Source organism: Providencia sp. PROV003 (genome assembly GCF_045040775.1).
In the GTDB taxonomy this organism is placed as follows: Bacteria; Pseudomonadota; Gammaproteobacteria; order Enterobacterales; family Enterobacteriaceae; genus Providencia; species Providencia huashanensis.
The window spans coordinates 3863993-3979335 of record NZ_CP096369.1 but is presented as its reverse complement, the minus strand read 5'-3'; the positions used below and the strand labels follow the sequence as shown (position 1 = coordinate 3979335).

Below are 115343 nucleotides of genomic sequence, written 5' to 3'. Positions count from 1 at the left end.
AATTATTACTCGGTGTGGGTATTCCTGTTGAGCAGCATTATGGGCCAATGAGCGAGGTTGCTCCAGGTTGGAAATTGCGGGTACTTTTGGCGCAAGCATTATTCTCTGACCCAGATATTTTATTGCTTGATGAGCCGACGAATAACTTGGATATCGATACTATCCGTTGGTTAGAGCAAGTATTGAATGACCGCAATTGCACAATGATCATTATTTCCCATGATAGGCACTTTTTAAATACGGTGTGCACACACATGGCGGACTTAGATTACGGTGAATTGCGTTTATTTACCGGTAATTATGATGAATATATGATTGCTGCGACACAGGCTCGCGAACGCTTACTTTCTGATAACGCGAAGAAAAAAGCGCAAATTGCTGAACTACAATCTTTTGTGAGCCGTTTTAGTGCAAATGCTTCTAAATCGAAGCAAGCAACTTCACGGGCTCGTCAAATTGACAAAATTCAGCTTGATGAAGTTAAAGCTTCTAGCCGTCAAAACCCATTCATTCGTTTTGAGCAAGAGAAAAAACTATTCCGTAATGCGCTTGAATTAGAAGCAGTAACAAATGGTTATGACCAAGGTCCACTATTCAAAAATGTCAATTTACTGTTGGAAGTGGGCGAGAAAATGGCCGTGATCGGTGCCAATGGTATTGGTAAGACGACTTTCTTAAAAACACTGATGGGCGAACAACCAGCCACCAGTGGTGTGGTTAAATGGTCTGAAAACAGTAAGATAGGCTATTATGCACAAGACCATGCCGAAGATTTTGAAACAGACCTAACTGTTTTTGACTGGATGAGCCAGTGGAAAAATGAAGGTGATGATGAGCAAGCGGTACGCAGTATTTTAGGTCGCTTGTTGTTCTCTCAAGATGATATTAAGAAAAAAGTAAAAGTATTATCGGGTGGTGAACAAGGCCGTATGCTGTTTGGTAAGTTGATGATGCAACAGCCGAATGTGTTAATTATGGATGAACCTACTAACCACTTGGATATGGAATCTATTGAGTCATTAAACTTAGCCCTTGAAATGTATAAGGGGACGCTAATATTTGTTTCCCATGACCGTGAATTTGTAAGTTCACTAGCAAGTCGCATTTTAGAAATCAAAGAAGATAAAGTTATTGATTTCAAAGGAAGTTATGATGAGTATCTAACTAGCCAAGGCGTAGTGCTCTAATCATATTTTAACTTTTAGTATCGATTGAGTATGCTCAGTCACTAAAAAGCCCCCCAATTATTGGACAATCCATTTGGGGGGCTTTTTATTTAAAGAAAGCTAATGCTTACTTAGTTCTTCTTAACAAATTCAGATTTCAGCTTCATTTGGCCAAAACCGTCAATCTTACAATCAATATTATGGTCACCTTCGACTAAACGGATCCCTTTCACACGGGTACCGATTTTCAGCATTGAAGAACTGCCTTTGACTTTAAGGTCTTTAACTACAGTGACAGTATCGCCATCAGCTAATAGGTTGCCATTGGCATCTTTTACAATGAGCTCATCAATATCAGCTTCAGGCTCGGCATCATTCCATTCATGCGCACACTCAGGGCAGATATACATATCATTATCAGTATAGGTGTATTCAGACTGACATTTAGGGCAAGGAGGGAATTGCATATTCATACTCTCAGTAACGTTATCAAAATAATAAACTGTGGTAACAGCGCTAGCCGTAAATGCCACAAAAGAGGGATAGTATAAGGTGAAAGGGCAAAAAAAATATTTTTTCAGATTATTCTTAATTTACTGCAAGTGTAATGGAAAGGCGAGAAACTTCCCGCCTAATTGAACTTGGTTTGATTATTAGTGTTGACCGCATACTTCGCAATGTGGGTCTTTAGTTAGCTTAAATTGGCGAAAATCCATAGTCATAGCATCAAATAGCAACACTTTCCCCGAATTTACTTGGCCATAGTTAGCCAGTAATTTAATCGTTTCCATCGCTTCCAAGGTACCAATAGTGCCAACTAAAGGCGACATCACACCAGCCTCGACACAAGTTAAACTATTTTCTCCAAATAACCGGCTTAAGCAGCGATAGCATGGGGTATCATCTTGATAAGTAAAAACGGACAATTGACCTTCCATGCGAATAGCTGCACCGGAAATAAATGGTTTTTTATGAGGTAAACATAAACGATTTAACTGCTCACGAATGGCTACATTGTCGGTGCAGTCTAAGACCACATCATGGCGTTTAATTAATTCATCAAGCTGTTGGTCATCTAATTGCATATTAACTGTGTCAATACGAATATGCGGATTGATAGCACTAAGCTGCGATTTAGCTGAATTAACTTTAGGCTCACCAATAGTTGCATCGCGGTGCAAAATTTGCCTTTGCAAGTTTGATAATGACACCGTATCAAAATCAACCAAGGTTAAGTGACCGACTCCAGCTGCCGCAAGGTATTGGGTCGCTGCGCAACCTAAGCCACCTAGACCGATAACGAGCGCATGACTGGATTTGAGCTTTTCTTGCCCGTCAAAATCAAACCCGCGTAAGATAATTTGGCGGTTGTAACGCAGCATTTCGTCATCACTGAGTTCTAGCACGATAATTATTCGCTTTTCAATAAGTAGTTAAACATTTCAACTTCGACCATTTCTCCCGCTTCAACTCGACCGCGTTCTCTTTCTAATACGATAAAACAGTTCGCTAAGCTAAATGAGCTAAATACATGCGACCCTTGGTGGCCAGTAGTGGCGACGTGTAATTGCCCTTGTTCGTCGGCCGTTAAAATACCACGTTGGAAATCAAGGCGGCCCGGTGTCTTTTTCAGTGGTGTAGTGACTGGTACTTTAAAACGCAGCGGTGTACACCATTGGCTGTGCCCTGAGAGGCGGGCGATCAGCGGTTGTACCAACTGATAAAAGGTTAATGCAGCAGAAACAGGGTTTCCTGGTAGACCGCAAAACCATGAAGAGCTGAGTTTGCCAAAAGCAAAAGGTTTCCCCGGTTTTATTGCCAACTTCCAAAAGCCAATCGAACCAAGCTCATCTAAAATTTGTTTGGTATAGTCAGCTTCCCCCACAGAAACACCACCGCTACTGATCACTAAATCTGCTTGTTGGTCGGCTTCGATAAAAGTCTGTTTTAGTTTCTCTGGGGAGTCGGGGATCACGCCAAAATCTAATATTTCACAGTTGAGTTTTTCGAGCATCAGGCGAACGGTAAAACGGTTAGTGTCATAAATTTGCCCGTCAGCTAATGGTTGGCCAACAGCCTGTAACTCGTCTCCGGTGGAGAAAACGGCAACTTTTAAACGGCGATAGACGGTCACATCAGAAATGCCTAATGACGCAATAAGGGGTAATTGCGCTGTTGTCAGTAATGTGCCCGCAGGGAACACTGCGCTACCTTGGGCAATATCTTCCCCCGCTTTACGAATATTACTGCCTTTTTTAATTGGCTGTGTGAATATAATACCCTGCTCAGTTTGCTCTGTTGATTCTTGCATAACTACGGTATCAACGCCTTGGGGAATTGGAGCTCCGGTCATAATACGGATACAGCAACCTGCTTTAAGCTCCCCCTCCATCGGTTTACCTGCAAAAGATTTACCGGCAACTGGCAATGGGGTTTTGCCATCCCAATCAGCAAAACATAAACCATATCCATCCATCGCAGAATTATCAAATGGTGGAACATTAATCGGGGAAATCAGGTCAGTGGCGATAATACGTTGAGCTGAGCTGGTCAGTGGAATGATCTCTGTGCCTGTCACGGTTTTAGTGTTAGAGAGTAGCTTTTCTAATGCAAGCTCTAGAGAAATCAAATCGTTAGTATGACACTGATCCATAAATAATAACCCTCATTATTGTTATATGCCTTGAGGCTAAAAATGTGTTGGTAATGCATATTATGGCAGAAATACCTGATTGGGTGAATGAATAGAAATTGATTACAAATAGCTTTTAGTCAGATTTATATTAGTGAGCAATGAATTAAGCGATAATAAACTGCACGAAAAGCATACTTGATTTGTTGAAATAATGTTAAAAGTTAGAAATTGAATTATTCTATATAACAATAATATTCAGGCTTAATATGAGTGAATATAGTGTCAATAAAACCAATAACTTTTTCTCCAAGCCATAGCGCAAAGGCTTTTCATATCGCATTTACGGGGTTTCTCTCCTTAATCGTGGTGATGGGGATAGGGCGATTTACATTAACCCCTCAAGTGCCTTTAATGATCAAAGAACATCAGTTAACACTATCGACTGCCAGTGTTGTTGCTGCTTGTAATTATCTTGGTTATTTACTTGGCTCATTTGATGCGATGAGAGCACGCTCACACGTTGAAAAGCGCATGTGGTTAGGTGTTTGGGGCGCGGTAGTGATAACTCTGCTTAGCGCGTTGTTAAATGGGCCTATTTTACACAGCGTTGCCCGCTTTGTGATTGGTTGGGCGAGTGGAATAGCATTAGTTCTTGTCGCAGCATGGGCGAATGAAACCCTTGCTCGGTTAAATAGGCCAGCACTCAGTGTTGCTGTTTTTGCGGGCACAGGTGCTGGGATTTTTATTAGTGGTGTGCTGGCTGTTGCTATCCAAAGTTGGCATTTAACGGCTAGCCAAGCTTGGATTATTTATGGGGTACTAGCGCTGATCTTAAGCTTATATATTAGCCGATATTTACCCCGCAAAGGGCAGTGGGAAAGGCCTTCTGGTGAAATAAAAAAATTAATACTAACCCCAGAAATTAAACGTTTGGTTTGGTGTTATGGGTTGGCTGGTTTTGGTTATATTTTACCTGCTACATTTTTATCGCAAATGGCAGCACAGCGTTTCCCGGATAGCTTATTTGCTCAGTTTGTTTGGCCTATTTTTGGGGCATCAGCGGTTGTTGGGATTGTATTAGCCATGCTACTACGAAATTTGTCAACAACCCGTAATCGTTTAGCGATTAGCTTGTGGTTACAAGGGCTCGGTATTTTGATTGCGGAAGTGGTTCCCGACATTTCAGGTTTAGCATTTTCTGCGGTATTGGTCGGTTCAGGTTTTATGTGTACGGTGCAGTTAGCGCTTCAATTAGGGCGTGAACTTGCACCTGATCATAACCGTTTTATGGCAGGGTTATTGACAACATTTTATGCTATTGGGCAATTAATAGGGCCAACGCTATCATTTATATCCACGTCTTTAACAGGGCGATTGGAACCCGCGCTATATATCGCACTTATCGCCTTGGTAGTAGGCGGATTATTGGTTTATCGTTACCCTAAACGTGAGCTTCGTTAATAAATATTTAGTTCAGCATATTATATATGTGATAGTGATTTTAAATCATAGGATTACTATGGTGAAGAAAGTTGCCTATGGACATGCAAATATTTCACTCCCGCAGTTGAGGTTATACTGGATTATCTGTACCTGCTGTTTTAGAGTAAAGCGCACACCTGCATTTTTATAATAATAGTTACACCATTTGTGGAGGAACCCATGCCATCTCTGAGTAAAGAGGCCGAATTAGTTCATGCAGCTTTGGAAGCTAGAGGCTTAGAAACGCCTTTGCGTATCCAGCCGAAATCAGGCGAAGAGCGTAAGCAACTGATTGAAGGGCATATGACAGAGATCATGAAGCTACTGAATCTGGATTTATCTGATGATAGCTTAGCTGACACCCCTCGTCGTATTGCAAAAATGTACGTCGATGAGATTTTTTCAGGTTTAGATTATACTAATTTCCCAAAAATCACATTGATTGAAAATAAAATGAAAGTCGATGAGATGGTAACGGTACGGGATATCACATTAACCAGTACTTGTGAGCACCACTTTGTGACCATTGATGGTAAAGCGACGGTTGCTTATATTCCAAAAGATAAAGTCATTGGTTTATCAAAAATTAATCGTATTGTGCAGTTTTTCTCTCAGCGCCCGCAAGTTCAAGAGCGTTTAACTCAGCAAATTTTAGTCGCCTTACAAACGTTGTTGGGAACGACGAACGTTGCTGTTTCCATTGATGCCGTGCATTATTGTGTTAAAGCACGTGGTATACGCGACGCCACCAGCGCGACAACGACGACATCGTTAGGTGGGTTATTTAAGTCGAGCCAAAACACAAGGCAAGAGTTTCTACGTGCTGTTCGCCACTTATAAGTTATGGTAACAGCGGCATCGTCAAGGCGTATAGCGCAGCTTGACACTGTTCGTGGCATGGCAATTCTAGGTATTTTTCTTTTGAATATCTTTGGGTTTGCTTTGCCACAAGCAGCTTATTTAAACCCCTATTACACGTCAACGACCTCTCCTTCAGAAGCCTATATCTGGGTTGTTTTCAATGTGCTGTTTCAAGGCAAGGTTTTGGCCATTTTTTCTATTTTATTTGGGGCGACTTTAGCATTATTACAGTCGCGAACATTGAGATGGAATCATTGCCGGCTTTTTATCTTAGCTATCTTTGGAGTTATTCATGGTGTGCTTTTTTGGGATGGAGACATTCTTCTTGCTTATGCATTGACAGGGTTAGTCGCTGTGTATCTAATTAATTATTATAGTGACCGAGTATTGTTAAACCTCGCTGTTACCATTTATTTAGTTGGTTTGATTATATTATTTATTTTAGGTAGTGGCGTTGACCCGAGCCATTTTTGGCAAATTTCAGCGCAACAGGTAGCTGATGAGCAAATGGTAAGAATTGCGGGAGGAATCGAAGGGGTTATTTACCGCACAACAGAAATGTTTATCATGGTAGAAATGCTGGTCATCCAATATGGCTGGCAATTATTAGCGCTAATGGTCATTGGGGCGTTATTAATTAAAAATGGTTGGCTTAAAGGGCAATTTAGTCCACAACATTACCGGAAAATAGCTAAATTATTTATTGTTCCTGCGCTGGTGGTGCAAATTATCGCGTTATATGCACAAAGCCAATTAAATTGGAGCTATTTTGCTACTTCAATTGTAGGGTACATTATTAATGAGTTAGTTACCCCTTTTCAATCATTGGGTTATATCGCATTAGTATATGGCTTTTGGGGTAAAATCCAGTCTAGTAAATTGGTTGATTACCTACAGAATGTGGGGCGAATGGCATTAAGTAACTATATTTTACAAACCCTGATTTGTACGACAATATTTTATCACCTAGGGTATTTTGGGGTATTCAGCCGTGTTGAATTACTGCTTTTTATTCCAATAATTTGGGCTATAAACCTATTATTTTCTCATTATTGGTTGCGAGTATTTCGCCAAGGGCCACTTGAATGGTGCTGGCGTACGTTAACTGAAAAGTTGTATCGTTAAGCGGTTATCGGCTTTAATGATGGCTTATTCACTTAGGTCAGTTAGTTTAATTTATTTATTTCTTCGGGTGAAACCGCTGGGTAGCCTTTAATACCATCCGGCATTTTTATTGGAGCAGGTATAGATTCTTGCTCCCCTAAGAACTTTGGTTCGCGCTTTAAAATATATAAATCAGCTAATGCACCGAGCCGTGCGAACACTTCCCGAGCCCTGACTCTATACATTCCTTCGGGGGTGGGGACCGCTAAACATTGCGCATCAATACCTTTATGTTTTGCTATAAAGACCGCTCGCTCACAATGGAAACGTTGGGTAATGATAGTAAAATTATCGGTATCAAAAACCTTCTTAGTACGAACTACAGAATCCAGAGTCCTAAAACCTGCAAAATCAAGAACAATCTTTGACGCGGGAACACCTTCTTTAATAAGGTCTTTGCGCATATTGATGGGTTCATTGTAATTATGTGCACCATTATCACCACTTAAGAGCAAATACTTTACTTTGCCACTACGGTAAGCTTCTGCTGCACCTTTAATGCGATAGGAATAGTAGAGGTTAGTCACACCGGATGTGTAATATTTTGATGTACCAAGCACCATGCCAACATCGCGTGCAGGCAATTTTTCTATATCTTCATAGATATAGGGAGCGGTATCCCAGCTTATCCAGCGATCAAGCAAAATAATGGTCGTTATTGCTATCCCTGCAAGAATAAAAAGACCAATAATCAGACGTTTCCTCATGTCCTAGCCTTGAAAATAAAAAATCATAAATGAGATTGCTAGCCTTAATTGACCAGAGCTTCTAGGCTACTTGAGTTAAATAAGTGGCGCAAGTCACGTAACGTAAAGTCGTGTCAATGTTAGCCCTTTGTATAAGGTTGACGAATATTAAAGCGCATTGTTGTGTGAAAAAACATCAGCGATTGGATGAAAAAATTGAAAGTTTGCCATTATAAACAGTGAGCAGTTTCACATCTCGGTAGTTTTTATGTCATAAGGCTATCTGTTATGAAATTTTAATTCTATATTTATATTTTGTTGTGAAATTAAATTTCTTTAAATGTAGTCTATCTTTGATAATAAACACAGTAACCTGATAGGTGAAAAGCATGAAACTAACGACATTAATCGCGGCAAGTGCGGTACTGATTACTTCAAGCGTAGCAGCAAAAGATTACCAAATTAACCATACAGAACAGTTGAAATCACTGAATGATGCGACTAAAAGTGCTGAAATCTGGGAACAGGCAGAGGTATTGACGGACTTTACTTATCCATGGGAAAAAGAAGCCGCTCCGAAAACAGATTTTCGTGCACTTTGGAGTGATGACGCATTATATTTTCGTTTTATTGCCGAAGATAAAGACATACAGCTGGGGGATGACCCTGATAAAGACCAAGCAGTATTAGATTCTGATCGTGTAGAGCTATTTTTTGCTACCAGCCCTGAACTAAAGCCTTATTATACTGCTGAAATGGACCCTAAAGGGCGTACTTTTGACGCGAAGGCTAATTTTTATCGGGAGGTCGACCCTAGTTGGAATTGGGAAACGCTGCAAACCGTGGGTGAAATAACACCAAACGGCTATATATTAACAGGCAAGATTGACCTTGATGAGTTCAGCAAGCTTAATTTATGGCAAGACAAAGATAAGAAAACCCTAATGTGCGCTATCTTACGCGGGGAGTTTAGTGCTGGTGAGCCTAAGCAAGTCCGTAAGTGGATTAGCTGGATCAAACCTGATTCTGTAAAACCTGATTTTCATATACCTTCTGCTTTTGGCTCCTGTAAATTTGTAAAATAACGCTATGAGCGGCAGTATTTCACTGCCGCTTTTTCCCTTAGAACATGAATGAACTGTGAGAAAGATCATAATCATCACTTTAGTTGATTTTATTATTGCAATTTAAATTGAAATAAATATTCATATATAGTAATTTTTATTGAAATTAAATTTCAAATACAATGAGGAGTGTTTTAATGTCTCTAGCCGAAAGTACTCTGAGTGACTGTCTACAAAATGAATTCAATCAGGAAACCTTACAGTTTTCACGTTTGGAGACATTATCGATGGTTACACTCATTAACCAAGCGGATAGCACCGTTGCAGGGGCTATTCAGACCGTTTTACCCGCGATTGCAGAGGCGGTTGATGCTATTGCTGAGTGCTTAAAACAAGGCGGTCGTTTGTTTTATATCGGTGCGGGGACTAGTGGAAGGCTTGCAGTCTTAGATAGCGCGGAGTGCCCTCCAACTTTTGGTACCTCACCAGAATTAGTGCAATCAATTATTGCTGGTGGTCAAGATGCGATGCTAAAGGCAGTTGAAAATATTGAAGATTCACCTGAAGCAGCAATAGAAGAATTGAAAAAGCGCCAGCTTTGTGGAAAAGACGTTGTTGTGGGTATCGCTGCAAGTGGGCGAACTCCATTTACTTTAGCAGGGATTGACTATGCCAATGGGCTTGGTGCGTTAACCGTTGCTATCACGACCCGGGGCCGCGGGCTCTTAAGTCATATTGCAAAAATAGCGATTGCGCCAGATGTAGGGCCTGAAGTGCTATCAGGCTCAACGCGCATGAAGAGTGGTACCGCCCAAAAAATGATTTTAGGTATGTTAAGTACATGTGTTATGGGCCGCCTCGGCCGTATCCACACTAACTTAATGATTGATGTCGTTGCCAGTAATATTAAATTATTACGCCGTGCAGAACGAATTGTCAGTGAAGTTTGCGGTATTGATACACAAATAGCCGCAGAGTTATTAGTGCAAGTGGATTACCACCCACGACGCGCAATTTTAATGTATGAATTACAAATTAGTGCACAGCAAGCAACGGATATAGTTCAGCAGCATCCAAATACAACACTGGATAAAATGTTAGAAACTCACCGTTAATAAACCGGTATAGCATGATGGAGAGCCAAGCTATTGGCTCAGCCAACATCAGGGGAATAATATGGCTAATAAGATAGAACATCTGGAAGTACTCGCCAGAGAAATAGAAAAATATGCGGGCGGCTTTGAGAACGTGGCAACTTTAACTCACTGTATGACTCGTATCCGTTTAGTGTTAAAGGACAATAGCAAGTTTGATGCTGATGCGTTGAAGCAAATTGATGGTGTGAAAGGTGTTATTTTTAATGGTGAGCAACAGCAGGTGATTGTTGGTATGGGCACCGCAGCAAAAGTTTTTTCAGTAATGAATAAGCGAATGCAGGGTAGTGCATCAGCCACCACAGCCGAGCAAGCTCCTGTAGAGAAAAAAGCGTTTTCTATTCGTCGTACTTTAAACACTTTGGCTGCTATATTTGTTCCTACTATTCCAGCTCTGATTGGTTGCGGCCTTATTATGGGGCTTATCAATATTGTTCGTTTGGTTGCACCAGGGGTTGTAGAACAATTTCCAGAGCTATTCAAATTATTGAAATTAATCGGCAGTTCAGTATTTGTTTATCTATCAATTATGATTGGGGTAAATACGGCAAAGGAACTCGGCGCATCGACCTCAATTGGTGCGGTTATGGCGGGCTTGCTCTCCATGCCGGGATTGGCTGATATTACTTTATTTGGCTCCAAACTGGTACCAAATAGTGGTGGGATATTCGCCGTCTTGATGGTCGTTGTTTTTTCGTCAAAATTTGAAGTGTGGTTTCGAAGTATTATCAAAGAAAGCCTTGATTTGATAGTCACGCCATTTGTCACGATCTTAGTATCAGCAATGGTTGCCATTATCGTATTCCAACCTGCTGGCCATTATTTGAATCAAATCTTGGCGCAAGGTGTTTCTGTTGCATTACTGGATAGTGGTGGTGGTGCTGTAGCGACAGGTGGGGTCTTAGGCGGTAGTTTCTTATTTTTACTGTTAACGGGTCTGCACCAAGGGTTGATACCTATCCATGCGGAAATTTTACAAACCTTTGGTCTGAATTATTTATTCCCAATCTTAGCAATGGGCGGTATGGGGCAGGTAGGTTCTTGTTTCTGGGTGTATTTAAAAACTAAAAATCAACGGTTGAAAAAAACGCTAGTCGGGGCATTGCCGGTCGGTATTTTTGGGGTAGGTGAACCATTGTTATTTGGTGTGTCATTACCGCTAGGTAAGCCCTTCATAGCTGGCTGTATTGGTGGTGCTGCTGGTGGTGCATTAATGGCCTTTTTCCATGTTGGTATTATCATCCCATTTGGCACCGCTGGGTTATCATTAATCCCATTAGTAGGAGATGGGCAAATACTGGACTTTCTAATTGCAGTTGCAGGCGCATGGATTGTCGGGTTCATTGCCAGTATGATAATAGGCTTCACTGATCCAGAAAAATAACTAGAAGGAATAGCCATGTCGACACTGACGGTAAAACTGGAAAGCTTACAAACTAGAGGTAAAGGCACTGAGCAGCGAATTGCCACATTTTTGTTGGATAATCGTGACAGTATGATTGCGATGAATGCCGCAGAATTAGCACAAGCTGCTGGGGTCAGTAGTGCGTCTGTTATCCGCTTTTCACGCCAGATGGGTTACCGTGGCTATCCTGAATTTAAAGTTGATTATTTGTCTGATGAAAAACAACATAAAGCGGAAAGCTTATACGGTAATCTGAGCCGTAATGATGGAACGGAGCAGATAATCGCTAAAACAGGGCAAATGTTTATTTCGGCAATTGAAAAGTCATTGGATTTACTAGAACCGTCAGTTATCGATGACGTTGCCCAAAAAATGAATAATGCGAAGCGGATTGTATTGTTTGGTGTGGGGTCATCAGCAATTGTTGCCAGTGATATTTACCATAAACTTATTCGTATCAACAAGCATGCATTATTCAGCTACGACTTACATGTTCAGTTAAGTTATTCTGCTAATTTAAACCAAGATGATTTAGCTATTGCAGTGACTGCTCGTGGGAATACTCAAGAAATCAACCAGATGTTGCGAGCTGCGAAAGAGACAGGCTGCCCGACGGTTGCTTTGACTCGTTTCGGGCAAGATGAAGCGGTGAAATTAGCTGATTTCAGTTTACCTTATTTTTATGATGAACAGCATACACAGTTAGGGATAATTACCCCCCAAGTGTTACAGATGATCATCTTTGATACGTTGTTTTTTAAATATCTTACGTTAGTGGATAGTGATGCAGACTTAGCATTACAAAAAGGGCGACAAGCACTGATACAAGGCAAGAGTTAATGATTGTAACAGAGTTAGCAATAGGTGCTCTAATTGGGCTGATTATCAGCACAACGGGGGTTGGTGGTGGAGTGATTGTTCTGCCCATATTAACCTATTTTTTTGGGCTTAACGCATTAGCGGCTGTCGCGACAGCTAATTTTCTTTCGATGTTGATGAAAGTCTCTTCTTCCTATATGCATTTTCGGTTAGGCAATATTCCTTTTAAAGGGGCGATGATTGTTTTAGCCATTATGTTGCCGAGTACTTTTTTATCAAGCCTTTTAGTGACTTGGCTTGGGGGATTGCCTGGGTATCAACTACAAGTCGAATGGGGGATTAACCTTTTAGTTGCTGCTGCAATTATTTTCTCGTTGTATTTATTTATTCAGAGAATGTTTTTTGTTTCAGTCATTAAGCAAAAAATGGTAGAAACCAACCAACTAAAAGCGATGGCGCTCCCTGCTATTCTAGCCGGCGTGGTGCTAGGTGCAACGGGGGTGGGTGGTGGTGTTGTTGTGTTACCTATGCTATTGCGATATATGCAGCTGAATATTAAACAGGCAATAGGGACATCAATTTTTGTGACGACGTTATTATCGGGTTCATCAGCTTTGGCTTATGCACAGGATGGCTATACCGATTTAAAATTGGCGTTGATATTATGTGCTGGGGCATTGATGGTGATGCCCCTTGCGAAATATTTATTGGTTCATTTGTCTGAGCGCACTTTCCAATATGTCACATTGTTATTGATTGCCTGTAGTGCGGTGATGATGACTATGAATTTATTTTCTTTTTAGTTTTATCGTGTTAGGGCTCAGCTTTGCCATTGATTGAGCTCTTTTTCCATTTCTTGATAAATAAATTGACGCTCATAGTTAAGTTCTTCATCATCGGATGATGAATACTGATTAAGTGCAAAAAACAGTAAAATAGCCGCAATTAAAGTAATTAATATACTAGATGTAAATTTTCCTCGGTTGGTTGCCTGTGGCGCAAGTACAAAAGCCCCACTAATAAATGCGCCAAGAACTGCACCGCCAATATGTGCCGCGTTATCAATCCCTGATTGCAAACCATTTACCAAAGTTAGACCTATCATGGCCATTATATTGTATAACGGGCGCTTTAACTGGTTTCGTTGTTCTATAGAAAGAGCAGGGTTATTGATGGCTTTTAAAAGGTAAATAACTGAGGCTGCGGCTAACCCCATAATGGCACCTGAAGCGCCAATACTAACAGTGATATAAACGGTATTATCGGGTAGATAAAGGCTGCTCCATGTATTTAATGAGGCTTGAGATGCCACTTCTTTTAATGCTTCTTGATATTGCCAATAAGCGCTGAAAAAGGCAGCTCCGATACCTGAAAATAGGTATATCGCGAGCATTCTAAATTTCCCATAGTTACGTTCGCATTCAATCCCAATAACAAACAAGGCCAACGTATTTAAAGCAAGGTGCATACCGCCTGAGTGCAATACCATACTGACTGGATAACGCCACCAATCCCCAGTTAATGAAAGTTGGTAAACATTGGCACCAAATAGCAATAAATTATTTTCTTGGGAATCGAGTGGGGCGGCATAATTGAGCTGATAAAAATAAACAACAATATTTAGCACCGCAATACAGAGCGTCAGGGCTATTGCCCATAGGGAAAATTTAGGTTTCTGCACAGTTGCTGCATTGAGGTCGCCAGTCATGTAAATATCCTATTAATCAGTCATGGACGTTATCTTAAATAAGTGATTTGTTTAGCGCAATTTATCATTATCTGAGAATACAGATTTTAGCTTTTTAGGGAATCGTAAAAACAAAAAAGGGGCCTAAGAGCCCCTTTCATACGCTTATTACGAATTAAAATGAAGTTCGTTTATAAGTGCGGTACTCCGGTTTCCAGAAATTACGTTCAATTGCTTCATCAAGTGCTTCATCCGAAGTTACGGTAGCAACACCTTGAATCTGTGCTTCTTTTGCAACTTGTTTAGCAATGATACGAGAAACGTGTTGGATATCAGAAAGCAAAGGTAATAACGCCCCTTTCCCTTCTTTTGCCAGAGGAGAACAGCTTGCTAACGCACGGCTGGCAGCCATTAACATACCATCAGTAACACGTTTAGCACCAGAGGCAATCACACCAAGGCCAATACCTGGGAAGATATAGGAGTTGTTACATTGTGCAATTGGGAACACTTGGTCTTTGTAAGACACTGGGCTAAATGGACTTCCTGTTGCGACTAAGGCCTTGCCATCCGTCCAATTGATAATATCTTCAGGGCGAGCTTCAACCCGCGAAGTTGGGTTCGATAATGGCATGACGATAGGGCGTTCACAGTGCTTATGCATCTCTTTAATGATTTCTTCTGTGAATAACCCAGCTTGGCCAGATACACCAATTAATATGGTTGGTTTGGCATTACGCACCACATCTAACAGTGAAATTGAATCACTGTTAACATCCCAATCAGTTAAATTTCCACTGTTTTGGGTTAATTTGGCTTGGAAGTCGAGTAAATTAGGCAGTTTATCGGTTAACAGACCAAAGCGGTCAACCATATATATGCGTGAACGAGCCTCTTCGTCACTCAGACCCTCAGATTTCATTTGGGCAATGATTTGCTCAGCAATACCACACCCGGCTGAACCGGCGCCTAAGAAAGTGACGCGTTGGTCGCTTAACTTACTACCAGCAGCATGGCTAGCTGCAATTAAGCTACCAAGTGCGACGGATGCAGTACCTTGAATATCATCATTAAAACAGCAGAGCTCATTACGGTAGCGGTTTAACAACGGCATTGCATTCTTCTGTGCAAAATCTTCAAATTGCAGCAATACATTTGGCCAGCGGCGTTTTACCGCTTGTACAAATTCTTCGAGGAATTCGTTGTATTCATCGCCAGTGATCCGTGGATGACGCCATCCCATATACAGGGGGTCATTCAGGCGTTGTGGATTATTGGTCCCCACATCAATAACGATTGGCAGGGTATAAGCTGGGCTGATCCCCCCACACGCAGTATATAAAGAGAGTTTACCAATTGGGATGCCCATTCCACCGATACCTTGGTCACCAAGACCTAAGATACGTTCACCATCGGTTACAACGATGACTTTTACGTTTTGTTTGGTGGCATTTTGTAGCATGTCGTCGATGTATTCACGGTTCGGATAAGAAATAAATAAACCGCGTGCACGACGATAAATATCAGAGAAATGCTCACAGGCTTCACCCACCGTAGGGGTATAGATGATTGGCATGACCTCTGTAAGGTGGGCATCAATAAGGCGATAAAATAAGGTTTCGTTGGTGTCTTGAATATTTCTTAAATAGATATGCTTATCAATATCTGATTTAAAATCAATTAATTGGCGGTAAGCACGCTCAACTTGTTCTTCGATGGTTTCAACTTGTTCAGGCAGTAATCCATGTAAGTTAAAACTTGCGCGTTCTTCTTCGGTGAACGCACTTCCTTTATTCAGTAAAGGAAACTCAAGCAAAATTGGGCCAGCGTAGGGTATATAGAGAGGGCGTTTTGTTTCGTATTCATGTTCCATGAAATATCACTCTTCGGACGATTAATCAACAAAGTCAGGGTAGATCCTAAGCTAAACAGCAAATATGTACAGTAAATAATGATAAAAAAGCGTTAAAAAATTTACTGAAAAATATTGTGCATATGATAAGGAGTTTAAGCGCGAAAGGGAATGAAAGCTGTCAATGGTGTACTCATTACGGTGGGTAGATCACGGTTAGGCAAGTATGAATGAATTCTTTTTATCTCAACGGTTTTTTAAACAATGGTTTAACTTCCTGATGGATAAATTCTCTTAATGTTTTTTTCACTGTTTTTAATGAGTTAGTGAGTGAAAAAATTAGTTTACTGTAAGCGAAATTATATTTTCAAACATCATATATTGCTGCAAGTTTTAAATTTATATAAGTTGAATTTTATTTTATATTTCATTTTTCACTAAGGAGTTTTATGAATTTAATTAATGGGGTGTTAAGAAATAAGCGTATTTATATATTACTTATTATGGCATTTCTAGGAGGAATGAATCACTCAAGAGCAGACTATAACCCAATAGAAACACTAAGGAATATTGACAACTATTTCTATGAAAACAAATATGGTTCATCAATTTTTGGTCGAGTTATAACAGATTATTTTTATTTGGTGATGAAAGAAAAAAACAAAACAATTAATAAAACATTGATAGACAAAATAAATTATGACCATGCATTAGAAATGCTTCAAGTATTGAAGCGAAAAGCGAGGAAACAGAGTACAGGTGAAAAAGTCTCTCATGATATGACCTATAAAGAAGCAGATGAAATACACTATCTGGTTATGTTACGTAATAAAATACCGGAAGAAGCTTGGGTTTTAGGTGTGGTATTTTCTGTATTAGATGAAAAAGAAAAAGAATTTTATTGGCAAAAAATTATGGCAGCTTCCGGAGACCGTGGCCAGGAATTATCGGTAATATACAGCTTAATGAAAGTGATGTTAGAAAAGGAAAAGAAGGCCACTAAAAAACAGAAAATCATTATTAATAAATGGTATGAACGTATGAGTAAAACATTATCTTTTGCTAAATCATAGTTTTCATTTAAATAAGTTTAAAAATTAAATGTTATATAAATGTTAAGATTTCAATTATTATGAAATTATATTTTGGTTTGATTCTACCGTTATTATTATTCTCTCATATTTCTTATGGGGAGAACCGCCCCGGTTTTGTTTGTGGACAGTTTAATAAGAATATTATCGAAGTTCCTAGTGAGTATGTTTTTCCATTTGCTGAATATGAAGGGTATAGCTATTTTGATCCAAGGTTTGTTGAAAACAAAAAAGGGTGTGAGGCTAATTTTAGAATTCTGCCAATGAGGATGTCATGGCCAGAAATGAAACCAATTGATTCAAATGAAAATATAAAAATAATTAGAGTATCTATTGAACCACTAGATGGAGATGTTAATGGCTATCTAGAGTATAAAAGATACTTATATCTTGATAGAGGAGAGGAGAAAATAAAAGGCGAGGTATTGTATGATGAAAAAATAAATCTTTACTTTAGCGATGTTGAATTAAAGAGGATGAAAAAAAATATTGATCCGGAATATTATAAAAACAGATACTATTGGGAGTTGAAAAATAATGATGTAAATACTTTATTTGAATGTATTTGGATTCCATTTAGACAGGAGTATAGTGACTGTGATGCTATTTTTTTAATTGAAAACATTGGTGTTAAAGTTAGGTTAAATATGATTTTTGATGATTTAATTATGTGGGAAGAAATAAAGAATGATATTGTTATATTTTTAAACCAGAAAATGATAAATAGGAAATGATAAATGAATAATGTAACTAGTAGAAAAGGGAATATGAAATTAAATTGGACTGATACGTCTAAGGCTTTAAAAATATTAATTTTAACTAAAAAACCAGAATTGATGTATGAATATTTAGAAAGCAAAGGGGATCGATATGCTCCGTTAGCTAATAGTGTGGTAAAAGGGGACTCTTTTTCAGGTGCTTTTGCGTTAAATTATTTAGAAGAAGTAACAATAGAAAATGGTAAAAAATTTAATGAGGATAAAGTTAACAATATACGATTCGATATGGCTTATGGTTATGTCAAAATTTTACGAGACAGATTCACTGAGGAAGGCATAGAAATAAAAGGTGATATAACCCATGAAGAAGCAATGAAATTTCATGAACGTGTTTTTAGTAAATATGGCTTACCTGCGGAATCCTGGACCTTACAACCTGTTTTTGATGTACTATCAAACGGAGAAATAAGGGAGGTGTATTGGCAAAAGGCATTGGATGCGGTAGGTAATACAGAAAAAGAAACTGAATTAAGTTTAAGAACTTTAAATATTATGTTTGAAAGTTTATATGATGCCCCTGCTAGTAAGCAACCTCAAATACACCGTTGGCTTAGAAGGGTTGTAGACATAGACAATGCTGTGGATGGAGTAACCATTAGTCTTAAAAAGACATATGGTTCCATTGTAACACCTACAATTAAAACTAATATAGATAATATTAATGCGCTAGTGTACGAAACAGGTAATCCATTAATCGATAGAGGAACTAATAGGTTTTCATTTTGGAATTTCCCATCTGGCGATAATAATCGACTTTCTGTACAAACAGATTGGCGTGGTCAAACGGAATTTACACATAAAAATCTATTGTCTGAATATTATTTAGAAAGACCTGACTATATATTACCAGAAACAGGCTTATTTAACTCACCATCAATTAATTACCAACCTAATATTAATCATTATGATCGTATGATTGATAATTTAAGAGACAATATGTCATCAATGAATTCATTCGATAGTTCTTTTAATAACTACTTCTCAGACAGAACAGCATCAAATATTCCCTCTCGATTTTCTAGCTATTCATCAAATTCATTTTTTAGTTAGTTACTGAATTAAAGTTTTATCAATTTATTAAAAACATATGAAACATAAAAAATGGTTATTGCCAATAATTAGCTTGTTGACAATAACCATACATGGAACATGAGAGAACATTAATCCAAATAAGCTAATTCAATATTTTGGCAACCTAGTGCCTGTAATGTATTTTCGGTCACACACCAATGTTTGATAATCGCATCTTGTTTTTCAACAAATTTAGCTTGGTCGATGGCATGAATATCTTTACCTGCAAGGTTAATCATAATTAAAGCGGCTTGCAGTGGCGGTAAACTTGGGTTGAATGCCGCATTCTCTGCGTAGCGGCCTGTAAACAGTGAGCCATCTTTCAACTGTAACGCAATACCTGAATGGGCCTTACTATAAGGTGCATGGGATTGGTTTGCAGCCTCAATTGCTGCACTTAATAACCGGTCACGGCTTTGGTTTTTATAACCATGGTCAACAGTGTCTAGCAGTAGTGTAGTAATATTGAGGTCAGAGGGCCCAAATGAGTCTGGTAAATAGTGGTGTAGTACCGCAGGTGTGCGGCCTGGTAAATTCACCATAATTTTGCCACCTTCACGCAATTCATTCATAAATTGGCGGCAGTGCCCACAAGGTGTGTAATTCACGGTAATTGAGGTAATTTGTGTTTCACCTTTCATCCATGAATGGGTTACAGCACATTGTTCTGCATGAATGACTTGCCCCATTGATACGTGGCTAAATTCCATATTGGCACCAAAGTACAAATTACCACTTGCACCGCAAGCGATTGCACCAACTTGAAAATGGGAGATAGGTGTGACGGCATAGGCTGCGGCAAAAGGTAACAATGCAAAAGCTAATTCCGAATCGTTAATACCACTTTGTGTTTTAATATTTTTAACTTGTTCTGCGGTTAACATCCCCGAAAAATCGGACTTATCGATGATAGGTCTAAGTACAGACTGTAACTTTTCTGGAAGCTCGGCCCAAGCGGCCTTAAATCTTGAATGCATGAGTTACCCTCCCTATTTAATTGTTTTCATTCTATTCAATAATACGTAGAACAATATGTGACTAAAGTCACTATTTTAAATGAAACATATGAAACAAATTCTTGAATTGAGAGAAGTATCTCATGTTTTAATGTGCGCTAGTGAGTAAGAGGCTGATTAATTCCTCTTACTCATATGATTAGTTATTTTCTTAGTGAGTTAAGCTTAGCTAAAAAGATGTAAAATGACAGGAAATATAAACGGAGCAATAAGTGAAGTGATCACACCACAGGTCATTAGTGCTAGTGAGCTATAAGCCCCTTCAATATAATTCACTTCAGCGCAACGTGCGGTGCCTAAGGCGTGAGAAGCGGTTCCCATTGCAAGGCCTCTAGACGCGTGGGTTCGAATACGCAGCACATCAAATAAGCTATGGCCGAACATGGCGCCTAAAATCCCAACAAACAACACACAAGCAGCACTAATGGCAGGGACCCCACCAACCGAATCAGCAACAGCCATCGCAATAGGGGTAGTGACCGACTTAGGTAAAATAGAACCTGCGATATCAGGGGTTGCACCTAACCAGAGTGCAATGGCTGCACCACTGAACATAGCCACTAAGCTACCAGCAAAACAAATGCTTAATAAGGATTTCCACTGAGCGCGGATCTGGTGCATTTGCTCATAAAGTGGAAAAGCAAGCGCGACGACTGCAGGTTGCAGTAAATCATTGAGTATTTTGCTACCTGCAAAATAGTGCTCATAGGATGTGTTAGTTAAAACTAATAGCGTAATAAGCACCGCTATTGTGACCAATAGTGGGTTTAAAATTGGTAATTTAAATTTTACTGACAGCTGGCGTGCTAAATAAAACACTACAATAGTCAGCGGCAATGACCACCAAATATGCGCTAGCATTAGTCCTCCCCCTTAGTTTTATCATTATTAATAACCGAAGAAATAGGTTCTTCAGGGGGTAACGGAACTTCATCTGGTTTAGCGCCAACGACAGGGCGTTCTTTATGGATATAGTTTGAACTGATAGCAACAACGACCATGACGATTAAGGTACTGACCACACAAGAAACGATGATAGGAACCATTTGTTGACTGATTAATTCATAGTAATTCATTATGCCAACACCAATAGGAACAAACAGAATGGTCATATTTTTCAATAAAATACTGCAACCGGGTTGGGCCCAGTGAGCTGGAATTATTTGTAATGCAAGCAATACAAATAAGATTAACATACCGACAATGCTGCCGGGAATGGAAAAGGGAAGTAGTGCGGAAATAAGGTTTCCGATAATCAGGCAGAGGTAAAGTATTGCAAAAGCGCGCAAATATTGCCACCCCGTTATCAGTACCTGCTTAAATGACATGAGACTGGTCCTGTTATGTAATATCTATTCATCATACAATTAACTTTATAATTGTGCTACCGATCACAATAAAAAGGCAATAAAAAAGTGGGGAGTTTTTAGCTCCCCACTTATAACAAATAACTGGATTACTGCATATGCTCGTTATTTAACTTGCATACCTGGCTGTGCTCCGTTATCAGGGCTGAGCAGATAAATATCTTTTCCACCAGGGCCTGCTGCCATTACCATACCCTCTGAAATACCAAAGCGCATTTTACGTGGCGCAAGGTTTGCAACCATCACGGTTAAACGGCCTTCTAATACTTTTGGATCTGGATAAGCAGAGCGAATACCAGAGAATACTTGGCGAGTTTCACCACCAATATCTAGTTGTAATTTCAAAAGTTTATCAGAGCCTTCAACAAAATCAGCATGTTTGATTAACGCGATACGTAGGTCTATTTTAGCGAAATCATCAAAAGTGATAGTGTCTTGGACAGGATCGTCAGCCAAAGGCCCAGTAACTTGCTGGATAGGTTTGATGCTCTCTTTTGAGGCTTCAACCATCGCATCTACTTTTGCCATTTCAATACGGTTAAATAGCGCTTTGAACGGTGCAACGCTGTGGTTCAATAATGGGGTGTTAATCGCATCCCATGCAAGTTCCGTATTTAAGAATGCTTCCGCACGTTTAGTCAGGCCTGGTAAAACGGGTTTCAGGTAAGTCATGAGAATTCGGAACAAGTTAATACCCATAGAGCAAATATCTTGCAGCTCTTGGTCTTTACCTTCTTGTTTCGCGACCACCCAAGGGGCTTTCTCATCTACGTAACGGTTAGCGATATCGGCTAGAGCCATAATTTCACGGATAGCTTTATTGTATTCGCGGTTGTTATAGTCCTCACCAATGATTTTTGCAGCATCGACAAACTGTTGGTATAGCTCAGGTTCAGCTAAGTTTGCTGATAATTTGCCATCAAAGCGTTTAGCGATAAAACCTGCATTACGGGAGGCTAGGTTAACCACTTTATTGACGATATCACTGTTCACTCGTTGTACGAAGTCTTCTAAATTCAAATCGATATCATCAATACGTGAAGATAGCTTCGCTGCATAGTAATAGCGTAAGCAATCAGCATCTAAATGATCTAAATATGAACGAGCAGTAATAAAAGTACCGCGCGATTTAGACATTTTTGCACCGTTTACCGTGACATAGCCATGAACAAATAAATTTGTCGGTTTACGGAAATTGCTGCCTTCTAGCATGGCTGGCCAAAATAGGCTATGGAAATAGACGATGTCTTTACCAATAAAATGGTAAAGATCAGTTTTTGAGTCCTTATTCCAAAATTCATCGAAATCGAGATCACCGCGTTTATCACAGAGGTTTTTAAATGAGCCCATATAGCCGATAGGAGCGTCAAGCCAGACATAGAAATATTTCCCCGGCGCATCAGGAATTTCAAAACCGAAATAAGGCGCATCACGGGTGATATCCCATTGTTGTAGGCCTGATTCGAACCATTCTTGCATTTTGTTTGCGACTTGTTCTTGTAATGCGCCTGAGCGAGTCCACGCTTGAAGCATGTCGCTAAATGCAGGAAGATCAAAGAAAAAGTGTTCGGAATCACGCATTACAGGTGTAGCACCAGAAATCACCGAACGTGGATTAATTAATTCCGTTGGGCTATAGGTTGCGCTACACACTTCGCAGTTGTCACCGTATTGGTCTTCAGCTTTACATTTTGGGCAAGTGCCTTTAACGAAGCGATCAGGTAAAAACATGCCTTTTTCTGGGTCGAAAAGCTGTGAAATGGTTCGGTTTTTAATAAAACCGTTATTTTTCAGCTTCCCATAAATCAGTTCTGATAATGTTTTATTTTCTGCACTATGTGTTGAGTGGTAATTATCATAGCTAATGGCAAAACCAGCAAAATCGTCCTGATGCTCTTGGCTCACTGCTGCAATCATTTCTTCGGGAGTAATACCGAGTTGCTGCGCTTTAAGCATGATTGGCGTACCGTGCGCGTCATCGGCACAGATAAAGTGAACCTCTTTGCCGCGCATTCGCTGATAACGGACCCAAATATCAGCCTGAATATGTTCCAGGATATGACCAAGATGGATTGAACCGTTAGCATAGGGTAACGCACAGGTTACCAGTGATTTATTCGCGACTTGAGACATAGTAACTTTCTTACTTCCATTATTTGAAAAGGGTCTTTGATGTTAACCGATCAAAACCATCGCTGCTAGGGGTATAAAATATTAATTGGAAATTTGTTTAAAAAAGAAATTGTTATCTGAGACACCATAAAACTTTGTCATTCAGTTCACTTTAGGGGGGGAGATTAACTCTTCGTGGCTTTTCCTGAGCTTAGCTTCACTATTTTTTGTGTTCTCTGTTATGATTAATCTTAGTCAAAGTATATTCAGCGGATCTTCGGTAGTTTACTGAGTTTGATAAACCTAGAGACGCTATTTAGGATATACATAGTTCAAAAATATAAATAAAGGAGCCGGGATGAACGATAAATCCCCCGAGCAAAACAAACCAGAACTGTTGACTGAACAAGTCTCCAAGGTTTTGGCTTCATTTACACACCCAACGCTGCAACGTAATTTGATTGCTATTAAAGCATTACACCACTGCGCAATGTTGGACAATGTGCTGCATGTCGAGTTAGTGATGCCTTTCGTTTGGAAAGGGCCGTTTCAAGCATTAATTAGCGAAAAAACAGCAGAATTAAAACAACAAACCGGCGCACACGCAGTTGAATGGAAACTTCGTCATGATATTACGACGTTAAAACGAGCAAATGATTTGCCCGGTATTAATGGTGTTCGTAATATCTTAGCGGTGAGTTCAGGTAAAGGTGGTGTTGGTAAATCAAGTACCTCGGTAAACTTAGCATTAGCTTTGGCGCAAGAAGGGGCTAAAGTCGGTATTCTTGATGCGGATATCTATGGCCCATCAATTCCGAATATGTTAGGGACCACACTAGAGCGCCCTACATCTCCTGATGGTCAGCACATGGCACCGATAATGGCTTATGGTCTAGCAACGAATTCAATCGGTTATTTAGTTACTGACGATAATGCGATGGTTTGGCGTGGCCCAATGGCAAGCAAAGCATTAATGCAAATGCTCCAAGATACACTATGGCCAGATTTAGACTATTTAGTTATCGATATGCCACCAGGAACGGGTGATATTCAACTCACACTGTCACAAAATATCCCAGTAACCGGTGCAGTGGTTGTTACTACCCCACAAGATATCGCATTAGTTGATGCCATGAAAGGTATCGTGATGTTTAAGAAAGTGAATGTCCCTGTACTGGGAGTGGTCGAAAATATGAGTGCACATATTTGTAGTAATTGTGGCCATGTTGAACCAATTTTTGGTACTGGTGGCGCAGAGAAATTAGCAGAAAAATACCATACTAAGTTATTAGGGCAGGTTCCACTGCATATCTCTCTACGTGAAGACTTAGACCGCGGGCAACCGACAGTTATGCGTGACCCTGAAGGTGAGTTTGCGGATATTTACCGTGAAATTGCGTCAGGTATTTCTGCACTTATGTATTGGGAAGGGGATAAAATCCCAACGGAAATTTCTTTCCGTGCGGTTTAAGTTATCGCAAAGTAGAAACCATTATTGAGCGCTAAAAGTAAACTAGCTTAATAAGTGAAATAGGGGGGAAGCGCGGCTTTTCCCCTTTTTTATTAGCAAATGTTCTGAGTTGTATTTTTCTTTTTGTTTTTTATATCTCTTATAACGGAAAAATGTTTACCTAAACTTTCTATTTTTCTGATTTATATGCTTAGCGTTTCTTTATTGCTTAATGTTCGCGTAGAATAGCAGCATATCTTGTTTAATCAGTTGTCTTCCTGCGGGTAAGCCCTAAAAGGTGATTATGAAATTTTTAATTTTTATTGTTGTTATAGCGATTATTATTTTTTACTTTTATAACCGCATTGTGGCATTGCGTGAAGCGGTTATTTCTAGTGAAACTGAAATTTCAGTTCAATTAGATCGCCGTGGAAAAGTATTTGATAGTTTGCTTGCAACGGTTAAAAAATATTTAAGCCATGAAACCGAAGTTTTCAGTAAAATTACTGAACTACGAACCCAAGCACAAAATGCAACAGGGGATAAAGCACGAGAAGCGGAAGATGCGCTGTCTAAAATGGTGACTAGTGGCGCTATCAATGTTGCGGTTGAAGCTTATCCAGAGTTAAAGTCAGATGCGATTATGGCCAATTTGCAAGAGGAAATTGTTTCTTCTGAGAATAAACTTTCTTTTGCCAAACGTGGTTATAACCGTTCATTAGAAACGTATAACGCTTATATAGCCTCAATGCCAGCTGCACTGATTGTTGGTATTATTCCGAGCTTAAAAATATCTAAGGAATACTGGCGTCTTGATGAAGAAACGATTAAATCTGAAGAATCACGTCGTATTAACTTCGATTAAATATCGTTTTAATTCATAATATTGAAAAATCATTGGGGTGCTGAGGTTCCTTCTCGACAGCATTCCAATGTTTTGTATTATTGTAGAGAACAGGTCATTTTATGGATTTTAGAAACGTCATACGCAAAAATAATATTCGTACTCGTTTAGTTGTGATGAGTTACATTTTGCTAATGTTATTCATTGGTTTACTGGCGGATATTGCAACGCACCCAAATGAACAGCTAGATTTGTTTGATAATGCGATGGAGTTTGTGACGTTTCAAGAGTGGCCTATAGCGACATTTATTGTTCTAGGTTTGACATTTCTTGGGTTGATTTATATTCATTTCAGAGGACATAAAATGATGCTAGCGGGAATGAACGCTAGGGAAATCACTCAGGAAAATGCAAAAAGTTCTGAAGAAAAACAACTGTTCAATATTATCGAAGAGCTTAGTTTGAGCGCTAGTTTAGGTTATATTCCACGTTTATATATTTTAGATACTGACGAGCCGAATGCTTTTGCTGCGGGGTGGAACAAACGTAATGCCCTTGTGGGAGTGACCCGAGGTTTGCTTCAAAGCCTTAATCGACAGGAGGTTCAGGCCGTTTTAGCTCATGAAGTGGGGCATATTATCCATGGGGACTCAAAATTAACCTTGTATGTGGGTATTTTAGCAAATGTTATTTTGACGGTGACTAATTTATTTAGCCAAATCTTTATTCGCACGGCTGGGCGAAGCAGAAATAATGCCGCTAATAAGGCTCAAGTTATTTTACTAGTCCTTAATTTCGTTTTACCGTGGATAACACAAATTCTTTATTTTTACTTATCTCGCACACGTGAATATATGGCAGATGCAGCCGCAGTCGATCTGACATCTGATAACCAAGCCATGATCAGTGCGTTGAAAAAAATATCTGGGAAGCATGAAACCCATGAGTACGATGAGCGAAGTACTGGTCAGGCTTATCGAAAAGCGGCTTATATTTTTAATAAGGGAGATTCAGTTTTTTCTACACACCCATCTATTGAAAACCGCATTGCTGTCTTGGAAGGTAAAAAGCAATTTTAATAGTAAAATAAATACAGCGAGTATTGATTAGCGGCTTTTCTTCAAATATTGGCGTTTTTTTAGCAAACTTTGCCGAGGGATGCTGGAACAACACGTCATTACCCCCTATAATTCCGCCAACATAACATTTCTATGTTATGTATTTTCATTTCTAAAATATTTAACCAGGTTATCATTTTATGACTGACATAGCGCATCACTGTACCATTGTAGGTATATCGGGAGCCTCTGCATCTGGCAAAAGCTTAATTGCAAGCACTCTATATCGAGAACTTAGGGAAAAGGTCGGTGATCATAATATAGGTGTTATTCCAGAGGACTGTTATTATAAAGACCAAGCAGATATTCCAATGGAAGAACGGCTTAAAGTAAACTATGACCATCCTAATTCAATGGATCACAGCTTGCTTTATGAGCATCTTAAATCACTGAAAAGTGGTCAAGCAGTAGAAATTCCTCAATACGACTATGTCGCTCATACTCGCAAACAAAAAACCATTACGTTTAAACCTAAAAAAGTCATTATCATTGAAGGCATTTTATTGTTAACTGATAAACGCTTACGTGGTGAGATGGACTTTTCTATTTTTGTTGATACTCCACTCGATATTTGCTTGATGCGCCGCATTAAACGTGATGTAAATGAAAGGGGCAGAACACTTGATTCTGTCATCGAACAATATAATAAAACTGTGCGCCCAATGTTTTTGCAGTTTATTGAACCGTCTAAGCAATATGCTGATATTATTGTACCTCGCGGTGGTAAAAACCGGGTTGCGATAGATGTCTTGAAAGCAAAAATTGGTGAATTCTGTCAAGATTAACAAATTAGCGCAGAGACTAAAATAATGAAGGGGGAAACAACCATGCGTCTATGTGACCGCGATATTATTCAATGGATGGATGATGGTAAATTAGTCATTAGCCCACGCCCACCCGTTGAACGGATTAATGGTGCAACCGCTGATGTTCGACTGGGTAATCAATTCCGTGTTTTTCGTGGGCATACCGCTGCATTTATTGACCTGAGCGGTCCCAAAAATGAGGTTAATGCCGCGTTGGATCGTGTAATGAGCGATGAAATCGTGCTAGGTGAAGATGAACCATTTTTCCTACATCCAGGGGAATTAGCACTTGCAGTGACGCTTGAGTCTGTTACGCTCCCTGACAATCTTGTTGGTTGGTTAGATGGTCGTTCTTCACTAGCAAGGCTGGGTTTGATGGTGCACGTAACAGCACATCGAATCGATCCCGGCTGGCATGGGCAAATCGTGTTAGAGTTTTATAATTCTGGGAAATTGCCTTTAGCGTTACGTCCGGGTATGGTGATCGGTGCTTTAAGTTTTGAGCCATTATCTGGTAGTGCAGACCGCCCATATAATAGCCGTCAAGATGCTAAATATAAAAACCAACAAGGTGCAGTAGGTAGCCGGATTAGCGAAGACTAAGCACTGTAATTTTGCGGAACTTGTTGTTCTTGAAGGATATGAGAAGCAATTTCCGCCCATTTTCAGGGATAGCCGTGGTGTAAGTTCGCTTTATGATGGGCGCTGGTGGGTTTTAAGAGAGGGAAGCATGAAACGTTTTTTAACGACATTGATTATTTTACTTGTGGTCATTGTTGCGGGTTTGACAACACTTGTGATGCTAGTAAACCCCAACGATTTCCGTCATTACATTGTGGAACAAGTAGATAAAAAAAGTGGATATCAGCTTGAATTCAATGGGGATATGCGTTGGCATGTTTGGCCTACACTCAGTATCATTACGGGGCCGATATCTCTCACTGCTCCTAATGCGACAACTCCTGTTCTTAGTGCGGAAAACATGCGCCTAGATGTTGAATTATGGCCGCTTATTTCTCATAAGCTCTCCGTTGAGCAAATTGTGATTGATGGTGCGGTCATTCGCAAAACACCAGAAAGCGAACCCAAAATTCACACCAATGCCCCAGTAGCCCCTGGCGGAACAGCGCCGTCATCCTCTCCAACAGAAAAAACTAATTGGTTATTAGATATAGAAAAAATCAATATATCCAATAGCTTAGTTATCTGGCAAACTGCTAAAGATGAATTTAATTTACGAAATATAAATTTATCATTGAAAAAAAGTGATAAAAAACAAATCGCAGCCAAATTCAGTGGTAACTTGAATAAAAACCAGCAAGAACTTATTTTTGATACACGGGCTGATATAGATTTATCTAATATTAATCAAAAGATTAGTGGGAAGTTGACACAATTTGACTATAAATTAAGTGGTGTTGATTTACCCGAAAACGGTATAGAAGGGCAGATTACCAGCGATTTCCTGTATTCAAAAGGGAAAATAGAAAATGCAAGTTTGAGTAATTTGTTGATCAAAGCCAATGAGAGTAGCTTAACGGGCAATATCAGTATCCAATTAACAGATATCCCAAAAGTGGCGATTGAGTTAGTTTCAGATAAATTAGATTTAGATAACTTACTTGGTACAGCAGCGGCTGATTCTAATTCAACGGCTGAGACAAATAATAACCGTGTCGGTGTTAAACCTGTGATATCAGGTTCAAATACTCAACAGTATGATTTATCTGGTTTACAGTCTTTTACCGCAGATATTAATTTAGCTATTAATCATTTAGTTTATCGTGGAATGACAGTAACTGATGTGGTTTTTGAGGCACAAAACCAAGCTCCACGTTTTAGCGTTGCTAAACTGCAAGGGAAAGCGTTTGGTGGGGATTTCTCATTGCCCGTCACCTTGAATTACCGCTCAACTCCTGCTTATGTTTCAGCTAAGCCAAAATTTAACCATATCGATTTAACACCATTACTAAAAGCATTTAATATGCCGCAGAAAATAAGCGGTATTATTTCGTTAAATGCAACCTTATCGGGTATTGGGTATGATGATTATGCGGTAAAAAACCAATGGCAGGGGCCGGTTAGCTTTGAATTGAGAAGTGCCAAATTACAAGGCTTGAATATCCCACAACTAATTCAGCAGTCGGTTTCTCGTGTTACGAATAAAATAAATGCTCCCGTTAATACTGGTAATTATACGGAAGTAGATTTATTCAAGGTAGCTGGTATTTTGAATAAAGGTAATTTAAATATATCCTCCATGCAAGCGACCTCTGCCTTGGTTAATATTAATGGTCAAGGGAATATGAATATCCCTAATGAAACTATAGATGTTAATTTAGGTGTGAATATCGCCAATGGTTGGGGAGGGGATTCACGCTTGGTTAAACAGCTACAAGAGATGACAATTCCTCTGCGGATATACGGTAGCTGGTATAGTTTACAGTACCAGCTAGATGTGGAAAAACTCTTGCGAAATGAATTACGAACTCAAGCTAAAGAAGCCATTGGTAATTTCTTAAAAAAAGAAGAAAATAAAGGGCTTAATGATTTATTAAACGCGCTTTAACTTAAAAAAACGCCCTTTATTGGGCGTTTTTTATAAGTGCAAATGGACATTAATAGTAGCCATTTCCATTTTTATAATCTTCTTGCCTTTGTTTTGTGTTTTCAAAGGTATTGTTAGTCTGCTTAACTGAACTATCCCTAGATAAATAGTTATTTCTTCCTTCACTTTTTATAAATTTCCCAGCTGTATTATTTAATTTATCTTCTAATTTGCTAAGCGTTTTTTCTTTATTACTATTGTGCTGATAAGTTGAACGCCCTAATTTATTCTTATAGTGTTGAATATTATCTTTTAAGTTTAATAATATGTTATTAAACTTATTCATTGTATCTTTAGGTAGGGTAATTTTACACCTTCGACCATCTGAGGTGCCTATTTTTTTTATTTGTTTAGAAATTAAATCTAAGCTTTTAGATATGTGATTTCTTAAATCCTTGATATCTTGCTTATGGATTGTTTTCTCTGATGTAATCAGTAATTCTTTTTTGGTTAAGGCATCAATAGATTTATTTTCTGAGAGTTTACTCGTGGTCTCTTGACTAGATAACTCTTTCATTTGGCTGTTTTCTAAAAAGCGGACTTTCTTTTTAGAAGCCATAGGATATTGTTCAGTATTATTTTGAAGTCGATTCGCGGTAACAGCAACCTTTCCTGATGATTTATTTGTAGTTTGATTAATCTTCTGTGTTTGCAACGTATTTATATTTGGAGACTGAGTTTTTATATGCATAGTGTGACCTTTATTAAAGATTAGGTGTATTCAATGCTATAAATTATTCAGTATTTCAATGATTATTCTTTTAAAAAACGATGTTGTTTTTATTTACCGCTATTAAATAGCCATTTCTTACTAAAAGTGAAACAAAAAATACCGGCTCAGAGGCCGGCATTTATTTTGTTTAGAACTAAAGGTTAGTCATCTTCAAATTCATAGCCATCACCTTCAGGTGCTGGCGGTGTAATGAGCACTTTATTAACACGATGACTGTTGACTTCAAGTGGTTGGAATACGCAGCCATTGATAGTCACTTGTTCGCCTACTTCAGGAACGCGCTGTAAGTGTTCCATTAGTAAACCTGCAATTGTTTCATATTCACGCTTATCGTCTAATTCCATTGGGATAAACATGATCAGGTCTTCAAGTGGCATAAAGCCGTTGGCAATCCAAGTACCATCATCCAGTTTTTGAATATCGTGGCGTGAGTCATTTTCTTCATCACCAACAGGCAAGTTACCCGCGATTGTTTCCATTACGTCGGTCAATGTGACGATACCTTCGATAGAGCCAAATTCATCCACAACAAACGCAAAGTGTGTATGGGCTTTACGGAACTGTTCTAATGCTTTTAATAGTGATAACCCTTCAGGGAAAATTAGAGGTTGCGTGATTAATGCACGCAAATTAAGCGGTTTACCACGAAGCTGTTGTTTGACTAAATCCATTACATGAACAACACCAACAGGTTCATCACTAATTGTTTCATCTATAACCACTAAGCGTGAATGCGGGTTCTTCTCCATCAATTGCAGTAAATCGGCGGAGGATTTATTGATGTCGAGGTAATCCACATCATGACGTGAGGTCATGATACTCTCAACGTTACGTTGTGCCATACCTAAGACACGCGCAATCATCAAACGTTCTTGCGGGTCAAAAACAGATTGGTTATCCGCAATCAGATCTGATGTGTGAGGGTCTAATTCACCTCTTTCTGCTTTACCACTTAAAATACGTAATACCGCTTCAGCAGTACGTTCGCGCAGAGGCCTTGTTCCCGTCAGGAATTTACGGCGATTGAACTGCGCAAATTGGTTAAGAACTTCAATCATGATAGAGAAGCCGATCGCAGCATATAAGTAGCCTTTCGGTATGGCATAACCGAAGCCTTCGGCAACTAAGCTGAAACCAATCATAAGTAAGAAGCTTAAACACAGTATGACAATGGTGGGGTGGTTATTGACAAAGCTAGTCAACGGTTTACTTGCCCAAATCATCAACAGCATTGCAATAGTGACTGCGGCAATCATGACGCCAATATGGTCAACCATACCGACAGCTGTAATGACAGAGTCAAGAGAGAAAACCGCATCAAGAACAATGATTTGTGCAACAACAGCCCAGAAATTCGATGTTTTTCGTTGAGTATTAGTGTGCTCGTCTTTACCTTCTAGTCGTTCGTTTAGCTCCATTGTTGCTTTGAACAATAGGAATAGCCCCCCGATCAACATGATCAGATCTCGAGCGCTGAAAGGATGCTCAAAGAGTGTCAATATTGGTTTCGTTAGCGTAATTAGCCATGACAGGCTAAAGAGCAGGACAACACGCATGATAAGTGCAAGCATAAGCCCCGTTACACGGGCTCTATCACGCAACTTAGGCGGGAGTTTGTCAGCTAGAATGGCGATGAAAACGAGGTTATCTATACCAAGAACGATTTCTAGAACGATAAGGGTAGCGAGGCCCGCCCAAATCGAAGGATCTGCGATCCATTCCATACAGTTTGTTTTACCTTCTGATATGACGGCTTATGCCGACAGGTGAATAATGCGGTTTGTTGAACTAAATATCAATAAAAATTCACTTTAGTTAGATATTTTTTGACAAAAAAAGTCGTGAATACGTCATCGATTGCATCAATAACTACCATGCTGCACAATCCTAGGTTAATATGTGATCCCGTTAACAGAATGTCAGCACTATCAAGGCTGACTTGGTCCTAATCAGACAGGAGTTTTTCATGTCAAAGCAGCAGATTGGTGTTGTCGGAATGGCTGTCATGGGGCGCAATCTTGCGCTGAACATTGAAAGCCGCGGTTATTCAGTGTCTATCTTTAACCGTTCTAAAGATAAAACAGATGAAGTTATCGCCGAAAATCCAGGGAAAAAATTAGTTCCCAACTATACAATTGAAGAGTTTGTTGACTCTCTGGAAAAACCACGCCGCATCTTGTTGATGGTTAAAGCGGGTGAAGCAACAGACAAAACAATTGCCTCGCTGACTCCTCATTTGGACAAAGGTGATATCTTAATAGATGGTGGTAACACTCTTTATAAAGATACTATCCGTCGTAATCGCGAATTATCTGAACAAGGTTTCAACTTCATCGGTACAGGTGTTTCTGGTGGTGAAGAAGGTGCATTGAAAGGCCCTTCAATCATGCCTGGCGGTCAAAAAGAAGCTTATGAATTAGTTGCTCCAATTTTAAAAGAGATTGCAGCGAAAGCAGAAGGCGAGCCATGTGTGACTTATATTGGTCCAGATGGTGCAGGGCACTATGTCAAAATGGTTCACAATGGTATCGAATATGGTGATATGCAATTAATTGCAGAAGCATATTCATTGCTAAAAGGCTCATTGAACTTAAGTAACGAAGAATTGGCAGACACCTTTGCAGAGTGGAATAAAGGTGAGTTAAGCAGCTATTTGATTGAAATCACAGCAGATATCTTCAAGAAAAAAGATGAAGATGGTAAATATCTGGTTGATGTGATCCTTGATGAAGCAGCAAATAAAGGGACAGGTAAATGGACTAGCCAAAGTGCTCTTGATTTAGGCATTCCTCTGACTCTGATCACTGAATCTGTATTTGCGCGTTATATTTCATTCTTGAAAGACCAACGTGTAGCCGCCTCTAAAGTATTAAGTGGCCCAGTATTAAAAGCAGTTGATGGTGATAAAAAAGCATTTATTGAGAAAATTCGTCGTGCGTTATATCTAGGTAAAATTGTTTCTTATGCGCAAGGTTTCCAACAGCTGAAAGCGGCATCAGATGAATATAATTGGGACCTCAACTACGGTGAAATCGCGAAAATTTTCCGTGCGGGTTGTATTATTCGTGCTCAATTCTTGCAAAAAATCACTGACGCTTATAACCAAGATGCAAAAATTGCCAACTTGCTGTTAGCGCCATATTTCAAACAAATTGCCGATGAATACCAACAAGCTCTGCGTGATGTTGTTTGTTATGGGGTGCAAAATGGCATACCTACACCAACGTTCTCAGCAGCAATTTCTTACTATGATAGCTACCGTTCAGCGGTATTGCCTGCAAACTTAATCCAAGCGCAGCGTGACTACTTTGGTGCTCACACTTATAAACGTACGGATAAAGACGGTGTTTTCCACACAGAATGGATGGAATAATCCGTCATCATTGATTATTGATGACATAAAAGGCGCTAGGTTTAGCGCCTTTTTTGACTTTTAAGCACCGTAAAATGGTTAATTTATAACGATGAGTAAATCGCTTATTCGGTATCGAATATAGCTTTTTTATAATTTATAACAGCGAATATTTTTTAAATTATATTTTATTGAGTCTAGGCATGGTTTATGCGTAACTTTCTTATTTTATTGCTTTTATTAGTATTACTTGGTCCATTAGGGATTGATTTATATTTGCCGACAATACCTGATATTGCGAGGGATTTAGGTAGCAGTGAGTCGGTGATCCAGTCAACGATAGCACTGTTCATTCTCGTTCTGGGGTTAGGGCAATTAATTTCGGGCCCACTAGTGGATAGATATGGACGAAAACCTGTCGCGATTGCAGGTATGGTGCTATATATCATCGGTGCAGGTGTTGCGATTGTAGCAACGACACCGGCAGTATTTATTGCTTCTCGTTTATTGCAGGGAGTTGCGGTTTGTTGCACTTCTGTAGTGGCTTTTAGTTGTGTGCGCGACCGGATGAATGGTACAGAAGCGGCGCGAGCCTTCGGTTTTCTAAATGGTACACTCAATATTGTTCCTGCATTGGCCCCATTATTAGGGGGGTTATTGGCGGAGGCTTGGGGGTGGCGTGCGCCATTTTGGTTCCTTGCACTGTATGCGTTGGTAATATTAGTACTGATTATCATATTATTACCGGAAACACGGCCAACAAATTTGCCAGCAGTAAAAACGACCCAACTTAAAACCTATTGGCGGATTTTGGGTGACCGTCAATTTATCATTTTTGCTTTGGTTAATGCAGGGACTATGGGGATGGCACTAACTTATGTTTCCCTTGCGCCCAGTGTTCTAATGGGGGATGCACAACTTACCCCACTAGAATTTTCTATTGTATTTGGAATAAATGGTTTTTGGATCATGTTTGCCAGCTATATTGCCAATTACTTTATTCATAAAATTGGCCGGCCAACTTGTTTATTAGTGGGCAGTACGATGATGGCATTAGGTTGTTTAGGGTTGCTGCTTGGTTTTATTTTACTCTCTGAACAAGTGCAAAATCATTGGGCTGTGTATATGTTACCTGTCGCATGTGCTTGTACCGGCCTTGCCTTTATGATGGGCACCGCAACAAGTTATGCCTTAGAACCATTTGGTAACGAAGCCGGGACGGCTTCTGCGTTAGTGGGGTTTGTGCAAATGGCAGGAGGAGCAGGGTTAGGGTTATTTGCCATTGCTTTACCTATCGCCCCGAAACTATCCCTAGCGATAGTTATGTTAATTGGTTGTATTTTTGGCTTAGTTGCAAGAAAGGCGAGCTTAAAATTAACTAAAGACGAAAGTCATTAATTATTAATGCTATTCAAGGCTCGATTAGCTAGCAATGTTAATTGAGCCTTGAGATTACTTTATGCTAATACCTTATATCAACATTAAACTATTTCCCCATTAATTGTTGTTGGGTGTTTTAGGGTTTTTATTTCGATATCTTCAGTGTGAACTATTTTATTATTAACATAAATATTCACTTTTACTGGGTTAAGCTTCCATTCAATATTGACATGGTATTTATTCATCAGGCCCTCTTTCATTCTAAAGGCATGCAGTTGGTATTTATTAATTGTGCCATCTTGTAATATTACTTCTAAATATGGTGAGTCAGGGGAAATGTGTTCATCAGGTCGATAAACCATGCCGAAAGAACCATAGAGAGGTATACAGCTTTGCCTTTCAAACTTGCCGTCGGGGTCATAAAACCCGGTTAAGGTAATAATAGGGACGCCTTGTTTATCAGGTTTTTTATATATCCCTTGGCTCTCTATTTTTTGCCAAGTATGGCCATTCGAAATATAAGATAGTATTTTGTCTTTAGTTATTTTACTTTCAACGCTATTGACGATTACGTTACTACTCCAGTCTGCAAATGAGCTTATTTTTATGATTGAGCCTTTATTTTTAGGCGTGGCAGGAGGGAAAATCATATTAGGAGTATGGTAGCCATTACCACTTTGTATGTGAATAAACTTATATTTCTCTGCAAAAGTATTAAGTTTTTCATCGGTTAAATTTTCCCCATTCTTTGTCGAATAATGAAAGAATATAAGTTCTGAAAGATCAGGGCTGGCATCTACCATTTCTGCTTTTTCAGAATCCCATTTTTTATAACCAGTCGTCGATTCAGGGGAAAATATATAACTATTTTGAAGCCGTTTTTGAATTGCAGCTAATGAATTTGGTGTGTAAGCGGTAAAAGAATTATAGTTTGAGTCGAAAGGGTAGCCACTAGACATTGCATCAGTATTAAATACCCCGTCGTGTGACAAGTTAGGAATAAAATAATTGTACTCACAATCCCATAGCCATGATGAGTTTTTTTTATCGGGTGTGGTGTGTGTTCCGCCTTCAGGACCGCCGTGATAATCACCTAAGCCAAAATTATGACCTAATTCATGGCTAACCTCATTTCCCTTTGATTCATATAATGTGGCTTTTCCACCGCCTCCCGACCAACCATGATGTTGTATGCCATTTTCGTATACGCCAACAGAATTATGCATGGTTACTTGGAATGTGGGGAGAAATGATGGAGCTGATGCCTGAGAACTATTAATACCATAGTTGGCTGAATTAATGCCGTCAGAAATGAGGTCTTTGGCAATCTCATGTCGCATATTCCCGTCATGACCACCCCCTTCGCCTGTTGCTTTATCAATAAATAGCTCACCACGAGGGGTAACAACTTGAGTTAAGTAGACGGGGTCAAAACGAGTTACAATCAATGTCGCAGCGGGGACTGTTTGGCCATATTGGCGGTTTAACTCATGGTTATTTTGAAAGTCAAACTCATTCCTTGGGGGGGTTAACATACCAATATCTATAGTGTTAATCATCAGGATATTGGGAGCACCAATTTTCACATCATTAAGCGCTCCTGTAGACTCAAGGGTATTGAACTCAAAGCGTATCCCCGGTTTTATATATTCTTTAGGAATGATAGCTGACCAAGTATTTTCTGAATAGGCTAGGTTTTCAAGCGGGGCGCTTGTGGTAGGTTCTGTTATCGGGACCCATTTTTTTTTAATATCATAAATAAAAGTGATTTTTTCGCCTGTTTTTAGCTCATATTTTTTACTGCCGTAGAAAATAGAACTGGTATAAGAAGCTTCGGATGAAAACATAACTTTCTTATTATGGAAAAAGTCATTAGCGTTAAGTCGAAATTTTGGCGCCCAATTCCCATCACTAGTTGCTATTTTTATCGTTTCATTGTGTGCGATTAGCTGGTTAAAAGATTCACTATCATTGGTGATTTTTTGGATTTGTGAGTTATCACTAATGAGTAAGTCATATAAACTGCCGTCTATTATAGAAGGTGAAATAGCTAATGGTGGGGGAGCAGCAATGGGAGTGTTTTCCCATACGCCATCAAAGTTACAAACGAGAAGTCGTTGTTCACCTTTTTTCAGTGAGACAATATTATTATTGAAGCTAATCTCCGTTTGTTTTTTAGTTTTGGATGAAAACAGTATTTTTTTACCACTATGCTGCTTGTTATTAATTAAGTAAATTTTTTTAACCCAATCATTATCTGTTAATTCAAGTTCTATACTCGAGTGAATTTTAAAATATTGGTCTAAATTATTTGTGTCAGTTCTGCCCTCTTTTCGGGGGGCGAGTAATTGAGTAAATCCTTTTAGTTTAAATTCGAAAGAAGATGGTGTAACCCGGTAGTACTCAGATATTTCTACATCCTTCTTTGTTTGCCATCGGCCATTTCCATCACAAATAAAAATAAGGCTGTTGTTTTTTTTCAGTGAGGTATGCTTATTACCATATTCAATTTTTACGGTTTTATTTGAATCATTGTAAATAGAGATGTATTTATAGCTATATTCAGTATTATTATTAATTACAAAGGTTTTCTGCGGGGAAGGGTCATTGAATATTATGTTTATTTTATCATTTATTTTAATTAACTTATCAAAGTAAATGGGGTTTTCTGTTGCCTTTTTTAGGTCATCATTATGGTTAATAGTCAGGTCAAATTTATTTGTTTTATTAAAATAGCGAGGTAATAAGTCAGTTTCTGGAATATGGTTATTTGCAGTGGGGGGGAGTTTTGAAGGGGGAAGAAGCTCTTTAGTTATTAATAAGTTGTTTTTTTTATCAAATATTTTGAATTGAAAAGGTTCACTCTCTGCAATAATTTTATGGGGTTTTACCAGTATCAAAGTATTACGGTCGGAAACTAGAGTTGGGTGTGTGTCTCCAGCAATTCTATTTTTGGCAGGGATTATACTGGCTTGAGCAAAAGTGACATTAGCCTTTAATTCCCCAATAAGGTCATTAGGAAATTGGTTTTTATTAAAATACTTCATTTTTGCATTAATGATATCGTTGAACCGTTGCTGGAATAATTGTACTTCTAGGTATTTATCACTTATTAATGGGTTAGTATTAGCTTCATGTATGATGTGCCATATATCTAATAAAATTCTGTTATCATTTTCAGGGTTAAGAGTGAAGGGATAGGTATTTTCAGCCTCGATTATTTCTGTTATTGATGGTAGTGCGCTCGTAGTAGGATTAAACATAAAATTCCTTTTTATATTTTGGGTATTTATCAATCAAGTAATTAATTAAAATTACTTATCAATATTATATTAAATAAAGTGCAGCTAATAATCATGATTGACTAACAGTTAGTCTTAAACTTTAATTAATGGTAAGTTTGTATGATATTTCTAGCTGAGTATTGAATATGCAGAATCCATTGTTAAATAAGCCAAGGGTAGCTAAAGGTGATGTATTTTGAACGCGAATACATCACCATAGACAGCGTTCTATGGTAAATATAAACGGATTAAAAGGTTTATTACCATGAATAAAAAGCATTGGTCAAAATATGAATTACTGCATGAGGTTGTGCAAAACCCTAATATTCATATTAAAGGTAAGCATAGCTACTACAGTGATTGTTGGGATAATGGCTTTGAAAATGCGGTTGTTCGTTACCTTCAGGGGGATGAGCAAAGTCGAGATTGGCAGCTTGCGTGGGATGTAGACCAACTTTACATTGGGGACTATGTTTGTATTGGCAGTGAAGCCGTGATTTTGATGGGTGGGAATCATACTCATCGAATGGATTGGTTTTGTTTATATCCTTTCCTTGAATATATTGAGGAAGCTTATATAGGAAAGGGGGATACGGTGATTGGTGACGGAGCATGGATTGGCATGCGAGCTTTTATCATGCCGGGTGTCAAAATTGGTGAGGGAGCCGTCATTGCGAGCAACAGTGTGGTTGTTAAAGATGTTGAGCCTTATAGCATTGTTGGGGGGAACCCTGCCAAGCCAGTTAAACACCGGTTTGCGCCTGAAGTGATTAGCGAACTCTTGGCGCTGAAAATCTATGATTGGCCAGAAGCAAAATTCTCCGCTTTAAAGCGCGTGATTTGTGGATCTGATTTTCAGGCACTAAAGCAAGCCAGTATTGAATACGACCGACAGCTTAATCAGTAATTGTCATTTAGGGTTATTCTATGGAATAACCCTTTTTACGATTAGATGGTTAGCTTTCTTCTATACGAATAAACTTTACTAAAGTGGGCTTGGCTATTCTTTGGTAATCTTCTGTATTTAAAATAATCGAGCGTTCTAATGTGCCTGCATTAAAGGCTAATTCCTCAAAACGTTCAAACAGCAGCGGGTCAGCAATGAGCTTTAAATTGGGATGAAAGCTAAAAGGGGGGATCGCACCGAATACACATTGCGTGAGTTCATCCACTTCTTTCGGGCTTGCTAAGGACGCACGAGTTCCACCAATTGCCAGTGCAATTTTGTTTAAATCGGCTTGTTTATCTGCTGGTAAAATCGCGAGTACATGTTGGCGGATACCATTACCTTTAACATGACATACCAATCCCTTTGCACCTTGTCCAAGTTGAGTGCCACGTATTTTTGCCACTTCTTCTGATTTCCCAGCGGTGGGGTGCTCCATCACACGATACTTTGCATTATTTTTATTAAGTAATTGCGTTAACTGCATAAAAATAGAATTTTCAGACACTGTTATTCCCTTTAAAACCACATCAATATCAGGGAATGATAGCAAGTTTACATGCAGATACAACCGCAAAACCAAGGGATGTTAAAAATCAAAATATGCTAAATATTATAAATTGCATATCAGATGCGGTTTTAATCTGTTTTATTGGTTAGTTTATAGCCTTTTCTATTTCATATGCTATTTTGTTTTTTATTTCTATTAAAATCAAACCGTTATAGTTATGTTTTTTCATGAGTTAGTGAGAATACAAATTGTTAAGAATTGAGGTTGATCATTTACGCTGTATTTTATTATCGGTAATATAAAGTTTTATATAACGAAAAGATAATATGAACCGTAAATTTAACTTATATGTAATATTGCCTCTTATTGCAGGGATAGCCCCATCTATTGTTGCTGCTCAAGTCTCTGAGCAACTAGCTAAACCTAAACAAGACCGTATGTTGGTGACAGCAGCGCCAAACGATGTCACGACAGAAGCGCAAGCCGGAGCCGGCTTTTTTACTTCACAAATTGATATTGGCCCATTAGGGAATTTGGAATGGATTGATACACCATACTCCACAACCACTATTAGCCGCGAAATAATCAATAACCAACAAGCTAAAAGTTTGAGTGAATTGTTGAAGTTTGCACCAAGTACACAAATGCAAGCCCGAGGGGGCATGGATGTCGGGCGTCCTCAAAGCAGAGGAATGCAGGGTAGTGTGGTGGCAAATAGTCGCCTTGATGATTTGTATATTATTTCGACCACAGCATTCCCTGTTGAAATGCTGGACAGGGTCGACATCATTAATAGTTTGACGGGGGCATTGTATGGCCCTGCAAGCCCAGCGGGGCAGTTTAATTTTACGGCCAAACGACCTGAGGATGTGCAACGCTTAACGTTAGGCTATCAAAGCCGTAATGCCTATAGTGGTCATGGGGACTTAGGAGGGTATTTTGATGAAAATAAGCGCTTTGGCTACCGTCTTAACTTACTGGATGAAGAAGGTACGGGCAGTGCAGATGATAGTACATTACGGCGTAAATTTGCCTCATTAGCACTGGATTGGAATATTCAGCCTGGTACGCAATTACAACTTAATGCGAGCCATTATAACTTTGTGCAAAAAGGGTATGTGGGGAGTTTCAGCTATGGTCCTAAGGTTAAGTTACCAAAAGCACCAAATCCACAAGATAAAAACTTAGCACTACATACCGCAGGCAATGATTTAACTACTGATACAGTTAGCACTCGCTTACTTCATGATTTTAATGAAGATTGGTCATTGAAAGCTGGGGTAGGCTATCAACAAGCAGATAGAGCTATGCGGACGGTAACCAGTGCTATTCAAGATAATAATGGAACGATTTCCCGATCGTTGATGGATTCTCCTGCATCGGGGCGCTTTAGAGTGCTAAGTCACTCCGTAATGTTAAATGGCCATGTGGAGACAGGGCCAATCACTCATGATTTGTCGTTAGCGACGAATGGCTATGTGTGGTCGATTTATAGCTCAAAAGAAAATAGTACTCGACGCAATTTAGGTGATACCAATATGTACCATCCATCGCCAATGGAAGAGCCTTCTGATGGTAAGATCCATACGGGGGGCTCACGTTATAAATCGGCTGAAAATCGCCAACAAAGTATCACAATTGGCGATACCATCACCTTTGACCCCCAATGGTCTGCAATGTTTTACCTCAGTCAAAGTTGGTTAGAAAGCCGTAGTTTTGATAAACAACACCATAAAACGAGTCAAACTCATCATCATGGTCTTAGCCCACAAGCGGCACTGATGTACAAAATTAGCCCACAAGTAATGACCTATATTAGCTATGCGGATTCACTGGAGGAAGGAGATACTGCTCCATTAGGACAAGGTATTAAAAATGAAGGGCATACTTTAGACCCTTACCGTAGTAAGCAATATGAGCTGGGAATTAAAGCCGATGTTGCCGACTTAAACCTAGGGGCTGCGTTGTTTCATTTAGAACGGCCATTTGCTTATGTGGATGGTAATGATCTCTTTCGTGAACAGGGAAAACAAGTAAATCGAGGGCTTGAGCTTAGCGCGACAGGCCATGTATGGCAGGGGTTAAATATCTATAGTGGTGTGACTTTTCTTGACCCTAAATTAACAGATACAGGGTTAATATCGACTAAAGACAAACGCGTCGTTGGGGTACCTAAAGTCCAAGCCAATATGCTCGTAGAGTATAGCTTACCATCGGTGCCTGAACTGGTTTATAGCGCTAATGTGCATTACAGCGGAAAACGTGCCGCTAATGATACAAATACGAGTTGGATAGATAGCTACACCACTTTAGACCTAGGGGCTCGTTACAGCACCAAAATAGGTCTTGTTCCTACCACTTTTAGGTTATCCGTTAATAATGTGACAGATAAGCGCTATTGGGCATCGATTTTCCCGGGGGGAAATAATGGCCAAGGCGGTGGTAATAGCGCATTTGTAGGTTCAGGCCGTGAAGTACGCGCAACCGCAACTTTTGATTTCTAATTAATCCTATAAAAATAAGGGGCACCCTTCTTTATTATTCAGCAAAGAAGGGTGACAAATATGAGAAAAGCTGATTTTTTACAAACGGTTATTTTGCTGGTAGGGCTGCTAACTTATGGTTTATCCCTAGCGAAAACAGATAACCCCGATCTACGGATTGCGACACCATGGCCGGCACAAAATACCATTATTATGATGTTGGGGTATGGTGAGCAGATTGTTGGTACATCGGTGATTGCGAAGAAAATTCTATTATTTCGCCAAATGTTACCTAACATTGATAATGTTCCAGTTATCAGCCTAAGTAACCAATTAAACCCAGAACAGATTATTTCATTACAAACACAATTATTGTTTGTTGCAAAAGGGATGGAAGTACCACAGAGAGACATTTTAGAAAGTGCGGGGGTGAAAGTTGTGGAGTACCCTGCCAATTCACTACAAGCTTTGCAGGAAAGAGTACAAGCAACGGCGATTGAGCTAGGCCCGGATGCACAGCAAAAAGCGATAGAATATCAACGTTATTTTGACCGCAATATTACATTAGTCAGAGAACGCTTAGTCGGGTTAACCGAGGGAGAGAAGCGGACGGTGTACCATAGTATGGGGAGTGCGTTATTTACCTCTGGTCGTCCCTCATTAAACCAAGACTGGATGGATTTAGCTGGCGCAAAAAATGTCGCTGAAACATGGTTTTCCAATAAGAAAAATAATTCTGGTGAAGTTTTACTCGAAACTATTATTGCGGCGAACCCTGATGTAATAGTGGCAATGAATAAAGAAGATGCACAGATAATAAAATCATCAGCTCAGTGGAGTGCGCTTCGCGCAGTAAAGAACCAGCAAGTATATGTGAACCCAAAGGGTATGTTCTGGTGGTGCCGTGAGACGTCAGAAGAAGCATTACAATTTTTATGGTTGGCGCAAACACTTTACCCCGAACGCTTTGCGGATATTGACATGAAACAGGAAACCGCAGATTTTTACCTGAAATTCTTTGCAATTCGCCTCAGTGACCAGCAAATCGATAAAATTTTGAACCCTTAAAATTTAGCTGCCAGTAAAACTGGCAGCTATTGATTTATTGGTGACGTTCTTTTAAACGTTTAATAATAGTACTTAAATCAAGTTCTTGGTCTTGCAGTAGTACCATTAAGTGATACATCAAATCAGCAGCTTCGTTAGTTAATTCAGCGCGGTCATTGACGGTGGCTGCTAAGGCCGTTTCAACACCTTCTTCCCCAACTTTTTGGGCGATACGTTTAGTGCCACTTGCATATAAACGAGCGGTATAAGAGCTTTCAGGTGATGCCGTTTTTCGCTCTTTTAGCAAGGTTTCTAGCTCAAACAGAAAGCCCCAATCACTTTGTGCGGGAGCAAAGCAACTTTGAGTGCCTTTATGACATGTTGGGCCATCCGGTAAGGCGAGCGCCAATAAAGTATCGCTGTCACAATCAGGGTAAATATCAACTAAATTTAAAAAATTATTTGATGTTTCACCTTTGGTCCACAAACGTTGTTTAGTTCGAGAATAAAAAGTGACTTTACGGCTGTCTAAAGTGGTTTGTAATGCTTCAGGGGTCATATACCCAAGCATTAATACATCCCCTGATACGGCATGTTGCACGATCACAGGCATTAAATTATCGACTTTTTGCCATGCCAGTTGGCTACATTGTTCTGTGGTTAACATACTCTAATTTGAACTCCATTTTCGGCTAGGTACTGTTTTAACTCACCGATATTAATAATTTGTTTATGGAAAACCGAGGCGGCTAAAGCCCCATCAACATTGGCGTCAGCAAAGGCATCAAGAAAATGGACTTTTTCCCCCGCACCGCCTGATGCGATGAGTGGTACTTGGCACACATCACGGACTTTTTTCAGTTGAACAAGGTCATATCCTTGGCGGACGCCATCTTGGTTCATCATATTCAAAACGATTTCCCCAGCGCCACGTTGTTGCACTTCTTTGACCCAATCGAGGGTTTTCCAATGAGTTTGTGTTGTACGTTTTTCATCACCGGTAAATTGGTATACAAGGTATTCATTAGTACTGTCATCAAACCAAGTATCGATACCAACAACAATACATTGTACGCCAAACCTATCTGCTAAGCGGCTGATTAAGGTTGGGTCAGATAACGCGGGGGAATTAATTGAAATTTTGTCTGCACCAAAAGACAGTATTTGAGCTGCATCTTCAACGCTTTTAATACCACCCGCTACACAAAATGGAATATCAATCACCTCAGCAACTTTAGCGACCCAGCTTTTATCCACAACGCGGCCATCCGACGAAGCTGTAATATCGTAGAATACCAGTTCATCAGCGCCTTCTTGTGCGTAGCGTTGCGCTAAAGGAACGATATCACCGATGATTTCGTGATTACGAAACTGCACCCCTTTAACGACTTGACCATCACGGACGTCCAAACACGGAATTATGCGTTTTGCCAACATTCGATTGCCTCCGTAACGGTAAATTTGCCTTCCAATAATGCACGACCAACAATAACCCCGGCGGCACCAGATGCTGGAATAGCCGCAATATCGTCTAAATTACCAATTCCTCCAGATGCTTGAAAGGCAATATCAGGGAATTTTTGGCTGATTTCTTGGTATAAATTCACATTAGAGCCGGTTAACGTGCCATCTTTAGAGATATCGGTGCAGAGCACATGTTTTAAACCATAAGGTTGATAGATTTCAATGGCTTGTTCTAATGTTAAATTTGAGTTTTCTTGCCAACCGCTGATAGCAATTTCTTTTACACCTTCGGTGTTAATGCGTACATCTAGAGCCAGTACAATGGCTTCTCCACCATAGGTTTCAAACCAAGTTTTTACGAGATCAGGTTTTGTTACGGCCGTTGAGCCGATCACCACGCGAGCCGCACCGGCCTCTAGCAATGCTTTAACATCGTCTTCGCTACGAATACCGCCACCAACTTGCACCGGCACACTAACGCCAGCTAATAATTTTTTAAGAAGTGGAATTTGGCGTTTTTGCGGGTCTTTAGCCCCCGTTAAATCCACAAGGTGTAAGAGTTTTGCGCCTTCTTTTTCATACTGTTGCAAGCGTGGCAGAGGGTCATTACCGTAATCTGTTTGCTTAGCGTAATCCCCTTGGTGTAACCGTACTACCGTGCCATCGATTAAATCTAATGCAGGAATGATCATGGTAATTACATCTCCAAAAAATTCTGAATCAAGCGAGAACCCGCAGCCCCAGAGCGCTCTGGGTGAAATTGTACGCCATAGAAATTATCGCGATTGATAGCACTGCTAAATAAATTTCCATATTGTGTTTGCGCAATGGTATTCGCTGAAATAGGCATAGCATAGCCGTGTACAAAATAAAAATAAGCATCATCGGCAATGCCTTTAAATAACGGGTTTCCAGCAAGTGCTTTGACTTGGTTCCAACCACTATGGGGAACAGGTAAACCGTTAGCATCCATTTTTTGTACTGGGCTATCAATCAGTCCCAGTAATGGGATATTTGTTTGCCCTTCTTCGCTAAAGGAGCCAAGCAATTGCATCCCTAAACAGATACCTAATACAGGTTGAGTTAGCGCCTTAATTAATGGGACTAATTCACGCTCAATGAGCTTTTCCATTGCAGCACTAGCGGTACCGACACCGGGTAGAAACACCTTGTCTGCCTGTAAAATAGTATTGGTTTCTCGGCTGATCACCGGGTCATAGCCTAAACGTTTTACTGCATAAGCGACAGACGCCAAATTAGCACAGCCAGTATCAAGGATGACGACGTTCATCACAAAACCCCTTTTGAGCTTGGGAGGGTATCCCCTTCAACGCGGATCGCTTGGCGCAGTGTCCGACCAAAGACTTTAAATAAGCTTTCTGCTTTGTGGTGATCGTTTTTTCCTTTTGTTTTTAGGTGTAATGTGCAGCCCATTGCATAGGAAAGTGAGCTAAAAAAGTGCTCAATCATTTCTGTACTTAAATCACCTACGCGTTGGTATTTAAATTCTGCTTTATATTCAAGGTGAGGGCGACCTGAAATATCCAGTGCGCAGCGTGCTTGGCATTCATCCATTGGGAGCACGAAACCAAAGCGTGCGATGCCTCGTTTATCACCTAAAGCAATTCTGAGAGCTTCACCTAATGCAAGCCCTGTGTCTTCAACTGTGTGGTGGTCATCAATAAATAAGTCACCATTGACCTCGATATTTAAACGGAAGCCGCCATGGGTCGCTATTTGGTCTAACATGTGGTCGAAGAAGCCAACCCCAGTGTTGATTTTACTGCCACCTTCTTGGTCTAACCAAACTTCTACTTGTATATTCGTTTCTTTGGTAACGCGTTCTACTCGTGCATGGCGATTACGTTTAGTGAGTTGTGCTGTGATCGCTTCCCAATCAAGCTCAGTTGCATTATAACGTAAGCCTTTGATCCCCATATTATCAGCAAGCTGAATATCGGTTTCGCGGTCACCAATCACATAGCTGTTTTCGCTATCTAATACATTGCTATCTAAATAGCGTTCTACCAATTGAAGTTTAGGTTTACGGCAAGGGCAGTTATCTTCAGGCTTATGAGGGCAAATTAGAACTTCGTCAAACGTGATGCCTTGAGAAGTGAAAATTTGCATCATTAAATTATGGGGTGGTTCAAAGTCAGCAGTTGGGAAGCTATCGGTGCCTAAGCCATCTTGGTTGGTTATCATCACTAAGCGGTAATTGGCTTTTTGCAGAGCAAGTAAGCTAGGAATGACCGCTTTTTCAAAGGCGAGTTTGTTTAAGCTGTCGACTTGAAAATCCGTCGGTGGCTCAGTAATTAAGGTACCATCACGGTCGATAAAAAGAATTTTCTGGCTCATGAGTCATTCCTAATTAGCAAAGTGCTGCAATAGCTTCAATAACACGGGTATTTTCAATTTCTGTCCCGATAGTAATGCGTAAACAGTTTTCAAGACCAGGTTGTTTACTTTGGTCACGTAAAATAATGCCTTGATCCCACAGGGCTTTAAACACTTTATTGCCATCTTTAAAGCGCACTAAAATATAGTTAGTTTCACTCGGATAAACATGTTCAACCACCGATAAGTCACGCAGGGCTTCACTGAGGGCGATGCGGTTTTCTGTTACGGTTTTTACGCGGTTTCTCATGGTGGTTATGCCTTGTTCATCTAAGGCTTGAGCCGCAATCATGGCAACCGGTGTTGATAATGGATAAGGCGCAATCACTTTTAATAGCACTTCAATAACTTCAGGTGAAGCAAGGGTAAAACCACAACGTAACCCAGCGAGAGCGAAAGCTTTTGATAAGGTTCTTAAAATAACTAAATTTGGGTATTCTGCTAACCAAGTAGTCACGCTATATTGCGGGCAAAATTCAATATAGGCTTCATCAACTACCACCAATGCACGGCCCGCTGCCATATCTAACACTTCACGTAAATCTTTATTATCGATGATATTGCCCGTTGGGTTATTTGGGCTACAAATATAAATCAGTTTGGTATTAGATAAGTTTTCACGGATTGCATTAACGTTTAATGCCCAGTCTGGCAACGCCATGATTTTCTTTTGTTCAACACCAAAGGTTTCTGCACTGACGCTGTACATGCCATAGGTTGGCGGGCAAAACATCACCGCATCTTTTCCCGGCTCACAAAATGCGCGGATCAACAACTCAATGGACTCATCGGCTCCACGGCAAACCAACACCTGTTCTGGTGTAATTTGCGTATAAGCCGCATAGTTATTGATTACGGCAACCGGTTGGCATTCAGGGTAACGGTTAAGGTTATGTTCACTGAATTGATAATCAGGGGCAATGGGGTATTCGTTGGCATTGAGCCAGACATCACCATTTCCACCTAAGCGCCGTGCAGACATATAAGGGGTCATGGTTTTAACATTTTCACGTGCAAGACTGGCGGCATTAAATTTTTGGCTCATGACTTACTCCTGATTTTGTTTTTTTAGTTCGTTAACGCGTAAGGTAACGGCATTTTTGTGAGCGGTGAGTTGCTCTGCTTGAGCTAAAGTTTCGATGGTGTTGGCTAGCCCTAATAGGCCTTGTTTAGACAACTTTTGTACGGTCATGCGTTTCATAAAATCAGCAAGGCCAAGGCTTGAATAAGTCGAGGTATAGCCATAGGTCGGTAAAACGTGGTTAGTCCCTGATGCGTAATCCCCCGCAGACTCCGGTGACCAGTCACCAACGAATACTGACCCTGCACTAGTGATAGCGTCGACTAGGTTATCAGCATCGCGGGTTTGTAATATTAAATGCTCAGGGCCATAGCGATTGCTAATTTCAACGCATTGTTCGATCGAATCAGCGATGATCACACGGCTGGCACTCAGTGCTTCCCTTGCAATTTCTGCACGAGAAAGTTGCGCTAATTGTTTTTCTGTTTCCTCAATCACGCGCTGGGCAAAGTTTTCATCGTTAGTTAATAAAATGACTTGTGAATCAGGGCCGTGTTCCGCTTGTGATAGTAAATCAGATGCGGTGAACGCTGGGTTTGCTCCGCTATCCGCAATCACTAATACTTCAGAAGGGCCCGCTGGCATATCAATGGCAGCACCATCATGGCTTTGGCTGACTTGGCGTTTTGCCTCTGTGACATAGGCATTACCGGGGCCAAAAATTTTATCCACTGTAGGAATGCTTTGGGTGCCAAATGCCATGGCGGCAATCGCTTGTGCGCCACCTACTTGGAAAATATCGCTAATACCACACAGCTTGGCTGCATACAGAATTTCATCAGCAATTGGTGGAGGAGAGCACAGGATAATTTTCCGACAACCCGCAATATTGGCTGGTGTTCCCAACATCATAACCGTTGACAGTAATGGCGCGGAACCACCCGGAATATACAAGCCAACCGCATCAATTGGGCGCGTGATTTGCTGGCAAACAACACCAGCTTGGGTTTCTACCGTTATTGGTACAGGCTTTTGCGCCTCATGAAAACGACGGATATTGCCAATTGCCGTTTTCATTGCAGTTTTAATTTCATCACCAAGACGAGCTTCAGCTTCATCTACCGTATTCGCTGCAATACGCACGGTGTCGATTTCGGTTTTATCGAAACGACGGCTTAAGGTTTGAAGGGCAAGGTCACCTTCACGACGGACTTGGTCGATAATGTCACTGACCGCGCTAGTAATGCTGCCAGAGGCAGCAATAGCAGGGCGCATCAGCAATGCACTTTGTTGTTGGTCGTTACAATCTGCCCAGCGAATTGGCTGGTTGAATCCCATTTCCATGACGATTTACTCCATCATTTTTTCGATTGGCAGAACAAGAATTGAACTTGCGCCTAATGCTTTCAGTTTTTCCATGGTTTCCCAGAACAAAGTTTCGGAGCTAACCATGTGCATTGCTACACGGCTTTGTTCACCCGCTAGAGGTAAAATAGTTGGGCGCTCAGCACCAGGCAGTAGTGCAATAATTTCTTCCAGTGTTTCACTTGGCGCGTGTAACATGATGTATTTAGATTCGCGAGCTTGGATAACGCCTTGAATTCGGGTCATCATGCGGTCAATGAGTTGCTGTTTATCTGCCGACATTTCACCATCGCGTTGGATTAAACAGGCTTTTGAACGGTAAATGACTTCCACTTCTTTCAGCCCGTTTGCCTCTAATGTCGCCCCTGTTGAGACTAAGTCACAAATCGCGTCTGATAGGCCTGCACGTGGTGCAACTTCAACTGAGCCATTAAGTAAGCATGATTTAAATTGAATGCCTTTTTGGTCGAAATAACGTTTTAATAAGTGCGGGTAAGAAGTTGCAACGCGGGAACCATTTAAGCATTCTGCACCGGTATAGTTGAAATCTAATGGTGCAGCAAGTGATAGGCGGCAGCCGCCAAAATCAAGGCGACGTAGTGTTTTATATTGAGGGTCTTCACCTTGAGCACGGCGATTTAATAGCTCTTCTTCCAGAACGTTTTCACCAATGATACCGAGGTCAACAACGCCATCCATAACCAGCCCTGGAATATCATCATCGCGGACACGAAGTAAATCAATAGGCATATTTTCTGCATAAGCAATCAAACGTTGTTGTTGTAAATTAATTTTGATCCCACAGCGAGATAGTAATTCTCTTGATTCTTCACTCAGACGACCTGATTTTTGAATTGCAATACGTAAACGTGATTTATCCAACATAACCTTACCCCATATTCCTTTAATAAATTTTTGTTTTAAAATAAAAAAACCCTCGGAAGATAATCTTCCGAGGGTTTTCTCAATTCGCATTTCAGCCACCGGAAGATTCATTGATCGTCTTCCAGCACACATCGCCCGAAAGACTAATCAGGATGATGGTGATGATGATGGTTGCGTGAAATACGATTCATAATGTCTTCCGTTCTCTAATTTACGTGAATGACTAAACATTCACTGTGCTAACTAAATACTCATTGGTATTCAACCTATCCGATTTCCCCCTATGAATGCAACCTTTTTTTAAAAAATAACCAATAATAATTAGTTGAGTAGGATTTATAGTGATAAATCCCTCAAAAAATGTATTCGGAAGTTTTAAGGTTTTCAGATAACCTAGAGTGAATTTCAGTGAATGAGTCAATGGAGGATCGATTGTATGAAAAAAGTGACCATCGTTGGGCTAGGTTGGGTTGGGTTACCATTGGCTCAGGCTTTATTAGCAAAGGGTATTCAAGTTGTCGGAACTAAGACGACACCTGATGGCATAGAGGCCGCCCGTGCTGTGGGCATAGAATGCTATGCATTAAAGCTAACCCCTGAAATTGAGTGTGACAGTGAAGATTTAACTCAGCTTATGGTGGAGAGCGATGCCTTGGTCATTTTGCTCTCGCCTTCAAAAGTGAATGTGGACCAATACGTTGAAGCGATTGAAACTTTAGTTAATTGTGCAGTCACTTTTCGAGTGCCAAAAGTGATTTTTACCTCTTCTACCTCGGTATATGGGGAGCAAGATGGTGAAATCACGGAAAAAGCGAATCTTAATGGGTCAACAACCTCAGCGACGGCACTCATAAGGGCTGAACGCTGGTTACACCAATTGCCGAACATTTCAGTGGATATTTTACGACTCGCCGGTTTAGTGGGAGAGAAACGCCATGCGGGCCGGTTTTTAGCGGGTAAAACAGGGGTTAAAGGGGCTAACCTACCGGTGAATATGGTGCATCAAGATGATGTTATCACGGCAATTTTACTATTGCTTCAGCAGCCTGATGGCGGCCATATTTTTAACTTGTGTGCACCAACGCACCCCACACGCGCGGAATTCTATACCAAGGCGGCTAAATCGATTGGCTTAGTACCACCTGAATTTATTGATGAAATAAATGAGTCAGGAGGTAAAGTAATTAATGGTAATAAGATTTGCCAAGAACTTGGGTTTGAATATCAATATCCAAACCCTGACTTGATGAATATGACGCTATAATCACTTAATTGGGATCATAACAATTTTTTTGAATGCAGGGCGTGTGGTTAATTGCTGATACCAACGCTCTAAATTTTTGAATTCAGGGCGGTCGGTAACGATTTCATGCCATGGATAAAATAGCGGTGCGATAGCAATATCAGCAATGCCAAATTTGTCGCCACTGAAGTAAGCTTGGTTTGCTAATGCATCGTCGGCAATTTGCAATAATTTATTAATGTTGCCATAAATTACCTTAGCGAGTTCTGGGTCCCTTTCTGCTTGTGGGACACGGACAATTTTGTTCATCATCTGTTTGATGTGTTCAAACAGATTAGCACTACTCCAATCCATCCATTTATCCGCTGCGGCTTTCTCTTGCAGGTCTTTAGCGATCAATAAGTGAGAGTGATCAAACTTTTCCGTAAGGTAACGTAAAATTGCATTTGATTCCCACAGTGCAAAGTCATCATCCTGTAGAGTTGGAATTGTACTGTTTGGATTCATTTTTTTATATTCAGGTGTATCTAACCCACCAAATGGGCCACCCACATCTTTTTGATTATAAGCGACATTTAATTCTTCTAAGCACCAAAGTACCTTTTTAACGTTGGAAGAGTTGACGCGTCCCCAGACAGTTAACATTGCAGCCTCCTAAATTGATTTTTTTGTCATCAGCCATGGTTAAGATAGATTAAATTCACTCGTAGGCAAATCTTTATTTCCTATAGGTGGTCTCAGTGAAAATAAAGTCTTATATTAGGCTTGGTTAGATTGAGTTATCGCATTTGATCACAGCGGTGGTTTCATCGTTTAGTGATGTTGAGCAAGATGATATTTATTTTAAATGTTTTATGAATAAGTGAAGGAATAACCGATGAGTAAAAAAATGTTGTCCCTAAAAACCCGACAAGTCGGGGTTGGGTTGAGTCTATTGATTGCCGTAAGTGGGAGTACGTATGCGGCTCAGACCCCGGTTGCTCCTCAAGTTGATGCAAAAGCATTCGTTCTAATGGATTATAAAAGTGGCAAAATCCTAGCGTCTGCAAACCCTGACGAGCGTTTAGACCCTGCAAGCTTGACTAAAATTATGACCAGTTATGTGGTAGGTCAGGCAGTTAAATCAGGGAAAATTACGCCGCAGGATATGGTAACAGTGGGGGAAGACGCATGGGCGACAGGAAACCCGGTATTAAAAGGCTCTTCACTCATGTTTTTGAAGCCGAAAGACCGTGTTTCAGTATTGGATTTAAACAAAGGAATTGTTATCCAGTCAGGGAATGATGCCAGTATCGCTTTAGCTGATTATGTTGCGGGGAGCCAGGATTCATTTGTCAGTTTAATGAACCATTATGTGCAACAAATAGGCTTAAAGAATACACACTTTAAAACAGTTCATGGCCTAGATTCTGAAGGGCAATTTAGTACAGCACGCGATATGGCTATTTTAACACAAGCGATGATCCGTGATGTCCCCGATGAATATGTATTGCATAAAGAGAAAGAATTTACCTTTAATAAAATTCGCCAACCTAACCGTAACCGTTTGTTGTGGAACCAAAATTTAAAAGTTGATGGCGTAAAAACAGGGCACACTAGTGGCGCAGGGCATAATTTAGTGGCATCAGCCACGGAAGGTGATATGCGCTTAATTTCTGTTGTGTTAGGGGCGCCAAGTGACCGAGTGCGTTTTTCAGAAAGTGAGAAGTTACTGACTTGGGGTTTTCGCTTTTTTGAAACGGTGACACCAATAAAAGCAGACACCACATTGAAGAAACAACGGGTTTGGTTTGGGGATACCTCGGAGGTTTCACTCGGTGTTGCTGATGATGTTTCTATCACAATCCCTAAAGGGCAGCTACAAAATTTAAAAGTAGATATTCAGCTTACAAATGATTCCCTTGAAGCACCTTTAGCGAAAAACCAAGCGGTAGGGACGATTAACTTTATTCTGAATGGTGAAGTCGTTGAGCAACATCCTTTAGTGGCAAAATCTGCTGTTGAGGAAGCCGGGTTCTTTGGTCGTATTTGGGACTATATCATGAAAACCATCAGCGGCTGGTGGAGTGCAATCTTTGGGTAAGTGATTATCTTTAGCTAAAACTAGCCCTAACCGCCCCACTATGGGGGATTAGGGCTAGATAGTGTATACAAGTATTTATTCGCAGTGTGCCAGTTTAATGGCTAGCCCGCCTTGGGAGGTTTCACGGTATTTTGCGTTAATGTCTTTGCCTGTTTCATACATCGTTTCAATAACTTTATCAAGGCAAACACGCGGGTCACTGACTCGTCGTAATGCCATACGCGCCGCATTAACTGCTTTCACCGACGCGATTGCATTTCGTTCAATACAAGGGACTTGAACTTGCCCGCCAACGGGGTCACAAGTTAACCCTAAATTATGTTCCATCGCAATTTCCGCGGCGATACACACTTGCTCAGGGCTACCGCCCATTAACTCTGCGAGACCTGCAGCCGCCATTGAACAAGCAACACCAACTTCCCCTTGGCAACCAACTTCAGCACCTGAAATCGATGCGTTCATTTTATATAGAGCACCGATAACCCCTGAGACTAAAAAATACCGAGTGTAGGAGTTCTCATTCACAGGGCGAATGAATTTATCATAATAGGCTAACACGGCGGGGACTATGCCACAGGCGCCGTTAGTTGGAGCTGTTACAACGCGGCCACCGGCAGCGTTTTCTTCATTGACGGCAAGAGCAAACATGTTGATCCAATCAATGACCGCCATAGGGTCTGTGTTTGTGCTATCGGTTGTGACAAGTTGGCGGCGTAGTGCTGCGGCACGGCGAGGGACACGTAATGGACCGGGTAATAAACCCTCCGTTGTCACGCCGCGTTCAATACCGGCTTTCATTACATCCCAAACGGAGGATAAATAATGTTGAATTTCATCTTTACTGCGTAAAGCTAATTCATTTTGCATTACCAGTGCAGAAAGGGATAAACCTGTTTCCTTACAATGCTTTTGTAAATCTGCCGCATATTTAAACGGATAAGGGACTTGAACTGCATTTTCATTCTCTTGGCCGAAATGCTCTTCATCAACGATAAAGCCACCACCAATGGAATAGTAATTTTTAGTGTATAGAATTTCGTTACCTGCAAATGCCGTGATAGTCATTCCATTTTCATGGAGCGGCAAGTTGGTATGATGAAAGTTCATCCCACCTTCGGTCGGAAAATCGACCTCATGTTGCCCTTGGGCTAAAAGAAGTTTACCTGTGTGCTCGACATTACGCATAAACGCAGGAATAGCGTCAATATCAATAGTATCGGGTAAGTTACCCGCAAGCCCCATAATGATTGCCATATCTGTGGCGTGCCCTTTACCTGTCAGGGAAAGCGAGCCGTATACATCAACCGCAATACGTGTAGTGGTGGTAAGTAAGTTTTGTTGAATAAGGTCATCAACAAATTGTTTGCCCGCTTTCATTGGGCCGACAGTGTGGGAACTTGAAGGGCCGATGCCTATTTTGAAGATATCAAATACACTAATCATATTCAGTGCTTCCTTTTGTAGAAAGTCATTGAAATCAGGTCGCTATTTTCATAATAACGACCTGGTAGCTTCAATTAGAAGAATAACTTATATATTGCCGCAGAGATAGCGACTAGACCCATAATTACGATAAATACATTACTGATTTTATCGGCATATTTGCGCATTGCAGGCACTTTGTTGATGGCATACATTGGCATCAGGAACAATAAGATGGCGATAACAGGCCCACCGAGGCTTTCGATGATATCCAGTACGCCAGGGTTTAATGTTGCAACTATCCATGTAGTGACTAGCATGAAGATTGCGGTACCACGGTTTAGCTTACGAACATCAACGGTTTTACCCTTTGCACGATAAGCACGTTCAACTAGGCCATTGAAACCTTCACGAGCACCTAGATAGTGCCCTAGGAAAGATTTAATAATTGCGATGAATGCAATAATTGCAGCTGCGTATTTGATGAATGGTTGATCGAAGTAGCCAGATAAATAGTCAAGAATACTGATATTTTGTGCTTTCGCCTGTGCTAGGTCTGCTGAAGATAAAGTAAACACACAACTAATGACGAAGAACATGACAGTCAAAACCATCAAAACATGTGCAGAAGCAAGAATACGTGAACATTTTTTTTCCGCTGCATCGCCATATTCTTCGCGTTTTGCGACAGAGAAAGCCGAGATGATAGGAGAATGGTTAAATGCAAACACCATCACTGGGATTGTTAACCAAATAGTGATCCAAATACTTTGCCCACCTGTATTTTTAGTGGCTTCAGTGATGCCTTCAAAGGTTAATGTATTCAGTACATCCCCACTCCAATGAGGGATCATATACAAAGAAAAGGCAACTAATACAGCGATAAATGGGAAAACCAGCATACTCATGACTTTGACTATGTATTTTTCACCAAAAGCAACAATCGCCATTACACCACCAACAAGGATCAAGGCAAGTAACCAGCGAGGTGGCGCGCCAACACCTAATAATTCTGTTAGGAATTTATTCACGTTATTGGTGATAGATACACCATAAACCAGCAAAATAGGGTAGATCGCGAAGAAATAAAGTAGGGTGATCCAGTTGCCTGCTGTACGACCAAAGTGTTCTTCTACAACACCAGTAATATCTGTGTCAGGTTTCGAACCAGAAAGAACGAACCGAGTTAAACCGCGATGAGCAAAGAACGTCATAGGGAAGGCTAAAACTAGCATCAATAAAACAGGTAATAAGCCGCTCATACCTGCGTTGATTGGCAAAAACAGTACTCCAGCACCGATAGCTGTACCATATAAACCCAGCATCCATACTGTGTCAGTTTTGCGCCAAGCATTACTGTTTACTGTTTGCGAGGCTGTTTTGTCGATGGAACCAACTTTTGTTGCATCCATAATAGTCTCCGAAAATAAAAGTCAAAAAAATCATTTAAGCGTAACGTTCAAATGCGTTACGACGTTTTAATCTTTTGGTACGAACAATTATTAAATAACAATCGTTTTCTTTTACGTAACAATCTGATTAGAAATAAAACTAAAAGTAATACTAATTTTATCTTCAATCAGTTTTGTAAATTTATCAGTAAATTTTAAAAATGGTTTTTGAGTGTGTGAATCTATAGTTTAACAGAATAAAGTACCGTGATCATTCTCTCAAAAGAGAAATATCCACCAAGTTTGCAAGGAATCATTATATTTTATAAAATTGTTAATAAAATTTGCGTTAGGTTTATTTTTTAAAACGTTTATATATTGATTTAATGAATTCTAAATAAGCTAAATACAAACAGAATTAAATTCTGCTGGAAAAACATTATTATATTAATAATCAGCATTAAACTGATTGAAATATAATCCACGCTAATCTAAGTATGAAGTTTTACTCTAATGCTAGGGCAATAAATTAGACTTTTGTCTTATGTAATGTGTTGTTATTTAACATTATATTTTTATTTCTTGGAATGGTTTAGTGAGTGATTAACCAGAGGGTAATTTGTTGGGGTTAAAATCATATATTAATTATTTATAGATATTTTCATGTCATTTTTTGTGACTTTTTTTGCGTCGAAAAAAATAATTAAAAAGCGTAACAAAATATTTGTTAATTAATTGTTTTAATAATTATGTTTAATACTTAAAAATAATTTTAAAGAAGAGGGAGAAAATAAGCAGAAACTTTGATTTAGCTCAATTTCTAAAATGAATAAAAGTACTGGTATTAATTAACACCAGTACTTTTTAATGACTATGGTTGGAACCAACCTTTGCGAATAAGAGAACCAAAAATTAAACTATAAAGCCGGGTTATAGGTTCTTGGATTTTATTTGCACCAATAGACCAGATAACCTGTGCAATTCCGCAGGCAACAATTGCTAATATAAAGGCACCTGCCATATCTAAAGGCCAATGGACACCTAGGTAAATGCGTGACCACGCAATCACGATAGCCGGTATCATCATCACTAACCCCACCCAAGTTCTTAGCCAGAAAAGGAAGGCAAAGGCGAAAGTAAAGACAATGGTGCCATGGTTGCTTGGAAATGATGGTGTGGCTTCATGATCTGAGAAGTTTGTTCCAATTCCCATGACAAATGGGCGATCGTGTGGGGCAATATAGCCAATTAACCAAGAAATGGCTAAACCTACAACAATAGCAATCGCTGCTTTGCATGCAAAAGCACGTTGGCGGGTCATATTTGGCTGGGCACCCCAGAACCAACAGGCAACAGTAAAAAGTGGAAAAATAAGGATTAAGCGCTTGGCAATAACATTGGCTAGCGCAATGGTTCCACTCGCGGTCTCTGGTGTGGCATTGATCAAATTGAAAAGATCAAGATTCAGTTGTTCCAGCACAGTTCAGTACCTCGGACAGTTAGTAAATAAGACAGAGCAAACATGTAAGAGGGAGAGATTAAAGTTTCCGACTTAGCAGGTAAAGTCCCTTTGTCTTATTATTGAAAGCGTTGTGCGACAAATTTACTTGCGGTTAAACAATTACTCAATGATTATTTAACGCGGTAAAGTGTTTTCGCGTCGTTGAGGAAGGGGAAAAATCGTGTGGTGGCAAAAAGAAATACAGCTCAATGCAAAACAAAGGGGATTCCATTTAGTCACAGAGGAGATCCTTCAGCAATTGCCTGAACTAAGTTCAATCGATATTGGTTTAGTGAATATTTTTATTCAGCATACATCTGCCTCTTTGACAGTCAATGAGAATGCAGATTATACCGTTAGAGAAGATTTTGAGCGTTTCTTTAATAAAGCAGTGCCGGAAAATGAACCTTATTTTAAGCATACTTATGAAGGAAGTGATGATATGCCTGCGCACCTTAAAAGTAGTTTATTAGGAGCTAGTTTGACTATCCCTGTGACAAAAGGGCGCTTAAATCTTGGAACATGGCAGGGGATCTACTTGTGTGAACATCGTAATTACGGCGGAAAACGCAGGTTAATTATTACATTACAAGGGGAACTTGCTGATTAGAAACAAAAAACCCGATAGCATGAAAACATAGAGTTGGCTATCGGGCTCCTCAATATGGGGACATCAAAGAAAAGCAGTGGCATAAATTAAGACCCCATCTAAAAAAGAAAGTTCTCAGGCAGATGAAAAAAAATGCACTTTTTTATGAAATTTAAATGAAATAGCACAAAAAGAACAAGCAAAGTGTGAGTACTTGTCAATAAGTGAACCACTTTGCTTGTTGAGTAGAGAAATCTGAGGGGCTAATTATTTGTATAGATCCAAATTTTCTTTTGCATAAGCTTCAAAATCAGTGCAACCGCCGATATGAGTTTCATCAATAAAAATTTGTGGCACAGTTTCAACAGGTTTACCGACAGTTTTAGACAGATCTTCTTTAGAAATGCCTTCAGCTTGGATATCGACATAACGGTAGTCAAAATCGTCACGTTCATTTTTCAGTTTTTCAGCAAGTTCTTTCGCACGAACACAATAGGGGCAGCCAGGGCGACCAAAAATAACAGTATACATAGTATCTCCTTTTATCTTGAACTCGAATTTTAATCGTAATATTCAATACTATGCCTACATAAATTGTGAAATAAAAGTCGAATTTTCCTGTTATACCTATAGGTATGACATATAATCGAGAGAGTATGATAGCGATGTAACAGTGGAAAGGTAACTATAATGAGTAACAAACCGGAATCTAAAGGGACTATGCGCTCATTAGCGGATATGCCCAAACCTATTTTGGTATTAGAAGGTGTGGGAATTATACTCCTGATAATCGTTTTACTGACATTAAATGATTATATGACATTACCTGAACCTTTAATGCAGCAAGGGGTAATAATTGCGATTATTATGGTTGGGATTGGCTGTTTAGTTCCTGCTGTCATTCATATTATTTGGCGCGCTATCCATAGTTTAAGTTTTTTAGGGATTGATAATAAACAATCGACCAAAAAGCACAGCCAAAAACCAGAATCTTTTGATGATAAACACGATGAATAGCCATAAAAAACGTGGTTTCGCTAGCGTTTCGGCTTACAATGTGTGAAAATTATTCGCTTTTCTGTTAGAGGTGAAATCAAGGCTCTAACAAACCGATATTGCATGATTATTTTGAGTTGAAGAAGGTTTATTGCCCATGGATTCTATTTGTTACCCTGACATCACAAAGTTACGTGAATGGCTAGACCAACTCAAAACCTCTTATTTCGAGTGTGATTCCTGCGCAGCATTGCATTTACCTCATATGCAAAACATAGAGGGTATTTTTGATGCGAAGCTCGATATTTTAAATAATGTTTTGGTACTGTCTGCATTAGCCGAGTTGAAACCAACGGCTATTGTGACGCTTGTGGCGAATATCAGCCAAATCAATGCCAGTTCATTAACAGCTAAAGTTTTTCTTGAAATTAACGATGAAAACTTACCTAAACTCGTTGTGAGTCAATCATTTTCCTTAGAAGCAGGAATGACTTACCGACAGTTTTGCCTTTTTGTGCAGCAAGCAGAAGACCAAATTTCTGCTATTGTTTATGAAATCTTTAGTAATAATCTCTTGTATGCCAATCAAGGTGATTTTAGTGAGGATGACGGCTCTGCTGAAGATGAGTCGGAGTTTTCTCCTGATGATGATAAACCTTCCATAATCCTTCACTAACTTTTTGTTATGCATTGTGAAAAATACCTCACGGGCGCATGTCGCTCGTGCCAATGGTTAGAACTGACACCAGAACAACAAATTGCTGCAAAGCAGGGGCAACTACAGGCGTTATTACCAGAAATTGAAGCTATTAAGTTTCAACCCCCCGTCACTGGCTTACAAGTCGCTTTTCGTAATAAAGCGAAAATGGTGGTTAGTGGGAGTGTTGAAAGGCCAATTTTCGGGATTATCGGAGAAAATGGGGTCGGTGTCGACCTAACGGATTGCCCATTATACCCCGCCTCATTTTCAGATATCTTTAGTGTGCTTTCCCCCTTTATCGCTCGAGCAGGGCTCACGCCGTACAACATTGAACGCAAACGTGGGGAACTGAAATATCTTTTGTTAACACAAAGCCGACACACGGGTAGGTTTATGCTGCGCTTTGTGCTGCGTTCAGAGAAAAAACTGGTTCAGCTCAAAAATGCATTGCCTTGGTTACAAGAGCAATTACCACAACTTGAGGTGATTACGGCAAATATTCAGCCCGTACATATGGCAATACTCGAAGGCGAGGAAGAGATTTTCTTAACCCCGCAACACACATTGCGTGAGGAGTTTAATCAAGTTCCTTTGTTTATTCGACCACAAGGTTTTTTCCAAACTAATCCTGTTGTTGCAGCTAAGCTATACCAAACCGCGAGAGAGTGGGTAAAAGCATTAAATATTCATAGCTTGTGGGATTTGTTTTGTGGGGTTGGGGGTTTTGGGTTGCACTGCGCTGAAAAAGAGACCCGCTTAACTGGCATTGAAATCAGTGCTCCTGCAATTGCCAGTGCTCAACAATCAGCGAATGAACTAGGGCTACAATATGTTGAATTTAAAGCCCTCGACTCTACGCGTTTCGCTACCGCTAATCAGGATATTCCGCAGCTTATTTTAGTCAATCCACCACGTAGAGGAATAGGTAAAGCACTGTGTGATTACCTTTCTCATATGCAACCTGAATATATTCTCTATTCAAGCTGTAATGCAAAAACGATGGCACAAGATTTGAAGTGGTTGTCTGGCTATCAAGTTTGTAAGGTACAACTGTTTGATTTATTTCCACACACTGCACATTTTGAAGTGCTTACGTTGTTAAAGCGTATTGTACAGTAAAGGCCAACAATGCAATATTCGTTATATCATTTGGGTAATTAATTTAATTTTTTAGCAGTAATGAATCCATAGATAATACTCTAAACTTAAACTCATCTATATGATCCGGTATAGGTTTATTGCTATGGTAGGAGAGCAAATATTTTAGGTTCTCTAAAAAATCATTTTCGTTATCATATTTTTTTATACCTCTGTTAGGGTCGAAAAACTTATATATATGATTGTTTTTATTGTGTTTAATTGAAATTGCCATGCAATGGCCATCATAAGAAATCAATGAATAATAATCATTGTTAGATTTTAATTTATTCTCTATTTCAGCTTTTAGGTTTTCAATAGTTGATTGTTTTTTGTTTATTTGTAAGTTTGTATAGTCATAAATAGGTAGGCTTATATTATTGATTAACCCTAAATTTATATTTTTAGCTGTATTTTTATACATTTCTAGTTTAGATATAAACCCGAAAGCATTAGCTAGGAAGGTTTTAATTTCTTCATCATCTAACGGTAAGTCAGATATTATTTTATTTTTTATTGTCTCATTCAAGATTTCATGGCAATAGTAAATTTCTATTGAATCCTCTTTGTTTTTCCTAACTAAATTATAGTAAAAGGTAATTAACTCTATAATTTCGTATTTATTATCTAAATAACTTACGTTTTTATTTATATGAGATATATTTTTCTTTAGTAGATAGGTTATGTTGTATAGGTTTTTTATATTATGATCATTTTCCTTGTTTTCTAGATGTGTTAAATTTTTATCAGTTTTGACATTTGTGTTTATATTGATGAATGGTAATATTTTTCTTTTCTTATCAATAAGTAATGAACTTATTTCATGTGCGATTTTATTGAAATAATATGCGCGTTCATAACTAATCTGAATATTAAGGCCATTGACTATATTCTTATTTAATAAAATTATTTCAGTATTATTTGTTTTTTTGTTTTTTAAACGGCTATTTTGAGATTTTATGGATTTTAAAGTAGTCTCCATCGATTCAATTAGTTTATCCCCTTCATTCTTATTTTCATTAAGAAGGTATAGGTTTGATAAACCGTGGCAAATCCCATTACTAGCGTTAGAGGTATTTCTGACTTGAGTTAGTTTTTTTCTTAGGGCATTATTTTCTTTTTTATTAAAGTATGTAAGCAATTTTTCTTGCTTAAAAGGAATGTCAAATTGAATTTTTCGCATAATTAAACTCATTAATCGTATCTATTTAATTAGTTGAATTATTACATTTGCAATTTAAATATTCTTTAAAAATCCGATTGAGCAAATAAAAAAAGCTTGGTATTACACCAAGCTTTTTTACTTGTCGACAGGAAGAAGGACTAACTCCTGTGCTCAAATTCCAACGCTTTACGCTCGATTAAACGCATTAGCACTGTTAAAATTGCATTGACCACTAAATAAATAATCCCCGCAGCAACAAACGCCATGACATTCCAGCTTTGCCCAAAGATCAGTTGGCTGTAGCCCATGACATCTAGCATTGTAATCGTACTGGCAAGTGAAGTACTTTTGAAAATCAGAACGACTTCGTTGGAATAGGACGATAACGAACGTTTAAAGGCATAAGGCAAAATAATACGCATGGTTTGCATTTTACTCATCCCGAGGGCTTGGCACGACTGCCATTGGCCTGATGGAATGGCTTTAACTGCGCCATGGAATAACAAAGTGGAATACGCTGCACTGTTTAGTGCTAATGCGAGCATCGCACATACCCATGGGGTCGAGATAAACTCCCAGAGCATTGGATAATCCTTCAACGATTTAAACTGGCTTGGACCATTATATATTAAGAAAAACTGTACCAATAAAGGCGTGCCAGTAAATAGCGTGATATAGACTTTAACCGCTTGAGAAACCACGGGGGTCTTAAGCGAGAGAATTAAAGTAAATAATATCGCTAAAAGAAAAGCCACAATAAGAGCACTAAACGTCAGTGATAAGCTGGTTGGTAGCCCCGGAAGAATATCTAAAATTAAATCAATCATTTTGATTCACCTCGCTCAAAGCGAGTGGTACGCAATTCAATACGTTTTAAGATAACTTGACTGACTAACGTAATAGCAAGGTAAATCAACCCTACAATGGCGTACCATGTGAAAGGTTCGTGAGTTCTATTAACGATTGTTTTTGTTTGTAGCATTAAATCATTAACACTGATGAGTGAAACTAACGCAGTATCTTTTAATAATACAAGCCATTGGTTACCTAATCCAGGAAGTGCATGGCGCCACATTTGCGGCATAATGAACCGAAAGAAAATAGTGCGTTTGTTTAAACCTAATGCAAAACCGGCTTCCCACTGACCATAAGGTACTGCTTTTAAAGCTCCTCTCAATGTTTGTGATGCATAAGACGCATATAACAAGGCGAGGGCAATGACACCGCAGACAAATGGGGTGTAATCAAATTCACCGCTATCAGCAAAGAAAATGCTAGGGTCAATTTGAATAGTGGTTTGCCAAAAACCGAGGTTTATATCGAACCCATCACCAAGCAAATTGATCAGTTGTAATGTACCAAAGTAGACAAACAACACGACCAGTAATTCAGGTAGACCACGGATCAAAGTAACCCAGCAAGTCCCTAAAAAGGCAATAGGTTTAAAACGGACGGACTCCCACGCAGTAAATAACATGGCGAGGATCAGCCCTAAAACCAGTGCAGAAACAGCAAGGCCGACGGTGATACCGGCGGCACTTGTTAAAAATAGAAAGTTGCTCATTAATTATATCAATTACTGTTGAAACCATTTTTTGTGGATAGCATCATAAGTGCCGTCTGCTTTAACTTCAGCTAAGGCTTTATTCATTTTATCCAGTAGCTCTTTATTTCCTTTACGAACAGCAATACCTAGACCAATACCGAAGTATTGTGGATCAGTGACTTTTTCGCCAACAGCCGTTAGGTTTTCATTACCTTTCGCTTTTAACCACTCATCAGCAACAGCGGTGTCACCAAAGACAGCATCAATACGGCCATTTTGTAAATCTAAAATGGCAGATTGATAGTTATCATAAGGAACGGTTGTCATCCCTTTATGTTGTTCCATGATGTATTTCTGGTGAGTTGTCCCATTTTGCACACCGATTTTTTTGTCTTTTAGTTGATCAACCGAAGAGATTTTCTCTTTTACTGCGATAAACTCAGCAGAGTTAGGGTAGTAGGTTTCAGTAAAATCGACCTGTTGTTGGCGCTCAGGGGTAATATCGATACCAGCCATCAATGCTTCGAAACGACGGAATTTCAAGCTAGGGATTAAACTATCAAATGATTGGTGAGTAAATGTGCAAGTTGCGTTCATTTTTTCGCACATTGCATTGGCTAAATCCACATCAAAACCCACAATTTGGTTATTTTTATCAAACATTTCAAACGGTGCATAAGTTGCTTCCGTTGCAAAACGAATGGTTTCTTTTTCTGCAGCAGTTGCTGATAGGGTTACTGCGCCTAGTAGCGCGGCTAATATAATTTTTTTCATTGCTTAATCCTATATCTATTAATGTGACAGATAATTTGCAAATGCTTCAGTTTGAGGCGCCGCAAAATGGCTGGCGTCTCCTTGTTCTACAATATGACCGTTTTCCATGTACACTACACGGCTAGCGGTTTTACGTGCAATTTCTACTTCATGAGTCACGATAACTTGTGTAATGCCTGTTGCTGATAATTCGCGGATAATATCGACAACCTGTGCGGTTATTTCAGGGTCAAGCGCAGCCGTTGGTTCATCAAACAACAGAACCTTAGGCTCCATCATAAGCGCCCTTGCAATTGCAACACGTTGTTGTTGACCACCAGATAAATGTAAAGGATAGCGGTCAGCAAATTGAGATAAACGTAGGCGTTCTAACAGCTTAGCCGCTTTACTTTGTGCTTCTTGTTTCGATAACTTTAATACACGGCAAGGGGCTTCAATTAGGTTATCCATCACATTCAAGTGAGGCCACAGGTTATATTGTTGGAATACCATGCCGACATTTTGACGCAATTCACGGATAGATTTCGCATCGGGTACCGATGAAAAGTCAAATTGCTGACCGACAATATTTAAATGGCCAGAACGTGGCATTTCCAATAAATTGAGAACACGCAGTAAAGAGCTTTTACCTGCTCCACTTGGCCCGAGTAATACCATGGTCTCACCTGCAGAACACTCTAGATTGATATCAAAGAGAGCCTGATGGGAACCATAGAAACAGTTGATGTTTTTTAATTGAATGCTCATGCTTACCAATAATATCTTTTTTCACTACCTGCGATATTAATCCCATGAGCATATTTATGCAATAATTTATGCATAAAAATTTGGTTTTTACGCTAAAATTATTCTGTTTTCTCAGTTGGATGCTCTATCGGCTGTTGCTTAGCGAGTTGTTTATCCCGTTCAAAAGCCAGTTCACTAATTCGCTTCGCCATACCTTTAAAAATAAATAAGTGTGCTGGCATCATGGCAAACCAATAAAGCAGACCACAGAAGCCAGCTGGGTGCCACCAAGCTCTAACATCAATTGAGCGGCGGTTACCGCTATCATGAATAGTAAATGTCAGCCGCCCAAGGCCCGGTGCCTTCATACCAAATAGCAAACTAAGTTGCTTATTAGGTTCAAGGTTTATGACACGCCAACCATCTATTTCATCGCCAAGTTGCAGCTCTTCGCGATTGGGACGCCCATATTTAATTTTATTCAACATCATATCATCCATGATGGCGCGGGTTTTCCAAAGGCCGTTGGCATAAAAATAACCATCTTTGCCACCAATTTGTTGAACGACATGCCAAAGAGATTCGCTGCTAGCGATGGTACCAAGCGTTGCACCTGCTTGTTTTGGATAAAAACCATAGCCCGGTCGCCAACGCTTGCGAACTTCAGGGTCGTATCCCCAATCTGCATTATCGACGGCATCCGCTTCTTCCGCTAAGGTTGCCCTGACTGCGTCATCGAAAGAAATTAAGGTTTGAGGGATCAACTCGCGTAGTGCTTTATCATCAGCAGGAAGGTCATGTTGTAAGCCTTGGATTAGCTCCTTAGCAATTGAAGGTGGTACTGAGGTGATAAGGCTAATAAAATGCACCGAAATCATACTAATTGGAATTGGGATAGGGATCAGCAAACGGCGTTTACCGCTGACTTTGATAAATCTTTTGAATAGCTCTTGGTAGCTTATATATTCAGGGCCGCCTGCATCGAAAATTCGGCTTTCTGTTACCGGCGTTTTTGCCAGTTGTGTTAAATAATATAGAATATTGGATAGGGCGATTGGAGATGATTTTGAACGCACCCAGCGTGGTGGGGTTAAAATAGCCAAGTTATAAACCATATCCCGCATAATTTCGAAGGCTGCTGAACCTGGCCCAACAATAATAGAAGAACGGATTTCAGTCACAGGGATATGACTTTCACGCAAGATATCGCCGGTTAAACGCCTTGCGATAAGGTGTGGTGAATAGGTATGGCCGTGCTGCAATGCGCTAAGATAGATAATATGCTTAACATTAGAGCCTTCAAGAGCCTGTTGTACATTACGTGCTGCTGCGCGTTCCCGCTCAACCAGATTAGCTTGGTCTGCCATGCTGTGTACTAGGAAATAAACAATGTCGATATCTTCCATTACCCCTTTTAAAGTTTCGGGGTCGTGAAGGTCAACATAAATGCATTGGGTATCATGCCAACCTTGAGATAGCATCCAATCAACACGACGAGCCCCAGCAATAACGTCATATCCTTGTTCAATCAGCTGGGGAATTAGGTTTTGCCCAATATAGCCGCTAGCGCCCAACACTAAAACACGTTGTTTATCTGTCATGTTAATTTCCTGTTTCACGCAAATTAACCGCTATTGTGACTGAAATTTTACCTATGTAAAGAAGGCCATAAGAATTGGCGTAATAAGACTAAGTACGAAGCCATGAACAATGGCTGCTGGGACAATAGACACCCCACCGCTACGTTGCAAAACGGGGAGGGTAAAATCCATTGAGGTTGAGCCACAAATACCCAGTGCGGTTGAGCGATAACGGTTAATAATCATTGGTATCAACATAATTGCAGCAAGTTCACGAGCTAAGTCGTTGAAGAATGCTGCACTTCCCATTACAGGGCCGTAAGCATCGGTTAAGACAATCCCCGTCAAGGAATACCAACCGAACCCAGAAGCAAGAGCTAGCCCCATTTTAACAGGAATACCTAATAAAAATGCAGCAAGCGCGCCACCAGCCAACGCACTGACTGCCATCACGAAGGCAATTGTTGTGCCTCGGCGGTTAATTAAAATTTGCTTGATGCTCATGCCGCTATTACGTAGCTGAATCCCAACCAATAAAAGCAGTAGCATCAACGCTAACTGGCTGCCTTTATCTGCATAGTGTAGAAAATCAAAGCCAGTTAGCCCAACAACAAACCCTAAAAGCAGTACACCGCAGAGCTGTAAGGATTCGAATACCATCTTGAGGCGTGAAGGAGGTTTTTCTTGTTTATGCTGAGGAATTTTCCAAGGGTCAAGTTTATCTAACAATAACAGCGAGATAACATTTAGTGAAAATATACAGGCAAAGAAGGTAACGGCATAAATTAAAATAGAAATTAAGTGAACACTTAAGTTTTCGAGCAGTGCAAGCGTAATACCCATTAAAAATAAAATAACATACACCATTGAGTTCAATGATTGATGGACACGATGGAGTATTTGTTTGTTTTTTATAGGAATAAGATAACCGAAAGTTAACGGTAGAAGAATAATTAAAAGTCCTGAATACATGGCCGCATCCTTAGAGGTTATCCCATCGACTAGGTAAATATAAACAAGGCGTTATGCTTATTTTTCTTTATTTAAGTTATCGCAGCACAAACCTGATTTAACGCACCGTACTAAAAGGGCTTTTCGCCATAAAATTTTTTATTGGTTAATTCATCGAAAAGCAAGTTAAAAATACTAAAAATAAAAGTTTTACTATTTTATAACACTGCAATTAGATGCTCAATACAGTTAGCTGTTTTGTTGTGAAGATTTTTTATTTCTCGTACATATATATAGTAATAAACAAGCTTAATCGGTAAGCTCTAAATATTGTCCTTTAGTATGCTCAATCACTGGCGCTATCTTGTACTGGTGGTTCCAAGTGAATTAAAAATATTCCAAGGAGAGAGATATGTATCTGGAACGTGTGGAAATATATGGATTTAGAGGGATTAACCGGCTGTCTTTAGAACTTAATAACAGCACAGTTTTAATCGGTGAGAACTCATGGGGTAAATCCAGTTTACTTGATGCTCTTGATATTCTTCTCTCCCCCGAGCATAAAGATTATCAATTCACTTTACATGACTTTCATCATCCAGCAGGGAATGATGATTCACGTTATCGTTCATTACAGATTGTTTTAAAATTTTGTGAGCGCCGTAAAGGCCGGCATCAGTCATATCGTTTCCATAATCTTAGCTCCGTTTGGGTCGATAATGGTGATGACCTTAAGCATATTTTTTACCGAGTGAGTGCTGAACTCAAAGATGACAATACTGTCGTGGTTGATAAAAGCTTCTTAAATTCAGGTGGTAATAAATTATCCTTGGATAATGTAGGGAAATACATAAAAGAAATTGTTCGGCTGTACCCCGTTATCCGTTTACGAGATGCTCGTTTCTTACAGTCGATTAACCCAGAAATAATAGTGACTGGGCAAAAAGAAATGCGGGATATGTTTAATGCTCATATTAAGGAATTAACAAGTGCGTTAGTTAAGAACCCTGAGCGCCTGAGTGATGATGATTTAGGGGCGGGTATCGATGCAATGCAGCAATTATTGAGCCATTATTTTTCAGGGCAAACTGCACATATTATTAAGACAGACAATTCACTCATAAATATTCAACCTCGCAAACAAGGTTGGAAAGCACTGGACAATATTAATCGTCTTATCGCAAAACCAAACCAACGAAATATCCGTTTAATTATCTTAGGGATGTTTTATTCATTATTACAAGCCAAAGGTAATATTCACTTAGATAAACATGCGAGGCCATTGATTATTGTTGAAGACCCTGAAACTCGACTACATCCGATTATGCTCTCTATTGCTTGGGGGTTATTTAGCCTGTTTTCACTTCAACGTATCACGACAACCAATTCAGGTGAGCTACTTTCACTGGCGCCTTTGGAAGATTTGTGTCGTTTGGTGCGCAATACGAATAAAGTATCTGCTTATCGTTTAAACCAAAATGATTTAAGCCCTGAAGAGTTACGTAAAATCTCTTTCCATATTCGATTTAACCGGCCATCTGCACTTTTTGCTCGTTGTTGGTTATTGGTTGAAGGGGAAACTGAAATTTGGCTAATGAGCGAGTTTGCAAGCCAATGTCATTATTACTTTGAAACGGAAGGCATTAAAGTTATTGCGTTTGCACAAAGTGGCTTGAAGCCGCTGTTGAAATTTGCCAATAAAATGGGGATTGAATGGCATGTGTTGACGGATGGTGATGAAGCGGGGCGTAAATATGCCGCTACTGCAACGCATTATGCGAATAAAATCAATTCGCCAGATAGGGATAGGCTAACGATGTTAACCGCTCCAGATATGGAACATTTCCTATATCGCGAAGGGTTCAGAAGCCTATATCATGAAATTGCAGATATTCCTGATAATGCAAAAGTCTCAACCAGACGGGTGATCATTAAAGCGATTTCCCGTACTTCAAAACCTGATTTAGCCTTAGCCACCGTAAATCGGGCGGCAGAGTTAGGGCCTGATAGCATTCCACTGCAACTGAAAAATATGTTTTCTCGTGTTGCATGGCTTGCAAGGGGAAAAGCTAATTAAGCTGAGATAACAAAAATAGGTATGTTGTTGATTGATTATTTAACCTAGGAAAAGTTTAGCCTGCTATGTGTTTAATCAATTGATAACTTAAGTTATATATTATGAACATATTGAATTAAGCCAATATGTTAAGTTGAAACATTATTGTTATCTTACAGTAAGTTATTTTAGAGGGCGCAGCCCTCTTTTTGTTCATAGGAAGCAGGTATAAATGAAGGTAAAGCCTAAAAAAAAGTGGCCTCTTTATTTGGTGATAATTATTGTTGCCGCTGGTATCGCTGGGTTTCTCTTTAATGATAACGATCCAGAAGTTTTTCAGACCGTTGATGTCACTCGAGGCGATTTGGATAAGCAAGTTCTCGCTACAGGTAAACTCGATGCGGTACGTAAAGTTGATGTCGGAGCCCAAGTAAGTGGTCAGCTACAAACGTTATATGTTAAAGAAGGCGATTACGTCAAAAAAGGTGACTTACTTGCCGTTATTGACCCTAAAAAAGCCCAAAATGATGTGATTGAATCCGAAGCAACGACTCGCGAGTTAGAAGCTAACCTTTCCTTAGCTCAAGCTGAGTTGCGTTTGGCACAAGTCACGTACCAGCGTCATGTTAGCTTGGCAAAGTTACAAGCGGTTGCACAACAAGATTTAGACAAAGCAAAAACCGACGTTGAAGTAAAAAAAGCCCAAGTCGCGACTTATCAAGCGCAAATTAAACGTAACCAAGCCACTTTAGACACCGCGAAAACGAACCTAAAATACACGCAAATTACTGCACCAATGGACGGTATTGTTACTTTTATTAAAACATTACAAGGGCAAACAGTAATCGCAGCCCAAGAGGCACCAACCATTTTAACGCTTGCTGATTTGGATACTATGTTGGTGAAAGCTGAAGTCTCTGAAGCTGACGTAATTTACTTAGAGCCAGGGCAAGAGGCATCGTTTACGGTGCTTGGCGCACCAGATAAAAAATTTTCAGGCCAGCTAAAGGATATACTGCCGACACCTGAAAAAATCAATGATGCTATTTTCTATTATGCGCGGTTTGAAGTGCCTAACCCACAACATTTATTAAAATTACAAATGACGGCACAGGTCAAAATCGAATTAGACTCACGTAAGAACGTTTTGTTATTGCCTCTATCTGCATTGGGAGATCAAATTTCGCCACAAACTTATGAGGTAGATATTCTGCAAGGTAATAAAGCAGAGAAAAAACAAATTGAGATTGGTAGCCGTAATGATGTGTATGTGGAGGTCGTCAAGGGGTTAAATGATGGTGACAAAGTGATCATTGGGCACAGTGACACGGAGAACTAAAATGTCTGCGTTAATTGAGCTTCAAGGGATCACCCGTCGTTACGGTGAAGGTGAAAACCAAACTACAGTCTTGAAAAATGTTTCACTGAAAATTAATGCAGGTGAAATGGTTGCAATTATTGGGGCATCAGGGTCTGGTAAATCAACACTGATGAATATTATTGGTTGTTTAGACAAACCATCGTCAGGGGATTACATCGTTGACGGGCAAAATATTGCCACCTTAGATAACGACCAACTTGCTGAGCTTCGACGCGAACATTTTGGCTTTATTTTTCAACGTTATCACTTATTGAGTCATTTAAGTGCAGAGCAAAATGTTGAAGTCCCCGCTATATATGCGGGAGCAGGGAAGGCACAGCGCCGCGAACGGGCTGCACAATTATTACAACGCTTAGGGTTAGGTGAACGCATCAACTACCGTCCTAGTCAGCTTTCTGGTGGCCAGCAGCAACGAGTCAGTATTGCAAGGGCACTGATGAATGGTGGGCAAATCATTTTAGCTGATGAACCGACAGGCGCACTCGATAGCCATTCTGGCGAAGAGGTGATGAAAATCTTAAAAGACCTCTGCGCTCAGGGGCATACCGTAATTATTGTCACCCACGACCCAAAAATAGCTGAGCAAGCGGAGCGGGTTGTTGAGATTAAGGATGGTGAAATTCTTTGTGATTCGGGGGCGGTAGCAGCTGTTCGTACTAATTCGCTACCAAAAGCTGCTAGCCGTAAACTGTCTTTAAGTCAGGTATATGGTCGGTTTAGTGAAGCTTTATTGATGGCTTGGCGTGCAATGGTCGTCAATAAAATGCGTACTTTGCTGACAATGTTAGGGATCATCATTGGTATCGCTTCGGTGGTATCGATTATGGTTATTGGTGATGCAGCACAAGATATGGTTTTGAATGATATAAAATCAATTGGAACTAATACCATTTCAATTTATCCCGGGGAAGATTTTGGCAGTGATGATGCGCAAAATCGTCAGTCTTTAAAAGCCGCAGATATTGAAGCCTTAGCAAAACAACCCTATGTGTATGCGATTTCAGGAGAAATCAATAGTTCGACTCGCCTAAGAAAGGGAAATTTAGATGCGGCGGCACAGCTTTTAGGTGTTGGGCGCGGTTATTTTGATGTCTATGCGTCAAAGTTTTCAGAAGGCATGAATTTTACGCAAGATATGGTGGATAGGCGTGCGCAAGTTGTTGTGATTGATGCGAACACGAAACGACGATTTTTCCCTAAGCAAGAGCGTGTGGTGGGCGAAACTTTGTTAGTTGGTAATATGCCTGTTACCGTTATTGGGGTGCTTGAAGAGAAAAAATCAGCTTTTGGCTCAAGCAAGTCATTATCAATTTGGCTGCCAGATACCACAGTGAACAGTAAAATTATTAATCGCCCTTATTATGATAGTTTCACGGTTCGGGTAAAAGAGGGTTATGACGCTAAAACGGTAGAGCAACAATTAACTCGTTTACTGACATTGCGTCATGGTAAGCAAGATATATTTACTTTTAACCTTGATACTTTTGTTAAAGCAGCTGAAAAAACAACGAGAACAATGCAGTTATTCCTAACTTTAGTGGCTGTCATTTCACTCGTGGTCGGGGGGATCGGGGTGATGAATATCATGCTTGTTTCGGTGACGGAGCGAACTCGTGAAATAGGCATTCGTATGGCTGTGGGTGCAAGGACCAGTGATGTCATGCAGCAGTTTTTGATTGAGGCCATTTTAGTATGCTTAATGGGGGGGCTGCTAGGAATTGGATTGTCCTATGGCATCAGTTTATTGGCCCAAATGGCATTGCCCGGCTGGACTTTTTCCTTTGACCCTATGGCGCTAGTGAGTGCGTTTGCTTGTTCAACAGCGATCGGGGTTATTTTTGGCTTTCTACCCGCACGCAATGCCGCTCGATTAAATCCGATTGATGCATTAGCGAGGGAGTAATTAACCTATTAATATTTTCCTCTGTATTGGGTTATACAATACAGAGGAAATTGCTTTAGTGTTTTTTAAGGCGGTTTAATATCTGACCTTTCCAATCAATATAGATATCATTTTCCTTATAAGTAGGGTATTCATGCATTGAAGTTTTGCCTATTTAAGAATATATTTACATCATGTTACAGTTCCGTTTAATGGAACTGAGTTCCTCGATTAAATTCTGCTAATTAAATGCTCCAAATTTAACCTATTCATTTATCAATGAAATTTTTTCTCGCTATATGTATTCCCTCATTTATTTAAATATTTCATAATAAAAATATTGTCTGAAAAGATAAATTCTACTTGCGAATTGGTAGCGATCATGGATATTATTTGCTTGTAGAATAAATGAAACCTAGTTCCACATAATGGAACTTATAATAAAGCCAGTAAAAAACTAAGCAAAGACAACCACACAGCAGGTGCGAATATGGCGAATAAAGTAGGTGAAGATTATTCTTTGGCTCGGGTACCCCAAAGTGCTCGTAGACCATTCTATGAAGTGTTAATTCTACGAATTGGTGCACTAGCTTGTGTTTCACAAGTCATGTTAGGTGCGGCGCTCGGGTACGGGTTAACTTTTTGGCAGGCGTTTTGGGCAACCATGCTTGGCTCTGTAATTTTGCAGGTAGTCAGTTGGGGGCTTGGGGCGGCTGCATGTCGCGAAGGTATGTCGATTAGCCTACTCTCTAGGTGGGCGGGTTTTGGTAAGTTAGGTTCAGCTCTGATTGGTGGCGCAATTGCCATTTCTTTAATGGGTTGGTTTGGCGTACAAAATGGCTTCTTCGCGGATGGTATGTATAAAGCGACTAACGTGCTAACACCAGGGACTTGGTCACTTATTACAGGTATTGCGGTGACGGTTATTACAGTATATGGGTATCGATTTTTATCTATTACTGCAAATATCTCAACGCCGCTATTTTTATTCGCATTAGGTTGGGCGACGTATAATTTATTATCAGGTCAGGATATTGGTACTCTTATCAATGACACTGAACCCGCCGGGCCACTAATGACAATGCCAGCTGCAATCACGATGGTTGCTGGCGGTTTTATTATTGCAGCGGTGACAACACCAGACATCAGCCGCTTTATGAAAGCCCCTAAAGATGTGTTTTGGATGACGCTCATTGGCACTTTTTTTGGAGAGCTTCTGGTAAACATGATAGCGGTACTGATGGCACTTTCATTACGTACTAGCCAAGTGTTTGATTTAATGATGGCATTGACTGGCCTATTAGGTGCATCGATTGTTATTTTCTCAACAATAAAAATGAATGATATCAATCTATATTCATCATCTTTAGGTTTCTCAACACTACTCAATGCGATTTTTAATAAACGTTTTGACCGCCGTTATTTAACGTGGGTGATTGGTATTTTTGGGACCATCGCTTCAATGTTAGGGATTTTAGACAATTTTATTGGCTTCTTAATTTACCTTGGAATAGCAATCCCTCCTGTCGCAGGGATTATGGTTGTTGACTACTATATCTTAAAACGAGACCGCAAAGAGCTAGATACTACGCGTGCACAGGGCATATTGCCGCCTAGTTGCGAAGCGTATAACCCCATAACTTTAATTGTCTGGTTAATTGCCGTCATAGTCGGATGGGGAACATCAGAGTTAGGGCCATTTAATGCAGATTACGGTATTCCAGCACTTAACTCATTAGTTACGGGGGCTATAGCTTATTGGGTTGCCATGAGCTGGCAGGCAAAAGCAAAAGGTGTTGAAGCTGTGCATTTTCGCCAAGTCTCTAATTTGGATAAGGATTAAGCAATGTCAGGTACAAAAGTTAAAGTTGCTTTGGCTCAGTTTAATTCTGAACTCGGTAATAAGCAGAATAATTTGCAGCGCATGGCGCTAATGTGCCAACAAGCTGCTGATTCAGGGGCGAAGCTGGTTTGTTTCCCTGAATTAGCAACAACAGGTTATCGTGGTGATTTATTAACTACAAAACTCTGGGACTTAAGTGATTCAGAGGGCAGCGAAACCTATAACTTATTTAGTGAACTTGCGACCCGCCTTAATATTACCATCGTTAGCGGTTTTGTTGAGCGTGGCGACTATTTAGGTGACATATATAACTCTGTGGGGGTTTGGAACCCAGGGTGTAAAGGGATTAGCGGTATATTTCGCAAAGTCCATGCTTTTGGTTTAGAAAAACAGTGGTTTGGTCGTGGTGACAGCTTCCCTGTATTTGACACACCAATAGGGAAAATTGGCATCATGATCTGCTATGACATGGGGTTCCCTGAAGTCGCTCGTATTTTAACGCTACAAGGGGCCGAATTGTTATTAGCCCCCTCTGCATGGTGTGTACAAGATAAAGACGTTTGGGATATCAACAGCGCTTGTCGAGCACTGGAAAATGGTACCCACTTACTTGCTGTAAACCGTTGGGGCCATGAAGAAGACCTCCATTTATTTGGTGGAAGCAAGGTATTAGGCCCTCGTGGACAAGTTCTTTATGAAGCAACTCATGCAGGTGAAGAGCTATTAATTGGTGAAATTGATTTCTTAGACCAAGCGCATACACGCCTTAAAGTACCTTATCTAAGAGATAGAAAACCACAAAGTTACGGTGTATTAACCCAAGGTTTAGGGTCATGAGTATTTTATCTAGTGTCGTTGATGTTTATCAACTGTTCCTGCGTACAGGCGCTGAGCTAACAGTAACAACGTTGGTAAATGAATTAGGTATGCCAAAGAGCTCCGCATCACGCCTTTTAAAACAGATGGCAGAACTAGGGCTGTTAGAAAAGAAAAATAATGCGCCAATTTATCGGCCTGGCTTATTGATTATGGAATTAGCTCACCGAGCGAGGGGGATGAACCCTTTAATCGATATGATGCTTGAAGCGCTTGATGAGCTTGCTAAAGATAGCGGTTTTACCAGCTATGTATCCGCACTTGATGATGACATGGTGCGTGTTGTCCATGCGCGTTTTGGCAATAGTATGTTGCAAGTGGTTACCCAGCCGGGGACTCGTTTGCCTATTCTTGGTACTTCTACGGGGCGTGCGTTGTTATCTAGGCTACCGTTGAATGAAAGGTCAGAAATTATTAGTCGTGAGTCAAAAGATGAGCAAGAAAGGTTGATTCAACAAATGAACCTCATTGCTGAGCGTGGCTGGGAGTTCTCGATGAATGAATCTGTAGCTGGTGTTGCTTCTGTATCCAGTACCGTTTTTGACCCATCGCAAAATTCATTATATGCACTGTGTTTAAGTTTGCCTGAAATGCAGATGAACAAAGAGGTTATGGAGCAATTATCCACTAATCTTTGCCATAAGGCTGCTTATCTAGGTTGTATGGTGGGTGACCCTTACTGGCTACAAAAAAGTATCAAAAAGTAGTGAAATTATGTCATGTAGTAAAGTAGGTAGTAAAAGTAAGTAGTGAAAGTAAAGAGTAAATTATAAGCAGTTTATATCGTTAGTACTTTATTTTAAGTGCGTGAATAACGCCTTCATCAGGAAAAGGTGAGACCTCAGCAATAAGTGGTTTCACATGGGGTGAAATGGGGAAACCTAGCTTTATTGGGCTAGTTATCCCCAAAGTAGCCCTTCATTTTTATAAAAAATAATTAAAATTGAAGGAAATACAATGAGTCTAAAACAAACTCTTTGCGTTTACGATTTAATCGATAGCGCTAGTGTTAGGGGTGAAGACATTGTTGCATTATTCCAGGGTTTCCCACAAATTAATGTCACGTCTAAAACAGTCAAGGATCTTAAAGGTCAAAGTGATTTTGTCCGTATTCATATTCCTGGCACACAAGGTAAATCACAAGGTAAAGGTGCTCCAACACTGGGGATTATCGGCCGCTTAGGAGGTATTGGTGCTAGGCCATCTCGAATTGGTGTTGTTTCTGATGCTGATGGAGCCATAGCTGCAGTTGCGGCAGGTCTTAAGTTAGCAGAAATGCATGAAAAGGGGGATAAACTGGCAGGGGATGTGATTATCACAACTCATATTTGCCCTAATGCCCCAACGCGCCCTCATACACCTGTTGATTTTATGGATTCTCCCCTTGAAGATGCGACGATGAATCAGCATGAAGCAATTCCTGAGGCGGATGCAATTTTGTCGGTAGATACGACAAAAGGGAACCGTTTACTGAACCACAAGGGGTATGCGTTATCCCCTACAGTAAAAAGTGGTTATATCCTGCCTGTGTCTGAAGATTTGATCCGCTTAATGGAGTGGAGTAGTGGGCAAAAGGCAGTCACGTTCCCGTTATCTATTCAAGACATAACGCCTTACGGCAATGGCCTTCATCATATTAATAGTATTTTACAACCTGCGGTGTCAACATCAGCTCCTGTTGTTGGTGTGGCCATTTGCTCAGATACCGTCGTACCGGGTTGCTCCACAGGGGCTAGCCATGAAGTTGATATTGCGGCGGCTGTAAAATTTATGATTGAAGTTGCAAAAGCGTTTACAGAAAACCAATGTAAGTTTTATGACGTTGAACAATATGCATTATTAACGTCATTGTATGGTGATATGTCCCATCTGCAAACAGCGGGTGGTTGTGCGGCTAAAAAACCATTATCTGATAGTTAAGTTATAAATAGCCACAGTTAATTATTGACGTCATCAATGATATTGAAATAATTAACTGTGCTCTATTGCACAAAGTGTTAAATTGTACAACGTATTAATTTGATTCAGTATTATCAGGAAGAGTACTCTCAACTTCAATTGGAATAATCAGATCCGCATGATTACCTTTTGGCCCAATCGTTACGCTAAATTGCACTTTTTGACCTGCTTTTAAAGTCCGATAACCATCCATTTTAATGCAGGAATAATGAGCAAAAATATCTTCTCCGCCATCAGCCGGGCAAATAAAACCAAAGCCTTTTGCGTTATTGAACCACTTAACGATACCCGTCTCCATATTTTATCCTTTAGGTTTGCAAATAGTGTTTTACAGACATGTATAAAATACACACAACAACTAAGTATAAATACTCTGTTGATTGCTCGTAAAACATACTGTAGTAAATTGCCTTATAAGGTCAAGAGGCGAGTCTCAGTAATTATGGTAAAGTGTTAAGAATTCGATAAGCATTGACGGCTATTTTCTGTGATATTTGATATGGCTCACAGATTGCAAATCATAGAAGTGAGAGCGATTGCCATGCTACACTGTGGTTTATAGTACATATGATAAAAAATGACATACTAATCTAACCGTATAGTTTGATGGCATTATCAACTTGATTGGTGAAATCGTTGATAATAAAGACTATGCTAAAATTGAAATTTAACATTTAGTAAGACTGAGCAAGAAAGTAATGAGCGATTTTCTGGGCACATTTAAAACAGACGTCATTTTTAAAGATGAAGTAGAGCAAACCTTACAGCCACCATCGATGTATAAGGTATTATTAAATAATGACGATTATACTCCGATGGATTTTGTTGTCGAAGTGTTACAAAAATACTTTTCTTTTGATGAAGAACGCGCTACACAGATAATGTTAGATGTCCATATTCAAGGAAAGGGAGTTTGTGGAATTTTTACCGCAGAGGTTGCTGAAACAAAAGCGGCGCAAGTCAATACTTTTGCTCGTGAACATGAGTACCCTTTGCTTTGCACTATAGAGAAAGTTTGACTGGTTTAATATCAATTTTGGGAGGTGCTTATGCTCAATCAAGAACTGGAGCTTAGTTTAAATGTAGCTTTTACAAAAGCGAAAGATAGCCGCCATGAGTTTATGACAGTAGAGCACCTATTGCTGGCGTTATTGAGTAATATCTCTGCGCGCGAAGCTCTAGATGCTTGCAAGGTTGATCTTGTCGCGCTGCGCCAAGAACTGGAACACTTCATCGCGCAAACTACACCTTTGTTACCCGAAAATGATAACAGAGACACCCAACCTACTCTGAGTTTTCAACGTGTATTACAGCGAGCTGTTTTTCATGTGCAGTCATCTGGGCGCAACGAGGTCAGTGGTGCGAATGTCTTAGTCGCTATTTTTAGTGAACAAGAATCTCAAGCGGCATACTTATTGCGTAAGCATGATGTCAGTCGCTTAGATGTCGTCAATTATATCTCTCATGGCACAGTAAAAGGTGAGGGGCCTTCATCTGAACAAGATATTTCCCCGAGTAGTACTCCAAATGAAGAACAGCCGGTCTCAGAAGACCATATGGACAACTTCACGACTAACCTGAACCAGCAGGCTAAAAAAGGGAATATCGACCCACTGGTGGGACGGCAGGCAGAATTAGAGCGTACGATCCAAGTGCTATGTCGCCGCCGTAAAAATAACCCACTATTAGTCGGGGAGTCTGGCGTTGGTAAAACAGCAATCGCAGAGGGCTTAGCGTGGCGTATTGAGCAAGACGATGTCCCAGAAGTGATGAAAGGTTGCACTATTTATTCATTAGATATTGGCTCATTATTAGCGGGCACCAAATACCGCGGGGACTTTGAGAAACGCTTTAAAGCGCTGCTAAAAATGCTAGAAAAAGACCCGAAGAGTATTTTATTTATCGATGAAATACATACGATTATCGGTGCGGGTGCTGCATCCGGTGGTCAAGTTGACGCCGCTAATTTGATTAAGCCTTTGCTATCAGGTGGGCGTATTCGAGTCATTGGCTCAACGACATATCAAGAGTTTAGTAGTATTTTCGAGAAAGATAGGGCGTTAGCGCGTCGTTTTCAAAAAATTGATATTGTTGAACCTACACCAGAAGAAACTATTCGTATCATCACTGGGTTAAAGCCTAAGTATGAAGCGCATCATGATGTGCGTTATACCGCTAAAGCTATCCAAGCTGCTGTGGATTTATCTATTAAATACATCACAGACAGGCACCTACCAGATAAAGCAATTGATGTTATTGATGAAGCTGGAGCCCGTACGCGGCTTATTGCACCAAGTAAGCGTAAAAAAACCATTGGTGTACCTGAAATAGAAACCGTGGTGGCACGTATTGCACGTATCCCAGAAAAAACGGTTTCATCGAGTGATAAAGACAAACTGAAAACCCTTGATTCGCGTTTGAAAATGCTCGTATTTGGCCAAGACAATGCGATCAATGCATTATCGGAAGCCATTAAAATGAATCGAGCAGGTTTAGGGGTAGACAATAAACCTGTTGGCTCGTTTTTATTTGCAGGTCCAACTGGGGTTGGTAAAACAGAAGTCACCGTTCAGTTAGCTAAAGCACTAGATATCAAACTATTACGATTTGATATGTCTGAGTATATGGAGCGCCACACAGTTAGTCGTTTAATTGGTGCACCTCCGGGCTATGTCGGGTTTGACCAAGGCGGTTTACTGACTGATGCCGTTATTAAACATCCACATTCAGTGGTGTTATTGGATGAAATCGAAAAGGCACATCCTGATGTGTTTAATATTCTGCTGCAAGTAATGGATCACGGCACATTAACCGATAATAACGGCCGTAAGGCTGATTTTCGTAATGTAGTGGTGGTGATGACAACCAATGCTGGTGTGCAAGAAACACAACGTCGTTCCATTGGTTTTGCTGACCAAGACAACAGTACTGATGCGATGTCTGAGATTAAAAAAGTATTTTCTCCAGAGTTTCGTAATCGTCTAGATGGCATTATTTGGTTTAATTCGTTAACGCCTGAGATTATCACGCAAGTGGTTGATAAGTTTATTGTTGAATTACAAGTACAACTTGATGAGAAAGGGGTATCCATTGAGGTGAGCTCAGCGGCTCGCCGTTGGTTGTGTGAAAAAGGTTATGATAAAGCAATGGGCGCCCGACCTATGGCGCGCGCAATTCAGGATAACCTGAAAAAACCATTAGCAAATGAATTGCTATTTGGTTCATTAACCAATGGCGGCTCTGTAAGTATCGGGCTTGATGAAAAAAGTAACACACTGACATACAGCTTCAGTAGCGTGCACAAGGCCTCTCCGGAGGATGCGGTATTCTGACGAAATAGACCACAGGTGTGTCATGCACCTGTGGTAATGTCAGGCCTTGCCTGAAGAGAATATCAACGGCTACGGAAAATGATTCGGCCTTTGCTCAGGTCATAAGGAGTTAACTCTACAGTTACCTTGTCGCCTGTCAGGATGCGGATATAGTTTTTACGCATTTTACCAGAAATATGAGCAGTCACTACGTGACCGTTTTCTAGTTCAACACGGAACATTGTGTTTGGCAGGGTATCTAAAACTGTGCCCTGCATTTCAATATTGTCTTCTTTGGCCATCTAATCCTCTAAGTCTAATAACCGTGATTTTTAACGGGCAAGATAATGCCCAAAAACCCGCACTAAGTAAAGAAGTGTCGCATTTTAACACGATCTTTATTTTTTCATGGGGAATAAAATTATTGTAAAAACCAATTTTCACTAATTAAAAATTGGCGGTATTTCAATCGATTGCGGTAACCAGCAGGCGGGGTCAATCGCTTTGTTACGCCACCGATAAAGAATATGTAAAAAATCCCTACGGGATATCTCTTTTGCGCCCATCGAGGCGGTATGGTGGTTAAGTACCTGACAATCAAAAAGCTGCCCATTATAGCGCAAAAAATGAAAATAGAATGTAATAAAAGCAAATTTGGATGCATCATTCATTCTACTGAACATAGATTCCCCACAAAATAGGTGACCCATGTTCACGCCGTAAAGCCCCCCAACAAGTTGTGAGCCATGCCAAGCCTCAACAGAATGTGCGATCCCTTCTTGATGCAAAGCCAGATAACCGGCTTGTACTTCAGGTAAAATCCACGTACCTTCGGGACGGACAGAACAAGCTTCAATAACTTGCTTGAAAGCAGTGTTAATCGTAATGCGATAAATCTGTTTTTTTAACACTTTTTTCATTGAACGACTAATATGTAAATCGCCCACCATTAGCACAGCTCTGGGGTCTGGTGACCACCATAAAGGCATCTCTCCAGGATTAAACCAAGGAAAGATACCATCATAATAAGCAGCTTGCAGCCTTTTTGATGAAAGATCTCCCCCAATGGCTAATAAACCATTCGGTTCCCGCATCGCTTCAGACACGGGAGGAAATAAATTGGAGTCATCATCTAATTGGTACATATGCGCCTCAAAGGGGTTGCTGTACCCAATGGCGCTGGCGGAATTGGTAATACCGACCTTGCATATCTAACAGCGCTTGATGGGTGCCTTGTTCGACGATTTTACCATCATCCATCACACATATGTTATCCATTTCTTCTAGACCTTGCATCCGATGAGTAATGACAATCAAGGTTTTATCTGCACACTTTTCTTTTAGCAGTGCTAAAATTTGTTGCTCAGTTTGTGCATCAAGCCCTTCTGTCGGTTCATCCATAAGGACCAATGGAGTATTGTGTAATAGTGCCCGAGCAATCCCTAAGCGGCGTTGTTCCCCTCCAGATAATTGGCGGCCACCATCGCCCATCCATGCATTGAGTTTTAATTCGTTTTCTAACAAATTACCTAACCCAACTTGGCGAAGCACTTCATTAAGTTCTGCATCAGTCGCTTGTTCTTTTGCTAATAATAAATTATTACGCAAAGTATCACTAAACACATGAACGCGCTGTGGTACTACGGACATCACGCTGCGCAAGGCTTGTTCACTAAACTCATTGATGGGGTGACCATTGAGAGTAATGCTTCCACTGTCGACATCCCATGCGCGGGTAAGAAGCTGAAGCAAAGTAGATTTTCCACAGCCAGTCTTACCTAACAAGGCAAAATGTTGGCCTTTAGTCAAAGACAGGGAGACATTGTTCAGAACAGCAAAAGGCTGCTCTGGATAAGTAAACGAAATATTTTCAACCTCTAAGCTTTCTAGTGTTTCTATTGAATGGCTTTGGGTAGGGAAAGTCACTTCCGGTTTGGCTGTCATCAGTTGTGAAACTCGGGTGGCAGAAGCAATAACTTGGCCCATATGTTGGAAAGCAACAGCAACTGGGCCTAGCGCTTCAAAGGCTGCTAAGGCGCAGAAAACAAATAATGCGATTAATGCGCCAGGCTTTGTATCACCTCCTACATGCTCCGCAGCCATCCACAGCAATAATGTTGCGGTAATACCCGATGCAAACAAGATAACCGCTTGTGATAGCCCTGTAAGCGCAGCTTGTTGCTGTTGGCGAGCTTGCCAGCTATTTTCTATTCCCCACAAGGTTTGGCGAAAACGCGATGTTGCGCCAAATAATGTTAATTCCGCTTGCCCTTGTAGTGCAGACGTTAAAATAGTGCGGTAATTTCCACGTAATTCAGTCAGTTCTCGACCAATTGGTTTACCCGCACGATAAAAGACTATTGGCATGGTAAATAATAAAAATAACATGACCGCTCCCAGTGTCCACGCAAGGCGAGGGTCAAGATAACTTAAGCCAAAAATCAGCACGAAAGTCACGAAAAATGCAGTGATAATTGGTGATAACACCCGTAAATAGAGGTGATCAAGTGTTTCTACATCGGCAACAAGGCGGTTAAGTAATTCACCTTGGCGAAAGCGGCTGATCCCACCTGGGGAGAGTGGAAGTACTTTACTAAATGCAAAAACACGTAGGTGAGCTAAAACTTTAAACGTCGCATCGTGACTAACTAGGCGTTCTCCATAGCGACCAGCAGTACGGAAAATAGCAGCGCCACGTACACCTGCGGCAGGTAACATATAATTAAAGTAGTACAGCCCAGGGAAACCGGCAATTGCGGTACCTGCTAAAAACCAACCAGAAAGAGTTAACAGCCCAATACTGGCAAGTAGGGTCACAATGGCTAAAATAATGCCTAAGGTGATCAAAAACCAATGACGGCGATAAAGGGCTAAGAAGGGTAATAAAACTTTCATTATCAAAGCTCCTCACTGCGGTGGGCAAGTAACTGGGCAAACGCCCCTTCAGATTGACTGAGTTGTTTGTAATTACCCCGTTGAATGATTTGGCCATTAGCCATTACCCAAATTTGGTCGTAATCGATAGTTTCTTCCAGTAAATGGGTGACTAACAGGGTCGTCTGTTGCTCTGATAGCTGGTTTAGTGTTTGCATAACCCGTTGTTCGCTATGAGAATCAAGGCTTGCGGCGGGCTCATCTAACAGCAATAAACGCGATGGTTTCAATAAAACGCGAGCAACAGCAACTCGTTGTGCTTGCCCAACAGAAAGGCGAGCGGCGTAGTCGCCAAGCCGTGTATTTAAGCCATCAGGTAAGTGCGGTAAAAATTCAGAGACATAAGCATTATCAATAGCATGTTTAACTTCTGCTTCAGAAGCGTTAGGTTTACCTAAACAGATATTTTCAATCAGTGTTTGTTCGGGTAGATGTGGGTTTTGCCCAACCCAGCCAAGCAATTCACGCCACTTATCGGGGCATAATTCACTTAATTCAATGCCATTTACCGTGATTGAGCCGTTATAGGGTAAAAAACCCAATAGTAGATTGAGTAGAGAGCTTTTGCCCGCACCGCTTTGGCCTACTAAAGCAATACGTTGCTGTGGTTCAATACTAAAATCTAATGGCCCTGCAAGACACACCCCATCGTGCGATAAAATTTCTAGCTGCTTGGCTTCGATACGAATAGGTTCATTTGGAAGGGTTTTTGTACCTTGCTGGGCTTTTTGTTCCCCCTCGCTATTTAGCAATGTTTCTAACGTTTCAGCAGCTCCAACCGCTTGGGCTTTCGCATGGTAATATGTGCCGAGATCACGCAATGGCTGGAAGAATTCAGGGGAAAGAATGAGAGCTAAAAAACCCGCAAACAGTGTGACAGGTAAACCATAGCTACCGAAGTTCATTTCACCAAGGTATGAAAACCCGAAGTAGACGGCAACAACCGCAATAGAAATTGACGCAAAAAATTCGAGGACCCCAGAAGAGAGAAAGGCCATCCGCAGTACTTCCATGGTTCTAGAGCGAAAATCATCAGTTGACTCACGAATTTGCTGAATTTCTGCTTTTTCACGGAAGAATAATCGTAAAGTATCGAGGCCTCGCAACCTATCAAGAAAACTACCACTGAGGCGGCCTAATGCAATGAAATTACGCCTATTAGCATCCGCAGCGCCAAGCCCAACTAATGCCATAAAAATAGGAATAAGCGGTGCGGTCACGAATAAAATTAACGCAGCAGCCCAGTTAAAAGGAAAGATAGCAATCAAAATCATGATGGGGATAATACCCGCTAAATACATTTGAGGTAGATAGCGGGAGTAGTAGTCTTGCATATCTTCGATTTGTTCAAGAATAATGGTTGCCCAACTCCCCGCTGGTTTCCCTTTGACCCAAACGGGGCCTAATTCTTGGAGTTTATCTAGCACCATTGTGCGGATTTCTTGGCGTACAACTTGCCCACAGCGAAAGCCAATACGTTCTCGTATGTAAGTGACAATTGCACGAAGAATAAAGACGCTAATTAGTAGAATAAAAGGCGTTACAAGTTGTTCCCGTGGAGTGCCATCCATAATTAATGCTTGTAGGATAACGGCTAAAAACCACGCTTGAGCAATAATCAGTAAGCCACTAAGCATGCCCAACAGCATAGAGATCCGCAACCAGCGCTTCGCGGGAGCACTGTGTTGTTTTAACCAACGTACCAATTCAGTCTGTCTTGATTTATCCATAATGATTTAGTTAGCAGGTGTAGTTTTAATGTTATTGAGTGTAGTTAGATTATGCCAACCCAACGTCGCTTTCATCATTACTATATTGCGCTAGTCCCTATTTTAAACTGCACAAGAAAGATAATAGAGTGACCTAGCAACATAATTAATGACGATATGAAAACCAGTATTTTTGATCTTGCTCGGTAATTCGAGTTATTTAGGCTCCATCATAACAGCTTCATTAGGATATGTTACATAATAAAAGCACCTTATTTAAAGTGAACTGTGTTTTGTTATTAAATTGTTTTATAAAAGTAAATTTAATATTTCAGTCAGTCTTAAAAGATGAGGTTGGTTGAGATATTACTGTATTTTTATTTGATATGTAGATGGCTAAATGACATTCTGTTAAGCCATCTACATTTTTAGAAAAAATTAAGGGGTAGGGTCAATCATTAACCATTCTTTAGGTTTTAATTGAAAATGTCCGTCTAATAAATTATCCCAAGCTTTGTCTTTCGCTTGTACAGTATTAAACAAACGAGTTTGGTTATCGACTAACTCCCAGCTTTGTTCCTGTTGTTGCCAAATATTGCATTCAATACTGGCACTGGTGGGGTAGGTATAACACATAACAACATCATTTTGCCCATTTTGGTTGGCGTCTGCCATAAAGCCCATGCATGAGTATGGCTCATACTGTGATGTGCAATACCATTCGCCGGTGAGATTTTCACCGAGGTCAAACCAACTATCTGGTAATTTAGGGCTGTTTTTAGCTTGTATTAACACACCTTTCAATGGCTTACGTTGTTCTTCATTGTATGGGCTAGTTTGAAACGCTTCTGTGTATTCTGGGTTTTTATCTAATTGTTTATAGGCTTGTTCCCCATATTCACCTAAATGCTTTAAGTCGTATGCTAAAGAACTATTTACCTTAATTTTGCCGTTTTCAACCCCCGCTATGATACTGTTGACCGTGATCCTTTTAAAATCGGCAATCGGGCTATTGATGACCAAAATAATCGCTAGCAAAGACAAAATACCGACTTTGTTGATAGTACCTAGAGATGCCATCCATGCTGTTTTTTTGCGAAGAATTGCAAGGCTATAAGCAAGGACAATAGCGGATAAAAACAAGGCAATTGTGAAAGCGTATAAGCGCTCAATGCTCCAACTGTATTGGTTAACACGTGCAATGATCCCGTATAGAGACAGTGCTGAAAATGCATTGAGCAGAATAATGCTAAGGAGAACAAAACCATTTAGCCCCGGACGGAATCGGTATTGTGTACTGCCATCACCATATACGAAGTTAATAAAAATAAGGTTCAGGATAATAAACCACAGCATGACTGCCGAACCTAGACCGACGGAGGCTAAACCTGAGAAATATGAAATCACAAAACCCACTAAGAAAATGGCAGCGACTAGGTTAAGCAACGGTAAGAAAAATCGAGCAATAAAACTGGCAAAATTACTAAGTTGAATATCAAGTACAGCCCTTAAAAAGACCAAACTGATATTGAATCCAAGAGCAAAGCCTGCCCAATAGACTAATTCGTTATCTAGGATATCGTGCAAAAAATTGAGGTTTACAATGCCAAATAAAAAGCTAGCTAGCTTTATAATTAACGCTAATAGCCCACCAATGGCAGAGGATAAAATACCTAGGAAAGTATTTTTAATATATAAACCCATTAAGCAACTGTAATTGATTTTCCATGTTGCGCTTGTTTGTAACATTTGCATCCATGGCAACATGAAAAAGAATAAAACAGTCAGTGTGAGAAAGGCAAAAAATGGGTCTGCTTCTGTTGGCGTTTTAAAATCTTGGGCGTGCCAGTAGTTAATCCAGCAAGTTAACCCGACTGTAATTGCAATATTGAGATAAAAAATGGCGGATTTCGCATTAGTAATTAAGTAGCTAATGACCGAAGGAACAAAAATAGCGAGTAAGACTGGTAGATACACTGTTGTTGTACTTAACTGGCTATCATAACGGATAGAATAATCCGTGGTAGCTGCAATAATAACACCTTGGATTATTGCGAGAACTACAATAATAAAATAGGCATAACCACGAATATCATCACGCCCTAATTGCTGCCCCATATTTGTGCCTTGTTAAAGTTAATTTTATGTAAAAACAGTATAGATTGAATGTTTTGCACGCAATATAAACTTGCTCTTAAAATATAGAGCAATAGCAAGTTGTTAAGAAAAACTAGGGAGAGTAGGAAGGAATAAAAAAGGCTTTAATCTATTTAAGATTAAAGCCTAGGTGTTCGTTATAGATTATTTAGAAGCAAGCCCATCAAGGTAACGTTCTGCATCTAATGCTGCCATACAGCCTGTCCCTGCTGAGGTGATGGCTTGGCGGTATATATGGTCCATTACATCACCAGCGGCGAAAACACCTTCTACTGAGGTTTGGGTTGCATTACCTTGTGTGCCAGATTGGACTTTAATGTAACCATTGTCTAAGTCTAATTGTCCTTCAAAAATAGCGGTATTTGGGCTATGGCCGATAGCAATAAAGGCTCCCATTACAGGTATTTCTTCTGTTTCGTGGGTTTTAGTGCACTCAAGGCGTACACCCGTAACCCCCATGTCATCGCCGAGTACTTCGTTTAAAGTACGGTCGGTATGCAGAATAATATTGCCGTTTTCGACTTTATCCATTAAACGATTAATAAGGATTTTTTCTGCACGGAAGCTATCACGACGGTGGATCAAATGAACTTCTGAGGCAATATTCGATAAATATAGTGCTTCTTCAACCGCGGTATTTCCACCACCAACGACGGCGACTTTTTGGTTACGGTAAAAAAATCCATCACAAGTGGCACAAGCAGAGACCCCACGACCTTTAAAGGCTTCCTCTGAAGGTAAACCAATATAACGAGCGGAAGCTCCTGTTGCGATAATGAGGGCATCACAAGTATATTGATTTTCATCACCGATTAGTCGGAAAGGGCGTTGCTTTAAATCTACTTTTTGAATATGGTCAGAGATGATTTCAGTTTCAAATTTAACTGCGTGCTCATGCATGCGCTCCATTAGCATCGGTCCAGTAAGCCCTTCAGGGTCGCCTGGCCAGTTTTCAACTTCAGTGGTGGTAGTTAACTGACCACCTTTTTCCACCCCAGTAATCAGGGCTGGGCTTAAATTTGCGCGTGCAGCATAGACTGCGGCAGTATAACCTGCGGGGCCTGAACCTAGAATGATTAACTTGCGATGTGTGGTTGTGCTCATGAATTCCTCTTTTAATCTAAAAAAAAGCGTTAACAGGATTGTAGGAGAAATAGCAGGTTAACAAAAGTGGTTTAAGTGCGAGTGAGTGTCATGCCACTAATTTCTATGATAGGCAATACCTACTAATTGTAAAAAAATGTAGCAAAAAGTTGAATATGTCACGCTTCACAATTTTTAGGAATTATCTTGAATTAAGGCTGCGAAACGTTTTACTGGAAAAAAAAGCGAAATCTTGTACTGATTTTTATTCATTTGCTTTGACAATCGGCTGCGCATTTGCGAAAACATCTGTGTAAGAGTTAATTATCTAGCAGGTCAATGGAAATGGCGCATTTTTGTTCTTACTGGAAAGTTAACTTTACGCTACTTACAAACTTAAAAAATGAGTCAAAATTGTGGGTGATAATTACATTCACACGAAATTCAGCACTATGAATAAAATTTGCTCCTGAACACGGTTCCCTAAATATAAAAGGTGCGGCTAAGGTGCTATTTTATAGATGTAGAAAATAACAATTAGAGAAAGAGAGATTAAGAGATGATTGACAATAAAAAGCGTCCAGGCAAAGACCTTGACCGTATCGACAGGAATATATTAAACGAACTACAAAAAGACGGGCGAATTTCTAACGTAGAATTGTCTAAGCGTGTTGGTTTATCACCGACACCGTGTTTAGAGCGTGTGCGTCGTCTTGAAAGACAAGGGTTTATTTCTGGCTATACCGCCTTGTTAAATCCACATTACTTAGATGCATCCCTATTAGTGTTCGTTGAGATTACACTGAATCGTGGTGCACCAGACGTGTTCGAACAATTCAATACAGCAGTTCAAAAGCTTGAAGAAATTCAAGAATGTCACCTTGTTTCTGGTGATTTTGACTACTTGTTGAAAACGCGTGTGCCAGATATGTCCGCATATCGTAAGCTGCTAGGTGAAACTCTTTTACGCTTACCTGGTGTAAACGATACTCGTACCTACGTGGTTATGGAAGAAGTTAAACAAAGTAACCGTTTAGTGATTAAAACACGCTAATTTTTACTTTTTTAACCTCACTTCAGCACAGCATTTTCAGCTTTGTTGTCGCACTGCAGTTTCAACGCTGAGTTTACTCAGCGTTGTTCCGTTTTAATACAGTAAAAACATTGTGTTATTCACCCTCAAGTGTCTCATTTAATCGCAAATCTAACCGCGTTGACATTTGTTTGCTAAAATTACTTAGTAAACAAGGAGTATTGTTTCCAATTAATTGATTTTAAATCTATAAATATTTAGGATTTTTAACGGGAAATAGAAATTGAATCCTTATGCGTTAGATGAAATACTGAAACTTGTCGTTCCTGTGATGCATTGATTTACTTCCGTAACGGTAAAACAGGCACAGCAAGGCGATTAATGTTAGAATAAACATAAATCAGTAAAGAACATCAGTCAGCAAAGAAACAATAATGAGCCAAGAATACACAGAAGATAAACACATCAAATTTAAAAAATTAAGTAGCGGTAGGCGGCTATTAGAGGTTATTTTGCTCGCAATTTGCTTGAGCGCTATCTTTTTAATGGTTGCTTTATTGAGTTTCAGCCCTTCGGACCCAAGTTGGTCCCAAACCACATGGAATGCGCCCGTAAAGAATTTAGGTGGTAGTGTTGGCTCATGGAGCGCGGATATTCTTTTTTCTGCTTTTGGTATTCTTGCTTTTGCAATTCCTCCCTTATTAATTCTCGGTTGCTGGGCTATTTTCCAATACGAAAGTCAGCGTCGCTATATTGATTTCTTCTCTCTTTCTCTAAGGTTAATTGGTGGGTTAGCGCTAATTTTATCCTCTTGTGGGCTAGCTGCACTGAATTTTGATGATTTACCTAACTTTGCTTCAGGCGGTGTTATTGGTAGCGTGTTTAGTAACGCAATAATGCCGTGGTTTAACTCATTAGGTGCAACACTTGCATTGCTGTTCTTATGGGCTATTAGTTTTACGTTATTTACAGGTTGGTCATGGCTGACAATTGCAGAAAAAATTGGATCTGCCGTCCTTTTTCCTATCGCTTTATTAACAAATAGGGCGAGGGGTGATGACTTAGATGACTATGATGTAGATGTCGAAGAAACCGAAGGTGCGTTACAACGTGCGCAAGAAGCAGAGCATAGGGCTAACAATTACCCAGATACTATAGACCCAGATGACGTTTTATTTTCTGCGCCTACTGTTGCCGAGTTGGTGACTGAAGTATCCCCTGCACCAGAGGCAGAGTCTACCGAAAATACAGCGGTTACTGAAGGGGCAACGCCAATAGCGGCTCAAGGTGTACCAGAACAAGAAACGGTGCCATCGTTTTCTGCTATTGATGAGCCTAATACCTATCATTTTGAAGTGCCTGAAGATTACCAACCTCAATTAGGTTCTGGTTTTGAGGAAACGACACCAATATCGGATGAACCTCCTGTTCATCAATCAAACGCGACATCCACGCCATTTGAATATCACGCTAATGAGCATATAACACCACAAAATCAAGCTGATGTTCCTCATCAAGAACAGTCAAATAATCAAATAGAGCCTCAAAGGCCACAATATAACTCGTTTGAGCCACAATCACTTTCATCGCCATCGATGAATGTTAGTGATGTCGCGAGTGCTGTAAGTTCAACAGTGACGGAGCGTGTTTCAGACCCAGCGGCCATTGCTGCTGCGGGGATTTCCATTGCCGCACTTGAACGCCACGCCCAAGTAAAACAAACAGTAGAGCCTGAATTACCAAGGCCAAACCCTGTTCGTTTACCTACTCGTCGTGAACTTTACGGTATCCGTATCCCTTCTCAGCGTGATGCTGAGTTGCAACGCCGCCAAGAAGAGGCGTTAAAACGCGAGCAAGCGTATCAACAGTGGTCCGCAGGTGAGCAGGAGTCCTCTGAAACGGAAGAGGAAGCACAGCAAGATGAATTGCTACGAGCTCAGTTCTTAGAGCAACAACGAGAGCGTTATGGTGATATCGATGAAACTGACTATGAATCGCCGGTATTTAGCGCACAACCGAGCGTTGCAGAACAACAGCAGCAAGATGAACCATCTGAATCAGGTTCTTTGACGCAGCCAGAAATTGAGCATCGTTGGCCATCAGCGTCAGCATTTTCTAATAATACTCACACAATACCCGCATCAACTGAATCCACTCCTGCAGTCGATGACGTGTACAAAAATAGCTTTGCAGAAGATGAACATTCCCAGATATCTGATCACTTTGAATCTAAGGTTGATTTGAAAAAAGAGTTTTCCGTGCTGGGTAGTTTTTCTCCAGTTGATGATCTGGTAGACGATGAACCAGCTGACCCATTATTTATGCCTTCATTTAGTGCGGTGCCAGTTCCTTCGGAAAATTCACAAAATAATATTCATGAAGGTCTTGGCAATTCGTCAACATCGGCACACACTTTTGCGCAGCCACAGCAGCCACAGCAGCCACAGCAGCCACAGCAGCCACAGCAGCCACAGCAGCCACAGCAGCCACAGCAGCCACAGCAGCCACAGCAGCCACAGCCACAGCAGCCACAGCAGCCACAGCAGCCACAGCAGCCACAGCAAGATAGCTTATTCCACCCGTTTTTGGTGCGAAATGATCAACCTTTACCAAAACCAACAACACCAATGCCATCCCTTGACTTACTGGCGAGCCCACCTGAACAGGAAGAACCAGTCGACATGTTTAAACTTGAGCAAACCGCTAGGTTAATCGAAGCTCGGTTAAATGACTATCGGGTGAAAGCTGAGGTTGTTGGTTTCTCCCCAGGGCCTGTGATCACGCGTTTTGAACTGGATTTGGCACCCGGTGTGAAAGCCGCTCGTATATCAACATTATCACGAGACCTTGCACGCTCTTTATCTACAGTGGCAGTACGTGTTGTGGAAGTGATACCGGGTAAGCCGTACGTTGGGCTTGAACTCCCTAACGAAAAACGCCAAACGGTTTATTTAAGTGAAGTTTTAGACTGCGATGACTTTAGGAAAAACCCTTCGCCATTAACGATTGTGTTAGGTAAAGATATCGAAGGTGACCCCGTGGTTGCTGATTTAGCAAAAATGCCGCATTTATTAGTAGCAGGTACCACTGGGTCAGGTAAATCCGTTGGTGTCAACGCCATGATCCTCAGTATTTTGTATAAAGCGAAGCCCGAAGATGTCCGCTTTATTATGATTGACCCGAAAATGTTGGAGCTTTCCATCTATGAAGGGATCCCGCATTTATTGACAGAAGTCGTTACCGACATGAAAGACGCTGCTAATGCATTACGTTGGTGTGTGAATGAAATGGAACGTCGTTATAAGCTAATGTCTGCTCTCGGTGTACGTAACCTTGCGGGTTATAATGATAAAATTAAAGCAGCCGAAGAGATGGGGCGTCCAATACCTGATCCGCATTGGAAACCTAGTGATAGCATGGAAATTGAACATCCTATGCTGAAAAAAGAACCTTATATCGTTGTTATGGTTGATGAATTTGCTGATTTAATGATGACAGCAGGTAAAAAAGTTGAGGAGCTAATTGCTCGATTGGCACAAAAAGCCCGAGCAGCAGGTATTCACCTTGTTCTTGCAACGCAACGTCCGTCTGTCGACATTATCACTGGGTTGATCAAAGCAAACATCCCTACTCGTATTGCATTTACTGTTTCCAGTAAAATAGACTCTCGTACTATCCTTGACCAAGGCGGTGCTGAGTCCCTATTAGGGATGGGGGATATGCTATATCTTCCGCCAAACTCATCAATCCCTATGCGTGTACACGGTGCTTTTGTTCGTGACCAAGAGGTTCATGCGGTTGTGAATGATTGGAAGGCGCGTGGGAAACCACAATATATTGATAACATTACCACTTGTAGTGATGATAACGAAGGTGGGGGCTATGATAGTGGTGGGGAAGAACTTGACCCATTATTTGACCAAGCTGTAGAGTTTGTGGTTGAAAAACAACGTGTTTCTATTTCCGGTGTTCAACGTCAATTTAGGATTGGCTATAACCGCGCCGCAAGGATTGTTGAGCAAATGGAGATCCAAGGTATTGTGAGTGAACAAGGTCATAACGGGAATCGTGAAGTCCTTGCGCCACCGTCAATGGGGCATTAAAAATAGGTTAATAGCTTAATCATTTAGTGTGCTGATTGTTGGTTTAATTTTAGGGGTGTATAACGTTATCACACCTCTTAGGGTCATAACTTAAGGTCATTGTTCGATGAAAAAAATGATGTTATTAGGCGTACTCGCCTTCAGTTTACATATCGGCCAAGTACTGGCCGACGCCAGCCAAGACCTACAAGCTCGTCTGAACAAGGTCAATAGCTTCCAAGCCAGTTTTTCACAGAAGGTGACTAGCCCTGAAGGGGATCTTGTTCAAGAAGGTGTTGGGGATTTATGGCTTGAACGCCCGAATTTATTCAATTGGAATATGACATCACCTGATGAAAGTGTATTAGTCTCGGACGGCAAAAACTTGTGGTTTTATAACCCTTTTGTTGAACAAGTTACGGTAACTAATTTGGCCGATGCCACACAAGACACGCCATTTTTATTAATCACTCGTAATGATCCTAAAGATTGGAAGCAGTATTCAATTATTCAGCAAGGTAACACGTTTGATTTAAAACCAAAGCAAACTAATGGCACCTTGAAACGCTTTTCAATCACAGTCTCACCAGAAGGGACAATTGAAAAATTTTCGGCAGTGGAACAGGATGGGCAAGTCAGTGCTTATCAGTTAAAAGAACAAAAAAATGGTCCTGTTGATGCAAGTAAATTCAAATTTACGATGCCTAAAGGGGTGACCTTAGATGACCAGCGACCGAATGCAAAATAACCAATAGTAACGACAATAATCATCAGGTTTTAATGGCCTGGTGATTTGCACTTCTTTATTTTTAAGACGTAAAAAAGAGGATCTCGTGGGTAACCTGTCTCTCGATTTTTCGCAGAATGAATTCCAACCTTTAGCAGCAAGAATGCGGCCTGAAACCCTTGAGCAATACATTGGCCAAAAGCATTTGCTAGCGGAGGGGAAACCATTACCACGCGCTATTAAAGCAGGGCATTTGCACTCCATGATTTTATGGGGGCCACCGGGGACAGGTAAAACGACTCTTGCTGAAGTGATTGGCCATTATGCTCAGGCTGACATAGAGCGTATTTCTGCTGTTACCTCAGGTGTTAAAGAAATCCGTGAGTCAATAGAAAAAGCACGCCAAAACCGTAGCGCAGGCCGCAGAACAATTTTATTTGTGGATGAAGTTCATCGTTTTAATAAAAGCCAGCAAGATGCTTTTTTACCTCATATCGAAGATGGCACGATCACATTCATTGGGGCGACAACAGAGAACCCTTCATTTGAGTTGAATTCTGCACTACTTTCGCGCGCAAGGGTTTATTTACTTAAGTCACTGGAAGAAGCGGATATTGAGCTAGTATTGTTACAAGCCTTAGCTGATACAGAAAGAGGGCTAGGTGGGCAAAATATTCTTCTACCTGACAGTACACGTAAAATTATTGCACAGTTAGTTAATGGCGATGCTCGGCGCTCATTGAATTTATTGGAAATGATGGCCGATATGGCTGAAGCCGATAGCCAAGGCCAACGTATTTTGACCGCTGACTTACTGAAAGAAGTCAGTGGTGAACGTACTGCACGCTTCGATAATAAAGGTGACCGTTATTACGATTTAATTTCTGCATTGCATAAGTCAGTAAGAGGCTCGGCCCCTGACGCCGCGCTCTATTGGTATGCAAGGATCATTACGGCGGGGGGAGATCCACTTTATGTCGCACGCCGCTTGTTAGCAATAGCTTCTGAAGATGTCGGGAATGCCGACCCTCGGGCTATGCAAGTGGCCATTTCTGCATGGGATTGTTTTACCCGAGTGGGGCCCGCAGAAGGTGAGCGTGCAATTGCCCAAGCGATTATTTACCTTGCCTGCGCTCCAAAAAGTAATGCTGTCTACACCGCATATAAAGCAGCTATTAAAGATGCTCAAATGCAGCCCGACTACGATGTCCCTGAGCATTTACGCAACGCCCCAACTAAGTTGTTAAAAGAAATGGGGGCAGGGAAAGGGTATCGTTATGCTCATGATGAGCCTAATGCTTACGCTGCTGGGGAAAACTACTTTCCTGAGCCAATGCAGGCAACGCGTTATTATTACCCTGAAAAACGAGGGCAAGAGAGCAAGTTTGCTGAAAAATTAGACTGGTTAGCCCAACAGGATCAAAATAGTGCCATAAAACGCTATCGCTAAACTGGGCAATGCGGTAAGGTTATATAGCCAATTACTATACTTTTATTTATAACGCTGGAATGCGTTATATTAAGTACCATCAATAACTAACAATTATCACAGGATAAGCATGCTCGATCCAAATTTACTGCGTACGGAGCTAGACGCGGTTGCTGAAAAACTGGCTCGCAGGGGTTTTACCCTTGATGTGGAAAAGCTGCGTGAATTAGAAGAACGCCGCAAAGTTTTACAAGTTGAAACTGAAACCCTGCAAGCAGACCGTAACTCGCGATCGAAAACTATCGGTGCGGCTAAGGCACGTGGTGAAGATATTGAGCCATTACGTCAAGAAGTTAACTTATTAGGCGAAAAATTGGATTCTGCTAAGGCAGAATTAGACAAGCTGCAACAAGAAATCCGTGATATTGCATTGAGTATCCCGAATATTCCTGATGACCAAGTTCCTGATGGCAAAGATGATTCCGACAATGTTGAGGTTGCGCGTTGGGGTAAACCTCGTGAATATGATTTTGAAGTTAAAGATCACGTTAGCCTAGGCGAATTAACAGGGGGCCTAGACTTCCCTGCTGCGGTAAAACTGACCGGTGCACGCTTCGTGGTGATGAAAGGGCAAATAGCCCGTATGCACCGTGCGTTAGCCCAATTTATGTTGGATTTACATACAGAGCAGCACGGTTATCAAGAGCTATATGTTCCGTATTTGGTCAATCATGATACGCTGTACGGTACCGGCCAATTACCAAAGTTTGGTGAAGATTTATTCCATACCAAACCGTTGGAAGAAGAAGCAGACAGCAGCACTTATGCGTTGATCCCAACAGCAGAAGTCCCTGTTACTAACTTAGTACGGGATGAAATTTTAGATGAAAATGATCTTCCGCTAAAAATGACTGCACATACACCTTGTTTCCGTTCTGAAGCGGGTTCATATGGTCGGGATACTCGTGGTCTTATCCGTATGCACCAGTTCGACAAAGTTGAGCTTGTACAAATAGTTCACCCTGAAAAATCGATGGATGCACTGGAAGAGCTAACAGGTCACGCTGAGAAGGTTCTGCAATTATTGAACTTACCTTACCGTAAAGTGATTTTATGTACTGGTGATATTGGTTTCGGTTCACGCAAAACTTACGACTTAGAAGTATGGTTACCAGCTCAAAATACATACCGTGAGATTTCTTCTTGTTCAAACATGTGGGATTTCCAAGCACGTCGTATGCAAGCGCGTTTCCGTGGTAAGAGTGATAAGAAAACTCAACTAGTTCATACGCTAAATGGTTCTGGTTTAGCCGTTGGTCGTACATTGGTGGCGATTTTAGAAAACTACCAATTAGCAGATGGCCGTATTGAAGTTCCAGAAGTATTACGCCCATATATGAAAGGCCTAGAATATATCGGTTAATTTCCGTTATTCTTTCAAAAGTTAAACGCGGCTCATAGTGGTCGCGTTTTTTTTGCAAATTTAACGTGTTCTGAATAAGTATCTTCAGGTTAAACCTGAGCCCCCTTTCACTGAATGACTAAATATGCCAATATTTAATTCATTTTCTAACCCACCCATTCATTCACCTACAGATTGCAATGTAAGATAAGTTAGTTCCTCTCCATGGCTGATGCTTCCTGCATTAGCGACATTAACACAGTTTCAAATCAGTGATATCGAAATACATGGAAAACAACTCGAATTTATTAAAGGAGGAAGAAAATTATTATTTAAAGAAATATATGTGGATTTGTAGGGGATAGTAAAAAGGAAAGCATATGCTTTCCTTTTTTAGATTTAATGATTTAGCAAAATCGCTAAATCATCATACCTTGGCTTATTTTACTTGGGAGAAAAACAGGCTACGGTAGCTGCTGTAATAACAAGCATACATAATTGGCATAGAAACTAACAGACCTAAACCTAAAGGAATAACTGAAATTATCATTAGGATTGAAATAACGATAAAGAACAGAATGCCTGGCAGGATGTTTTTCTTAACAGCTTGTAAGCTGGCAGAAATTGCAGCGCCAACAGTAAAGTTATGGTTCATTACCAGTGCAGGTGCAAACCAAGTTAATGCGGTACCGACTAATGCAGCAACAGCCATAATAATGATTGCAAAGAAGAATGTACCTGAAGACGCAAGGATTGCAGCATCAGATGGTGAGCCATATTGGTTGCTTTCCATCAATAAACCAAACATAGCGGAACCACCAATAATAAAGGCGATGATCATACCCACTAAGTTAGCGGCAAAGTTGATTGCACCAACGGCAAATAGGGTACCGAATTTATTTTGGAAACCGGCGAATAGTAAGCCAATTTCAGCTTGACCTGTTTTACGCTGGTTTTCACAGATTGCAATAATACCGCCAATAAAAATAGGAGTAATAAAGGTAATCAGTAAATTAAGGAAAGGGATCATCGAAATGATAAAGATTAATGCAAATAGTACGATGTTAATCAAGATCCACATACCCAGTTTCTCTTTAACGAGAGACCATGATTGGCTGATCCAGTTAACCCCTTCACCAGCATCTACCGCGCGAGGCTCAGCATGGAAAACAAAAGTATCAGTTTGATTTTGTGGGTCAATTGTAGGTGCAGGGTTGTTATCTGCACTAAAGTTTTCATTATTCATGATAAAAAAGGAACCTATTTTTCGTAGTGAGTTAGCAATATATTATTATAGATAAGTGTTTTGAGTTTATGTCACTCTTGTTACTTATTGGCAGTAGTATGCAGATAAGTGAGTACATTATAAAGCAGACAATTCTGGTAAGGTATTTATGTTTAATTATTTTTTCAATAAAAAGTATTTTGTTAAAAAATCCAAATAGACAATATTTTATCAATGACAACAAACAATTGGCTTTTTAAGTTGGTATAAAATACTGTTTTTTGTTTTTATAACACATTAATAGAGCATTAAATCATTCTTAATTGAAATACATTACCCATGAAAACAACATGGTTAATATTGGTAATTTTTATAAACTAATACTCGATATTGGGCAGATATCTGATGGTTTAATTTCTTTCAGTAGAAACATACGTTGTAATTCCTTTATTTAAAAGGAACGTAATCGGTATATTGAAATAAGGTATTTATATTAATTTTTTCGGGTTAATCGCACTATATTGTTGAACGTAGGGTTTGTACTAATCAAAATTAGTAGGAAAACTAAGTCAAGATATGTACCTGTGTGGTGAAGTGGGAGTATAGGTATAAAGCCAGTACCTAGCATATTGGGTATGTTTTTTATGGTACAGCTGTGGAGGTTGTTCTATTGGGAAAATATCAATTCTCCCATACAACTGATACCTTTATGCCTGAACTCTTTGACTAGCCAGTCGTGAAGGGTTAAATGAGCACTTCGACACGATCTTTATCTGAGCTAGTCTGAATACAAATGGTTTGGATATTAAGTCGCGCATCGTTCTTCCAAATTCAGTGTGCTCATCGCCTTTAGTTATATTTTTATTATTGATCTGAAAAATGCTTGCTTTGTTTCTGTATCACGAAAGGAGGTTGTCATGCTTTTCTATATCACTGTAGCTGCTTCAAAATAACTAAAAGTGGCTCCATATTTAACAAATCTCAGTTACATCAGTGAACTTGTCGCATCATCAACGTAAATTAGAGCTGCTCTAGACTAGAGCACGACCTTTAAACCAGCGATTGCTATAGTTGAGATAGCGCTTTTTAGTACCAATAAAACACTAATCTAAGAAATAGAGGGTGAGTATTATCAACTTGGGAACAGATGAGGTTAACTATGATACCTTAGCTGATTTTAATACAAAAAAACAAAATGGTGTGGTATATGCGGGGAATCGGATTGTTCCTGTAGTAGTAGAGTGCAGTGAAGAAACTACCCCATATATTGATTTTTCTACGATTAGCAATACCTTTTCAAATAATACATCTGAAGCTATTTTAAATGTAAATAATCCGATGCTTGATGGGAAACCTATTTTAATCGATGCTATTGAATTAAATAGCTCAAATAGAATCAACTCATCACAAAAAGATGTTAAAATTCATCCCAATCTACGTATTCAACCCGCACAGGGTGAAAAAGGAAAAGTATTTTCCTTCAATTTACTTGTTGATTTAAAAATTAATTCATTGAGTAAAAAAGGTGTTGTTGTTCGGAACAAAATACCGTTAAAAACGTTGGGTGGAAGTACAAGTTTAAGTATTAGTTATTCAGAAATGACAACAGCATGTAATCTTATTGTTGATTCTACCTCAATTGACTATGGTGCTATAAATAGAAATGAGTTAAGTAATTATTCTTATACAATATTACCCGAAAAAAATATTAACTTCACTGTACAATGTGATTCGGGGAAAACTGCTATAGCACTCCAAACTTTTAATCAAATTGAACGTTCACTTGCGCCAAATAAACAAGAAGGTGTTAGCGGTTATGGAGTTCCTCCTGTTCAGTTATTAAATAACAATATGATGGCAGGGGGATTAGGTAATACTCAGGAAGGTGTTCCTATTGGTGGATATGCGATAGCGTTAGATTTAGGTTCTTTATATGTAGATAATAAGGCAGAGAGAGTGCAGCCAATATCAGGTAATGCATCTTGTGGAGACCAAAATATCATTTGGCAACATGCGAATGGTGATTTATTACCTAATGATTCCTCAAATAAAATCATATCTTGGGCAAAATTAGGGAGTTTGCAACCTGCTCTTTTTTCTAATATAAAAGGCACAATAAAAGTTCAAGCTTTTATTAATAAAGCTTCTTTACTAACTGTTAATAAAGAAATTAAATTCAAAGGCCGCTCTATCATTGAATTATGCTATTTGTAGATTTAAGGGGGGCAGGCTACGTCGCATCAACACATAGTCGCAAATTTATTCTCGGTTGGTCTGTTTTTGCAGTATTTGAACGGTACGTAAAACAGCATTTTCTATGTTTGATTACCAATTCCAAATATTCGTTATTAATTCAAAAACAATATACGGAAATGGAAACCTGCATCGGATAAATTGTTTTATACCTGCGTATTGCTTGATAAAACCAACCCCAACTAACAGAGCCAGTTGCAATGCGCTAAGGTAAGGGGGGCTTTATTTCAAGCCCCAACGAGTATTAATACATCACTTTATGGCCATAGCTTTCGAGAATGCTTTTAACACGCTCCATGACTTCTTTTGATGGTGGTCTCACCCCATCGAGTTTATATTCTTCACCCATAGTTTCCCACTTGTGTTTACCCAGCTCATGGTAAGGTAATAACTCGATTTTTTCGATATTACTCATATCTTTAGTAAACTCACCTAGCAGATGCACTGAGTGGTCATCATCACTCCAACCTGGCACAACGACATAGCGAACCCATGTTTTTTGATTACGTTTAGCCAGATAGCGAGCGAATTCAAGTGTACGCTGGTTGGATACACCCACTAATTTTTGGTGGATATCATCATTGATTTGTTTTAAATCGAGCATGACTAAATCAGTAACATCCATTAGTTCATCAATAACAGGGTCATAGCGGCGCACAAAGCCATTCGTATCTAAGCAAGTATGGATATTTTCTTTTTTACAGGCGCGGAACCAATCGCGGACAAATTCTGCCTGCAAAATTGCCTCGCCACCGGATGCGGTAACACCACCACCGGTTGCATTCATAAAATGGCGATAGGTAACTGCTTCTTTCATTAGTTCATCGACAGTCACAATTTGACCGCCGTGGGTATCCCATGTATCGCGGTTATGACAATACAGACAGCGCATTAGGCAGCCTTGGAAAAAGACAATAAAGCGGATCCCCGGACCATCGACGGTACCGCATGATTCAAAAGAGTGAATACGGCCAAGTACGGCAGGGGTTTCTGTCACATTAGTTGTCGCTATTGTTTTAGTTTTAGTATCATCGATAGACATAGCAGGCACTCCAAAATATCCGTCATACCGCAAACTTTAGAGAGAAAAATATCGTTGCTGGTATAGATAAAAAGACCCCATAAAACGGGGCCTTTAATTTACTTTATTTTAATAAGCTAATTATTACATTGTACTGGTGAAAGTACGAGTAATAACGTCTTGCTGTTGTTCTTTAGTCAGTGAGTTGAAACGCACTGCGTAACCAGATACACGGATAGTCAGTTGTGGGTATTTTTCTGGGTTTTCCATTGCATCTAACAGCATTTCACGGTTCATAACGTTAACGTTCAGGTGCTGACCGCCTTCGATAGACGCTTCATGGTGGAAGTAACCATCCATCAGACCTGCTAAGTTAGTTTTACGAACATCGTCATCTTTACCTAATGCATTTGGTACGATAGAGAAAGTATAAGAAATACCGTCTTTCGCGTAAGCAAATGGCAGTTTAGCAACAGAAGTTAACGATGCAACCGCACCTTTTTGGTCACGGCCGTGCATAGGGTTTGCACCTGGGCCAAACGGAGCACCTGCTCGACGACCATCAGGGGTATTACCTGTTTTCTTACCATACACAACGTTAGATGTGATAGTTAAGATTGACTGAGTTGGTACTGCGTTACGATAAGTAGGTAGTTTCTGAATTTTCTTCATGAAACGTTCAACTAAGTCACACGCGATATCATCTACACGAGAATCGTTATTACCGAATTGTGGATACTCGCCTTCGATTTCAAAGTCGATTGCAATACCGTCTTCATCACGAATTGGTTTAACTTTGGCATACTTAATCGCAGACAGTGAGTCAGCTGCAACAGACAGACCCGCAATACCACATGCCATTGTACGATAGACATCACGGTCATGCAGCGCCATTAGAGAAGCTTCATAGCTGTATTTGTCGTGCATGAAGTGGATGCAGTTCAGTGCAGTGACGTACTGAGTTGCTAACCAGTCCATAAAGCCATCCATTTGATTCATCACAGTATCGAAGTCAAGGACTTCGTCCATGATTGGTGCATGTTTAGGACCAACTTGCATTTTCAGTTTTTCATCGATACCACCATTGATGGTATACAGCATGGTTTTCGCTAAGTTAGCACGAGCACCGAAGAACTGCATTTGTTTACCAACAATCATTGGGCTAACACAACATGCAATAGCGTAGTCATCGTTGTTGAAATCTGGACGCATCAGGTCGTCGTTTTCATATTGAACTGATGAAGTATCGATAGAGACTTTTGCCGCATATTTTTTGAAATTCAATGGCAGTTTTTCTGACCACAAAATAGTCATGTTAGGCTCTGGAGATGGGCCCATGGTATACAGTGTGTTCAGGAAGCGGAACGTATTTTTGGTGACTAAAGTACGGCCATCAAGACCCATACCCGCTAATGATTCTGTTGCCCAAATTGGGTCACCAGAGAATAGCTCATCGTATTCAGGTGTACGTAAGAAACGTACCATACGCAGTTTCATGACTAAGTGGTCAATCAGTTCTTGCGCTTGTTGTTCAGTCAGTTTACCTGCTTCGATATCACGTTGGATATAAACGTCTAAGAACGTTGAAACACGACCAAATGACATTGCTGCACCATTTTGTGATTTCACTGCGGCTAAGTAACCGAAGTAAGTCCACTGTACAGCTTCTTGTGCATTTGTTGCTGGTGCAGAAATATCGTAACCGTATTTTGCAGCCATTTCTTTCATTTGACCCAATGCGCGGTGCTGTTCAGCAATTTCTTCGCGCAGTTGGATAGTCATTTGCAGGTCTTCACCTTTTTCTAATCTTTCTTGCAAAGAGGTGAATTGGTTAAATTTGTCTTTCATCAGGAAATCAATACCGTACAGTGCAACGCGACGGTAGTCACCGATGATACGACCACGACCATATGCATCCGGTAGACCTGTTAAGATACCTGATTTACGGCATTTTAAGATGTCTGGTGTGTAAACGTCGAAAACACCTTGGTTGTGAGTCTTACGATATTCAGTGAAGATTTTTTTGATTTCTGGGTCTAAAGTGCGGTCATAAGCTTTACATGAGCCTTCAACCATTTTGATACCACCGAACGGGATAAGACCACGTTTCAGAGGGGCGTCAGTTTGTAAACCAACGATTTTTTCTAATTCTTTAGTAATGTAACCAGCATCATGGGAAGTGATAGTTGACGCAACATCTGTGTCAAAATCAACTGGCGCGTGAGTGCGGTTTTCGATTTTGATCCCTTCCATGACTTTATCCCACAGTGCGTCAGTCGCTGGGGTAGAGCCTGCTAAGAAAGATTCATCACCTTCATATGGAGTGTAGTTTTTCTGGATAAAATCACGTACATCGACGTTATCCTGCCAGTTACCTTGGTTAAAACCTTGCCATGCTAAAGCGAATTTTTCATTTAACTCGGACATGATACTTTTACCTTTTAACAATGGATCTTTTAAGGATCTTAATAAATCTTTTTGTGTGTGTCAGTGGCTATTAATGTTTTTGGCCACCACGTAAATGCATGAACCAATAAATGAGGCCGACTAAAATCGCGCCGCCAATAATATTTCCAATAGTGACTGGAATTAAGTTATCTGTAATAAAGTTTCCGACTGTTAGGTGCGAAAACTGCTCTGGTGACATATTGATTTGAGCCCAATACTCAGCAGGAGCAAATTCTTTAATCATAATCCCTAATGGGATCATAAACATATTTGCAATGCTATGTTCAAAACCGCTTGCTACAAACATAGCAACAGGCAGAACAAGAACAACCAGTTTATCAGTTAAGCTACGACCTGAATAACTCATCCAAACCGCAAGGCAGACCATTAAGTTTGCTAAAATTCCTAATGCAACAGCTTCAACAAAAGTATGGTGTAATTTATGGCTGGTGGTTTGTAAAACGTTAAGACCCCATAGCCCATTTGCTGCAGTATATTGCCCTGCGAACCAGATAATTGCGACAAAGAACAATGCACCAATTAAGTTACCAATGTAGACATGAAACCAATTACGGAACATTTGTCCCCAAGTGATCCTGCCTGTGGCTTTCGAAACAATAGTGAGTACGGTAGAAGTGAAAAGGTCGGCACCGCATACAACGACTAGCATCAGACCCAAGGAGAAACAAATCCCACCAATGAGCTTAGTAAAACCATAAGGCGCTTCAGCCGCCCCTGTAGTTGCAGTGATGTAAAATACAAATGCGATAGAGATAAAAATACCGGCAGTGAATGCTGACAAGTAAGTAATTGCAGGATGCTTATTCGCCTTATAAAAGGCCGCATCATCTGCGACTTGCGCCATTACAGCTGGTGGCAGTAAATTAAAAGGGTTGTCAGCTTTCATACCAACACTCTCTTACAAAGTTGATTAATTATAGCACGCAATAATAGTAACAAAGGGGATAAATGAGAAATTTGATGTGGATCATGAAGTCTCTAGAGAAAGTGGTCAAAATGGTTAATTAAATGTTAAAATTAACTGTAACCAAATGAAAAATAACATAAAAATATTTTTTAAAATTTATAAAATATTTTTATAAAGGCTATCTTAAGGCCAGGATTAAGTAAAAAAATACGTGCAAATGTTAATTATTTAAGATGAATATGATCCGTTTAATATTTAATTTAACTTATGTGTATATATCCCCCTAACTTGTATAACTTTAATCTGATATACCACTTTTTAGTTAGTTATATTAACGAGCAATATTTATCTAACAATTATGCCAATTATAAGAAAATAATCTTTGATGGAAGCAACCAATACTTTAAATTTTTATGAAGACACTAAATTAGTTTTCAGTATAAAATTCAATATCTTCTAATGTATTTAGCTCTTGTTCGATGCGTTCACGGCTGTTGAGCAATGTTTTGATGACTTGATCAACTTTTTGTTTATCACTGCGGAAGGTCGGAATAGATACACTAATTGCTGCAATGATTTTATTACGTTGGCGCAATGCCACAGCATAGCAAGTTGTTTCTTCGTTGATTTCTTTATTGTCTACGGCATAGCCATTTTGGCTAACAATATTAAGTTGCTGACGCAATTCAGGTAGAGTTTGCACACTATATTGAGTGAGTGGCGTAAAGCCAGAAGGGTATAGCTGAGCAATTTGTTGGTCAGTATAGTTAAAAATCATCGCTTTACCCAATGCTGAATAAATGGCGGGTAAGCGGGTTCCAATGTTAGAAACTAGTTGGACTTTTTGAGCAGATTGCACTTTGTCTATGTATAGTACATCAGCGCCATCTAAGATGCCCATTTGGCAAACTTCATTACACTCTTCAACAATTTGCGTCATCTCTCGATGTATCATTTTCAACCAATATGATTTTTCGAAAAATGAGCGGGAAAGAATTGAGCACGCAATACCTAAATAGTAAAGCTGGCTCTTATCATCGTAATTGATATACCGAAACTCAGCCAATGTTTTTAAAATAGGGTAAATTGTCCCCTTTAAAATATTAGTTTTATCAGAAAGTTGTGTCAAAGAAAGCCCAGTATTTTCAGCCGCTAAAACTTGAAGTATCTCTAATACTCGAATTGTCGGCATGTGCCCCGTAGACATTGAACTATCTCCCTGATTAATTTTGCCGCTATTCTAGGTTTAAAATAACACGATGTAAATCGCCGTAGAAAAACGATTTGTCTCATTTCCATCATGAATAAACCTGATATGAGCAATAAAAAGCCGTGATACTGCTCAAAATTTTTTAATAAAAAAAATAGATTTAATCTACCGTTATTATCCCTTTCATCAATTAAATCTCAATTAATCAATTCATTAAGTGAATAGTTAAAGTTAATGGATAAATTTGACTCCATCTAGAATTCGTGTTTATTTGATTGTGTTTTTATTTATGAATGCAGTTTGTATATATGAACACTGGTTGGTGAAGAAAAAGAATAATGGAGAAAAAAAGTATGGAAAGTCGTTATATTACCCCCGTAGTGACCGTTTTTGATGACAAGGGGCGAGTAGATCTTGAACAGAACTTACACGTTTATGACTCTTTGAAAGGAAAGGTGTCAGGTTTTGTGACGATGGGGAGTACTGGGGAGTTTTTTGCATTAAATATGCAGAATTCAAAAGCATTAATAGAACTTTGTGGCGGTTATCAAAAAGAAGGAATGCATGTTTATGCAGGGGCAAGCCGCCTAGATGTGAATGAATCCATTGAATTGGCTAATTTTGCCTATGAGCAGGAAATTGACGGTGTGATGATCATTAGCCCGTATTATTTCCCACTAGACGATGAAGGGGTTTACCGTTTTTACAGTACGATTGCGGAAAAAACACCCGCTAAAATTTTTATTTATAACTTCCCTGAGCGCACTGGCTACTCTGTTTCTCCTGAGGTTTGTCTTCGCTTAGCGGATAAATACACTAATATTGTTGGGCTAAAAGATACCATTCCTGACACTTCTCATACAGCTCAAGTGATTGAAACAGTAAAATCACGGCTCCCACATTTTGAAGTTTATGCAGGCTATGACAATAACTTTGCTCATGTCGTGTTGTCTGGCGGAAGTGGCTGTATCGGCGGTTTATCGAATATTTTCCCTCAATTTTTTGCATCATGGATGCAAGCTTTTGCTCAAGGTGATTTAGCATTAGTCGCAAAATATCAGCAACGCGTCGACCAATTAATGGCGATTTATGGGGTGAATACGCCATTTATTCCAACATTTAAAAAAGCGTTACAACTCAAAGGGGTGATTAATTCTGATCATTGCACATCACCATTTATTGGATTGAACAGTACACAGACAGAGCAGCTTCAGCAGCTATTGGCACTTGCTGATGCACCGCTCTAATCTTTCCTGAATCCAAAACATAGAACATCTTACTGACAGGGAAAAAATATCATGGCAACGATAAAAGCTTATAACAATCCCGTTTTAAATTCTGCGATAGCCAAATCGTGGAAGCGTTTAGTCCCCCTGATGTTTATTTTGTATTTTGTTGCATTCATTGACCGAGTGAATGTTGGTTTTGCCAAAGATGCCATGCAAGTGGATATTGGCTTATCAGATTCTGCCTTTGCATTTGGTGCAGGGATTTTCTTTGCTGCGTATGCATTATTTGGCATTCCCGCAAACTTGATTTTAAATAAAATAGGCGCCCAAAAATGGCTCAGTATTACGACGGTCATTTGGGGGGTTCTTTCTGCAATGACAGGGTTTGTTACCAATGAAACGCAATTTATTATTTTGCGTTTTTTACTTGGGCTGGGTGAAGCTGGGTTTTATCCAGGGATCTTATTACTAGCTTCTATTTATTTTCCAAATAATGTTCGTGGCTCAGTGATTGGTATTTTTGTTCTTGGTGTGCCACTTGCGTTAACTTTAGGTTCACCGTTATCAGGAGCTTTGCTTGAATTACATGGTTGGTTAGGTCGTCCGGGATGGTTCTGGATGTTTGTTATTGAAGGCTTACCCGCGATTGTTATTGGTATCTTTGCATTCTTTTATCTGGATGATAGCCCCGAAAAAGCACGTTTTCTTACTGATGAAGAGAAAAAAGCACTGACAGAGCAGTTAGCAAAAGAAAATGAAAAAACAGAAACAACATCGGTATTATCTGCACTGAAAAATGCCAAAGTATGGCACTTGGCATTGATTTACGGCACGATCCAAATTTCAGTGTATGGTTTGATGTTCTTTTTACCTTCTCAAGTTGCATCCCTCATGGGGGAAAGCCTAGGCTTTAAACAATCACTGGTGGCTGCAATCCCTTGGGCTTGTTCTGCATTCGGGGTGTATTTTATCCCTCGTATTGCTGACAGGTACCCAAATCGTCGCATCGAAATCTCTGTTGTGTGTATGCTAGCAGCCGCTTTAGGTCTTGCATTATCTGCATTTGCGAGTCCGGTATTCGCTATTGCAGCTCTCTGTTTAAGCGCGGTAGGTTTTTTATCAGTGCAACCGATTTTTTGGACATTTCCTCCACAGCTATTGAGCGGCCCAGCACTTGCTGCAGGGATCGGCTTTTGTACTACGATGGGGGCATTTTGCTCATTCCTTGCGCCAATCATTCGCGTTGAGGTCGATAAAATGATGAATAGTACTACCGCGGGTATTGTCACTTTAGCGGTGATCACTGTGGGGTGCGCATTGCTTATTGGGTTACTAAAAAAGAATACACATAAAAAAAATATTAAGGCGTTACCGTCAAATTAATAGCTTGATTTCTGGAAGGTGAAACATGCAAAAAATATTAAGAATAGATGAAAGTGATAATCTGATTGTAGCGCTGAAAGACTTACATGCAGGTGAGACTTATCAATGGGGAAATGAAAGCGTTACGTTAGTGACAGAGGTCAAAGCCAAGCACAAATTTGCCCTTGAAGCTATCCCTGTTGATGGCATTGTGTCTATGTATGGTACGGCAGTAGGGAAAGCCACAAAAGCTATCGCAAAAGGTGAGGCGATTACGGTTGATAATATCCGCCACTATGCTGCACCTGTTTCGTTAGAACAAGAGCCTTATGAATGGCTGGCCCCAGATGTTTCACAATATAAGGGGCGTACATTTAAAGGGTATTTACGGGATGATGGCCGCGTTGGTACGGCTAATTACTGGTTAATTTTTCCATTAGTGTTTTGTGAAAACCGCAATGTGACTAAGTTGACTGATGCTCTTAATGACGCATTGGGTTACAGCAATAATAGCTTAAAAAGTTTCGCACTTGATTTAACGGCAGGCGCACAAGAGGCAATCACTAAGCCAAAACTATTTCCACATATAGAAGGTGTTCGCTGTATTACTGTAACCAGCGGGTGCGGTGGGGCAACGTCAGACAGCAAAACGATGTGTGATGTGCTTGCGGCTTATGCAGACCATCCTAATGTTATTGGGATCACTGTATTTAGTTTAGGTTGTGAAAAAGCACAGCGGGACATGTTCAAAGAATCACTTTTTGCCCGTAATCCTAACTTTGATAAACCGACGCTGTATTTCCGTCAACAAGAATGGAACAGCGAGGAACAAATGATGCAAACGGCATTAAAGCAAACGTATGAGAGCATGAAAGCAGTTAAGCCTCAGTCTCGGGTTGATGTCCCTCTATCATATTTAAAACTAGGTGTTAAATGCGGGGCATCTGATGGTTTTTCAGGGATTTCTGGTAACCCTGCAATGGGGTTAGTTTCTGATTGGTTAGTGACTCTTGGCGGTGCATCTGGTTTAGCGGAATTCCCCGAACTCTGTGGTGCTGAAGGGGATATGGTGAAACGCTGTATCGCTTTTGATGATAAAAAGAAATTCCTTGAACTAATGGAACGCTATGAAAAAACGGCAAATTTCTTTAGTACGACCATTGCAGATAACCCAAGTCCGGGCAATATTGCAGATGGGTTGATAACAGATGCAATTAAATCAACGGGAGCGGCTAAAAAGGGTGGAACATCGCCAATTAGTGCGGTGTGTGATTATGCAGAGCCAATGCCAAATAGTGGGTTATCGTTAGTTTGTACGCCCGGTAACGATGTGGATGCGGTTACGGGGTTAGTGGCTGCGGGATGTAATGTGGTTATCTTCTCGACGGGTCTTGGTACGCCGACAGGGAACCCAATTGTTCCGGTGTTGAAAATATCCACAAATAGCGCAATAGCAGAGCGTTTATCGGATATGATTGATTATGATTGCGGGCCAATTATAGAGGGTGTCCCATTACCGACGATTAGCGAAGGGTTGTTTGAGCGTGTTATTGAAACGGCGAGTGGGGACTATAAAGTCAAAGCAGACCGTTTAGAGCAGTATGATTTTTTACTGTGGAAACGTTCACTCGATTTATAAGTTATTTAGAATAAAACTAAATATTGACGGGGTAATGATACCCCGTCAATAAACTAATACCTATTATGCGTTGTCTCTTTTCGCTTTTTGTAGTTTTTCATAAGCGGCAAGCAAGGCTTGATGTGCAGGTAACGCTTTTAGTTCATCGTCAATGGACCACAAACCATAGAAACATGATTCACCCGCAAGAGCCGCAGATGCTGCATCCACCGCTTCTTTCCCATACATACGAACAAATGCGTTGTAGTATTGAGTAGGCTCACGCTGTTCTTCTTGAGAAAGCAACAGCAGGGTTTGCAAACAACGATAATAATTTGCACGCTCTGCAGTAAATACTGAACTGTTGAAATCTTGCGTCCACTCAACCCAAGCTAATGCTTGCTCAAGGTCACCACCAGCCAGTGCTAGCATGGATTTTAGCTCACCAATACGCAGGTTGCTCCAGCCGTTATCTTTACCCACAGCTAAACCAAGTAGCTCACGGACACGGGTGAAGTCGTCTAGACCGTCATCATCTAATTGCTCAATAAGGGCAAGGTAGTCTTGCTTTTCCCATTGGCTATCCGGCAAATTAATAATAGTATCGCGTAAATAAGCCCCCATCGCATTATTGGCGATATGTAGGTCTTCAACCGGGTAAATATCAGACATACCCGGTACTAAGATACGGCATGCGTATACGCCTAAATGGTTATAGTCCGCAATATACACTTCTGCATCTAAGGTATTGAAGATACTGATAAGGGTTGCAAATTCTTCTTGGGTTGTCCCTTTGAAACTCCAATCTGCAAATGCATAATCCGCATCATCTTTGAATAGATCCCAGCTAATTAAACCACTTGAATCAATAAAGTGAGTTTCAAGATTGGTGTGTTCAGCCACTTCTTCGTCATCAAACGTTGGGGCATTGAATACATCGAGGTCTTTTAAGCCACGACCTTGCAGTAATTCAGTGACGGTACGTTCAAGGGCAACACCAAAGTCAGGGTGAGCTCCAAATGAGGCAAAACAAGTGCCATTTTGTGGGTTAAATAACACGACACAAATGACAGGGTATTTCCCACCTAATGAAGCGTCGTAGCAGAAAATTGGGAAGCCTTCTTTTTCAAGGGTGTCAATAGCTTCAACTACGCTAGGGTAACGTGCCATCACGTCTGCTGGGATCGTTGGTAAGCTGATACTTTCTGCGATAATTTTGTTTTTTACAAAACGTTCAAAGACTTCAGAAAGGCCTTGTACTCGGGCTTCATTCGCTGTATTTCCCGCAGACATACCGTTAGAAACGTATAAATTGCCAACGATATTCATTGGAATATAAACCGTTTTATCGTCTGATTGGCGGGTAAATGGTAGGGCGCAAATACCCCGTTCTTCATTACCTGATTGCAAATCAATTAATTGGCTTGCTGCTAATGCGTTATCTGGGTCATAGAATTTGAGCAGACGGCTATCTAATAAGCCTTCAGGCAAGCTGTCATCTTCTGTCAGTGGGAACCATTTTTCATTGGGATAATGAACAAAGTCCCCTTCAGAAATCGCTTTACCTAAGTAAAAGTCAGCAAAGAAATAGTTAGTTGATAAACGTTCAAAATACTCGCCAAGTGCAGAGGCTAATGCCGCTTTTTTGCTCGCACCTTTGCCATTAGTAAAGCAAAGAGGGCATTCTTTATCGCGAATATGTACTGACCAAACGTTTGGTACAGGGTTTAACCAAGATGCTTCTTCAATATCAAACCCCAATTTTTTTAATTTGGTTTGAAATGCATCGATGGAATCTTCAAGAGCGGCATCTTTGCCGGGTATAAAAGTTTGGCTCATTGTCAGTCACTTGTGAGTAGGGTGTTTCAAACGGGCTATGATACGGATTTTTGTCGTCAGCCTCACGCTTTTTATTCGTTCATAGAGAAATCATCTTAAAATTCATTATTTATCGTAAAATAATTATATAGATCACATAAAACCCAGCACAAATACACATAATAACTGAAGTTTATTAATGAAAGGAAATTAAGATGAAAAACAGAAATAAAGCGCTGCTCGCGACACTGGTTTCATTGTTTGCCGTATCAGCAATTGCCCAACCCAATATTACGGTATTAGCGACGGGAGGGACTATTGCTGGAGGCGGAGATTCAGCAACCTCTTCAAACTACCAAGCAGGTAAAGTCGGGATTGACGCATTAATTAATGCTGTTCCAGAAACTAAAAAAATTGCTAATTTAAGTGGTGAGCAGTTGGTGAATATCGGTTCCCAAGATATGAATGACCAAGTTTGGCTAACACTGGCTAAAAAGATTAATCAAGATTGTGATAAAACTGATGGTTTTGTGATCACTCATGGGACTGATACATTAGAAGAAACCGCTTTTTTTCTCGATTTAACCACGAGTTGTAAAAAACCTATTGTATTAGTGGGGGCAATGCGCCCCTCAACGGCGTTAGGTGCCGACGGCCCGCTTAATTTGTATAACGCCGTCGTTTTAGCGACAGACAAATCAGCAGGGCAGCGTGGGGTTTTAATGGCTATGAATGATAAAGTTGTTCAAGGCCGCAATGTGATGAAAATGAGTACTACAGAAGTACAAGCGTTTGATGCAGTGAACGCGGGGGCCGAAGGGTTTATTCATGATGGTAAAGTGACGTACTTCCAAGCTGCCCAGCCCCGTAGTGATAAGGCGGTATTTGATGTGAGTAAACTCGAAAAACTACCGATGGTGGGTATTGTTTATAATTATGCTAATGCCTCCGCAGCACCAGTTAAAGCACTTAGAGAAGAAGGGGTTGAGGGGATAGTAAGTGCGGGAGTCGGTAATGGTAATATGTATAAAACGGTATTTGATGCCTTAGCAAACGCAGCAAAAGAAGATGTTGTGGTCGTGCGTTCAAGCCGTGTACCAACAGGCTATACCACACGTAATGCGGAAGTTGATGATAACTTATATGGCTTTGTAGCATCAGAACGGTTAAACCCACAAAAAGCACGGGTTTTACTGCAATTAGCTTTGACGCAAACGAAGGATGCAAAACAAATTCAAGAACTATTTGAACAATATTAACCATGCATAGAAGGCGGTGAGTTTACCGCCTTCTAGTTACTGACCTTTCATTCTGTTAGCAACGATATTTGCCGTCATTAAGGCAAGTAACGGGATCAGTGAAAACACAGCAAATAGCCAACTCGCTGAGGATTGCGCCCCTTCAACTCCCCCTGGTACTGATAACCCTGCAAGGTTGGCGATTAACCCAGCTAAAGAT

The 115343-nt window shown here is 40.2% G+C and carries 96 protein-coding genes, 1 pseudogene and 1 other annotated feature (2 of these 98 running past the window's edge); of the genes and pseudogenes, 48 read left to right on the top strand and 49 right to left on the bottom strand.

Annotation, left to right across the window (positions count from 1 at the left end; genetic code table 11):
- Positions 1-1187 carry the 3' portion of an ABC-F family ATPase gene (locus M1F14_RS18255; protein WP_208292030.1) on the top strand. The gene continues 388 nt to the left of window position 1, outside the view, so the window shows 1187 of its 1575 coding nt (coding positions 389-1575); the start codon falls outside the window, past its left edge; it ends in the stop codon at positions 1185-1187.
- 110 nt (positions 1188-1297) lie between these two features.
- Here M1F14_RS18255 and M1F14_RS18250 read toward each other — a convergent pair whose 3' ends face one another.
- The 3 genes from M1F14_RS18250 to moeA all read right to left on the bottom strand — a co-directional run bounded on the left by M1F14_RS18250 (position 1298) and on the right by moeA (position 3819).
- Entirely contained in the window at positions 1298-1633 is a 336-nt protein-coding gene (locus M1F14_RS18250; protein ID WP_042846644.1) for a zinc ribbon domain-containing protein YjdM, read from the bottom strand.
- 186 nt (positions 1634-1819) lie between these two features.
- A complete protein-coding gene (gene moeB / locus M1F14_RS18245; protein ID WP_181469323.1) occupies positions 1820-2575 on the bottom strand; it encodes a molybdopterin-synthase adenylyltransferase MoeB in 756 nt (251 codons plus the stop codon).
- A gap of 2 nt (positions 2576-2577) precedes the next feature.
- A complete protein-coding gene (gene moeA, locus M1F14_RS18240) occupies positions 2578-3819 on the bottom strand; it encodes a molybdopterin molybdotransferase MoeA (protein ID WP_042846582.1) in 1242 nt (413 codons plus the stop codon).
- Positions 3820-4170: 351 nt separating this feature from the next.
- Between moeA and M1F14_RS18235 the strand changes: the two genes are divergently transcribed.
- The 3 genes from M1F14_RS18235 to yeiB all read left to right on the top strand — a co-directional run bounded on the left by M1F14_RS18235 (position 4171) and on the right by yeiB (position 7269).
- Positions 4171-5262 (top strand): YbfB/YjiJ family MFS transporter, encoded by a 1092-nt coding sequence (locus tag M1F14_RS18235; RefSeq protein ID WP_094301199.1) that lies wholly within the window; start codon positions 4171-4173, stop codon positions 5260-5262.
- A gap of 201 nt (positions 5263-5463) precedes the next feature.
- Positions 5464-6123, top strand: coding sequence for a GTP cyclohydrolase I FolE (gene folE / locus M1F14_RS18230; RefSeq protein WP_042846580.1), 660 nt, complete (start codon positions 5464-5466; stop codon positions 6121-6123).
- An 81-nt stretch (positions 6124-6204) separates the two neighbouring features.
- On the top strand, positions 6205-7269 hold the full coding sequence (yeiB, locus tag M1F14_RS18225; RefSeq protein ID WP_405127778.1) for a DUF418 domain-containing protein YeiB: 1065 nt from the start codon (positions 6205-6207) through the stop codon (positions 7267-7269).
- 41 nt (positions 7270-7310) lie between these two features.
- Here the strand turns inward: yeiB and sanA are convergent, their stop codons facing one another.
- The gene (gene sanA / locus M1F14_RS18220) at positions 7311-8015 is read right to left on the bottom strand and encodes an outer membrane permeability protein SanA (RefSeq protein WP_042846578.1); all 705 of its coding nucleotides are present in this window, start codon (positions 8013-8015) and stop codon (positions 7311-7313) included.
- Positions 8016-8383: 368 nt separating this feature from the next.
- Here sanA and M1F14_RS18215 point away from each other — a divergent pair, with 368 nt between their 5' ends.
- The 5 genes from M1F14_RS18215 (at position 8384) to M1F14_RS18195 (ending at position 13239) form a co-directional block, all read left to right on the top strand.
- On the top strand, positions 8384-9079 hold the full coding sequence (locus M1F14_RS18215) for a carbohydrate-binding family 9-like protein (protein WP_042846577.1): 696 nt from the start codon (positions 8384-8386) through the stop codon (positions 9077-9079).
- A 176-nt stretch (positions 9080-9255) separates the two neighbouring features.
- Positions 9256-10173 carry an N-acetylmuramic acid 6-phosphate etherase gene (gene murQ, locus M1F14_RS18210; protein WP_042846576.1) on the top strand — a complete coding sequence of 306 codons (918 nt, stop codon included), beginning with the start codon at positions 9256-9258 and terminating at the stop codon, positions 10171-10173.
- A gap of 61 nt (positions 10174-10234) precedes the next feature.
- On the top strand, positions 10235-11596 hold the full coding sequence (locus M1F14_RS18205; RefSeq protein WP_042846575.1) for a PTS transporter subunit EIIC: 1362 nt from the start codon (positions 10235-10237) through the stop codon (positions 11594-11596).
- Between the two features lie 15 nt (positions 11597-11611).
- Positions 11612-12457, top strand: a complete 846-nt coding sequence (locus M1F14_RS18200; RefSeq protein ID WP_042846574.1) for a MurR/RpiR family transcriptional regulator — start codon at positions 11612-11614, stop codon at positions 12455-12457.
- Positions 12457-13239, top strand: coding sequence for a sulfite exporter TauE/SafE family protein (locus M1F14_RS18195; protein WP_042846573.1), 783 nt, complete (start codon positions 12457-12459; stop codon positions 13237-13239). The genes M1F14_RS18200 and M1F14_RS18195 overlap by 1 nt, the downstream gene beginning before the upstream one ends.
- A gap of 17 nt (positions 13240-13256) precedes the next feature.
- Here M1F14_RS18195 and M1F14_RS18190 read toward each other — a convergent pair whose 3' ends face one another.
- Positions 13257-14144 (bottom strand): rhomboid family intramembrane serine protease, encoded by an 888-nt coding sequence (locus M1F14_RS18190; protein ID WP_042846572.1) that lies wholly within the window; start codon positions 14142-14144, stop codon positions 13257-13259.
- Between the two features lie 154 nt (positions 14145-14298).
- The gene (locus M1F14_RS18185; RefSeq protein ID WP_048606512.1) at positions 14299-15996 is read right to left on the bottom strand and encodes an NAD-dependent malic enzyme; all 1698 of its coding nucleotides are present in this window, start codon (positions 15994-15996) and stop codon (positions 14299-14301) included.
- Between the two features lie 428 nt (positions 15997-16424).
- Between M1F14_RS18185 and M1F14_RS18180 the strand changes: the two genes are divergently transcribed.
- The 3 genes from M1F14_RS18180 to M1F14_RS18170 are packed head-to-tail and all read left to right on the top strand — an operon-like array spanning position 16425 to position 18895.
- Entirely contained in the window at positions 16425-17048 is a 624-nt protein-coding gene (locus tag M1F14_RS18180; RefSeq protein WP_042846570.1) for a hypothetical protein, read from the top strand.
- Between the two features lie 59 nt (positions 17049-17107).
- Positions 17108-17800, top strand: a complete 693-nt coding sequence (locus M1F14_RS18175) for a hypothetical protein (RefSeq protein ID WP_048606514.1) — start codon at positions 17108-17110, stop codon at positions 17798-17800.
- A gap of 3 nt (positions 17801-17803) precedes the next feature.
- Positions 17804-18895 carry a serine protease gene (locus M1F14_RS18170; RefSeq protein WP_071547868.1) on the top strand — a complete coding sequence of 364 codons (1092 nt, stop codon included), beginning with the start codon at positions 17804-17806 and terminating at the stop codon, positions 18893-18895.
- Between the two features lie 110 nt (positions 18896-19005).
- Here M1F14_RS18170 and cdd read toward each other — a convergent pair whose 3' ends face one another.
- The 4 genes from cdd to metG all read right to left on the bottom strand — a co-directional run bounded on the left by cdd (position 19006) and on the right by metG (position 23432).
- Positions 19006-19893: a cytidine deaminase gene (cdd, locus tag M1F14_RS18165; protein WP_129466752.1), complete on the bottom strand. Its 888-nt coding sequence runs from the start codon at positions 19891-19893 to the stop codon at positions 19006-19008.
- A gap of 204 nt (positions 19894-20097) precedes the next feature.
- The gene (locus tag M1F14_RS18160; RefSeq protein WP_042846566.1) at positions 20098-20793 is read right to left on the bottom strand and encodes a CidB/LrgB family autolysis modulator; all 696 of its coding nucleotides are present in this window, start codon (positions 20791-20793) and stop codon (positions 20098-20100) included.
- Positions 20793-21260, bottom strand: coding sequence for a CidA/LrgA family protein (locus tag M1F14_RS18155; protein ID WP_042846565.1), 468 nt, complete (start codon positions 21258-21260; stop codon positions 20793-20795). Before M1F14_RS18155 ends, M1F14_RS18160 begins: the two co-directional genes overlap by 1 nt.
- 144 nt (positions 21261-21404) lie before the next feature.
- Complete coding sequence (gene metG / locus M1F14_RS18150) at positions 21405-23432, bottom strand: methionine--tRNA ligase (RefSeq protein WP_042846564.1); 2028 nt, start codon at positions 23430-23432, stop codon at positions 21405-21407.
- Positions 23433-23769: 337 nt separating this feature from the next.
- On the opposite strand from metG, the gene apbC reads away from it, so the two are divergent.
- The 6 genes from apbC to asmA all read left to right on the top strand — a co-directional run bounded on the left by apbC (position 23770) and on the right by asmA (position 30198).
- Complete coding sequence (gene apbC, locus M1F14_RS18145) at positions 23770-24882, top strand: iron-sulfur cluster carrier protein ApbC (RefSeq protein ID WP_042846563.1); 1113 nt, start codon at positions 23770-23772, stop codon at positions 24880-24882.
- 283 nt (positions 24883-25165) lie between these two features.
- A complete protein-coding gene (locus tag M1F14_RS18140; protein WP_042846562.1) occupies positions 25166-25726 on the top strand; it encodes a LemA family protein in 561 nt (186 codons plus the stop codon).
- 101 nt (positions 25727-25827) lie between these two features.
- On the top strand, positions 25828-26784 hold the full coding sequence (htpX, locus tag M1F14_RS18135) for a zinc metalloprotease HtpX (RefSeq protein ID WP_181469150.1): 957 nt from the start codon (positions 25828-25830) through the stop codon (positions 26782-26784).
- A 179-nt stretch (positions 26785-26963) separates the two neighbouring features.
- Positions 26964-27608 carry a uridine kinase gene (gene udk / locus M1F14_RS18130; RefSeq protein WP_042846559.1) on the top strand — a complete coding sequence of 215 codons (645 nt, stop codon included), beginning with the start codon at positions 26964-26966 and terminating at the stop codon, positions 27606-27608.
- A gap of 42 nt (positions 27609-27650) precedes the next feature.
- The gene (gene dcd, locus M1F14_RS18125) at positions 27651-28232 is read left to right on the top strand and encodes a dCTP deaminase (RefSeq protein WP_042846558.1); all 582 of its coding nucleotides are present in this window, start codon (positions 27651-27653) and stop codon (positions 28230-28232) included.
- 127 nt (positions 28233-28359) lie between these two features.
- Entirely contained in the window at positions 28360-30198 is a 1839-nt protein-coding gene (gene asmA / locus M1F14_RS18120; protein WP_048606515.1) for an outer membrane assembly protein AsmA, read from the top strand.
- Positions 30199-30247: 49 nt separating this feature from the next.
- Here asmA and M1F14_RS18115 read toward each other — a convergent pair whose 3' ends face one another.
- Together M1F14_RS18115 and M1F14_RS18110 are read right to left on the bottom strand one after the other, a co-directional pair.
- Positions 30248-30928 (bottom strand): hypothetical protein, encoded by a 681-nt coding sequence (locus M1F14_RS18115; protein WP_181469151.1) that lies wholly within the window; start codon positions 30926-30928, stop codon positions 30248-30250.
- A 182-nt stretch (positions 30929-31110) separates the two neighbouring features.
- Positions 31111-32694 carry a TerC family protein gene (locus M1F14_RS18110; RefSeq protein ID WP_042846555.1) on the bottom strand — a complete coding sequence of 528 codons (1584 nt, stop codon included), beginning with the start codon at positions 32692-32694 and terminating at the stop codon, positions 31111-31113.
- Positions 32695-32936: 242 nt separating this feature from the next.
- Between M1F14_RS18110 and gndA the strand changes: the two genes are divergently transcribed.
- Both gndA and M1F14_RS18100 read left to right on the top strand, forming a co-directional pair.
- On the top strand, positions 32937-34343 hold the full coding sequence (gndA, locus tag M1F14_RS18105) for an NADP-dependent phosphogluconate dehydrogenase (protein WP_042846554.1): 1407 nt from the start codon (positions 32937-32939) through the stop codon (positions 34341-34343).
- A gap of 189 nt (positions 34344-34532) precedes the next feature.
- On the top strand, positions 34533-35720 hold the full coding sequence (locus M1F14_RS18100) for a multidrug effflux MFS transporter (RefSeq protein ID WP_129466748.1): 1188 nt from the start codon (positions 34533-34535) through the stop codon (positions 35718-35720).
- An 83-nt stretch (positions 35721-35803) separates the two neighbouring features.
- Here M1F14_RS18100 and M1F14_RS18095 read toward each other — a convergent pair whose 3' ends face one another.
- Complete coding sequence (locus tag M1F14_RS18095) at positions 35804-38965, bottom strand: M66 family metalloprotease (RefSeq protein ID WP_181469152.1); 3162 nt, start codon at positions 38963-38965, stop codon at positions 35804-35806.
- Positions 38966-39251: 286 nt separating this feature from the next.
- Between M1F14_RS18095 and M1F14_RS18090 the strand changes: the two genes are divergently transcribed.
- On the top strand, positions 39252-39893 hold the full coding sequence (locus tag M1F14_RS18090) for a CatB-related O-acetyltransferase (RefSeq protein WP_181469153.1): 642 nt from the start codon (positions 39252-39254) through the stop codon (positions 39891-39893).
- A 49-nt stretch (positions 39894-39942) separates the two neighbouring features.
- Here the strand turns inward: M1F14_RS18090 and M1F14_RS18085 are convergent, their stop codons facing one another.
- Positions 39943-40419, bottom strand: coding sequence for a YbaK/prolyl-tRNA synthetase associated domain-containing protein (locus tag M1F14_RS18085; RefSeq protein ID WP_042846643.1), 477 nt, complete (start codon positions 40417-40419; stop codon positions 39943-39945).
- A 350-nt stretch (positions 40420-40769) separates the two neighbouring features.
- Here M1F14_RS18085 and M1F14_RS18080 point away from each other — a divergent pair, with 350 nt between their 5' ends.
- Both M1F14_RS18080 and M1F14_RS18075 read left to right on the top strand, forming a co-directional pair.
- A complete protein-coding gene (locus tag M1F14_RS18080; RefSeq protein ID WP_181469154.1) occupies positions 40770-42947 on the top strand; it encodes a TonB-dependent siderophore receptor in 2178 nt (725 codons plus the stop codon).
- A 60-nt stretch (positions 42948-43007) separates the two neighbouring features.
- Positions 43008-43994: an ABC transporter substrate-binding protein gene (locus M1F14_RS18075; protein WP_181469155.1), complete on the top strand. Its 987-nt coding sequence runs from the start codon at positions 43008-43010 to the stop codon at positions 43992-43994.
- Positions 43995-44028: 34 nt separating this feature from the next.
- Here the strand turns inward: M1F14_RS18075 and hisIE are convergent, their stop codons facing one another.
- Genes hisIE through hisG form a run of 8 tightly spaced genes read right to left on the bottom strand, consistent with a single transcriptional unit; the run spans position 44029 to position 51105 of the window.
- On the bottom strand, positions 44029-44640 hold the full coding sequence (gene hisIE / locus M1F14_RS18070) for a bifunctional phosphoribosyl-AMP cyclohydrolase/phosphoribosyl-ATP diphosphatase HisIE (RefSeq protein WP_181469156.1): 612 nt from the start codon (positions 44638-44640) through the stop codon (positions 44029-44031).
- Entirely contained in the window at positions 44634-45410 is a 777-nt protein-coding gene (gene hisF / locus M1F14_RS18065) for an imidazole glycerol phosphate synthase subunit HisF (RefSeq protein WP_042846546.1), read from the bottom strand. Before hisF ends, hisIE begins: the two co-directional genes overlap by 7 nt.
- A complete protein-coding gene (gene hisA / locus M1F14_RS18060) occupies positions 45392-46129 on the bottom strand; it encodes a 1-(5-phosphoribosyl)-5-[(5-phosphoribosylamino)methylideneamino]imidazole-4-carboxamide isomerase (protein ID WP_181469157.1) in 738 nt (245 codons plus the stop codon). The genes hisF and hisA overlap by 19 nt, the downstream gene beginning before the upstream one ends.
- 5 nt (positions 46130-46134) lie before the next feature.
- Positions 46135-46728 carry an imidazole glycerol phosphate synthase subunit HisH gene (gene hisH / locus M1F14_RS18055; RefSeq protein WP_042846544.1) on the bottom strand — a complete coding sequence of 198 codons (594 nt, stop codon included), beginning with the start codon at positions 46726-46728 and terminating at the stop codon, positions 46135-46137.
- A complete protein-coding gene (gene hisB, locus M1F14_RS18050) occupies positions 46728-47795 on the bottom strand; it encodes a bifunctional histidinol-phosphatase/imidazoleglycerol-phosphate dehydratase HisB (RefSeq protein ID WP_042846543.1) in 1068 nt (355 codons plus the stop codon). The genes hisH and hisB overlap by 1 nt, the downstream gene beginning before the upstream one ends.
- A 13-nt stretch (positions 47796-47808) precedes the next feature.
- A complete protein-coding gene (hisC, locus tag M1F14_RS18045; protein ID WP_042846542.1) occupies positions 47809-48879 on the bottom strand; it encodes a histidinol-phosphate transaminase in 1071 nt (356 codons plus the stop codon).
- Positions 48880-48882: 3 nt separating this feature from the next.
- On the bottom strand, positions 48883-50199 hold the full coding sequence (hisD, locus tag M1F14_RS18040; protein ID WP_042846541.1) for a histidinol dehydrogenase: 1317 nt from the start codon (positions 50197-50199) through the stop codon (positions 48883-48885).
- A gap of 6 nt (positions 50200-50205) precedes the next feature.
- Positions 50206-51105, bottom strand: coding sequence for an ATP phosphoribosyltransferase (gene hisG, locus M1F14_RS18035; RefSeq protein WP_042846642.1), 900 nt, complete (start codon positions 51103-51105; stop codon positions 50206-50208).
- 40 nt (positions 51106-51145) lie between these two features.
- Positions 51146-51273: a sequence feature (His leader region), on the bottom strand.
- Positions 51274-51541: 268 nt separating this feature from the next.
- Between hisG and M1F14_RS18030 the strand changes: the two genes are divergently transcribed.
- The gene (locus tag M1F14_RS18030; RefSeq protein ID WP_181469158.1) at positions 51542-52369 is read left to right on the top strand and encodes an SDR family oxidoreductase; all 828 of its coding nucleotides are present in this window, start codon (positions 51542-51544) and stop codon (positions 52367-52369) included.
- On the opposite strand, the gene M1F14_RS18025 is transcribed toward M1F14_RS18030, so the two are convergent.
- Positions 52370-52993, bottom strand: a complete 624-nt coding sequence (locus M1F14_RS18025; protein WP_042846539.1) for a glutathione S-transferase family protein — start codon at positions 52991-52993, stop codon at positions 52370-52372.
- A gap of 232 nt (positions 52994-53225) precedes the next feature.
- Here M1F14_RS18025 and M1F14_RS18020 point away from each other — a divergent pair, with 232 nt between their 5' ends.
- Positions 53226-54431 carry a serine hydrolase gene (locus M1F14_RS18020; protein ID WP_042846538.1) on the top strand — a complete coding sequence of 402 codons (1206 nt, stop codon included), beginning with the start codon at positions 53226-53228 and terminating at the stop codon, positions 54429-54431.
- Positions 54432-54506: 75 nt separating this feature from the next.
- Here the strand turns inward: M1F14_RS18020 and M1F14_RS18015 are convergent, their stop codons facing one another.
- From M1F14_RS18015 to ybjG, 3 genes are all read right to left on the bottom strand, one after another.
- Positions 54507-55874: an L-serine ammonia-lyase gene (locus M1F14_RS18015; RefSeq protein ID WP_048606527.1), complete on the bottom strand. Its 1368-nt coding sequence runs from the start codon at positions 55872-55874 to the stop codon at positions 54507-54509.
- A gap of 74 nt (positions 55875-55948) precedes the next feature.
- Positions 55949-57265 carry a serine/threonine transporter gene (locus tag M1F14_RS18010; RefSeq protein ID WP_042846536.1) on the bottom strand — a complete coding sequence of 439 codons (1317 nt, stop codon included), beginning with the start codon at positions 57263-57265 and terminating at the stop codon, positions 55949-55951.
- An 850-nt stretch (positions 57266-58115) separates the two neighbouring features.
- Positions 58116-58724, bottom strand: a complete 609-nt coding sequence (gene ybjG / locus M1F14_RS18005) for an undecaprenyl-diphosphate phosphatase (RefSeq protein ID WP_042846534.1) — start codon at positions 58722-58724, stop codon at positions 58116-58118.
- Between the two features lie 202 nt (positions 58725-58926).
- Here ybjG and M1F14_RS18000 point away from each other — a divergent pair, with 202 nt between their 5' ends.
- Positions 58927-59355, top strand: coding sequence for a secondary thiamine-phosphate synthase enzyme YjbQ (locus M1F14_RS18000; protein ID WP_042846533.1), 429 nt, complete (start codon positions 58927-58929; stop codon positions 59353-59355).
- A 246-nt stretch (positions 59356-59601) separates the two neighbouring features.
- On the opposite strand, the gene M1F14_RS17995 is transcribed toward M1F14_RS18000, so the two are convergent.
- Positions 59602-59865, bottom strand: coding sequence for a GrxA family glutaredoxin (locus M1F14_RS17995; RefSeq protein WP_042846532.1), 264 nt, complete (start codon positions 59863-59865; stop codon positions 59602-59604).
- A gap of 159 nt (positions 59866-60024) precedes the next feature.
- Here M1F14_RS17995 and M1F14_RS17990 point away from each other — a divergent pair, with 159 nt between their 5' ends.
- From M1F14_RS17990 to rlmC, 3 genes are all read left to right on the top strand, one after another.
- Positions 60025-60351, top strand: coding sequence for a YbjC family protein (locus tag M1F14_RS17990; RefSeq protein ID WP_042846531.1), 327 nt, complete (start codon positions 60025-60027; stop codon positions 60349-60351).
- A 136-nt stretch (positions 60352-60487) separates the two neighbouring features.
- A complete protein-coding gene (locus M1F14_RS17985; protein ID WP_042846530.1) occupies positions 60488-61006 on the top strand; it encodes a YbjN domain-containing protein in 519 nt (172 codons plus the stop codon).
- A 9-nt stretch (positions 61007-61015) separates the two neighbouring features.
- Positions 61016-62149 (top strand): 23S rRNA (uracil(747)-C(5))-methyltransferase RlmC, encoded by a 1134-nt coding sequence (rlmC, locus tag M1F14_RS17980; RefSeq protein ID WP_042846529.1) that lies wholly within the window; start codon positions 61016-61018, stop codon positions 62147-62149.
- 43 nt (positions 62150-62192) lie between these two features.
- Here rlmC and M1F14_RS17975 read toward each other — a convergent pair whose 3' ends face one another.
- The 7 genes from M1F14_RS17975 to M1F14_RS17945 all read right to left on the bottom strand — a co-directional run bounded on the left by M1F14_RS17975 (position 62193) and on the right by M1F14_RS17945 (position 68930).
- Complete coding sequence (locus tag M1F14_RS17975) at positions 62193-63350, bottom strand: hypothetical protein (RefSeq protein WP_042846528.1); 1158 nt, start codon at positions 63348-63350, stop codon at positions 62193-62195.
- Positions 63351-63490: 140 nt separating this feature from the next.
- Positions 63491-64159: an arginine ABC transporter permease ArtM gene (gene artM, locus M1F14_RS17970; RefSeq protein WP_042846527.1), complete on the bottom strand. Its 669-nt coding sequence runs from the start codon at positions 64157-64159 to the stop codon at positions 63491-63493.
- Positions 64156-64896 carry an arginine ABC transporter permease ArtQ gene (gene artQ / locus M1F14_RS17965; protein ID WP_042846526.1) on the bottom strand — a complete coding sequence of 247 codons (741 nt, stop codon included), beginning with the start codon at positions 64894-64896 and terminating at the stop codon, positions 64156-64158. Before artQ ends, artM begins: the two co-directional genes overlap by 4 nt.
- A 12-nt stretch (positions 64897-64908) precedes the next feature.
- Positions 64909-65652 (bottom strand): arginine ABC transporter substrate-binding protein, encoded by a 744-nt coding sequence (gene artJ, locus M1F14_RS17960; protein ID WP_042846525.1) that lies wholly within the window; start codon positions 65650-65652, stop codon positions 64909-64911.
- An 18-nt stretch (positions 65653-65670) separates the two neighbouring features.
- Positions 65671-66399 carry an arginine ABC transporter ATP-binding protein ArtP gene (gene artP, locus M1F14_RS17955; protein ID WP_042846524.1) on the bottom strand — a complete coding sequence of 243 codons (729 nt, stop codon included), beginning with the start codon at positions 66397-66399 and terminating at the stop codon, positions 65671-65673.
- 98 nt (positions 66400-66497) lie between these two features.
- Positions 66498-67979: a DUF2867 domain-containing protein gene (locus tag M1F14_RS17950; protein ID WP_042846523.1), complete on the bottom strand. Its 1482-nt coding sequence runs from the start codon at positions 67977-67979 to the stop codon at positions 66498-66500.
- Between the two features lie 51 nt (positions 67980-68030).
- Positions 68031-68930: a lysine exporter LysO family protein gene (locus M1F14_RS17945; protein WP_042846522.1), complete on the bottom strand. Its 900-nt coding sequence runs from the start codon at positions 68928-68930 to the stop codon at positions 68031-68033.
- A 391-nt stretch (positions 68931-69321) separates the two neighbouring features.
- On the opposite strand from M1F14_RS17945, the gene M1F14_RS17940 reads away from it, so the two are divergent.
- The 7 genes from M1F14_RS17940 to M1F14_RS17910 all read left to right on the top strand — a co-directional run bounded on the left by M1F14_RS17940 (position 69322) and on the right by M1F14_RS17910 (position 78867).
- Positions 69322-70986 carry an ATP-dependent endonuclease gene (locus M1F14_RS17940; RefSeq protein ID WP_042846521.1) on the top strand — a complete coding sequence of 555 codons (1665 nt, stop codon included), beginning with the start codon at positions 69322-69324 and terminating at the stop codon, positions 70984-70986.
- Positions 70987-71197: 211 nt separating this feature from the next.
- Complete coding sequence (macA, locus tag M1F14_RS17935) at positions 71198-72304, top strand: macrolide transporter subunit MacA (RefSeq protein WP_181469159.1); 1107 nt, start codon at positions 71198-71200, stop codon at positions 72302-72304.
- 1 nt (position 72305) lies between these two features.
- Positions 72306-74249, top strand: a complete 1944-nt coding sequence (macB, locus tag M1F14_RS17930) for a macrolide ABC transporter ATP-binding protein/permease MacB (RefSeq protein WP_181469160.1) — start codon at positions 72306-72308, stop codon at positions 74247-74249.
- A 469-nt stretch (positions 74250-74718) separates the two neighbouring features.
- A complete protein-coding gene (locus tag M1F14_RS17925) occupies positions 74719-76071 on the top strand; it encodes a cytosine permease (protein ID WP_042846518.1) in 1353 nt (450 codons plus the stop codon).
- A gap of 3 nt (positions 76072-76074) precedes the next feature.
- The gene (locus M1F14_RS17920; protein ID WP_181469161.1) at positions 76075-76908 is read left to right on the top strand and encodes a nitrilase-related carbon-nitrogen hydrolase; all 834 of its coding nucleotides are present in this window, start codon (positions 76075-76077) and stop codon (positions 76906-76908) included.
- Positions 76905-77654 carry an IclR family transcriptional regulator gene (locus tag M1F14_RS17915; RefSeq protein ID WP_042846516.1) on the top strand — a complete coding sequence of 250 codons (750 nt, stop codon included), beginning with the start codon at positions 76905-76907 and terminating at the stop codon, positions 77652-77654. The genes M1F14_RS17920 and M1F14_RS17915 overlap by 4 nt, the downstream gene beginning before the upstream one ends.
- Positions 77655-77904: 250 nt before the next feature.
- Positions 77905-78867, top strand: coding sequence for a DUF1177 domain-containing protein (locus M1F14_RS17910; protein ID WP_042846515.1), 963 nt, complete (start codon positions 77905-77907; stop codon positions 78865-78867).
- A 94-nt stretch (positions 78868-78961) separates the two neighbouring features.
- On the opposite strand, the gene cspD is transcribed toward M1F14_RS17910, so the two are convergent.
- On the bottom strand, positions 78962-79204 hold the full coding sequence (cspD, locus tag M1F14_RS17905) for a cold shock domain-containing protein CspD (protein ID WP_042846514.1): 243 nt from the start codon (positions 79202-79204) through the stop codon (positions 78962-78964).
- A gap of 400 nt (positions 79205-79604) precedes the next feature.
- On the opposite strand from cspD, the gene clpS reads away from it, so the two are divergent.
- Entirely contained in the window at positions 79605-79925 is a 321-nt protein-coding gene (gene clpS, locus M1F14_RS17900; protein ID WP_042846513.1) for an ATP-dependent Clp protease adapter ClpS, read from the top strand.
- Positions 79926-79955: 30 nt separating this feature from the next.
- Positions 79956-82238, top strand: coding sequence for an ATP-dependent Clp protease ATP-binding subunit ClpA (gene clpA, locus M1F14_RS17895; protein WP_048606557.1), 2283 nt, complete (start codon positions 79956-79958; stop codon positions 82236-82238).
- Between the two features lie 62 nt (positions 82239-82300).
- On the opposite strand, the gene infA is transcribed toward clpA, so the two are convergent.
- The 6 genes from infA to trxB all read right to left on the bottom strand — a co-directional run bounded on the left by infA (position 82301) and on the right by trxB (position 90121).
- The gene (gene infA / locus M1F14_RS17890; protein ID WP_004244560.1) at positions 82301-82519 is read right to left on the bottom strand and encodes a translation initiation factor IF-1; all 219 of its coding nucleotides are present in this window, start codon (positions 82517-82519) and stop codon (positions 82301-82303) included.
- 141 nt (positions 82520-82660) lie between these two features.
- On the bottom strand, positions 82661-83362 hold the full coding sequence (aat, locus tag M1F14_RS17885; protein ID WP_042846511.1) for a leucyl/phenylalanyl-tRNA--protein transferase: 702 nt from the start codon (positions 83360-83362) through the stop codon (positions 82661-82663).
- A gap of 7 nt (positions 83363-83369) precedes the next feature.
- Positions 83370-85112, bottom strand: a complete 1743-nt coding sequence (locus M1F14_RS17880; RefSeq protein WP_181469162.1) for a heme ABC transporter ATP-binding protein/permease CydC — start codon at positions 85110-85112, stop codon at positions 83370-83372.
- Positions 85113-85114: 2 nt separating this feature from the next.
- Entirely contained in the window at positions 85115-86881 is a 1767-nt protein-coding gene (locus tag M1F14_RS17875) for a heme ABC transporter permease/ATP-binding protein CydD (protein WP_071547881.1), read from the bottom strand.
- Between the two features lie 417 nt (positions 86882-87298).
- Complete coding sequence (locus M1F14_RS17870) at positions 87299-88978, bottom strand: DUF4153 domain-containing protein (RefSeq protein WP_048606565.1); 1680 nt, start codon at positions 88976-88978, stop codon at positions 87299-87301.
- 183 nt (positions 88979-89161) lie between these two features.
- Positions 89162-90121 (bottom strand): thioredoxin-disulfide reductase, encoded by a 960-nt coding sequence (trxB, locus tag M1F14_RS17865; RefSeq protein ID WP_042846507.1) that lies wholly within the window; start codon positions 90119-90121, stop codon positions 89162-89164.
- A gap of 538 nt (positions 90122-90659) precedes the next feature.
- On the opposite strand from trxB, the gene lrp reads away from it, so the two are divergent.
- The 5 genes from lrp to serS all read left to right on the top strand — a co-directional run bounded on the left by lrp (position 90660) and on the right by serS (position 98794).
- A complete protein-coding gene (gene lrp, locus M1F14_RS17860) occupies positions 90660-91154 on the top strand; it encodes a leucine-responsive transcriptional regulator Lrp (protein ID WP_004918089.1) in 495 nt (164 codons plus the stop codon).
- Positions 91155-91567: 413 nt separating this feature from the next.
- Entirely contained in the window at positions 91568-95236 is a 3669-nt protein-coding gene (locus M1F14_RS17855) for a DNA translocase FtsK 4TM domain-containing protein (protein WP_405127792.1), read from the top strand.
- 106 nt (positions 95237-95342) lie between these two features.
- The gene (gene lolA / locus M1F14_RS17850) at positions 95343-95963 is read left to right on the top strand and encodes an outer membrane lipoprotein chaperone LolA (protein ID WP_042846505.1); all 621 of its coding nucleotides are present in this window, start codon (positions 95343-95345) and stop codon (positions 95961-95963) included.
- 85 nt (positions 95964-96048) lie between these two features.
- Entirely contained in the window at positions 96049-97392 is a 1344-nt protein-coding gene (locus M1F14_RS17845; protein WP_042846504.1) for a replication-associated recombination protein A, read from the top strand.
- Between the two features lie 109 nt (positions 97393-97501).
- Positions 97502-98794 (top strand): serine--tRNA ligase, encoded by a 1293-nt coding sequence (gene serS / locus M1F14_RS17840; RefSeq protein WP_042846503.1) that lies wholly within the window; start codon positions 97502-97504, stop codon positions 98792-98794.
- A gap of 418 nt (positions 98795-99212) precedes the next feature.
- On the opposite strand, the gene M1F14_RS17835 is transcribed toward serS, so the two are convergent.
- Positions 99213-100019 carry a BPSS1780 family membrane protein gene (locus M1F14_RS17835; RefSeq protein WP_042846502.1) on the bottom strand — a complete coding sequence of 269 codons (807 nt, stop codon included), beginning with the start codon at positions 100017-100019 and terminating at the stop codon, positions 99213-99215.
- Between the two features lie 670 nt (positions 100020-100689).
- Positions 100690-101025, bottom strand: a pseudogene (locus M1F14_RS17830) (ISNCY family transposase); the annotation flags it as partial.
- Between the two features lie 95 nt (positions 101026-101120).
- Here M1F14_RS17830 and M1F14_RS17825 point away from each other — a divergent pair.
- On the top strand, positions 101121-102212 hold the full coding sequence (locus tag M1F14_RS17825; protein ID WP_181469164.1) for a DUF1120 domain-containing protein: 1092 nt from the start codon (positions 101121-101123) through the stop codon (positions 102210-102212).
- Positions 102213-102495: 283 nt separating this feature from the next.
- Here the strand turns inward: M1F14_RS17825 and pflA are convergent, their stop codons facing one another.
- From pflA to M1F14_RS17805, 4 genes are all read right to left on the bottom strand, one after another.
- Positions 102496-103293 (bottom strand): pyruvate formate lyase 1-activating protein, encoded by a 798-nt coding sequence (gene pflA / locus M1F14_RS17820; RefSeq protein ID WP_048606575.1) that lies wholly within the window; start codon positions 103291-103293, stop codon positions 102496-102498.
- Between the two features lie 123 nt (positions 103294-103416).
- Positions 103417-105699 (bottom strand): formate C-acetyltransferase, encoded by a 2283-nt coding sequence (gene pflB / locus M1F14_RS17815; protein ID WP_042846497.1) that lies wholly within the window; start codon positions 105697-105699, stop codon positions 103417-103419.
- 70 nt (positions 105700-105769) lie between these two features.
- Positions 105770-106627, bottom strand: coding sequence for a formate transporter FocA (gene focA, locus M1F14_RS17810; protein ID WP_048606577.1), 858 nt, complete (start codon positions 106625-106627; stop codon positions 105770-105772).
- A 448-nt stretch (positions 106628-107075) separates the two neighbouring features.
- Positions 107076-107855 carry an IclR family transcriptional regulator gene (locus tag M1F14_RS17805; protein ID WP_181469165.1) on the bottom strand — a complete coding sequence of 260 codons (780 nt, stop codon included), beginning with the start codon at positions 107853-107855 and terminating at the stop codon, positions 107076-107078.
- A gap of 356 nt (positions 107856-108211) precedes the next feature.
- On the opposite strand from M1F14_RS17805, the gene M1F14_RS17800 reads away from it, so the two are divergent.
- The 3 genes from M1F14_RS17800 to M1F14_RS17790 are packed head-to-tail and all read left to right on the top strand — an operon-like array spanning position 108212 to position 112088.
- Entirely contained in the window at positions 108212-109105 is an 894-nt protein-coding gene (locus M1F14_RS17800; RefSeq protein WP_131680520.1) for a dihydrodipicolinate synthase family protein, read from the top strand.
- A gap of 51 nt (positions 109106-109156) precedes the next feature.
- Positions 109157-110470, top strand: coding sequence for an MFS transporter (locus tag M1F14_RS17795; protein ID WP_042846493.1), 1314 nt, complete (start codon positions 109157-109159; stop codon positions 110468-110470).
- 25 nt (positions 110471-110495) lie between these two features.
- A complete protein-coding gene (locus M1F14_RS17790) occupies positions 110496-112088 on the top strand; it encodes a UxaA family hydrolase (RefSeq protein WP_042846492.1) in 1593 nt (530 codons plus the stop codon).
- Positions 112089-112151: 63 nt separating this feature from the next.
- On the opposite strand, the gene ycaO is transcribed toward M1F14_RS17790, so the two are convergent.
- Positions 112152-113906, bottom strand: a complete 1755-nt coding sequence (gene ycaO / locus M1F14_RS17785) for a 30S ribosomal protein S12 methylthiotransferase accessory factor YcaO (protein ID WP_071547884.1) — start codon at positions 113904-113906, stop codon at positions 112152-112154.
- 194 nt (positions 113907-114100) lie between these two features.
- Here ycaO and ansB point away from each other — a divergent pair, with 194 nt between their 5' ends.
- Positions 114101-115144: an L-asparaginase 2 gene (gene ansB, locus M1F14_RS17780; RefSeq protein ID WP_048606585.1), complete on the top strand. Its 1044-nt coding sequence runs from the start codon at positions 114101-114103 to the stop codon at positions 115142-115144.
- A gap of 36 nt (positions 115145-115180) precedes the next feature.
- Here ansB and M1F14_RS17775 read toward each other — a convergent pair whose 3' ends face one another.
- Positions 115181-115343 carry the final stretch of an MFS transporter gene (locus M1F14_RS17775; RefSeq protein WP_048606586.1) on the bottom strand. Its footprint extends 1253 nt past the window's final position, so the window shows 163 of its 1416 coding nt (coding positions 1254-1416); its start codon lies beyond the right edge, outside the window; the stop codon is at positions 115181-115183.

Bases quoted from the DNA above. Each gene is read 5' to 3' on its own strand.
- M1F14_RS18250 (WP_042846644.1), bottom strand. From the start codon at position 1,633: ATGCAATTCCCTCCTTGCCCTAAATGTCAGTCTGAATACACCTATACT.
- moeA (WP_042846582.1), bottom strand. From the start codon at position 3,819: ATGGATCAGTGTCATACTAACGATTTGATTTCTCTAGAGCTTGCATTA.
- M1F14_RS18235 (WP_094301199.1), top strand. From the start codon at position 4,171: ATGGGGATAGGGCGATTTACATTAACCCCTCAAGTGCCTTTAATGATC.
- folE (WP_042846580.1), top strand. From the start codon at position 5,464: ATGCCATCTCTGAGTAAAGAGGCCGAATTAGTTCATGCAGCTTTGGAA.
- sanA (WP_042846578.1), bottom strand. From the start codon at position 8,015: ATGAGGAAACGTCTGATTATTGGTCTTTTTATTCTTGCAGGGATAGCA.
- M1F14_RS18215 (WP_042846577.1), top strand. From the start codon at position 8,384: ATGAAACTAACGACATTAATCGCGGCAAGTGCGGTACTGATTACTTCA.
- murQ (WP_042846576.1), top strand. From the start codon at position 9,256: ATGTCTCTAGCCGAAAGTACTCTGAGTGACTGTCTACAAAATGAATTC.
- M1F14_RS18205 (WP_042846575.1), top strand. From the start codon at position 10,235: ATGGCTAATAAGATAGAACATCTGGAAGTACTCGCCAGAGAAATAGAA.
- M1F14_RS18200 (WP_042846574.1), top strand. From the start codon at position 11,612: ATGTCGACACTGACGGTAAAACTGGAAAGCTTACAAACTAGAGGTAAA.
- M1F14_RS18195 (WP_042846573.1), top strand. From the start codon at position 12,457: ATGATTGTAACAGAGTTAGCAATAGGTGCTCTAATTGGGCTGATTATC.
- M1F14_RS18190 (WP_042846572.1), bottom strand. From the start codon at position 14,144: ATGACTGGCGACCTCAATGCAGCAACTGTGCAGAAACCTAAATTTTCC.
- M1F14_RS18185 (WP_048606512.1), bottom strand. From the start codon at position 15,996: ATGGAACATGAATACGAAACAAAACGCCCTCTCTATATACCCTACGCT.
- M1F14_RS18180 (WP_042846570.1), top strand. From the start codon at position 16,425: ATGAATTTAATTAATGGGGTGTTAAGAAATAAGCGTATTTATATATTA.
- M1F14_RS18175 (WP_048606514.1), top strand. From the start codon at position 17,108: ATGAAATTATATTTTGGTTTGATTCTACCGTTATTATTATTCTCTCAT.
- M1F14_RS18170 (WP_071547868.1), top strand. From the start codon at position 17,804: ATGAATAATGTAACTAGTAGAAAAGGGAATATGAAATTAAATTGGACT.
- cdd (WP_129466752.1), bottom strand. From the start codon at position 19,893: ATGCATTCAAGATTTAAGGCCGCTTGGGCCGAGCTTCCAGAAAAGTTA.
- M1F14_RS18160 (WP_042846566.1), bottom strand. From the start codon at position 20,793: ATGCTAGCGCATATTTGGTGGTCATTGCCGCTGACTATTGTAGTGTTT.
- M1F14_RS18155 (WP_042846565.1), bottom strand. From the start codon at position 21,260: ATGTCATTTAAGCAGGTACTGATAACGGGGTGGCAATATTTGCGCGCT.
- metG (WP_042846564.1), bottom strand. From the start codon at position 23,432: ATGTCTCAAGTCGCGAATAAATCACTGGTAACCTGTGCGTTACCCTAT.
- apbC (WP_042846563.1), top strand. From the start codon at position 23,770: ATGAACGATAAATCCCCCGAGCAAAACAAACCAGAACTGTTGACTGAA.
- M1F14_RS18140 (WP_042846562.1), top strand. From the start codon at position 25,166: ATGAAATTTTTAATTTTTATTGTTGTTATAGCGATTATTATTTTTTAC.
- htpX (WP_181469150.1), top strand. From the start codon at position 25,828: ATGGATTTTAGAAACGTCATACGCAAAAATAATATTCGTACTCGTTTA.
- udk (WP_042846559.1), top strand. From the start codon at position 26,964: ATGACTGACATAGCGCATCACTGTACCATTGTAGGTATATCGGGAGCC.
- dcd (WP_042846558.1), top strand. From the start codon at position 27,651: ATGCGTCTATGTGACCGCGATATTATTCAATGGATGGATGATGGTAAA.
- asmA (WP_048606515.1), top strand. From the start codon at position 28,360: ATGAAACGTTTTTTAACGACATTGATTATTTTACTTGTGGTCATTGTT.
- M1F14_RS18115 (WP_181469151.1), bottom strand. From the start codon at position 30,928: ATGCATATAAAAACTCAGTCTCCAAATATAAATACGTTGCAAACACAG.
- M1F14_RS18110 (WP_042846555.1), bottom strand. From the start codon at position 32,694: ATGGAATGGATCGCAGATCCTTCGATTTGGGCGGGCCTCGCTACCCTT.
- gndA (WP_042846554.1), top strand. From the start codon at position 32,937: ATGTCAAAGCAGCAGATTGGTGTTGTCGGAATGGCTGTCATGGGGCGC.
- M1F14_RS18100 (WP_129466748.1), top strand. From the start codon at position 34,533: ATGCGTAACTTTCTTATTTTATTGCTTTTATTAGTATTACTTGGTCCA.
- M1F14_RS18095 (WP_181469152.1), bottom strand. From the start codon at position 38,965: ATGTTTAATCCTACTACGAGCGCACTACCATCAATAACAGAAATAATC.
- M1F14_RS18090 (WP_181469153.1), top strand. From the start codon at position 39,252: ATGAATAAAAAGCATTGGTCAAAATATGAATTACTGCATGAGGTTGTG.
- M1F14_RS18085 (WP_042846643.1), bottom strand. From the start codon at position 40,419: ATGCAGTTAACGCAATTACTTAATAAAAATAATGCAAAGTATCGTGTG.
- M1F14_RS18080 (WP_181469154.1), top strand. From the start codon at position 40,770: ATGAACCGTAAATTTAACTTATATGTAATATTGCCTCTTATTGCAGGG.
- M1F14_RS18075 (WP_181469155.1), top strand. From the start codon at position 43,008: ATGAGAAAAGCTGATTTTTTACAAACGGTTATTTTGCTGGTAGGGCTG.
- hisIE (WP_181469156.1), bottom strand. From the start codon at position 44,640: ATGTTAACCACAGAACAATGTAGCCAACTGGCATGGCAAAAAGTCGAT.
- hisF (WP_042846546.1), bottom strand. From the start codon at position 45,410: ATGTTGGCAAAACGCATAATTCCGTGTTTGGACGTCCGTGATGGTCAA.
- hisA (WP_181469157.1), bottom strand. From the start codon at position 46,129: ATGATCATTCCTGCATTAGATTTAATCGATGGCACGGTAGTACGGTTA.
- hisH (WP_042846544.1), bottom strand. From the start codon at position 46,728: ATGAACGTCGTCATCCTTGATACTGGCTGTGCTAATTTGGCGTCTGTC.
- hisB (WP_042846543.1), bottom strand. From the start codon at position 47,795: ATGAGCCAGAAAATTCTTTTTATCGACCGTGATGGTACCTTAATTACT.
- hisC (WP_042846542.1), bottom strand. From the start codon at position 48,879: ATGAGCCAAAAATTTAATGCCGCCAGTCTTGCACGTGAAAATGTTAAA.
- hisD (WP_042846541.1), bottom strand. From the start codon at position 50,199: ATGGAAATGGGATTCAACCAGCCAATTCGCTGGGCAGATTGTAACGAC.
- hisG (WP_042846642.1), bottom strand. From the start codon at position 51,105: ATGTTGGATAAATCACGTTTACGTATTGCAATTCAAAAATCAGGTCGT.
- M1F14_RS18030 (WP_181469158.1), top strand. From the start codon at position 51,542: ATGAAAAAAGTGACCATCGTTGGGCTAGGTTGGGTTGGGTTACCATTG.
- M1F14_RS18025 (WP_042846539.1), bottom strand. From the start codon at position 52,993: ATGTTAACTGTCTGGGGACGCGTCAACTCTTCCAACGTTAAAAAGGTA.
- M1F14_RS18020 (WP_042846538.1), top strand. From the start codon at position 53,226: ATGAGTAAAAAAATGTTGTCCCTAAAAACCCGACAAGTCGGGGTTGGG.
- M1F14_RS18015 (WP_048606527.1), bottom strand. From the start codon at position 55,874: ATGATTAGTGTATTTGATATCTTCAAAATAGGCATCGGCCCTTCAAGT.
- M1F14_RS18010 (WP_042846536.1), bottom strand. From the start codon at position 57,265: ATGGATGCAACAAAAGTTGGTTCCATCGACAAAACAGCCTCGCAAACA.
- M1F14_RS17995 (WP_042846532.1), bottom strand. From the start codon at position 59,865: ATGTATACTGTTATTTTTGGTCGCCCTGGCTGCCCCTATTGTGTTCGT.
- M1F14_RS17990 (WP_042846531.1), top strand. From the start codon at position 60,025: ATGAGTAACAAACCGGAATCTAAAGGGACTATGCGCTCATTAGCGGAT.
- M1F14_RS17985 (WP_042846530.1), top strand. From the start codon at position 60,488: ATGGATTCTATTTGTTACCCTGACATCACAAAGTTACGTGAATGGCTA.
- rlmC (WP_042846529.1), top strand. From the start codon at position 61,016: ATGCATTGTGAAAAATACCTCACGGGCGCATGTCGCTCGTGCCAATGG.
- M1F14_RS17975 (WP_042846528.1), bottom strand. From the start codon at position 63,350: ATGCGAAAAATTCAATTTGACATTCCTTTTAAGCAAGAAAAATTGCTT.
- artM (WP_042846527.1), bottom strand. From the start codon at position 64,159: ATGATTGATTTAATTTTAGATATTCTTCCGGGGCTACCAACCAGCTTA.
- artQ (WP_042846526.1), bottom strand. From the start codon at position 64,896: ATGAGCAACTTTCTATTTTTAACAAGTGCCGCCGGTATCACCGTCGGC.
- artJ (WP_042846525.1), bottom strand. From the start codon at position 65,652: ATGAAAAAAATTATATTAGCCGCGCTACTAGGCGCAGTAACCCTATCA.
- artP (WP_042846524.1), bottom strand. From the start codon at position 66,399: ATGAGCATTCAATTAAAAAACATCAACTGTTTCTATGGTTCCCATCAG.
- M1F14_RS17950 (WP_042846523.1), bottom strand. From the start codon at position 67,979: ATGACAGATAAACAACGTGTTTTAGTGTTGGGCGCTAGCGGCTATATT.
- M1F14_RS17945 (WP_042846522.1), bottom strand. From the start codon at position 68,930: ATGTATTCAGGACTTTTAATTATTCTTCTACCGTTAACTTTCGGTTAT.
- M1F14_RS17940 (WP_042846521.1), top strand. From the start codon at position 69,322: ATGTATCTGGAACGTGTGGAAATATATGGATTTAGAGGGATTAACCGG.
- macA (WP_181469159.1), top strand. From the start codon at position 71,198: ATGAAGGTAAAGCCTAAAAAAAAGTGGCCTCTTTATTTGGTGATAATT.
- macB (WP_181469160.1), top strand. From the start codon at position 72,306: ATGTCTGCGTTAATTGAGCTTCAAGGGATCACCCGTCGTTACGGTGAA.
- M1F14_RS17925 (WP_042846518.1), top strand. From the start codon at position 74,719: ATGGCGAATAAAGTAGGTGAAGATTATTCTTTGGCTCGGGTACCCCAA.
- M1F14_RS17920 (WP_181469161.1), top strand. From the start codon at position 76,075: ATGTCAGGTACAAAAGTTAAAGTTGCTTTGGCTCAGTTTAATTCTGAA.
- M1F14_RS17915 (WP_042846516.1), top strand. From the start codon at position 76,905: ATGAGTATTTTATCTAGTGTCGTTGATGTTTATCAACTGTTCCTGCGT.
- M1F14_RS17910 (WP_042846515.1), top strand. From the start codon at position 77,905: ATGAGTCTAAAACAAACTCTTTGCGTTTACGATTTAATCGATAGCGCT.
- cspD (WP_042846514.1), bottom strand. From the start codon at position 79,204: ATGGAGACGGGTATCGTTAAGTGGTTCAATAACGCAAAAGGCTTTGGT.
- clpS (WP_042846513.1), top strand. From the start codon at position 79,605: ATGAGCGATTTTCTGGGCACATTTAAAACAGACGTCATTTTTAAAGAT.
- clpA (WP_048606557.1), top strand. From the start codon at position 79,956: ATGCTCAATCAAGAACTGGAGCTTAGTTTAAATGTAGCTTTTACAAAA.
- infA (WP_004244560.1), bottom strand. From the start codon at position 82,519: ATGGCCAAAGAAGACAATATTGAAATGCAGGGCACAGTTTTAGATACC.
- aat (WP_042846511.1), bottom strand. From the start codon at position 83,362: ATGTACCAATTAGATGATGACTCCAATTTATTTCCTCCCGTGTCTGAA.
- M1F14_RS17880 (WP_181469162.1), bottom strand. From the start codon at position 85,112: ATGAAAGTTTTATTACCCTTCTTAGCCCTTTATCGCCGTCATTGGTTT.
- M1F14_RS17875 (WP_071547881.1), bottom strand. From the start codon at position 86,881: ATGGATAAATCAAGACAGACTGAATTGGTACGTTGGTTAAAACAACAC.
- M1F14_RS17870 (WP_048606565.1), bottom strand. From the start codon at position 88,978: ATGGGGCAGCAATTAGGGCGTGATGATATTCGTGGTTATGCCTATTTT.
- trxB (WP_042846507.1), bottom strand. From the start codon at position 90,121: ATGAGCACAACCACACATCGCAAGTTAATCATTCTAGGTTCAGGCCCC.
- lrp (WP_004918089.1), top strand. From the start codon at position 90,660: ATGATTGACAATAAAAAGCGTCCAGGCAAAGACCTTGACCGTATCGAC.
- M1F14_RS17855 (WP_405127792.1), top strand. From the start codon at position 91,568: ATGAGCCAAGAATACACAGAAGATAAACACATCAAATTTAAAAAATTA.
- lolA (WP_042846505.1), top strand. From the start codon at position 95,343: ATGAAAAAAATGATGTTATTAGGCGTACTCGCCTTCAGTTTACATATC.
- serS (WP_042846503.1), top strand. From the start codon at position 97,502: ATGCTCGATCCAAATTTACTGCGTACGGAGCTAGACGCGGTTGCTGAA.
- M1F14_RS17835 (WP_042846502.1), bottom strand. From the start codon at position 100,019: ATGAATAATGAAAACTTTAGTGCAGATAACAACCCTGCACCTACAATT.
- pflA (WP_048606575.1), bottom strand. From the start codon at position 103,293: ATGTCTATCGATGATACTAAAACTAAAACAATAGCGACAACTAATGTG.
- pflB (WP_042846497.1), bottom strand. From the start codon at position 105,699: ATGTCCGAGTTAAATGAAAAATTCGCTTTAGCATGGCAAGGTTTTAAC.
- focA (WP_048606577.1), bottom strand. From the start codon at position 106,627: ATGAAAGCTGACAACCCTTTTAATTTACTGCCACCAGCTGTAATGGCG.
- M1F14_RS17805 (WP_181469165.1), bottom strand. From the start codon at position 107,855: ATGTCTACGGGGCACATGCCGACAATTCGAGTATTAGAGATACTTCAA.
- M1F14_RS17800 (WP_131680520.1), top strand. From the start codon at position 108,212: ATGGAAAGTCGTTATATTACCCCCGTAGTGACCGTTTTTGATGACAAG.
- M1F14_RS17795 (WP_042846493.1), top strand. From the start codon at position 109,157: ATGGCAACGATAAAAGCTTATAACAATCCCGTTTTAAATTCTGCGATA.
- M1F14_RS17790 (WP_042846492.1), top strand. From the start codon at position 110,496: ATGCAAAAAATATTAAGAATAGATGAAAGTGATAATCTGATTGTAGCG.
- ycaO (WP_071547884.1), bottom strand. From the start codon at position 113,906: ATGAGCCAAACTTTTATACCCGGCAAAGATGCCGCTCTTGAAGATTCC.
- ansB (WP_048606585.1), top strand. From the start codon at position 114,101: ATGAAAAACAGAAATAAAGCGCTGCTCGCGACACTGGTTTCATTGTTT.